This window comes from Pseudomonas sp. B21-028, assembly GCF_024749045.1.
In the GTDB taxonomy this organism is placed as follows: domain Bacteria; phylum Pseudomonadota; class Gammaproteobacteria; order Pseudomonadales; family Pseudomonadaceae; genus Aquipseudomonas.
In genome coordinates this window covers 3,037,853-3,153,195 of record NZ_CP087184.1, presented here as the reverse complement: position 1 = coordinate 3,153,195, position 115,343 = coordinate 3,037,853, and the positions used below count along the sequence as shown (strand labels likewise).

Genomic DNA, 115,343 nt, shown 5'->3' with positions numbered 1-115,343 from the left:
TGCCCGGCCAGGACAAGCAATACCTGGTGGCCTTCGCCCAATTACCGGATGCCGCGAGCCTGGACCGCACCGAAGACGTGATCAAGCGCATGTCCGACCTGGCGCTCAAGCAACCGGGCGTGCAAAGCGCGGTGGCGTTCCCTGGCCTGTCGATCAACGGTTTCACCAACAGCCCGAACGCCGGCATCGTGTTCGTGACCCTCAAGCCCTTCGACGAGCGCAAGGACCCGAGCCAGTCGGCCGGCGCCATCGCCGGTGCCTTGAACGGCCAGTTCGCGAGCATCCAGGAAGCCTACATGGCGATCTTCCCGCCGCCGCCGGTACAGGGCCTGGGCACCATCGGTGGTTTCCGCCTGCAGATCGAAGACCGGGGCAACCTGGGCTACGACGAGCTGTACAAGGAAACCATGAACATCATCACCAAGAGCCGCAGCGTGCCTGAACTGGCCGGGCTGTTCACCAGCTACACCGTGAACGTGCCCCAGGTCGATGCCGCCATCGACCGCGAAAAAGCCAAGACCCACGGCGTGGCCGTCAGCGACATCTTCGACACCCTGCAGATCTACCTGGGTTCGCTGTATGCCAACGACTTCAACCGCTTCGGCCGCACCTACCAGGTCAACGTCCAGGCCGAGCAGCAATTCCGCCTCGAATCCGACCAGATCGGCCAGCTCAAGGTGCGTAATAACCGTGGCGAGATGATCCCGCTGGCGACCTTCATCAAGGTCAGCGACTCCTCGGGACCGGATCGCGTGATGCACTACAACGGCTTCATCACTGCTGAAATCAACGGGGCCGCCGCCCCGGGCTACAGCTCCGGCCAGGCCGAGAAAGCCATCGAGAAACTGCTCAAGGAGGAATTGCCCAACGGCATGACCTACGAGTGGACTGACCTGACGTACCAGCAGATCCTCTCGGGCAACACCGCGCTGTTCGTGTTCCCGCTCTGCGTTCTGCTGGCGTTCCTGGTGCTCGCGGCGCAGTACGAGAGCTGGAGCCTGCCGCTGGCGGTGATCCTGATCGTACCGATGACCCTGCTGTCCGCCATTACCGGGGTGATCCTGTCCGGTGGCGACAACAACATCTTTACCCAGATCGGCCTGATCGTACTGGTGGGACTTGCCTGCAAGAACGCGATTCTGATCGTCGAGTTCGCCAAGGATAAACAGCTCGAAGGCATGAACCCGCTGGCAGCGGTCCTGGAAGCCTGCCGCCTGCGGCTGCGGCCGATTCTGATGACCTCCGTGGCCTTCATCATGGGCGTGGTGCCCCTGGTGTTCTCCAGCGGTGCCGGTGCCGAAATGCGCCACGCCATGGGTGTCGCGGTGTTCTCGGGGATGTTGGGCGTGACCTTCTTCGGCCTGCTGCTCACCCCTGTGTTCTATGTACTGATCCGTAACTTCGTCGAACGCAGCGAGGCCCGCAAGGCGGCCCGGGCTTTGAAACTGGAGACGCAACAATGAGCTTGGCCACAATGAGCTTGAAAGTGTTCGTGCCGAGCTTGCTGGTCCTGGCGCTGAGTGCCTGCGCCGTGGGGCCGGACTACAAGGCACCGCAAACCGAGGCAGCGAATATCACTACCGCCACGGACGGCGCCGCCGGCCAGAAGAACTTCGACCGGGCACGTTTCGAAGGTGTCTGGTGGCAGCAGTTCGATGACCCGACCCTCAACGCGCTGGTGAGCCGTTCCCTGGAAGGCAACCGCGAGTTGCGCGTAGCCTTCGCCCGTCTGCGCGCGGCGCGGGCCATTCGCGACGACGCCAGCAATGATGCGATGCCGACCATCACCAGTCGCGTCAGCAGCAACCTGGGCAAAGGCCAGATTCCGGGACAGACCACCGACCGGGTCAATACCGAGCGCTACGACCTGGGCCTGGACATGGCTTGGGAAGTGGATCTGTTCGGGCGCATCCAGCGCAACCTGGAAGCCACCGACGCCGATCAGCAGGCGGCCGAGGCCGATCTCTATCAACTGCAGGTGACCATGATCGCCGAGTTGGTGGATGCCTACGGTCAACTGCGCGGCGCCCAGCTGCGGGAAAAAATCGCCCTGGCGAACCTTAGGAACCAGCAGGCGTCGCGCAAGATCACCGAAAGCCTGCGCGATGCCGGTGTGGGCGATCAGCTGGACGTGGTCCGTGCCGATGCACGCCTGGCCTCGGTAGAAGCCAGCGTGCCGCAGTTGCAGGCTGAACAGGTGCGTCAGCGCAACCGCATCGCCACTCTGCTGGGTGAGCGCCCGGACAAATTGAGCGTGGACCTGAGCCCCAAAGACCTGCCGGCCATTGCCAAGGCCTTGCCGATCGGCGACCCGGGGCAGTTGCTGCAACGTCGCCCGGACATTCTCAGCGCCGAACGTCAGTTGGCCGCGGCCACCGCGCGCATTGGCGTGGCCAAGGCCGACCTGTTTCCACGGGTCAGCTTGAGCGGCTTCCTTGGCTTTACCGCAGGGCGTGGTTCGCAGATCGGCTCCTCGGCGGCCAATGCCTGGGCGCTGGGCCCGAGCATTACCTGGGCGGCCTTTGACCTGGGCAGCGTGCGGGCTCGCCTGCGCGGTGCCAATGCCGAGGCCGATGGCGCCCTGGCGACTTATGAGCAGCAGGTACTACTGGCCCTGGAAGAATCGGAAAACGCCTTCAGCGATTACGGCAAACGCCAGCAACGGCTGATCTCGTTGATCCGCCAGAGCGAATCCAGCCGCGCCGCTGCCGACCTGGCCGAAATCCGCTACCGCGAAGGCACCGTGGATTTCCTCGTGCTGCTCGACGCCCAGCGCGAACGCCTGGCCGCCGAAGACACCCAGGCCCAGGCCGAAGTCGACCTTTATCGCGGCATCGTCGCGATCTACAAGGCCCTGGGCGGTGGCTGGCAGCCAGAAACCGTCGCCAGCAACTGACCAACCGTTCACACCGAGCCCCTTTGGTTGACCGCAATCAACCAGACCCTTGCCCCGCCTCCGCCCTGGATGCGGGGCTTTTTATCTCTCACCCGCGAGCCCCTGTGGGAGATTCTATGGTGCAGGGCTAGCCCCCTAGATGCATTTTGGTAGGTATTCGCTCTGGTTCTTCAACAGAGCGAATACCACTCGCGCAAGTTTGCGGGCCAGTGCTACCAGTGCTTGGGTTGTGCTAAGTCCTCGAGCCCTTAGGGCCTCATAAAATCCCCTCCACGCCGCGGTGCGGCTCGCCGACATCGCGGCGTTGTGCATCAAGCGACGCGCCTCTGGATCACCTCGTTTAGACAAGCAACGGCGCCCTTTCTTTTTCCCCGAGTCCGCTATGCGCAAATCCAAGCCCAGAAAAGCGATGAAAGCATCGGCATTCCTGAAGTCCCCACGCTGAAACGACGCGATTAAACGAGCACCACTCAACAAGCCGATGCCTTCGACTTTCATGCAACGCTTGAGCTGATGAGCCAAACCGGCTTGTTCCAACTGCGTCTGAATGGTTTTTTCGAGCAGGGTTTCCAGTCTTTGCATAGCGTTTATCTGGCTTTTGAAAGCCGCTTCGAGCAATGGCTCGTTCGCCCAGCTCTGCTTGAGGCTGACACGCGCCTGAACCAGAGCTGCGCGGCGCCGGAAAAGGCTTATAAGTCGGCAATAAAGGGGTGATGGCGGGACCCAAGGGTGCAACAGGTGGCCTTCGTTGTTTAAGTAGCGGGCCAGCAAGCGAGCATCCAGCGCATCTGTTTTCGCGCGAACTTTCACGCCCTTGCGGTAATGACTGAGCTCGTAACCGTCGATTATGTAGATCACACAACCTTGCGCATAGGCCAGATCGGCGAATTCCTGGTGATAGGTATTGGTCGCTTCAATGGCAACATCCACTGATGCGGGCAACGCCTTGAGCCATTTCTTGATCGCAGCTTTGGTATTGGGGATTGTTTCGAGCCGGTCAGATTCGGCGTGATAAATCACCAACTCATCCTTGGCGACATCGACACCTACGATTGGCTGGGTGATGGCGATGGGCATTGCCATTGAAAATCCTCCGGGCTAAGGTTTGAACACTTGAAGGGTTCACCCAGAGGCGCAGGCTTGTTCCTATCGTCGGTCTAGGCCAGAAGCATTCTTTATCGGCGCTTGGGTGAAAGGAGGAGGGGCGAAATCTCCCACGGTCTGTACTGCGGCTAACAGTCAGAATCGAGCCTTGTCCCTCCTCCTCCCTTCAAGTCCTACCATACAAGCGAGCCTGCTCGCGATGGCAGCGTGTCAGTCAATAGGGATGCCGACTGGCAGGGAGCTATCGCGAGCAGGCTCGCTCCCACCAGGTTCTTGCCACATTCCAGCAAGAGCAACCTGTACTCACAGGCCCTGCATACCTATTACAAGGTTTGACTCAGCCCCCCACCTGACCGAAGCTTGCGACACTTCAAGTTCCCGGTCATGGATTACCTGCATGCTCTCGTCTCGCCGCTATCTTCTGCTCAGCCTTGGGGTCGTCCTGATGATCGGTCTGGTTGCGTTGTGGCGGCACAGCAGCACCCCTCAGATCCCCGAGGCCGTCAAGCGCGGCTACAGTGAAGCCTTGGCACAGGCACGCAATGGGCTTCCAGGCGCGGCAAGAATGCTCTATCAGCAATTGGGGCGTCCGGATCTCTCGCCCAAGCGGCGTGTGTGGCTGCACGCCGAACTGCCGAACTACCCGAGCCCCCAGGCTCTGAAACTGGCGGATGCGGACCTGCACAACGAATCGCCGGATGTACGTCGGGCCGCCATCGCCAGCATTGTCGGGCTGGTGCCGACGGGACAGCGCAGCCTGCTGCTGGGGCCGTTGCTCGACGATGACGATCCCAGCGTGCGATTTGCCGCCGTGAACGCACTGCTGGGCCTGTCGCCGGATGACCTTGGTTTGTACTTCGGCGCCATGCAGCTGGCCATCGATACCTGGGAACAGCAGCTTCAGGACGGCCCGCAAACCACCGAGTCTTTCTATCAACTCGCCCGCTTGCACCTGCACAACGCCGAGCTGAAAAAGGCCCAGCAAGCCCTGGAGCAAGCCCTGCGCCTGCAGCCGGACAACCTGCCGGCAGTGGTCACGCAGATCGAAGTGCTCGACAAACAGGGTCAGGGCGAAGCCGCGCGACAGTTACTCGCCAAACAGTTGCAAAGCCAGCCGCAGTCAGCTTATCTGCAACATGCGCTGGGCATGTGGTTGCTGCAGCATGGCCAGAGCGAATACGCGGTGCTCGGCCTGGCAAAAGCCGTGGAACTCGAGCCAGACAATCGTCATTACCGTTACGACCTGGCAACCACCCTGCATGCCGAGCAAGAGCTGGAAGCCGCGCAGAAACAGTTGCAGGAAATTGTCCAGCGCTACCCCGCCGACCGCAAGGCGCGGGTACTGCTGATCAACTATTGGAAGGAAACCGGGCAACTGCAGAATGTGCAGATCCTGCTGGCGAAACTGGAGCAGCTGAACCCGGACGACCCGGCGTTGCAGCAAGGGTTGTAGAAAGCCCCGATCGCTCCAAAAGCTGTACAACTTCACAGGTTTTGTGCAGGAAGTGGAACCGCTATCACCGCCAAAGGTCAAGTATTCAGACACTTCAACCTGCTTTACTTCCCTGGCCATGAGGGGGCTATTTTTGTCTACATTGAACGAGTTGATCGACGCCAAAGCCGCCACCGGTATCGAAGGACTGGACAATATCCTCTCCGGTGGCTTGTCCCGCGGCCATGTGTTCCTGTTGGAAGGGGAACCCGGCACCGGCAAGACCACGGTCGCGTTGCATTTCCTGTTGGCCGGCGCCAAGGCCGGCGAGCGCTCGTTGTACATCACGCTGTCGGAAACCGAGCGTGAACTGCGCCAAGGCGCGACCTCCCACGGATGGACGCTGGACGAAAACATTCACATTTTCGAACTGACGCCGCCTGAAAGCCTGCTCAATGCCGAGCATCAGCAAAGTCTGCTGTATTCATCGGACCTGGAGCTTGGGGAAGCGACGCGGCAAATCTTCGAGGTGGTCGAACAGGTCAAGCCGACCCGGGTCGTACTCGACAGCCTGTCGGAGATCCGCCTGCTGGCACAGAGCTCCCTGCGCTATCGTCGGCAGATCCTGGCGATCAAGCATTACTTCGTGCGCTACGACGCCACCGTCCTGCTGCTCGATGACCTGACCACCGAATCCCTGGACAAGACCGTGCACAGTGTCGCCCACGGGGTGATTCGCCTCGAAGAGCTGACGCCCAATTATGGCGCCGAGCGGCGACGGATCCGGGTGGTCAAGTATCGCGGGCAAAAATACCGTGGCGGCTTCCACGACTTCACGATCATGGGGGACGGTCTTCATGTCTTCCCGCGCCTGGTGGCGGCCGAGCATCGCGGGCAATACCTGCGCAAACAACTGTCCAGTGGCATCGCGGAAATGGATGCCCTGCTGGGTGGCGGTATCGAGACGGGGTCCAGCACCTTGATCCTGGGGCCGGCCGGTACCGGGAAGTCGCTGATCTCGATGATTTTCGCCGCAGCCGCCGTGCATCGCGGCGAAAAGGCTGCCTTGTTCATTTTCGACGAAGAGCTGGGCCTGCTGTTCGAACGCATGAAAAATATCGGCATCGACCTGCAGGCGCTGCAAGGGACCGGAAACCTGTTGATCGAACAGGTGGACGCCGCCGAGTTGTCCCCCGGCGAGTTCTCCCACCGGGTACGTCGTTGCGTCGATGAAGGTGACATCAAGACCGTGGTGATCGACAGCATCAACGGCTATCAGGCCGCCATGCCGGAAGAAAACGCTCTGGTGCTGCACATGCACGAGCTGTTGCTGTACCTCAATCGCAAGGGAGCAGCGACCTTCATGACCGTTGCGCAACATGGCCTGGTAGGCGACATGCAGGCGCCGGTGGACATTACTTATCTGGCCGACACCGTGATTCTGTTGCGGTATTTCGAGGCGCTGGGTAAGGTCCGCCGGGCGATTTCCATCATCAAGAAGCGCACCGGCAGTCACGAATCGACGATCCGCGAGTACCGCATCAGCGGGCAAGGCATGACGATCGGTGAGCCACTCGAAGCCTTCCAGGGTGTCTTGCGTGGGGTACCGACCTATATGGGAGCGGACCATCCGCTGCTCAGGGATGAGCTCAAGTGATGTCGGTCGAGCCCCTGTCGGAGCGGGCACTGATCCTCGCGCCGCTGGGACGGGACAGCCAGATCGCCCTGATGATCCTGAATGAAGCCGGGTTCACCGGCCTCATTTGTCGCCACCTGGGGCAGTTGTGTGAGGAACTTGAACATGGCGCCGGCCTGTTGGTCATCTCGTCGGAAGCCTTGGTAGGTCCCGACCTGGAGACATTGTTCCAGCATATTGAACAGCAGCCGGCCTGGTCCGACCTGCCCATCGTCCTGCTGACCCATCATGGGGGTCCGGAACAGAACCCGGCGGCACGTATCGGCATGCAGCTGGGCAACGTAACGTTCCTGGAGCGCCCGTTCCATCCGGTGACCCTGGTCAGCCTGGTCACCACCGCCTTGCGCGGTCGACGAAGGCAATACGAGGCCCGGGAACGCCTGATCGATCTCAGCAACAGTGAGCTGCGCCTGCAAAATACCCTCGAAACCCTTGAACAGCAGGTAGAAGAGCGCACCGCTCAATTGCGCCACAATGAGGAAGCCCTGCGTCAATCGCAGAAAATGGAAGCGGTCGGCCAACTGACCGGCGGTATCGCCCACGACTTCAACAACATGTTGACCGGCATCATCGGCAGCCTCGAACTGCTGCGCAGGCGCCTGGCCCGGGGGCGCACCGAAGACCTGGACAGCCTGATCGACCTCGGCGTGACCTCAGCCAACCGAGCAGCCGGCCTGACCCATCGCCTGCTGGCTTTCTCCCGGCGCCAGTCGCTGGATTCCAAGGCCGTGCAGATGAACACGCTGGTGTTGTCCATGGGGGAGCTGTTGCAGCGCAGTCTCAACGAGAGCATCCGGCTGGACATGCAGCTGGACGAGGAGCTCTGGATTGCCGAGGCCGATCCCAATCAACTGGAAAGCGCCCTGCTCAACCTTGTGCTCAACGCACGCGATGCCATGCCGGAAGGCGGAATGCTGGTGGTGCGCACGTTCAACAAACATCTGGATGCCGGTTTCACCGACGCGTACACCAACCTGGAGCCCGGCGACTATGTGGTGCTGAGCGTGCAGGACAGCGGCTGCGGCATGCCCGAATCGGTCATCAATCGCGCATTCGATCCATTTTTCACTACCAAGCCCATCGGCCAGGGCACGGGGCTGGGCCTGTCGATGATCTATGGGTTCAGCAAGCAATCACGTGGCCATGTGGCCATCGACAGTGACGTTGGCAAAGGCACGACTGTCAGTCTTTATCTGCCGCGTTTCCTGGGCGAAGAAACACCCGAGTCGTTAATCGACAGCCAACATGCCGCCCCCGCGCACGCCGGCGAGACCGTGCTGATCGTCGAAGACGATCCGGCAGTGCGGGTACTGGTCAGCTCGGTACTGGGCGAACTGGGCTATACCTTCCTTGAAGCCAGCGATGCCAACGGTGCGGTGCCGATTCTTCAGTCAGGCCAGCGCATCGATCTGTTGATCAGCGACGTGGGCTTGCCGGGCATGAACGGCCGGCAACTGGCGGAAGTCGGCCGGCAGATCCGTCCGGACCTGCGGGTGCTGTTCATCACCGGCTACGCTGAGCATGCCGCGGTACGCGGCGGATTCCTCGACCCGGGCATGCAAATGATCACCAAGCCGTTCACGTTTGATCTGTTGACGGCCAAGGTCCGGGAGATGATCGGAGCCTGAACACACCCGGATCCCCTGTGGGAGCGAGCCTGCTCGCGATAGCGGTATATCTGCCTCAGAGATGTTGAATGTGCCGCCGCCTTCGCGGGCAAGCCCGCTCCCACAGGGCTTTGTGCCTACATAAAGCTGCATACGCCGCAGGACCTAGTGTGGGAGCGAGCCTGCTCGCGATAGCCGTATGTCTGCCTCAGAGATGTTGAATGTGCCGCCTTCGCGGGCAAGCCCGCTCCCACAGGGTTTTGTGGCCTACATAAAGCTGCATACGCCGCAGGACCTAGTGTGGGAGCGAGCCTGCTCGCGATAGCCGTATGTCTGCCTCAGAGATGTTGAATGTGCCGCCTTCGCGGGCAAGCTCGCTCCCACAGGGTTTTGTGGCCTACATAAAGCTGCATACGCCGCAGGACCCAGTGTGGGAGCGAGCCTACTCGCGATAGCGGTATATCTGCCTCAGAGATGTTGAATGTGCCGCCGTCATCGCGGGCAGGCTCGCTCCCGCAGGGGGCTGGGGTGAACTTAAAAGCCTCAGGACAACATCGAGCGCATGATGCCCTGCAATTCGTCCAGGTCGAACGGTTTGTCCAGGATCGGCGCCTGGCGGGTGATGGGGCTGTCGGTGTCGCGCACTTCCTGGGCGTAACCGCTGATGAAGATCACTTTCAGCTCAGGACGCAGCTTGACCGCAGGTTCGGCGATCTGCACCCCGGAAATGCCGCCCGGCAGGCGAAAGTCGGTAATCATCATGTCGAGGTGGGGTTTGCTTGCCAGGATTTCGAAGGCCTTTTCCCCGTTTTCGGCCTGCAGCACCCGATAGCCCGCCCCTGACAGGTAGGCGGACAATACCATCATGATTGACGGATCATCCTCGACCACCAGTACGACATCTTGCGCATCTTCACTCATGAGAAGCCTTCGTTCGATCAATAGCTGCTGATACGACCGTAGGGCCATTCAGAGGTTGCGTCAATGCGACGTTTTTTGAAAGGACAGCGCCCTGCAACGGCAGGCAAACGCGGAACAACGCGCCCTCGTTGATACGGCTGTTGACCGTGATGGTCCCGCCATGGGCGGTGACGATCTGCTCGGAAATGAATAAGCCCAACCCCAGACCGGAGGCGACCGCTTTAGAGGTCACCCGCTCGAACTGCTGGAAGATGCGTTTCTGGTTCTCCTCGCTGATACCGATGCCGTGGTCCTGGACCTCGATACAGGCATGCTCGGGCGTCTTGTAGACGCGCACATCGATCGGGCTCTTGCCCCCATAGCGCAACGCATTGGTCAGCAGGTTCGACACCACCTGCTCGATCCGAAACTCATCCCAGAGCCCTTCCACCGACGGCTCGGCGGTGTAGTTCAACGCGCATTCGGCAGCCAGCAACTGCGGCTGGAAATTGCGCAACAGGTTTTCCACCAGCGCCGACAGGTTGAAACGGGTCGGGCGGATGGACAACTTGCCGGTACGAATGCGCGACACATCCAGCATGTCCTCAATGAGTCGGATCAGGCTCTTGATCTGCCGCTCGTCGCGCTCGACCATCGCCTTCACCTTATCCAGGCTGAACGCCGCGGCATTGTCCCGGGCCAGGTGCATCTTGCGCAGTTGTGTTTCGAGAATCAGGCCGTTGAGAGGCGTGCGGACCTCGTGGGCGACAATCGACATGAAATCGTCGCGCATTCGCACCGCCTGCTCGAGTTCGCTGCGGGTGGCCTGCAATTGCTGAAGCAGCACTTCCTGTTCCCGCCGACTCCGCTCCAGGGCGATGACCTGCTCCTTCACCGCCCTCTTCTGGCGATGGAGTTCCACGAACACGTTGACCTTGCTCTTGACGGCATGGGTGTCCAATGGCTTGTGCAAGAAGTCCACCGCGCCGTTTTCATAGCCGGTAAAGGCATAGTTGCGCTCGCGGCCGGCGGCGCTGACAAAAATGATCGGAATGCTACGGGTCTTCTCCGTGCCCCGCATCAGCTCGGCCAGTTCGAAACCGTTCATGTCTGGCATCTGTACGTCGATGATGGCCAGGGCAAAGTCATGTTGCAGCAACAGGGAAAATGCCTGGTCAGCCGACTGAGCCTTGTAGACCTTGCGGTCGTCGCCCTTGATCAGGGCCTCCAGCGCCAACAGATTCTCCGGCAGATCATCGACGATCAGCAGTTTGGCTTGAATATCTCTTGGCATGTGGTTCATTCCAGCCCGGCCAACAATTGGCCGATGCCTTGCAAAGTGAGGATATGGTCGGGCTCGTGCAGGGCCAGCGCGGCTTCCGGCATGGTCGAAACCTGGGCTTCGGCGGGATCTTGGACGACGGTGATCCCGCCCAGTTCCTTGACCCTGGCCAAGCCCCGGGCGCCGTCGTCGTTGGCCCCGGTCAGCACGATGGCCAGCAGGTTCGGGCCATAGACGTCGGCGGCCGATTCGAACAGCACGTCAATGGACGGCCGCGAATGATGCACCGGCTCCTCCAGGCTCAACGACAGGCTGCGATCGGCCTCGACCGACAAATGGTAGCCTGGCGCAGCGACGTAAAGGGTACCGGGGCGAATGTCCTGTTTATCCTGAGCCTCTTGCACCGGTATCGCCAGACGGTGATCAAGGACCTGGGCCAACTGACTGTAGCGCTCGTCGGGTAGATGCAGCACCACCAGAATAGGCAAGCGAAAGCCTTTGCGCAGGTGCCCGAACAATCTGAGCAGCGCCTCCACGCCGCCGGCGGATGCACCGACGGCGATGACTTCCATTGCGGATCCGGATCTGTCCGTTGTCTGGTTCATAACTTGCGATAGATCCGTTCCTGTTTGACCAACGGCTCGAATTGCTTGCCGAACATCGAAAAGTCCAGCGTCTCCTTGCTGCCCAGCACCAGAAAACCACGGTGACACAGGGACTCATGAAACAGCCCGAACGCGCGATCTTGCAGCTTTTTATTGAAATATATCAATACATTACGACAAGAAATCAATTGAGTTTCTGAAAAGACGCTATCCGTCGCCAGGCTGTGATCGGCAAAGGTCACGTTCTCACGCAGGGTCTTGTCGAACATCGCATAATCGTAGGCGGCAGTGTAGTAATCGGCAAACGAGCATCGCCCCCCGGCCAACTGATAGTTCTGGGTATAGGCCCGTACGTTCTCCAGGGCAAAAATGCCCTGCTTGGCCTTCTCCAGCGACCTGGGATTGATGTCGGTGGCGTAGATGAGCGTGCGGTCCAGCAGGCCCTCTTCATGCAGCAGGATCGCCATGGAATAGACTTCCTCCCCCGTGCTGCAACCGGCGATCCAGATCTTGAGCGACGGATAGGTCTTGAGCAGCGGCACCACTTCCCGGCGAATGGCCAGGAAGTGCGAGGGGTCGCGGAACATCTCACTGACAGGGATCGTCAGCAGTTGCAGCAACTGCATGAACATGCCCGGGTCGTGCAGTACACGTTCCTGGAGCGCTGAGATGGTCCGGCATTCGAACTGGCTCAGCGCGTGGTGAACCCGGCGCTTGATGGACGCGCCGGAGTAATCCCTGAAATCGTAGCTGTACTTGAGGTAGATCGCGTCGATCAGCAAACGCAGTTCAATATCGGTGTCTCTTTCCACTAAATTCTTTCCATATTCGGCAACCACACGCGAATCAGCGAAAACAGGCGATCGAGGTCGATCGGTTTGGCCAGGTAGTCGTTGGAGCCGGCCGCGATGCAACGCTCCTGATCATCCTTCATGGCCTTGGCCGTCACGGCGATGATAGGCAGCTTGCGCCAGCGCGGGTCCTTGCGGATGCGCGCAGTGGCTTCGAAACCGTCCATTTCCGGCATCATCACGTCCATCAGCACCAGATCGATGTCTTCCACTTCATTGAGGCGCTCGATCGCTTCATAACCGTTACGGCCAATGACCACGATCGCCCCTTTTGCCTCCAGGGCGCTGGTCAATGCAAAGATGTTGCGCACATCGTCATCCACCAGCAGCACCTTGCGGCCCTCGAACACTTTGTCCCGGCTGCGGGCTGTCTTGAGCATCCGCTGCCTTTCATGGGACAAGCGGGATTCGACTTTGTGCAAAAAGAGTGTCACCTCGTCCAGCAAACGCTCTGGCGAGCGGGCGCCCTTGATGATGATCGAGCGCGAATACTTGCGCAGCTCGGCCTCCTCATCGCGGGTCAGGTTGCGCCCGGTGTAAACAATCACCGGCGGGAATGAACAGATCTCTTCGGTGGACATGCGCTTGAGCAGGTCATTGCCCAACATATCCGGCAACTTCAGGTCGATGACCATGCAGTCGTAGACGTTGGTCCGCAGCAGATCCAAGGCCTGCTGGGCCAGGCCAACGGCGGTGATCTCGATGTCCTCGTCGCCGATCAGGCGGGTAATACTGTCGCGCTGCAGATCATCGTCTTCCACCAGCAACACTCGCTTGACCTTTTGGGTCAGCTTGGCTTCCAGGCGGGCGAACACGTTCTTGAGCTCTTCACGGGTGGTCGGCTTGACCGCATAGCCGATGGCGCCCATGTGCATCGCGGCCTCGACGCGGTCTTCGACGGAAATCACATGCACCGGGATATGCCGGGTCGCGGCCTGCTCCTTGAGCCGCTGCAACACCGTCAGCCCGGAATGGTCCGGCAGGCGCATGTCCAGCAGGATTGCATCGGGGCTCAGTTGCGAGGCCAGGTCAAAGCCTTCGTCGGCGCCATGGGCCACCAGGCATTGGTAATCCAATTCATGGGCGAGGTCGAACAGGATCCGGGCGAACTTGGGCTCGTCTTCGATCACCAGGATGCAGCGGCCGTTGAATGGCGCCTTGTCCCGGTCGTCGGCGAAGCTGGCAATGGGCGGTTCTACCTGGGCGACCAGCGGTGCCGGTGCGGGCACCGGCGCATTGGTCACGGCGGCCGGCACAGTGGCCGTGGGCGTGAAGGTCCGCGGCTCCACCGGTGTCTCCCCAGGTTCGACATAACGCTCAGGCAACACCAGCGTGAACACACTGCCCTGCCCCGGCGCGCTGGAAACGGAGATCGAACCGCCCAGCAAGGTTGCCAGGTCCCGGGAGATCGACAGCCCCAGGCCGGTACCGCCGTAACGGCGATTGGTGGTGCCGTCGGCCTGGCGGAATGCCTCGAAGATGCTTTGCTGCTGCTCGGGGGAAATGCCGATGCCCGAATCCCGCACCATGAAGGCAATGCCTGAACCCGGCTGGCCGGCCACGGACAGGCTCACGGTGCCTTGCTCGGTGAACTTCACCGCGTTGGACAACAAGTTCTTGAGCACCTGTTCCAGGCGCTGGCGGTCGGTGTACAGCATCGCGGGTGCGTCGGGCAGCACCTGGACTTCGAAGCCCAGGCCCTTGTCGGCCGCCAGCGGCTTGAACAGGTCGCGCAAGCCTTCCACCAGGCGCGCCACGCCGGTGTTTTCCGGACGAACCTCCAGCTTGCCGGCCTCGACCTTGGAGATGTCGAGAATGTCATTGATCAGGTTCAGCAGATCGTTGCCGGCGGAGTAGATCGATTCGGCAAACTTGACCTGTTCCTCGCTCAGGTTGTTCTGCGGATTCTCCGCCAACAGCTTGGACAGGATCAGCGAACTGTTGAGCGGCGTGCGCAGCTCATGGGACATGTTGGCGAGAAACTCGGACTTGTACTTGCTCGAACGCTGCAACTCGTCGGCGCGTTCCTGCAACTGGAGCTGGGCCAGATTCAGCTCGTTGTTTTTCTGGTCCATGGCGTCGCGTTGCTCGGCCAGTTGCTCGTTGGTCTGTTCCAGTTCCTGCTGTTGAGCCTCCAGGTGGACCTGGGACTCCTTGAGAATGCGCGACTGCTCCTCAAGCTCTTCGTTGGCGGTCTTGAGCTCTTCCTGCTGGACCTGCAGTTCTTCGTTCAACTGCTGGGTTTCCGCCAGTACTTCCTGCAAGCGCTGCCGGTAACGAGCGGCCTCGATGGAAGTGCCGACGTTACCGGCAATCAGTTCCAGCAGCTCGAGATCGCGCTCGGTCAAGGGGCGCAGAAAGCCCAGTTCGATGACACCGTTGATCCGGTCGTCGTCGCTGGTCGGCACTACCACCACGCTGTTGGGCAAGCCCTGCCCCAGCCCGGAGCTGACCTTCAGGTAATCGTCAGGAACATGGTCCAGACGAATAAGACGCCCCTGCTGCACGGCCTGGCCGACGATGCCTTCGCCGGCGACGATCACTTGGTGCTGTTCATCGTCCTCCCGGGAAAGACCGTAGGTGGCGACGCGCCTGAGCATGCCGTTTTCCTCCCGCGCATACAGCGCAGCGACGACGGTGCCGAGATATTTGGCGCAGAACTGCAGGATGTTGCGCCCCAACAGGTTCAGGGTCAGCTGCCCCAGCACTTGCTCGGCCAGTTGGGTCTGGCCATTGCGTAGCCAGGCCTGTTTTTCCAGGTGCAAGGCACTCTCTTGCTGTATCCGCAGGCTGGCGCCGTAACTGTTGGACAGGCTCAACAGATCTCGCCGTCCGACATAGGCCAGCAATCCGCTGACAGCGGCAACGAACAGCAGGTAGAGGGTAATGCTCCAGATCGTGGTGGAGCGCACCTCTTCGTTGCGCGCGGTACGCAATTGCTCCTCGGTTTCGACAATGTCTTCAAAGGTCCTGCGGATTTCGTCCGTCAGCCGCTTGCCGCGCCCGGCCTTCACCGCGCCCCGATAATCGCCGCTGCTGCGTTGCAGGTCGATCATGCCCTGGGCGTAATTGGCCCAATCCGTCTGGAGCGCTTGCACCTTATGCAGGCGCTCGGTCTGGATGGGGTTATCGGCTGTCAATTCCAGCAATGTCTCAAGCGCGACGGCAATACGCGGCCTGGCGATCTCATAGGGGTCGAGGAAGTGCTCGTCCCCACTCAAGAGATAGCCGCGCATGCCGGTCTCCAGGTCCACATTCAGCTTGATGGCTTCGTTGGCATTACTGATCACCCGATCGCTGTGCCCGACCCACTGGATCACCGACAGCAGATACGTGATCAGCACAATGAAAAACACCGCGCTGAGGGCACCCATGCCCAACGGCAGGCTGATATTGCGGCTCATGAGCTTGCGAAAACTTTGCTCGTCAACCGAAGACGAAAGAGTCATGGAAAAGGCCTTGGCGAACAGTTGGAAACCATGGAGTTTGCCCGAAAGAGAAGGGTTGGATCCACATTTCTGACAAAGTCAAAGGTACGATTCCCACAACGATCTGCCCCGTAGCAAGAAAACGACTATCCTTGTCAGCTCTTGTACTATAGATCCTTTCTTGTACAGGATTGGGAACTTGTGCCGCCTCGCTACTTACTCATACATGAGGCCTTTTTTCGCCCTTCCCGATTTTATTTTCTGAGAATAACCACTATGTCCACCCCCGCCCCTGTCACTGCCGTCAACGTCCTGGTAGTCGAAGACGACGACATCGTCCGTATGTTGATCGTCGATGTACTGGAAGAACTGGAATACCAGGTACTCGAGGCGGACGGTTGCGAGCAGGCGCTGGACTTCCTGCGCAATCTGGATCAACCGATCGACCTGATGATGACGGACATAGGCCTGCCGGTGATGGACGGCCGCGAGCTGGCCAGGCAAGCCCGCCTGGTGCGACCTGCGCTGCCGGTCCTGTTCGCCAGCGGCTATGCCGAAAGCATCGACGTACCGGAAAGCATGGCGGTGATCGGCAAGCCTTTTTCCATCGACCAGTTGCGCGACAAAGTCAAAAGCATTCTTTCTTGAGCCCAAGCGGATTCTTGGTCACTATCGGCGCCCCCGCGCGCCGACTGCGCCTGATCCCTCCCAAGGAAATGCCTGCCCATGCCTCATCCCTCCGCCCTCAAGGTCCTGGTCATCGGTTATGTCTGGCCCGAGCCGCGTTCATCGGCGGCGGGTGGGCACATCATGCAGATCCTGGAAGCCTTCCTCGGGCAAGGCTGGGACATCACCTTCAGCAGCCCGGCGAGGCCCGGAGAGCACCGCGCGGACCTGATCGGGCTGGGCATCCACGAAGTGCCCATCGAACTCAACAACAGCAGTTTCGATGTGTTCGTCAGCGAACTGGCGCCGGATATCGTCCTGTTCGACCAATTCATGATGGAAGAGCAGTTCGGCTGGCGGGTCGAGATGCAATGCCCCGGCGCCCTGCGTGTGCTGGAAACGTCCGATCTGCAAAGCCTGCGCCACGCCCGGCATCAGCGCCTCAAGGACCGCTTGAAAGCTGACGAGACCTCCCAGGACTTCAGCGATCTTTTCGCGCCAGACCTGCCCGAAACATTCCAGCTGATGGCCGACACCGATATGGCCAAGCGCGAGATCGCCGCCTTGTACCGCTGCGACCTGAACCTGATGGTGTCCGAGGTGGAGATCGAGCTGTTGGTGGAGCACTTCAATGTGCCCCGCAGCCTCCTGTTCTGGTGCCCATTGATGATCGACTTGCCGGCCACGTCACCGGTGCCCTTCGAAGATCGTGCGCACTTCTTGAGTATCGGCAACTTCCGCCATGCGCCGAACTGGGACGCGGTGCTCTGGATGAAGAATGCCATCTGGCCGCTGATCCGCCAGCAACTGCCGGGCGCGCAACTGCACCTGTACGGCGCCTACACCCCGCCAAAAGCTGCCGCGCTGCATAATCCGACCCAGGGATTCCATATCATGAACTGGGCGGAGGATGCCCTGCAGGTGATGTCGGCGGCCCGCATCTGCCTGGCACCGCTGCGGTTCGGCGCTGGCATCAAGGGCAAGCTGGTCGAAGCCATGCTCTGTGGCACGCCAAGCGTCACCACGCCCATCGGCGCCGAGGCCATGTATGGGGAGATGCCCTGGCCCGGGGTTATCGGCCAGAGTGCCGAAACCCTCGCCAACGCCGCCGTGCAGTTGTACAGCGACCCGACCCGCTGGAGCCAGGCCCGGGATGCCGGCCTGAAGCTGCTGGCGGAGCGGTACCGCAAAGAGATTCATGGGCCGGCGCTGATTGAAAGTATCCTGGCGTGCCGTGCCAACCTGGGGCAACGCCGTCGTGACAATTTCACCGGCAGCATGTTGCGCCACCACCAGCACAAGAGCACCCAATACATGTCCCAGTGGATTGAAGAAAAGCACCGCAACAACGCAGCGGTGTAGGTGCCAGCAACACTGACGGCATGGCGCCAAGCGATCATCGGAAGAATATTCGGGGTTGGCACCTGCCCGGCGAAGGGGGCATTATCCAGCGGCGATAACAATAAAAGTGCAGGCCCATGACCCGAACAGCGCGAGTCACCGACCCTTCCTACGAGTTGATGGATGACCATGACGGACGGTCCATTATCTATCGCCAGCACGGCTTTCCCTGCCCGTTGGTGCGCTGGCATTTCCATAAGGAATACGAGCTGCACCTGATCGTCGCCAGTTCCGGCAAGGTGTTCATTGGCGACTACATCGGCAACTTCTACCCCCAGACCCTGTTTCTCACCGGCCCCAACCTGCCCCACAACTGGATCAGCCAGGTGGCCGAGGACGAGGTGGTACCCAAGCGCGACATGTTGGTGAATTTCACCGACGAGTTGTTCGAAAGCGGGCATCAGGTATTTGCCGAGCTCAAGACCATCGCGCCGCTGCTCGAACGGGCCCGCTACGGCATCGAGTTCCGCTGCAAGCGCACCATCCGCCAGGCGATGATCCTGATGCAGCGTATTGCCGACTCCCAGGGCATGAGCCGCCTGGGATACTTTTTCATCCTGATGGAGCTGCTCGCGACCACGGATGACTATCAAGTGCTCTCCGGCGGTGCGTCTTCACAGATGACCGATGAGCACAGCATCGACCGTACCAACCGGGCCGTGGACTACATTTTTGCCCATTACGCCCGGGAGCTGTCCCTGGAGGAAGTCGCCGAACACCTGGGCATGAAACCCACCTACTTCAGCCGGGTATTCAAACAGGCCACCGGTCGCTGCTTCATCGAATTCGTCAACCGCCTGCGCATCAGCAAATCCTGCGAACTGCTGGCTGACGGTGACAAACCCGTCACGGACGTGTGTTTCGAGTCGGGCTTCAACAACATCTCGAACTTCAACCGGCGCTTCCAGCAACTCAAGGGCATGACCCCTTCCCATTACCGGCGGCTCGCGGTGCAGCGGTTGACCGAGCAGAATCAGGGCTGAGGCTTTACTCCCCTGTGGCGAGGGGATTTATCCCCCGCTAGGTCGCGAAGCGGCCCCTTGCGTTCTAATTGATACACCGCGGTGGCAGAGATATTGGGGCCGCTTCGCAGCCCAGCGGGCGGTGCGACGATTCGCTAAATCCCCTCGCCACAGGTTAATCCTTTAACCAATGCTCCGGCTCAGTGCAAAAAAGTATCAGCACCAGTGCGACGGATGATTTGTCACGCCGTCCATAGAAGGCTGTAATCAGCGCACATTCTTCCCTTCATCCGGAAGACAAAAAACAATAACTGTCCTTCCGCCGCCTTCCGGCACGGAAAAGGAGTGCGCGATGAAACCTTCGGTAAAAGCTCTGCTTGTCTCCACCTGCATGACCCTCAGCAGCGTCAGTTTCGGCGCACAGACCCTCACCATTGCCACTGTCAACAACAGCGACATGATCCGCATGCAGAAGCTCTCGAAAACCTTCGAGTCGGAGCATCCGGACATCAAGCTGAATTGGGTGGTGCTCGAAGAGAACGTCCTGCGCCAACGCCTGACCACCGACATCGCCACCCAGGGCGGACAGTTCGATGTGCTGACCATCGGCATGTACGAAGCTGCACTCTGGGGTGCCAAGGGTTGGCTGGAACCGATGAAGGACCTGCCGGCCTCCTACGACCTGGAGGACGTCTTCCCTTCCGTGCGTGACGGCTTGTCCGTCAAGGGCTCGCTGTATGCCCTGCCGTTCTATGCCGAGAGCTCGATCACTTACTACCGCACCGACTTGTTCAAGGATGCCGGGCTGACCATGCCCGAACACCCGACCTGGACCCAGATCGGTGAGTTTGCGGAAAAACTCACCGACAAGAGCAAGGAACAATATGGCCTGTGCCTGCGGGGCAAGGCCGGTTGGGGTGAGAACATGGCGCTGATTACCACCCTGGCCAACGGCTACGGGGCGCGCTGGTTCGATGAGAAGTGGCAGCCGCAATTCAATGGTCCCGAGTGGAAAGACGCGCTGACCTTCTACGTCGACAACATGAAGAAGTCCGGCCCGCCAGGTGCGTCGAGCAACGGTTTCAACGAGAACCTGGCCCTGTTCAACAGCGGCAAATGCGCGATTTGGGTCGATGCCAGCGTTGCCGGCTCGTTCGTGACTGACAAGACCCAGAGCAAGGTGTCCGATCACGTCGGCTTCACCTTCGCGCCCCACGAAAAAACCGATAAGGGCACCTCCTGGCTGTACTCCTGGTCACTGGCAATCCCGACCAGCTCCAAGGCCAAGGATGCCGCCAAGGTCTTTGCCAGTTGGGCGACTTCCAAGGAGTACAGCCAACTGGTCGCCAAGACCGATGGCATCGCCAACGTACCGCCGGGCACCCGCACCTCGACCTACAGCGACGAGTACATGAAAGCCGCGCCGTTCGCCAAGGTCACGCTGGAGTCGCTGAAAGTCGCCGACCCGAAAGCACCAACCCTCAAGCCGGTGCCTTATATCGGTATCCAGTTGGTGACCATTCCCGAGTTCCAGGCCATCGGCACCCAGGTGGGCAAGTTCTTCTCGGGCGCGCTGACCGGTCAGCAGAGCGTGGACCAGGCGTTGACCGCCGCGCAGTCCACCACCGAGCGCGAGATGAAGCGCGCCGGGTATCCCAAGTAACCGCGCCGCTTCCATTTCTGTAGGAGATCCAGTGTGGGAGCGAGCCTGCTCGCGATGACGGTGTGACAGCCATCTCGATGTCGACTGTCAGGACGCTATCGCGAGCAGGCTCGCTCCCACGAGGAGCTGCTCCCACATCTGGGTTCTTCATAGGCCTGCACAAAACGGTTCAATGCCATGAATACTTCAACGACAACTGCCAAAGCGCCTCTCGAGCTTGCAGTACCGACGCGCAAGACCCGCCTGGCGAACCCCGGCTGGTTCCTGGTCAGTCCATCGGTAGCCTTGTTGCTGCTGTGGATGATCGTGCCCCTGGGCATGACCGTCTACTTTTCGATGATCCGCTACAACCTGCTCTACCCCGGTGAAAACGAGTTCGTCGGGCTGGAGAATTTCACCTACTTCCTCACCGACTCGGGTTTCATGCCCGGTGCCACCAATACTTTATTGCTGGTAGGCAGCGTGCTGCTGATCAGTATCGTGTTCGGGGTATTGATCAGCGCACTGCTGGAGGCCAGCGAGTTCTTTGGCCGCGGCATCGTCCGGGTCCTGCTGATATCACCGTTTTTCATCATGCCCACCGTAGGCGCGCTGATCTGGAAGAACCTGATTTTCCACCCGGTCTCGGGGATCCTCGCCTCAGTCTGGAAACTGTTCGGCGCACAGCCGGTGGACTGGCTGGCCCATTACCCGCTGTTGTCGATCATCATCATTGTCAGCTGGCAGTGGCTGCCCTTCGCGATCCTGATCCTGATGACAGCCATGCAGTCCCTCGACCAGGAGCAGAAGGAAGCCGCCCGCCTGGACGGCGCCGGTCCGATCGCGATTTTCTGGCACCTGACCCTGCCACACCTGGCCCGCCCGATTGCCGTCGTTGTGATGATCGAAACCATTTTTCTGTTGTCGGTGTTCGCCGAAATCTTCACCACCACCAACGGCGGCCCCGGCTACGCCTCGACCAACCTCGCCTACCTGATCTACAACCAGGCGCTGGTGCAGTTCGACGTCGGCATGGCTTCGGCCGGTGGTCTGATAGCCGTAGTGATTGCCAACATCGCCGCCATCCTCCTGGTGCGGATGATCGGCAAAAACCTCACTGACAAGAACTGAGGCCGCCGCCATGACACTTCAACAATCCCGCCGGCTGCAAAGCCTGCTGCTGGGCACGCTGGCCTGGGCCATCGCGATCCTGATTTTCTTCCCGATCTTCTGGATGGTGCTGACCAGCTTCAAGACCGAAATCGATGCGTTCGCCACGCCGCCGCAGTTCATTTTCGCGCCGACGCTGGAGAACTACCTGCACATCAACGAGCGCAGCGACTACTTCACGTTCGCCTGGAACTCGGTGGTGATTTCCTTCAGCGCCACGGCCCTGTGCCTGCTGATCGCGGTACCGGCGGCCTACTCCATGGCGTTCTACGAAACCCAACGCACCAAGGGCACCTTGCTGTGGATGCTCTCCACCAAGATGCTGCCACCGGTGGGCGTGCTGATGCCGATCTACCTGCTGGCCAAGAGCGTTGGCCTGCTGGATACCCGCATTGCGCTGATCATCATCTACACGCTGATCAACCTGCCGATCGTGGTCTGGATGATTTACACCTACTTCAAGGACATTCCCCGGGACATCCTCGAAGCCGCGCGCCTGGACGGCGCCACCCTGTGGCAGGAAATGGTTCGCGTGCTGCTGCCGATCGCCAAGGGCGGGCTGGCCTCCACCGTGCTGCTGTCACTGATCCTGTGCTGGAACGAGGCCTTCTGGTCGCTGAACCTCACCTCGTCCAAAGCCGCGCCGCTGACGGCCCTGATCGCTTCCTACTCCAGCCCCGAAGGTTTGTTCTGGGCCAAATTGTCCGCCGTCTCGACCCTGGCCTGCGCGCCGATCCTGATCTTCGGCTGGATCAGCCAGAAGCAACTGGTCCGCGGCTTGTCCTTTGGCGCCGTGAAGTAACGCGCCCAACACCCTAATCAGACGTGGAGGCCCATCATCATGGCCAACCTGAAAATCAAGAATCTGCAAAAAGGCTTCGAAGGCTTTTCCATCATCAAGGGCATTGACCTTGAGGTGAACGACCGCGAGTTCGTGGTCTTCGTCGGCCCATCGGGCTGCGGCAAATCCACCCTGCTGCGGCTGATCGCCGGTCTGGAAGAAGTCAGCGACGGCACCATTGAGCTGGACGGGCGTGACATCACCGAAGTCAGCCCGGCCAAGCGCGACCTGGCGATGGTGTTCCAGACTTACGCCTTGTACCCCCACATGAGCGTGCGCAAGAACATGTCCTTCGCCCTGGACCTGGCGGGCGTGCCCAAGGCCGACGTCGAGAAGAAGGTCAACGAAGCCGCGCGCATCCTTGAGTTGGGACCGATGCTCGAACGCAAGCCCAAACAACTGTCCGGCGGCCAGCGCCAGCGGGTTGCAATCGGCCGGGCTATCGTGCGCAATCCGAAAATCTTCCTGTTCGACGAACCACTGTCCAACCTCGACGCCGCCCTGCGGGTGCAGATGCGCCTGGAACTGGCGCGGCTGCACAAGGAACTGCAGGCGACCATGATCTACGTGACCCACGATCAGGTCGAAGCCATGACCCTGGCCGACAAGGTGGTGGTGCTCAACGGCGGGCGCATCGAACAGGTCGGCTCGCCCCTGGAGCTGTATCACCAGCCGGCCAACCTATTTGTCGCCGGGTTCCTCGGCACGCCGAAAATGGGCTTCCTCAAGGGCAAGGTCAGCGCACTCAACAGCCAGGGCTGCGAAGTTCAGTTGGACGCGGGTACACGCATCCAGTTGCCGGTCAACGGCGCCAGCCTCAGTGTCGGCAGCCCGGTCACCCTGGGCATCCGTCCGGAGCACCTGAACCTGGCGCAACCCGGCGAGTGTACGTTGCAAGTGACCGCCGACGTGAGTGAGCGACTGGGCAGCGACACGTTCTGTCACGTCAACACCACGTCCGGGGAGGCCTTGACCATGCGGGTTCGCGGCGACCTGGCGAGCCGTTTCGGCGAGCAGTTGAACCTGCACCTGGACGCCCAACACTGCCATTTGTTCGATGCCGATGGCGTAGCGGTCACCCGTGCGCTGCGCGCCGCCGCCTGACTACCGAGACTTGTGATGAAACTCAACCGCCAAAACCTGCATAACCTCAAGCCGGAAGTAGCCCTGCCCGCCTATCCTGTGGGCGATATCCGCCAAGGCATCGCCCACATCGGCGTCGGCGGCTTCCACCGGGCTCATCAGGCGTACTACACCGATGCGCTGATGAACACCGGCGCGGACCTGGACTGGGCCATCTGCGGCGTTGGGTTGCGGGCCGAAGACCGCCGCGCCCGGGATGACCTGGCCGGCCAGGATTACCTGTTCACCCTTTATGAACTGGGTGACACCGACGACACCGAAGTCCGCGTGATTGGCGCCATCAACGACATGCTGCTGGCCGAAGACGGCGCCCAGGTGCTGATCGACAAATTGGCGGATCCGCAGATCCGCATCGTTTCACTGACGATTACCGAGGGCGGCTACTGCATCGACGACAGCAACGGCGAATTCATGGCCCACCTGCCGCAGATCCAGCACGACCTGGCCCACCCGGAGGCTCCGACCACCGTATTCGGCTTCCTCTGCGCCGCCCTGGCCAAGCGTCGCGCCGCCGGGACGCCGGCGTTTACCCTGATGTCCTGCGATAACCTGCCCCACAACGGCGCGGTGACCCGCAAGGCGTTGCTGGCCTTCGCCACGCGGCACGACGCCGAGCTGGCGCAGTGGATCGACCACAACGTGAGCTTCCCCAACGCCATGGTCGACCGCATCACCCCGATGACCAGCGTCGCCCATCGCCTGCAACTGCACGACGAACACGGCATCGACGACGCCTGGCCGGTGGTCTGTGAGCCGTTCGTGCAGTGGGTACTGGAAGACAAGTTCGTCAACGGGCGCCCGGCCTGGGAAAAGGTCGGCGTGCAGTTCACCGATGACGTTTCCCCCTACGAAGAGATGAAGATCAAACTGCTCAACGGCAGCCATCTGGCCCTGACCTACCTGGGGTTCCTCAAGGGCTATCGCTTCGTCCATGAAACCATGAACGACCCGTTGTTCGTGCGTTATATCCGTGCCTATATGGACCTGGATGTGACACCGCAACTGGCCCCCGTGCCGGGCATCGATCTGGGCAGCTACAAGGACACCCTGGTGGAGCGCTTCTCCAACCAGGCCATCGCCGACCAGCTGGAACGGGTATGCTCGGACGGTTCGTCGAAGTTTCCCAAATTCACCGTGCCGACCATCAACCGCCTGATTGCCGACGGTGGCGAAACCCGGCGCGCGGCGCTGGTGGTCGCGGCTTGGGCCGTATACCTCAAGGGGGTCGACGAAAACGGCGTGGGCTACACGATTCCGGACCCACGGGCGGGATTCTGCCAGGCACTGGTGGCCGACGATGCGCTGGTGACCCAGCGGATGCTGGAGGTCGAGGAGATTTTTGGCACGGCAATCCCGAACTCGGCGGAGTTCGTCGCGGCCTTCGAATGGTGCTGCAACAGCTTGCGCGAACATGGGGTGACCCGGACACTTGAGCGGGTGCTGGAGGGTTAGGTTCGCATCCTGTGGCGAGCATTCATTGATCTGAGGATTTTTATGGCAAATCAACAGTTGTTCCTGGGCATCGACTGCGGCACCCAAGGCACCAAGGCCTTGATCCTGGATGCGAACAGCGGCCAGGTCCTGGGCCAGGGCGCCGCTGCCCACACCATGATCAGCGGCGCCAATGGCCGGCGTGAACAAGACACCGGGCAATGGATCGATGCGTTCACCCAGGCCACTCACCAGGCCTTGGCAGACGCCGGTGTCGATGGCCAGGCGATTCTCGGCATTGGCGTCTCCGGCCAGCAACATGGCCTGGTGTTGCTCGATGAGCAGGATCAGGTGCTGCGCCCGGCCAAGCTCTGGTGCGACACCGAAAGTGCCCCGCAAAACGATCAACTGCTGATGCACCTGGGCGGCGAAAGCGGCGCCCTGGAGCGTCTCGGTGTGGTCATCGCCCCCGGCTACACAGTCTCCAAGCTGTTGTGGACCCGGGAACACCATCCGCAGGTTTTTGCTCGTATCGCGCACATCCTGTTGCCCCACGACTTCCTGAACCACTGGCTCACCGGCCGTCATTGCAGCGAATACGGCGATGCCTCGGGCACCGGCTATTTCAACGTGCGCACCCGTCAATGGGACCTGCAGCTGCTACAGCACATCGACCCCAGCGGCCGGTTGCAAGCGGCGCTGCCGGAACTGATCGAGGCCCACCAACCGGTCGGGCGCATCCTGCCGGCCATTGCCGCACGCCTGGGCATCAACCCTGATGCCGTCGTGGCAAGCGGCGGTGGCGACAACATGATGGGCGCGATCGGCACCGGCAACATCCAGCCCGGCGTGATCACCATGAGCCTCGGTTCCTCCGGCACAGTCTATGCCTATGCCAGCGAGCCCGCGGTCAGCCCCGAAGCCTCGGTAGCGGCCTTCTGCTCATCCAGCGGTGGCTGGCTGCCGCTGATCTGCACCATGAACCTGACCAACGCCACCAGCGCCATACGCGAGTTGTTCGAGCTGGACATCGAGGCGTTCAACACCCTGGTGGCCCAAGCCCCGATCGGCGCCGAAGGGGTCTGCATGCTGCCGTTCCTCAACGGTGAACGGGTCCCCGCCCTGCCCCATGCCACCGCCAGCCTGCTGGGCCTGACGACCACCAACCTGAACCGCGCCAACCTATGCCGGGCCGTGGTCGAAGGCACCACCTTCGGCTTGCGCTATGGCCTGGACCTGCTGCGTGCCACAGGGCTGGAGGCGCGGAGCATCCGCCTGATCGGCGGCGGCTCGAAGAGCCCGGTATGGCGGCAGATCGTTGCCGACATCATGGATACCACCGTCATCTGTACTGAACAGAGCGAAGCGGCTGCCCTGGGCGCGGCGATCCAGGCAGCGTGGTGTCATTCCGGATCGCAACAAGGCCTGGCCGAACTCTGCGAGCGTTGCGTCAAGCTCGACCCGGCCAGCGAAACCCGGCCGGTCGCCGAACATGTCGCGGCCGCCCAACAAGCCTATGAAACTTATCGACAACACGTCGCAACCCTTTGAGAGCAGACATCCATGTATCTGGTGTGTGGTGAAGCACTGTTTGATTTCTTCAGTGACAACGAAGACGGCGGCCCGGCCTCGCAGGTCAACTTCAAGGCCATCGCCGGCGGTTCGCCGTTCAACGTGGCGCTGGGGCTGCGTCGCCTGGGTGTGGAATCGGCGCTGTTTGCCGGCCTGTCCACCGACTACCTTGGCCGGCGCTTGCGGCAGGTCCTGATCAACGAAGGCGTCAGCACAAAATACCTGCGGGATTTCGACGCACCGACCACCCTGGCGATGGTCGCCGTGGGCGCAAACGGCTCGCCCCACTACAGTTTTCGTGGCGAAGGCTGCGCGGACCGGCAACTGGGCCTGCAACACCTGCCCGAGTTGGACCCTGAAGTGAGAGGCCTGCATTTCGGCTCGTTCTGCCTGGTGGTGCAACCGATTGGCGACACCCTGCTGGCGCTGGCGCAACGCGAGAGCGGCAAGCGCCTCATCAGCCTGGACCCGAACGTGCGACTCAACCCGCAGCCGGACATCGACCTGTGGCGCTCACGGATTGCAACACTGGTGGAATACGCCGACCTGATCAAAGTCAGCGACGAAGACTTGAGCCTGCTCTATCCCGGGCAGGATCCTCAGGTGGTGATCGAAGGCTGGCTGGAACATCGTTGCCAATTGGTGTTCCTGACCCGCGGTGGCCAGGGCGCAACCGTGTTCAGCCGTCGCCATGGTACATGGTCGATGCCGGCCTGCTCGGTGAAAATCGCCGACACCGTAGGCGCAGGGGATACCTTCCAGGCTGCCTTGATTACCTGGTTGATCGAACAGCAATTGGATTCAGTCGAGGGACTGCTGACGCTGACCCGGGATCAGATCAGCGCCATGCTCGACTTTGCCATGCGTGCAGCCGCGCTGACCTGCGGCAAGACCGGGCCGGACCTGCCCTATCGCCAGCAGTTGAACTGACCACTCACCCCAGCGACTGCCGCTTCGTCCGGACATTGCGGCAGCCTGGGTGTAGCCAAGTGTTTCGCTTAACCCACTTTTAATTCCGCGATCCGACACTGCCCCGGACCGCGCCCTCCCTGACAGAGTCGCCGCGCGGCAGATCTCGATGCCAAGGCATCAGGTCGACGTCTCTCTGTTGCGGAGTTTTGAACATGAATACTTATGCGCTAGTAGTCACTGCGTCCTTACTGGGCCTGTTTGGTATCACCGGTTTGGCTCAGGCCGACGATGCCCCACAGTCCACGCCATATCACTATGGCATGCCGCTGGAAATCAAGAAGGTGCTGTCATTGACGGAACCATCCACACCTTATTGCGAAGTCATCACCGCACAAATGGTGTACATCGACAAGGCGGGACAAACCCGGGATGTGTCCTATCAAAAGCTTTCGGATGCTTGTACGAACGACAACTGAATGCCATCGCCGCATTGAAACTGGACGCCCGGGTTCGGCTACCAGCCGGACCCGGGCGTCAGATTACCGAGACAGGCCGCGATCAGCGCCCGGTCATACGGTGATGTTGTTGATGAAAGTAGTTCCCACTGCCGTGGTTGTGGTCGAGTTCGGTACGCAACTCGGCAATCAGGTCGTTGATCGCCCGACAGCCAGTGAGTTTATTGGCATCGATATTGGACTTGATCAAGGCCACACGGTCGGTTTCATGATCATCGAAAATCTTGATCGTCATCGTCAGATCGGGTGACAAGGTGCATTGCGAGCGCTTGGGCAACAAACTGCTTTCAATGATATTGCGCATTTCGAGGGCAGATAGAAACATGGCAACTCTCTCCTGTTGAGGCGGCCAATTTATGTTTACAACGTCGGTACTTCGTCCGTTTCTTCCTTGTGGACTGAGACTACGAATACCGTGTCGTATGTTCATTTCTTGGCGTTCTGATCAATGAGCCCGGGAAGCGAACTCCTGAACCATCCCGCAAAGAACATGCCTGCATTTGCCACATTTTTGTTTGATATAAATCAACAACTTAGTGTGCCGGCGCGCCGAACGTCCCGTGCAAAATGCAAGAGAACGGCGCTTCCTTCTTGCAAACTGCATGCAGACCGCAATCACTTTCTTGCTGTCCGAAGGCTAGAGTAGCCCCAATTTGCAAAGGCGGGGCCGGGCATCCGTCGGGTAGTCGAAAAAAGCGATGACAGGTCGTGTCAGGCTGTTTCGACGGCGGCACGCTCCGCCACATGGCGCAAACTGTCGAAGTTGATGTTGGCCCCCGAGTCGATGGCGATCAGGGTCTGGCCACGGGCACCGGTGCGAGCGACGTACTGTTTGATGCCCGCCACGGCCAGGGCTCCGGAGGGCTCGGTGATGGAACGGGTGTCATCATAGATGTCCTTGATCGCAGCGCAGAGCTGGTCGTCGCTGACGGTCATCACCTCGTCGACACAAAAGCGGCAGACATCGAAACCATGGGCGCCGATCTGCGCCACGGCGACACCATCGGCGAAGGTTCCCACGGTCGGCAGGACAACGCGCTCGTCTGCAGCCAGCGCCGCCTGCAAGCAAGCGGAGTGTTGCGATTCCACACCGATGATGCGGACTTCCGGACGCAGGTATTTAACGTAGGCCGCAACCCCGGCGATCAGGCCCCCACCGCCGACCGGGACGAAGATGGCGTCCAGCGCACCGCTGTGCTGGCGCAGTATTTCCATGGCGACCGTGCCTTGGCCGGCGATGACATCCGGATCATCGAACGGTGAAACGAACTCTCTACCGGTCTGCCGGGCCAGTTCCAGCGCATGCGCCAGGGCGAACGGAAAACTCTCGCCGTGCAGCAGCGCCTCGGCACCGCGATGACGCACGCCCAGCACTTTCAGCTGCGGCGTGGTCACCGGCATGACGATGCAGGCCGAGATTCCCAGCTCCCGTGCCGCCAGTGCAACCCCCTGGGCATGGTTGCCGGCCGAAGCGGTGATGACGCCACGGGCTCGCTGCTCCGGCGTCAATTGCACGAGTTTGTTGTAGGCGCCTCGGATCTTGAAGGAAAACGTCGGTTGCAGGTCTTCACGCTTGAGCAGGATCCGGTTTCCCAGGGTTTCGGACAGCGCAGGAGCCGCTTGCAGCGGTGTGCGCACGGCGAGTTCGTACACCGGCGCGGCGAGGATCTTCTTAACGTAATGCTCCAGCAAGGTTTGCTCGGGGCGGGAAGCGGTCATGGCGGTCTCCTGGTTTGAATCGGGCCCGGGAGACAGAAAGAAAAAACCCGCCTCAAGGGCGGGTTGGGTGCAGCCGTCAGCTAGCCCGCCAGATAAGGAATGGCGGTAATAATGCTTGGCTGGCTGCGCAGTACGGTAGAAGTCATGGCTGGAAATTAGCCGGGCACTGCTGGCAAGTCAATGGTGAGTTGCGCTTGTCCAGCAATAATCCCTGTGGGAGCGAGCTTGCTCGCGATGGCGGTGTCTCTGTTACAGAAAGGTTGAATGTGCCGCCGTCATCGCGAGCAGGCTCGCTCCCACAGGGGCCCGTGTTGGACTCGACTCTCTGATCATACGAAAACCGGGTGGGAGCGAGCCTGCTCGCGATGGCAGTGTGTCAGTTGATGAAATATTGACTGGCTACCCCTCACCGCGAGCAGGCTCGCTCCCACAGTTTTTCCGGGTGCCTACAGGATCCGGGTCATTTGAGCCCGACTTTATACAGTGCCCCGTCGTTTTCATCCGTCAGGACATACAGGTAGCCATCCGGTCCCTGGCGCACATCGCGGATCCGCTCCTTGAGCTCGCCCAGCAGGCGCTCTTCGTGCACGACCTTGTCGCCTTCCATCTGCAAGCGGATCAGGTTGCGGGACACCAGCGCACCGATGAAGACGTTGTGCCGCCAAGGCTTGAAACGCTCGTCGTCATAGAACGCCATGCCGCTGAGGCCCGGCGAGACTTGCCAGACATGGTGCGGGCCAAGCGTGCCTTCGGCGTTCTTGCCCTGGGCTTCGGGAATCGGTGCGCCGGAGTAGTTGATGCCATGGGTCGCCAGCGGCCAGCCGTAGTTCTTGCCACGCTCGATGATATTCAGTTCGTCGCCGCCCCTGGGGCCATGCTCGTTTTCCCACAACGTGCCGTTCCAGGGGTTGAGCGCGGCCCCTTGGGGATTGCGAATGCCATAGGACCAGATCTCGGGACGGACATTCTTCTGGCCAACAAAAGGGTTGTCATCCGGCACCTTGCCGTCCGGGTAGATGCGCACGATCTTGCCTTGCAGCTTGTCCAGGTCCTGGGCCGTCGCCCGGTCGTTGTTTTCCCCCAGGGTGACGAACAGGTAACCCTCGCGGTCGAAGACCAGCCGCGAGCCGAAGTGATTACCCGTGGAGAGCTTGGGCTGCTGACGGAAAATCACATCGAAGTTCTCCAGGCTCTTGAGGTCTTCGGACAACTGCCCGCGACCTACCGCGGTACCGGCCTTGCCGTCTTTACCGGCTTCGGCGTAGGACAGGTACACGGTGCGATCCTGTTTGAAGTCCGGCGACAGCACCACATCCAGCAAACCACCCTGGCCGTTGGCCCATACCTCGGGCACACCGCTCAATGGCGCCGACAGCCGACCATCGGGGCTCACCAGACGCAGATTGCCCGGTCTCTCCGTGACCAGCATGCCCCGCTGCCCCGGCAGGAACGCCACGGACCAGGGATGTTCCAGGCCCCTGACCACGGTGGTCACCTCCACGGTGCCCTCTTCACTCTTCAATACCTGGGTTTGCGCGGCGCAGGCCGGCGCGGCCAGGGTCAGGGCCGCACTGGCGCAGAGCGCGGCCTGGAGTGTTTTACGCAACATGCACACTTCCTTCTGTGATGGATAACAGGACGACTAGCGATTGCTGCCGTTCGGGTTCCTGGGTGGCGTACCGGATTCGATGGTGGGCCTGGGCGAACCGGCCGGCGGGCCCGAACGCGGATAGCCATTGCCGATACCGCCGTTTTCCAGGGTCGGTCGACGAGGCACCGGAATCGTCGGGTTGTTATGGATCGTCGGTACGTTGGGCTGGGTTCCCTGCATGCTGTTGGGATTGGCCCGACGTATGGGATTGTTATAGGGGTTGTTGTTGCCCGGCAGGTTCTGGGCCACGATCACAGGGCCCTGGCCGGGTGTCGCGGCCTGAGCGACGGCGCTCAGCAATAGCGTGGTGATGGCGAGTACGAGCCTGTTCATCGGTACCTCCTGCTTCGCGGAAATCGCTCAGGGATATCGAAAACACGCTACCGCGCAGGTTCACGGTTGTTAAGCGAAATATCCGCTTGAAGATGTAACGAGGCTTCTCTGAGAGCAATCCTGTGGGAGCGAGCCTGCTCGCGATGGCAATGTTGACTGACACTCCGCCATCGCGAGCAGGCTCGCTCCCACAAGGGCACCTTCCGGGTCGGTATTCATCGAAGAGGCACCGCCCTGCCACACCGCCAACCGGCGCCCGATGGAAACTTTTTCAAAGGCAGGAAGGTCACCAGAGAGAACCCTTTATGGCAAGGAAACCGCAGCATGGCACGGGCAATCTGGAAAGGCGCAATCAGTTTCGGACTGGTCCACATTCCCGTGGCGCTGGTCTCGGCGACGTCGTCCCAAGGCGTGGATTTCGACTGGCTGGACAAGCGCAGCATGGATCCGGTGGGCTACAAGCGGGTCAACAAGGTCACGGGCAAGGAGGTGACCAAGGAAGACATCGTCAAGGGCGTCGAGTACCAGAAAGGCCAGTACGTGCTGCTCAGCGAGGAGGAAATCCGCTCCGCCCATCCCAAATCGACCCAGACCATCGATATCTTTTCTTTCGTCGACAGCGAGAAGATCCCGCTGCAGAACATCGACACGCCCTACTTCCTCGCTCCCGACAAACGTGGCGGCAAAGTCTACGCCTTGCTTCGCGAAACCCTGATCAAGACCAACAAGGTGGCCCTGGCCCACGTCGTCCTGCATACCCGCCAACACCTGGCGGCACTGATGCCCCTGGAGTCGGCCCTGGTGCTGGTGATGCTGCGCTGGCCGGCAGAAGTGCGCGGGCTGGACATCCTGGAACTGGGTGACGAGGTCACCAAACCGAACCTGGTCAAAGGCGAGCTGGAGATGGCCAAGCGCCTGGTGCAAGACATGAGCGCCGACTGGGAACCCCAGGACTATCGGGACAGTTTCCAGGACAAGATCATGGAGCTGGTGGAGAAGAAGGCCAACGAAGGCCGGCTCGAAGCAGTGGAAACCGACCCGGGCGAAGAACAGCGCAAGACCGCCGATGTCATCGACCTGACCGAACTGCTCAAGCGCAGCCTGGGCAGCAAGGGCAAGGCCTCTGACAAGCCCGCCGCAAAAACGCCTGCAAAAGCTGCGAAGACCAGTAAATCCGCTCCCGCCAAAAAAGCCCCCAAGGCCTCCCGGGGCTAAACCACGGACGTTAGCGATACAAGGGAATCTGTCATGGCCAAGGCCGATCGTGAATCTGCCCCCACATCCGAAAGAACCGTGAGCAGCCGCCCCCAACGGGGCCGCAAAAAACGCCTTCCCGAACGACTGCTGCCACAACTGGCGACGCCCGTGGAGCAACCGCCCACCGGTGAATGGCGCTATGAAGTCAAATTCGATGGCTATCGGTTGCTGACCCGCATCGAGGATGGCGAAGTCCGCCTGTTCAACCGCGACCATCAGGATTGGACCGAACGCCTCAAACTGCACGCCCAGGCCCTGGCGGAGCTGAACCTGAGAGACAGTTGGCTGGACGGCGACCTGGTTCTGCTCGACGAAACCGGCCAGTCCGACATGGGCGCCCTGCGCGACGCCTTCGAAATCGGCCGTACGGTGGACATGGTCTACGTGCTGTTCGACGCCCCCTTCCTCAATGGCGAGGACTTGCGTCAGACCCCCGTGGAAGAACGACGCGCGGCGTTGAGAAAAGTCCTCAAGCACCACGGTGGCAAGCGACTGCGCTTCTCCGAAGCCTTTTCCGCCAGCGAGGATGAGATCCTGGAAAGCGCCAGCGCCCTCTCGCTGGATCGCGTGGTCGGCAAGCGTCAGGGCAGCCCTTATGTGTCAAGGCGCAGCAGCGACTGGGTCAATCTGAAGTGCCGGCTGCGCCAGGCCTTCGTGATCGTCGGGTTCACGCGCCCACAAGGCAGGCGCAACGGCTTCGGTGCCTTGTTGCTCGCAGTCAAAGATTCTTCGGGATGGGTGTATGCCGGCCGGGTCAGCAGCGGGCTCGGCCAGGATGAAATCAAACGATTGCACGAGCGACTGTCCGCCCAGGAGCGCGCTGATTCGCCCCTGGCCAAACCTGTCAACCCGACACAGGGTCGCGGCGTGCAGTGGGTCGAGCCTGACCTGGTCTGTGAGGTCGAGTTCACCGAATGGACCGCCAGCGGCCTTGTAAACCAGGCCGCTTTCGTGGCGCTACTCGACGACATGCCAGCGAACAGGATTGTCCGCGAACACCCGCTGCCGAGAAAAACCGGGACGCCTGAATCCAAGCGCGGCGGCAAGAAACGCGAGGTAGACGTCGAGGGCGTGCAAATCACCCATCCCGAGCGCGTCATCGACAGTGTCAGTGGCGTGCATAAAGTCGAACTGGCGCAGTATTACGCGCAGATCGCACCGTGGATCCTGCCCCACCTGAAACAGCGCCCCGTTGCGCTGTTGCGGGCACCGGACGGAATCGGCGAGGAACAGTTCTTTCAGAAACACGCCGATCGCCTGGAAATCCCCCATATCCGACAACTGGATCCGGGACTGGACCCGGGCCACGCCGCCCTGATGGAAATCGACAGCCTCCAGGCGCTCATCAGCGCGGCGCAGATGGGCACGGTGGAGCTGCATACCTGGACCGCCACCCACGACCGGATCGAGACGCCGGACCTGTTCGTCCTGGACCTGGACCCCGATCCGTCACTGCCTTGGAGCGCCATGCTCGAGGCCACTCGCATGACCTTGTCGGTGCTCGATGAGCTGGGCCTGCAGGCGTTCCTCAAGACCAGCGGCGGCAAAGGCATGCACATCGTCGTGCCGCTGGCGCGCAGCGAAGGCTGGGACGCCACCAAGGCCTTCGCGAAAGCGATCTCACAGTTCATGTCCCGCCAGATGCCGGAACGGATCACCGCGACCATGGGGCCCAGGAACCGGATCGGGAAGGTATTCGTCGATTACCTGCGTAATGCCCGGGGCGCCAGCACGGTCGTCGCATACTCGGTACGCGCCCGGCCGGGCTTGCCGGTATCGGTTCCGGTCGCCAGGGCCGAACTCGACGGCCTGCGCAACGCCCAGCAATGGGATATCCAGACGGTCCTTGAACGGGTCAAGGCCCTGAGAGCCGATCCATGGGAAGGTTACAGCCACCGCCAACGGATCACCGCCAGGATGTGGGAGCAACTGGATGCAGAAAAGCCCAAGGAATGAACATATGCTCCGGTAGGAGCCGGGCAAGGGTTCAGATCCAGATGAACACTGCCAGCAGGCCACCAAAGAACGCCCACTTCTGGAGGTAATACAGCTTTCGGTTGCGCTTCTTCAGCGCCTTGCCCTGCAAGCGAATCTTATAGAGCCTGGAGAACGCCCGGTTCAATCCGCCCGTCTTGTCACCGGCATCGTTCGGCGCACCCGCAGCGGCCATCACAGTACGGCTGAACCAGCGATTGAACGCGGTCGCCCAGCGAAACCTCATCGGACGCTCCACGTCGCAAAACAAAATGATGCGGTTGTGAGAAGTGGTATTTTCGGCGTAATGGATGAAGGTTTCGTCAAAGATCACCGCCTCGCCATCGCGCCAATGGTAAGGCTCGCCATCGACATTGATATAGCAACCGGCATCGTTGGGGGTTTCCAGGCCCAGGTGATACCGATAGGACCCGGCGTACGGGTCGCGGTGCCGAACCAGTCTGGAACCTGGCGGCAGCTCGGCAAACATTGCCGCCTTGATCGAACCGATGCTCTGCACCAGTTCGGTGGTGCGTGGACACAGCTTCATGGCCGAGGGGTGGCTGTCGCCGTACCATTTCAGATAGAAGCGCTTCCAGCCCGTTTTGAAGAACGAATTGAAACCCACATCGTCGTATTGACTTGAACGCTTGATCGCCCCTGCTTGCAACAGGCTCTGGCCCTCGGCGCGAATTTCTTCCCAATGGGCCTGCAGGGGGCTCAGGCCAGGAAAGTCTACCGGGCTCAGGTATGGCTTGTTAGGCAGTTTAGAACACAGGTAAAGCAGGCAATTGACGGGCGCCAGGAAGGACGAATGGTCGCTTAGCTGGCGTCCGAGCTTATGCCGCACGCGTCCGCGCAGGTGCACATAGCCGATGGACAGGATATAGATTGCGGCAATGATGAGTTTCACGGAGTCCGTCACACTAGTGGAGTGAACAGGTCGCGTCCCTGGCCAACCAAGCGGCAAAAAGGGATGGCAGCTGAAAGGTGGCATTTTAGCCACAGGTTGTAACTGAAAGTTATCCTCATTTGTGAAAAACCGTCTTGCCCAGGCAATACCCTATCGTTAACGCGGCCAGATCAGTACAATCGCCGCCAAATATTGTGCGCCCCCCTTTTGGCCGACACCGTGAACCCGGTTTCGCGCACATCCACTCGGGCCCGGCGCTTCGTATGCTGCTGTCCTCTTATGCCGGATGGACCCTTGCGCTTGTGACCGCGCCGCCTTGCACGGTTGCGGATCGGCGCAGACAGGTACTGAACAGGTACTGCCGCACCCTTAGCTACTCTGAATGTTCCGCAGGATAAACCTTTGATCTCTACAGCTAACATCACGATGCAGTTCGGCGCCAAGCCGCTGTTCGAAAACGTCTCTGTCAAATTCGGCGCGGGCAACCGCTACGGCCTGATCGGCGCCAACGGTTGCGGCAAGTCGACCTTCATGAAAATCCTCGGCGACGACCTCGAGCCGTCCGGCGGCCAAGTCATGCTCGAGCCGAACGTACGCCTGGGCAAATTGCGCCAGGACCAGTTCGCCTACGAGCAATTCACTGTCATCGACACCGTGATCATGGGTCACGAAGAGCTGTGGAAGGTCAAGGCCGAGCGCGATCGCATCTATTCGCTGCCGGAAATGACCGAAGAAGACGGCATGGCCGTGGCCGAGCTGGAAACCGAGTTCGCCGAAATGGACGGCTACACCGCCGAATCCCGCGCCGGTGAGCTGTTGCTGGGCCTGGGTATTCCGCTGGAGCAGCATTTCGGCCCGATGACCGAAGTCGCGCCAGGCTGGAAACTGCGGGTGCTGCTCGCCCAGGCACTGTTCTCCGATCCGGAAGTGCTGTTGCTCGACGAACCGACCAACCACCTGGACATCAACACCATCCGCTGGCTGGAAAACATTCTCACGGCGCGTAACAGCACCATGATCATCATTTCCCACGACCGGCACTTCCTGAACAGCGTCTGCACCCACATGGCCGACCTGGACTACGGCGAGCTGCGCCTGTTCCCGGGCAACTACGACGAATACATGATCGCCGCGACCCAGTCCCGCGAGCAGTTGCTGTCGGACAACGCCAAGAAGAAAGCCCAGATCGCCGAGCTGCAGACCTTCGTCAGCCGCTTCTCGGCCAACGCCTCGAAAGCCAAGCAGGCCACCTCCCGCGCCAAGCAGATCGACAAGATCCAGCTCGCCGAGGTCAAGCCATCGAGCCGCGTAAGCCCGTTCATCCGCTTCGAGCAGACCAAGAAACTGCACCGCCAGGCGGTGACCATCGAGCGCATGTCCAAGGGTTTCGATGGCAAGACTCTGTTCAAGAACTTCAGCTTCACCGTCGAAGCCGGCGAACGCGTGGCGATCATTGGCCCCAACGGTATCGGCAAGACCACCTTGTTGCGTACCCTGATGGGCGAGCTGGCGCCGGACGCCGGCTCGGTGAAGTGGACCGAGAGCGCGGAGCTGGGCTACTACGCCCAGGACCATGCCCATGACTTCGCCGACGATGTCAGCCTGTTCGACTGGATGGGCCAGTGGACCCAGGGTGAACAGATGATCCGTGGCACCTTGGGCCGCATGCTGTTTTCCAACGACGAGATCCTCAAGTCGGTCAAGGTCATCTCCGGTGGCGAACAGGGCCGCATGCTGTTCGGCAAGCTGATCCTGCAGAAGCCGAACGTACTGGTGATGGACGAACCTACCAACCACCTGGACATGGAATCCATCGAAGCGCTGAACCTGGCGCTGGAGAACTACCCGGGCACGCTGATCTTCGTCAGCCACGACCGTGAGTTCGTCTCGTCCCTGGCCACCCGCATCATCGAGCTGAGCGCGGATGGCGTGGTCGACTTCAGCGGTACCTATGATGACTACCTGCGCAGCCAGGGTGTGATGTTCTAAGTCAGCCTCGAGCTGCAAGTGAAAAGCCCTGTCCAATGTGACGGGGCTTTTTCATTTCAAGAACACAGCCCCCTGTGGGAGCGAGCCTGCTCGCGATGGCAGTATGTCAGCCGACATATTGATCAACTGACACACCGCCATCGCGAGCAAGCCCGCTCCCACAAAGGATTTGCGGTGACCTTCGTCCGCGTATTTAGTTAGCCAGCTTTCTTTTATTCCCACCCCGGGCCATGATGAGGCTCTCCTGCCGCCGCCCGCGAACGAGCCTATGTCTACGCCGCAAGCCACCCCCAGCTCCCTGTCGATCACGTTGCAGATCGTCTCCATCGTTTTCTATACCTTCATCGCCTTCCTCTGCATCGGTCTGCCGATTGCGGTGTTGCCGGGTTATGTCCATGAACAGTTGGGCTTCAGTGCGGTGGTGGCCGGGCTGACCATCGGTTCGCAGTACCTGGCGACCCTGCTCAGCCGCCCCATGGCCGGGCGGGTGTCGGACAGCGTCGGGACCAAGCGGGCAATTGTCTACGGTTTGTCGGGCATTCTGCTCAGCGGTGTGCTGACGTTGATCTCGACCTTGCTGCAAAGCCTGCCGCTGCCGAGTCTGGTGATCCTGATCGTCGGCCGCTTGCTGCTTGGCGTGGCCCAGGGCTTGATTGGCGTTGGCACCATCAGTTGGTGCATGGGCCAGGTCGGCGTGGAGCACACGGCCCGTGCGATCTCCTGGAACGGCATTGCGTCCTACGGCGCCATTGCCATCGGAGCCCCGCTGGGGGTGGTGATGGTGGGTGACCTGGGCTTCAGCAGCCTGGGGATCGCGCTGTCGCTGTTGGCCGGCGCGGCGCTGTTGTTGATCCGTAACAAACCTTCGGTACCGGTAGTCCGTGGCGAACGCCTGCCCTTCCGGGCCGTGTTCGGACGTATTGCGCCGTACGGGGCCAGCCTGAGCCTTGCCTCGATCGGCTACGGCACTCTCACCACGTTCATTACCCTGTTTTATGTCAGTCGTGGCTGGATCGGCGCGGCGTGGTGCCTGACGGTATTCGGTATCTGCTTCATTCTTTCGCGCTTGCTGTTCATTTCCAGCATTGCCCGCTTCGGTGGTTTCAACTCGGCCATTGCGTGCATGAGTATCGAAACCTTGGGGCTGGTGTTGCTCTGGCTGGCGCCTTCCCCCGCATTCGCATTGGTAGGCGCCGGGCTGGCGGGTTTCGGGTTGTCGCTGGTGTATCCGGCGCTCGGGGTGGAAGCCATCAAGCAAGTGCCGAACACCAGCCGTGGCGCGGGGTTGAGCGCCTATGCGGTGTTCTTCGACCTGGCCCTGGCGATTGCCGGGCCATTGATGGGGGCGGTGGCGTTGAACATGGGCTATTCGTCGATCTTTTTCTGCGCCGCCCTACTGTCGGTCACCGGGCTGGGGTTGACCCTGCTGCTGCGTCGACGCGCCGAGCAAGCCCCTTACTGATCGGCCGTGCGCATACCGGCCGGGGTCGGCTTGCTCAGGGCCTGACTGAAGAAACGTCCCGCTTCGGAAATCATCGTGCGGTGGATGTCCTTGCGGTCGACACCGTCGGCATCGGTGCACAACGCAGGCATCGCGGCAATCTGCTCATCGGTGCAGGGCGCCAGGAAGACAAAGTGCCCTGCTCCGGCCAGGGTCTTGAAATCCGGCGCGGTGGGCAGCTTGCGGGCCAGGGCGGCGGCATTCTTGTCGAAGGCCACCAGTTTGTCGCCATCGCCGCTGTACAACAGCACCGGCACATGGACGTCAGCCAGGGTATGGCGACCGAACTTCAGGCTCAACGGCGCCATCAACAGCAATGCCCGGACCCTGGGGTCGGCCATCGGTTGCAGATCGTCGCGGTCGGCAATCAGTTCACCCTGGGTGTTGCAGGCGTCACGGTCGTCCGGCCGCTCCTGGCAATACCGGCGCAGGCGATTGAGATCCGGCGTGGCGCCGGACAGGATCAGTGCGGTTTCTCCACCTGCGGAATAGCCGATCACCCCCACCTGCGTAGCATTGACGAACGGCGACAGCATCGGATCGTTAAGGGTCGCGGTGATGGCCTCGGAAATCTGGATCGGCCGCCCGTAAAGGTTGCTCAGGGTTCCCAGCCGGCTGTGGTCCTGGGCATTGTCGCCAGGGTGGATCACCGCGACCACGACGAACCCCTTGCGCGCCAGTGAAGTCGCCAGATCGTGCAGGGCCAGCGGTGTACCGGTGTTGCCGTGGGAGAGCATCAACATGGGAAAGCGGCCGATGGCAATCCGGGCGTCCGGCGCGGCGTCGATCTGGTAGCCGCCCAGTTGGCTGGTCTGCTCCCTGGCGATAGACGGATAAAAAGCGATGGCGTGCATCGGCTGGTGATCCAGCGGATCGAGAAAGCTCAGCTCATGGAAGCCGGCACTCCAATTGGGGTGCAACGCCGGTGCGGCCTGCACCGTAACCAGACTGCCAAGCAGGCAAAGCAGTAACCCTGCACCAAGACGCATCATCGAATCATCCACCTTCACCAGCGGACAGGAAGGCCCCGTCGCTCGCTGCCTGGACTTGCATGGCCTACGCCAAAAGCCCGATAAGCAGAATACAGCGTTTCATGAAGGTTTCGATATTCATCAATGTCAAAGGGGGTGACGCTACTCTCACCGCCACCCAAAACGCGAAAGCTATGGACAGTCAGCATGGAGGTGACTGATACACCGTCATCGCGAGCAGGGCTCGCTCCCACCGTAGATTGGTAGTGAATGCAAATCTCACGGTCACCCAAAAACCCGTGTGGGAGCGAGCCTGCTCGCGAAAGCGGTGGGACAGTCAGCATAGGGATGACTGGTACACCGTCATCGCGAGCAGGGCTCGCTCCCACAGGGATTTCAGGGCTTGATGACTCTGTGCAAGCCTTACGCGGCAGCGAACTGTTCGCCGATCTGCGCCTTGGCTTCGCTCATGGCCTTGTTGCGCATGTCATCCCCGTAGGCCAGGCCCTCGGCGCGGACGATTTCGATGTCGGTGATGCCAAGGAAACCAAACAGCAGCTTCAGATAGTCTTCATGGCCCACACCGCTCGGCTGGCCAGCATGCAGGCCGCCGGCAGTGGAGACAATCACCAGTTTTTTGCCGCCACACAGGCCTTGCGGGCCGGCTTCGGTGTAGCTGAACGTCTGCCCCGCCACGGCGATGCGGTCGATCCAGGCTTTGAGCTGGGTCGGGACGGTGAAGTTGTACATCGGGGCCGCGATCACGACCGCATCCGCCGCGAGGAACTCAGTCATCGTAGCGGCGCTGAGGTCGGCTTCGTGCTGCAGCGCGGCGTCACGCAGTTCAGCGCTGGTACCGGCCGCAACCAGCGTCTGTGCGGAAAAGTGACTGATCGCATCGGCGGCCAGGTCGCGATAGGTCACGACCACGTCTGCTTCGGCGTCTTTCCAGGCCTCGACCACGTCACGGCTCAACTGGCGGGAGGCGGAGTTGTCGCCAAGGATGCTCGAATCGATGTGCAGAAGTTTCATATGAATGCTCTCCAATGAGGATCGCTACCGGGCGATCGAATGGAGACCATCCTACCGATGAAACCAATGGCCGATTAGCCCGCAATGATGCGATAGTTCGTTCCACTGATAGGACAATAGAGCGCGCCATGCAAGACCTCAACGATCTCTATTATTTCGCCAAAGTCGTCGAAGCCGGTGGCTTCGCCGCAGCCGGCCGCACCCTTGGCATCCCCAAGTCGCGACTGTCCAGGCGCATTGCCGAACTGGAAGACCGCCTCGGCGCCCGCCTGCTGCAACGTACCACCCGTCAATTGAAACTGACGGCGGTGGGCGAACGTTACCTGCGCCATTGCCAGGCCATGTTGCTGGAGGCGGAAATGGCCGACGAAGCGGTGGCGAGCATGTCCAGCGCGCCCCGTGGCCGGCTTCGGGTTTCAAGTCCGGTGGGGCTGGCCCACGAAATCCTGGCCGGGGTGGTGGCCGATTTCCTGGAAAAATATCCCCAGGTCCAACTGGAGGTGATCCTGGTCAATCGCCGTGTCGACCTGGTGAGCGAGGGCATCGACGTAGCGTTGCGCGTGCGCGACCTGGGTGACGAAGACCCGCTGCTGATGACCCGCCGATTGCGTCAGGCACGGTTGATCATGGTCGCCAGCCCGGCCTTCGTCGAAGGGCGGCGGATCGAAACCCCCGAAGACCTCAAACAGGTCCCGGTGCTCGGAGCCCTTGAGAGCGATCGTCTGGTGCATCTGCGCCTGCACAGCACCGACGGGCAGATCGCTGAATTGGCCCTCGAGGCCCGCCTGGGCATTGACGATTTCATTGTCCGTCACGCCTGCGTCCTCGCCGGCCTGGGCTTTACCTTGTTGCCGAGCATGTATTGCGAGCAGGAGCTGAAGGACGGCACACTGGTGGAATTGTTACCGGGATGGTCGCTGCCCGATGGCTGGCTGCAGGCGGTCTATCCCCATCGCCGGGGCATGTTGCCGGCGGTACGCGCATGGCTTGACCATCTGGTGGAAGCCTTCAATCGGTGTGGAGAAAGGACGTTATGAGTTTGAGCGAAGAGGACGTCGCACGGTTCTGCCTGGGCTTGCCTGGCGCCAGGGAAGATTACAAATGGGGTGGCGTGCGGGTGTTTTCCATCGCCGGGAACAAGATGTTCGCCCTGCAGGGGCTGCGCAGCGACTCATTGGCGTTCAAGGTCGACAAGGATCTGTTCCTGGGACATTGCGACCGACCGGGCATCCATCCCGCCCCGTACCTGGCGCGAGCGCAATGGATCATCATGCACACGCCCTACCCCTTGGGGGCTGAAGAACTGCATGGCCTGCTGCGGCGCTCCCACCAACTGGTGGTCAGCAAGCTGCCCAAGCGCACGCAGGTCGGTTTGCTATTGCCGTGATATTAAACCCAGGCCAGCAGATGACCGCCCAGGAACAGCTGGTCGACCCAGAACGCCTGATGCAGCAGCACGATGAACCAGAACACCACCTGGAACGACACCTTGCGGGTCTTGTGTCGAAAGACCTGCTGGGCCAGCAACGCCCCGGGCCAACCGCCGGCCAGCTCCACGGCGTGCAGTACGTTCTCGGGGGTGCGCCAGGCGTCGGAGCGCGCCTTGCGCTTGTCACTCCAGTACAGCAGGAACGCCACGACGCTGACGATCCCATAGGCCGTCAACGGCACCCATGACGCCTCCTGCAACCCGAGCAGCAGCGAGCCCGTCAGCGGCAGTGCGCACAGCAGCCCGAACACGATCAACTTGAGCCGCAGGTTCTGCACCGCTCCACCGGTATTGCCGGCAGTGTGTCTGCGTACGCCCGAATCATTCATGGATGGGCCGTCGTCCAGTCGACCCAACCGAATTGCCAGGTCGCCAGGATCAACAAGCCGAACACGATCCGATACCAGGCGAACACCGCGTAGCTGTGGCTGGCGATGAACCGCAGCAGTCCCCTGACCGCGATCATGGCGAAGATGAACGCGGTGACAAAACCGATGGCGAACACCGGGAAATCCGCCGGTACGAAGAGTGCGCGGTATTTGTAGCCCGAGTAGACAGCCGCGCCCACCATGGTCGGCATGGCCAGGAAGAAGGAGAACTCGGTCGCGGTCTTGCGCGAAAGTCCGAACAGCAACCCGCCAATGATGGTCGATCCGGAACGGGAGGTACCGGGAATCATCGCCAGGCATTGGGCCAGACCGACCTTGAGCGCGTCTTTCCAGGTGATCTCGTCCACCGTTTCGGCGTGCACCTCATGCTGGCGCCGCTCAGCCCACAGCATGACAAAACCACCCACCACCAGCGCGGCGGCCACGGTGATGGGGTTGAACAGGTATTCGTGGATCAGATCGGCAAACAGCACGCCCAGCACCACGGCGGGCAGGAAGGCCACCAGCAGGTTAGCGGTAAACCGCCGGGCACCGGGTTGGGTGGGCAAACCCAGTACCACGTCGAAGATCTTGCGCCGGAACTCCCAGACCACCGCCAGGATCGCCCCCAACTGGATGATGATGTTGAACGCCATGGCCCGTTCCCCACCGAACCCAAGCAAGTCGGCGGCAATGATCTGGTGTCCCGTGCTGGAAATCGGCAGGAACTCCGTCAGACCTTCTACAATGCCAAGAATCAATGCCTGAAAGGCCGTCCACAAATCCATTCATCCCCCAAGAAAGGCCCTGTCAGGCAGAGCCCAATCGATAATCAAGTGTCATGCCAGTGCGCGCAGCGGGTGCACGATACCTGCGCCCTTGCCCAAAAAACCAATGAAAAATCAAAGACAGCCTCAGGTTTTGCGTTGCGAGGCCGAAATCCTATCAGACAAGCCCTCATAACGCCGCCGCGTTATGACCCAGGGGGCGATCCACCGGCCGTGGATGACAAGAACAAGAAACTGGAGTGACAGCGTATGAATAGCTTGCGCAATGTGTCGATCAGCCGACGCTTGTGGCTCATCCTCGTCGTGGCCATCTTGATGGTATTCACGTTGGGTGCCTTGATGCTGAAACAGATCCACGGCGATCTCTATCAAGCCAAGGTGCAGAAAACCGAACATGTGGTCCAGACCGCCAGTGGCGTGCTGAGCTATTACCATGGCCTGGAAACCGCTGGCACCCTGACCCGCGAAGCGGCCCAGAAGCAGGCTCTCAGTGCCGTGCGTGGCCTGCGCTACAACGAGACAGACTATTTCTGGATCAATGACCTGACACCGGTCATGGTCATGCACCCCACCAACCCGAAGCTCGAAGGCCAGAACCTCTCGGCGGTCCGCGACCCGAACGGTTTCGCGCTGTTCAACGAGATGGTCACCATCGCCAAGGCCAAGGGCGCCGGGATGGTGAACTATCTGTGGCCGAAACCGGGGGCCGAGGCACCGGTCGCGAAAACCTCCTACGTCAAACTGTTCGAACCCTGGGGCTGGATCATCGGCTCGGGCGTGTACGTGGATGACGTGCAGGCCGAGTTCCAGGCTCAACTGATCAAGGCCTCGCTGGTCGGCTTGTCGATCGTATTGATCATGAGCCTGCTGCTGACTCTGATCGTGCGCAGCATCGTGCGTCCTCTGCAGGAAACGGTGAATGCCATGGCCAATATTGCCAGCGGTGAAAGCGACCTGACCCGCACCCTCGACACCCATGGCCAGGATGAAGTCACCCAACTGGCGCGACACTTCAACGCGTTTACCACCAAGTTGCGCCAAGTAATAAGCCAATTGCAGGACTCGGCCAGAGCGCTGGGGCAATCGTCCAATGAACTGGGGAGCGACGCCGCCCAGGCCCAGGAACGCAGCCAGCAGCAATCGCAACAGATGGAGCTGGTGGCCACGGCCATCAACGAAGTGACCTATGGCGTGCAGGACGTCGCCAAGAACGCTGAACACGCCGCCAGTGAAATGCGCGACGCCGAATCCCAGGCCCAGCAGGGCCAGGTCAACATCGACGGCAGCTTGCAGCAGATCGACCGTCTGTCCCAGACCATCGACCAGGCGGTGGAGGTGATTCGCACCCTGGCCAGCGAAAGCACCCAGATCGGCAGCGTACTGGAGGTGATCCGCTCCATTGCCGAGCAGACCAACCTGCTGGCCCTCAACGCCGCGATCGAGGCCGCTCGCGCCGGGGAACAGGGCCGGGGCTTTGCCGTGGTGGCCGATGAGGTGAGGTTGCTGGCCCAGCGCACACAGAAGTCCACCGCCGAGATCCAGGGGATGATCGAACGCCTGCAGACTCACTCCGAAGCCGCGGTGAAAGTCATCAGCGACAGCAGCCGCGCCTCGCAACTGACCATCGAACAGGCCGGCCTGGCGGGCGCCAGCCTCAATGCCATCGGCCAGGCCCTGCGCAATCTCAACAGCCTGAACGCCTCCATCGCCAGTGCAACCCTGCAACAGGCCCACGTGGTAGAGGACATCAACCAGAACGTCACCCAAGCCGCCGGCCTTTCCCACAGCACCGCCATCGCGGCGGAACAGTCGAGCCTGGCCAGCACACGCCTCAAGGCACTGAGCGAACAGCTTAACGGCCTGCTCAAACAGTTCCGGGTCTAAGGGCAACGCTTGCATCCAGCGCGGATGCAAGCTGACCCACTGCTATCGCGAGCAGGCTAGCTCCCACAGGTTTCGCTGGAGACCACAGATCCTGCGATCAACCTGGAACCCCTGTGGGAGCCGGGTTTGCCCGCGATAACGCCGGCACATCCAATACACCTGTAACAGACACACCGCCTTCGCGGGCAAGCCCGCTCCTACAGGTTTCTCTGGCAACCACAGATCCTGCAATCAACCTGGAACCCTGTGGGAGCGAGCCTGCTCGCGAAGCGGCGGCCCAGCCGTCTGGCCCCTGATCGTCACCCACCGTCGGTCGCCCCTCCCACACAACGCCCTTGACGACTTACCAGGTTCTGAGGTTTCCTGAAACCGGTTTCATAGCCACTAATAAATCCAACAGGCAGGTTCCACCGTGAATTCTTTCTCCGCCGCCCAGCGCAGCCGCGTGACCATGCTCGATGTCGCCGAACGCGCCGGGGTTTCCAAGGCCAGCGTCTCGCGGTTCATCGGCGAGGATCGCGCCCTGCTCTCCGAGGCCATCGCCCGGCGCATCGAGCAGGCGATCAGCGAGCTGGGCTATCGCCCCAACCAGATGGCCCGCGGCCTCAAGCGCGGCCGCACCCGCCTGATCGGCATGCTGGTGGCTGATATCCGCAACCCCTATTCAATTGCCGTGATGCACGGCGTGGAAACCGCCTGCCGCCGCCACGGCTACAGCCTCGTGGTGTGCAACACCGACCGGGATGACGAACAGGAGCGCCAGCACCTGGCCCTGTTGCGTGCCTACAACATCGAAGGGCTGATCGTGAACACCCTGGGTCATCACCGGGATGAACTGCTTGAGCTGCGCAGCGAAATGCCCCTGGTGCTGGTGGACCGCAAGGTCGATCGGCTCGAAAGTGACCTGGTGGGCCTGGACAACCCGGCGGCGGTGAAGATGGCCCTCGACCATCTCGAACAGCGCGGCTACCGCGACCTGCTGATGGTGACCGAACCCTTCGACGGCACCAGTTCCCGGATCGAGCGGGTCGAGAGCTTCAAGTCGGGCATCGAACGACGTCCGGCCCTGGCCGGCGCCGTGGTGGAAATCCGCGACCAACTGACGGCTCGGATCAAGACCTTCCTCGCCCAGCCGGGCCCCGGCCCCAAGGCGCTGTTCTGCGCCAACGGCATTGCCGCCCTGGTCGCCACCCAAGTGCTGCGCGAATTGGGCTGCCACCTGTTCGACGACGTGGGGTTGATCGCCCTCGACGACCTGGACTGGTACCCATTGGTGGGCAGCGGCATCACCGCCCTGGCCCAACCGACCGCCGAGATCGGTGCCAGTGCCTTCGAATGCTTGCTCAAGCGCTTGCGCGGTGACAACGGGCCGGTGCAAACCCTGGATTTTGCGGCGCAGTTGATTGAGCGTGGGTCGACCCAGGGGACGGAACGGTGATGGCCCAATCGCGAGCAGGCTCGCTCCCACAGTGGAACTGGGGAGCATGGACGATCCCTTGTGGGAGCGAGCCTGCTCGCGATGGGGCCCTCAAGCAGAACCTTTTTTTTGAACAGAACTGAAACCGGTTTCAGAGGTGTAGAACAATGAACAAGCCACCCGTTTCCATCAGCCTGTCCAGCTACGGCGCCGACTTGGTGCGCCAGCAAGGCCAAGGCCGTTTCACCACGCTATTGGCCGCCGCCGGCGCCTCACGGATCGAATGGCGTGAAGAACTGCTCACCCACGAACAGCCCGCCGAGCTGGCCGCCAGCGCCCAGGCCCAAGGCCTGCAAAGTATTTTCTCGTCGCCCCTCGAGCTGTGGCTTGCCGACCGTGCCCAGCCCAATCCCGCGCTGTCGCCGGCCTTGCAGCGTGCCGAAGCATTTGGCTCGAAATGGCTGAAAGTCTCACTCGGGCATTTCACCGACACCCATGACTTGGCCAGCCTGGCGGACATCCTCGCCGCGAGCCCGGTGCAGTTGCTGGTGGAGAACGACCAGACGACGCAGGGCGGCCGGATCGAACCCTTCCAACGGTTCTTCGCCGCCACCGAGCGCCAAGGATTGCCCATCGGCATGACGTTCGACATTGGCAACTGGCAATGGCAGGACCAATCGGCGGCCATGGCGGCCCGCGAACTCGGACGCCACGTGAGGTATGTGCATTGCAAGGCAGTGGCCCGGCGCGACGACGGCAAGCTGATTGCGGTGCCGCCGGCGCTGACCGATCTGCATCTGTGGGAACAGCTGTTCAAGCAGATGCCCGTCGACGTGATGCGCGCCGCCGAGTACCCGCTGCAAGGCGATGACTTGCTGCAATTGACCGCTGAACACGTCGCCACCCTTGCCAGCCTCGGGCAAGCACGCCGGGAGCCTGCCCATGTCTGAGTTCGATGTCTTGTCGTTCGGCGAAACCATGGCGATGCTGGTGGCCGACAGTTGCGGCGACCTGGCCCGCGTCAACCATTTCAGTAAACGTATCGCCGGGGCCGACAGCAACGTCGCCATCGGCCTGGCGCGGCTGGGCTTCAACGTGGCGTGGTTGAGCCGGATCGGAGCCGATTCCCTGGGACGTTTTGTCGTGCAGACGCTGGAGCAGGAAGGCCTGGATTGTCGCCACGTGGCGGTCGACCCAACGCACCCCACCGGGTTCCAGTTCAAATCCCGTAGCGACGATGGCTGCGACCCGCAGGTGGAGTATTTCCGGCGCGGCTCGGCGGCCAGCCATCTGTCGATCGACGCCATTGCCCCGGCGCTGCTGGGCGCCCGGCACTTGCATGCCACCGGTATCGTGCCGGCGTTGTCGGTGACGGCCCGGGAGATGTCCCTTGAGTTGATGACCCGCATGCGCGAGGCCGGCCGCAGCCTGTCCTTTGACCCCAACCTGCGACCCAGCCTGTGGTCCAGCGAGTCGTTGATGATCAGCGAAGTCAATCGCCTCGCCGCCCTCGCCCACTGGGTCTTGCCCGGGCTGGAAGAAGGCCGGTTGCTGACCGGTTTCGACGACCCGGCCGACATCGCTGCCTTCTACCTGGATCAGGGCGCCAAGGCTGTGGTGATCAAGCTCGGCGCCCAAGGCGCCTACTACCGCACGCCGCAGGACCAGGGCTTCGTGGCTGGCGTGCCGGTGGGCCGAGTGGTGGACACGGTAGGCGCTGGCGACGGGTTTGCCGTCGGCCTGATCAGTGCACTGCTGGAAGGCCGGGACATCACCGAGGCCGTGCAGCGCGCCAATTGGATTGGCAGCCGCGTCGTACAGAGCCGCGGAGACATGGAGGGGTTGCCGACCCGGACCGAGTTATCGGCTGAATTTGAGGGCGTCATTCGCGAGCAGGCTCGCTCCCACAGGGGCCTGACGTGCGAGCAATGACAGCCTGAAGAATAGCGCACATACACCTGCTGCAACAAAAACAACAAGCTCAGGAGTCAACGACATGCAAACGCTCAACCTCGCCACCCGCCGCTGGTGGTACATCATGCCCATCGTGTTCATCACCTACAGCCTGGCCTACCTGGACCGGGCCAATTATGGCTTCGCCGCAGCCTCGGGCATGGCCAAGGACCTGATGATCACCCCGGGACTGTCGTCATTGCTCGGCGCGCTGTTTTTCCTCGGCTACTTTTTCTTCCAGGTGCCGGGGGCGATCTACGCGCAGAAACACAGCGTGAAGAAACTGATCTTCGTCAGCCTGATCCTCTGGGGCTCGCTGGCGACGTTGACCGGCGTGGTGTCCAACGCCTACTGGCTGATCGTGATCCGCTTCATGCTCGGCGTGGTCGAAGCCGCCGTGATGCCGGCCATGCTGGTGTACCTGTGCCACTGGTTCACCCGAGCCGAGCGCTCGCGCGCCAATACCTTCCTGATCCTCGGCAACCCGGTGACCATGTTGTGGATGTCGGTGGTGTCGGGTTACCTGGTGCAGCAATTCGACTGGCGCTGGATGTTCATCATCGAAGGCCTGCCGGCAGTACTCTGGGCCTTCATCTGGTGGCGCCTGGCGGATGACCGTCCGTCCCAGGCCAAATGGCTCAGCGCCCAGGAAAAACAGGACCTGGAAAGCGTGCTGGCGGCCGAACAGGTGGGCATCAAGGCGGTGAAGAACTACGCCGAGGCCTTCCGCTCGCCCAAGGTCATCATCCTGGCGTTGCAGTTCTTCTGCTGGAGCATCGGCGTCTACGGGTTCGTGCTGTGGCTGCCGTCCATCCTCAAGGCCGGCCTGCAAATGAGCATGGTCGAGGCCGGATGGCTGTCGTCGTTGCCGTACCTGGCGGCCGTCGTCGCCATGCTTGGCGTGTCCTGGGCCTCGGACAAGGCACAGAAGCGCAAGCGTTTCGTCTGGCCGCCGCTGCTGGTGGCCTCCATCGCGTTCTACGCCTCGTACCTGCTGGGGCCTGAGCATTTCTGGTGGTCCTACAGTTTGCTGGTGATCGCCGGCGCCAGCATGTACGCACCCTACGGGCCGTTCTTTGCCATCGTTCCGGAAATCCTGCCGGCTAACGTCGCCGGCGGCGCCATGGCGTTGATCAACAGCATGGGCGCGCTGGGCTCCTTCGGTGGTTCGTACCTGGTGGGCTACCTCAACGGCTCCACCGGCTCCCCGGGCATGTCCTTCCTGCTGATGAGCGGCGCATTGCTGCTGTCAGTGGTGCTGACCCTCGCCCTCAAGCCCGGCGCCAGCGACCGGACCATCTCCAACCCCGCGACGCCAGACCCGGCGCCCACCCGTTCCTGAATCGAGGTCCCTCCCATGAAAAAGCACGTGGTGTTGTACAAAGCGCTATCACCTCAGTTGATGGCTCGCCTGCACGCCCAGGCCCAAGTCACGCTCATCGAACGCCTCGATGCCCAAGGCCTGGCGCAACTGCGCGACGCCCTCCCTACAGCCCACGGCCTGCTGGGCGCCAGCCTCAAGCTGGACGCATCCCTACTGGACCTGGCGCCGAACCTGCAAGCCATCGCCAGTGTCTCGGTGGGGGTCGACAACTATGACATCGACTACCTGACCGAACGCCGGATCCTGCTGAGCAATACCCCGGACGTGCTGACCGAGACCACGGCCGACACCGGGTTCGCGCTGATCCTGGCGACGGCCCGCCGCGTGGTGGAACTGGCCAACCTGGTTCGCACGGGCGGCTGGCAACAAAGCATCGGCCCGAGGCATTTCGGTACCGATGTCCACGGCAAGACCCTGGGCATCATCGGCATGGGCCGCATCGGCGAGGCCTTGGCACAGCGCGGCCACTTCGGCTTCGGCATGCCGGTGATCTACCACAGCCACTCGCCCAAACCTGCCGTCGAGCAGCGATTCAATGCGCGCTACTGCTCGCTAGAAGCGCTGTTGCACGAAGCCGACTTCGTTTGCCTGACCCTGCCATTGACGGCAGAAACCCAAGGCCTGATCGATGCACAAGCGTTTGCGCAGATGCGCCCCGAGACCCTGTTCATCAACATCTCCCGGGGCAAGGTGGTGGACGAAGCGGCGCTGATCGACGCCCTGCGCAACGGCCAGATCCGTGGCGCCGGGCTGGACGTGTTCGAACGCGAACCCTTGGACCCGGACTCGCCGCTCCTGCGCATGGACAATGTGGTGGCCACCCCGCATATGGGGTCGGCGACCCACGAGACCCGAGAGGCCATGGCCCGCTGCGCGGTGGACAACCTGCTGGCGGCATTGGCGGGAGAGCGGCCGATGAACCTGGTGAACCCGGGGGCGTGGAAAGGCTGAGTTTTTTTTCGCCAGATCGCTGCCATCGTAAGCGTTTGCGGTGGCAACGATGTCGAGCAGAGACCAAAACAGCCACATTTCCCTGAATAGCCATCTCTCAGCGCACTCATAGCCTGAAAATTATTTACGAATCACCCCGCCTCAAAAAAAGTAAACCCCTCAAGTTGATGAAACGGCAAGGCAAAACAGCAATTTTCAACATTTCCTCGAATTCCTACGCACGCCTCCTACTAAACGCCAAGAACAGACCTACGACATCGTCGGAAGTCGCACAATAGTCCATCAAAGACTCCACTGTTATTAATTAGTCACTTGCGCAAACACGCAAGTTAGGCGATCGCTTCGCGACGCTGACCAACTATGCAGGAGTAATTGATATGGGTAGCAAACGCTCTGAAATAAATACCTTCGATGGTCTGCCGCAAGCATTGGGCTTCTCCAAAGGTCTACTGCCAACTGAAGCCAACTTCTTCGCCTCGCTGACCGATTAAGTCAGTGACCGATTAAGTTAGAAAAAGATGCCGAAAGGGCTTCCTTTCGGCATCCAGACAATTGGAGAACACTATGTCTGAACGCGAACTACCCCCTAATGAAGCACTGTTCCAGATCATGTCAACCATCCATACTCTTGGATTCAGAGCAGCGACGCATTACGCAACACCATCCAAACTGGTAGCGACCGCCGAGCTTTTCGACAACAGCAATAACCTTGTGGGAACAGGTGCAGGCAAAGGGCTGGACTCACTAATTGGTGCGCTGGCAGAAAGCATTGAGCACTTCTGCACCTTTCAGCCCTATACCGACGCATCCACACTGCTTCGCTCAGACAACATCTCCACTCAAGCAACAGTCGCAAAGGATGGCTTTTTTATTAACCTTCCGTACAACGACGAGCTAATTGACTGCTACAGACTTACATCGTTTGGAAATAATGACGAATTATTTGCTCCATGTGCCCTTCTTTGTCCCGGAACCGCACAAAACAGAGCAGACGACAGCCTCGCATTGCAGTTCCTGTCTCGCTATTCTTCCAACTCAGGAATCGCTTTTGGCTGCACGAAAAACGAGGCGTTGTTGCATGGAGCTCAAGAAGTTATCGAAAGACATATCCTGTCCCTCTTCTTTATGGGTGTCTGCGGGCTAGGCCCGACAATTAACTTGTACAGTCCATCTGAAGATTTACTTGAAGCGGCGTTACTGAACCATCCTTTCGCTTTGGCATCCGCAGGCAGGCTACAGATCATCATTATCAAAGATGTACTATCTGTCTACTTCGCAGTGGCGTTTCCCAAAGCAGGACCTGGGCATTACCATCTATCCCCTATTGGCTCGGGTTGCTCGTTGGATATCCATATTGCTATCCAGAGAGCTGTGACCGAACAATTCCAATCTGAAGAATTGTATGGCGCATCTGAAGATCTTGCAGACAGAAAGACCTTTGACTTACTGTCAAGCTCAGAGAGCCTTAAAAAACTGATCGACTTCGCACCACTCAGAAGCACGCCCTTCCCTATAATTGACGCCCCCTCAGACGAACATAATGAAACCGTCGAATCCCAATTAAAAACCTTACAAAAAACGCTATCAAACACCGGAAAGAAACTCTTCCATCGAACGATCGCCAGTTTTTCAAGCAACAGCATAGTTACCCAAACCTACATCCCAGGACTTGAACGCTTCAATATAATTCGAAACGGGCGCCCGGTCACACCTCAGTACATATTACTCCGCTAAATATTCAGAATTTTCAGCGATTGGGAGTGGGTTCATGAGTACCATACAAACAATAATTAAAAGCGCCTACCAGAAACATACAGCACTTCTGATCGCCACCCTCATCACGATCCTGGCGCTCAAACTGATCGTGCTCGCTCCGCCACTTATCCTTGGAACAATCATCGATACACTGCACGGCGATAAATCCGTAGCGTCCGGCACACTGCAGATGCTGACGGTGGGGCTGATTGTCGCCGGTTGCATGCACGCCATCATCAGTCCGTTGCAAATACATGTGCTGTGCAAACTGGTCCAGCACATTGTCATGACGGCCTCCATTGATTGGATCAGGAGCCTGATACGCAAGGAATTTGTCCTGTTCAACGCGTGGCGAATGGGCCACTTAATCAAGTCGGTTGAACGAGGAATCACCGCTCACGAACAACTGCTGACGTTTCTGATCACCGTGGCGCTGCCGGTGTGCCTGGAATTTGTAGTGGTTGGCGGTGCTTTCCTTTATATGGGGGGTAGCGCAGTGTTCCTGAGCATGACCGGGCTTGGAGTCGTTTATCTGCTGGTTACCCACAAAATTATTCGCTGGCGCAGGAAACACATTGATGCGGTCAACGAGCAGGAAGATGAACTCAGTGCCCGCTTATACAGCACCCTCAGTGCCGGTAAAGCCATCAAACTGGAATGTGCCGAGTCTACGGCGATGCTGCCGTTGAACCAGGCTTTCGAGCGATACGCTACGGCTGCAGTAACCACGGCTTCTTCAGGCGGTCTCCTGAGTGCCGCCAAAATTCTGTTCGTCAGCCTGTCCACCGGCGGGTTGCTGTGTTGGGGAGTCGTGGATCAACTGTCGGGCCAACCCAGCATCAGTGTCGGACAACTGGTTGCCATCTTCTCGATTGCAGGGACTTATCTACTCAGTATTGCCACCTTGACCGAGGGCTATCGGGTGCTTGACCAGTTCCTTGCTGATCAGCGGCAGTTCCAGCATTTGCTATCGCTAGCGGATTTCGATCATTGCGAGCGGCGGACAGTCATGGACTTTCCAGGCAACTCAATATTGGCACTCGCGCCCTGTGCTGTGACAGAAAATGGCAAACCTCATCTGTCAATCAAACACCCCCTGAACTTTACCCAGGGCCAATCGGTGGCCATTACGGGACCAAGCGGCGCAGGTAAATCCACCTTTCTAGAAGTGCTCGCCGGGCTCAATGCGTTGACGCGAGGCCACCTGAATATTGATTCGGTATCGGTTTCGCTGTTGACGCGCCAATCACACCTGACTGCCTTGAGGTACTGCCCTCAACAACCACGGTTTCTCGAAGGCTTTTTTGAGAGTTCGGTCCTGTTCGGCAGCGACGCATCACCGCTGCTGTCTCAAGCCATACGGCGACTGCAACTTGAGGACGTCATGGACCGGCACATCAGCGAAAACGCAGCGAATATTTCCGGCGGCGAGGCCAAACGCTTGTCACTGCTGCGCCTGATCAACAAACCTGGGAAATTCAACCTGTTCGACGAACCTAGTGCATCCATCGAACCCAGGTTGACCGGGCCGCTGTGGGATTTGCTGTTCGAGGTGTTTGCCGATCGCGGACTCATCTGCGTGACCCATGATGTCGACCATTTGCATCGCTTTGATCGGGTCATTGTGATGGACGGCGGCACGATCGTGGATGAAGGCCCGTGGCGGGAGTTGGTCAGCAGGCCGGCGGTTAAATTGTTGCTGGATGAGATCCGGCACTAGTATCGCTTTTTCCGTCTCTATCGCGAGCAGGCTCGCTCCCACAGGACTTGCGGTGTGCCCAATAACTGAGGCTGTCACTGGCCCATGTGGCGAGGGAGCTTGCTCCCTCGCCACATGGGCTATAGCGACTAACGCGTCTCGACGTTGTCGAGTGCGCGGTTTGCCAACAGGGTACCCAGTTCGATCAGCTGTTGGATGCCCAGGAGGAAATGCCGGCGTGAACCCTCCAGGTCGAAGGCCAGGTCGTTGACCATGACGTTGGCTGAAGCCAGGATTTCGCTGAAATTGGCGAGCGGGCTTTCGGTGTCGATGTTCTGGTTGACGATGAGTGGCGGCCATACGCGGGTTGGTAGATCGGTGACTTGGAGAACCGGCGCGTCCGAAGACGCCCTGTGCATGACCGCCATAAAACAGATACCGAAAAGGCCTCTGTTACAGGGGGCTGTGCGACAAGTCAAAAGCCGGGCTACCAAACCCGATCGCTGATTCATCAGCGACCCGGAAACGATAGAACCTGCCTTCCAAGCGCACAAGCCGGCAGATTCTGGCGCAGTTGTAGGTAATGGCGCAAGACAACGTAGCCTGTTCCAGAGCGCTCCTACGTCCGGATAAACACCCCCCCGTTTTGTGCGTGCTTTGCAGCTCAAGCGGGATCAAACCCTCCCCCACAATGTTCCCCAACCGATCACAATTGTGAACACCCGATCAAAATCCCGTTAGTCGCCACCCCCCGCCATGCATTAAAGTAACGCCCCCAGCCCGGGCGTTATCCGAATGTCCTGGGCCACCCTTTCCAGGAACCGTCACCGATGGAACATCGTGAAGCGCTGCTTGCGCTGCGAACCTTTCTTTCAACGCAGATCCTCGGGCAGGAAAAACTCATCGAGCGCCTGCTCATCGCCCTGCTCGCCGACGGCCACATGTTGGTGGAGGGCGCGCCGGGCCTGGCCAAGACCAAGGCCATCAAGGAGTTGGCTGAAGGCGTCGAGGCGCAGTTCCATCGCATCCAGTTCACTCCCGACCTGCTGCCCGCCGACATCACCGGCACGGAGATCTACCGTCCGGAAACCGGCAGCTTCGTGTTCCAGCAGGGGCCGATCTTCCACAACCTGGTGCTGGCGGACGAGATCAACCGCGCCCCGGCCAAGGTCCAGTCGGCCCTGCTGGAGGCGATGGCCGAGCGGCAGGTCAGCGTCGGGCGTAGCACCTATGAGCTGTCGCCGCTGTTCCTGGTCATGGCCACGCAGAACCCGATCGAGCAGGAAGGCACCTATCCGCTGCCCGAAGCCCAGCTCGACCGGTTCCTGATGCACGTCAAGATCGGCTTCCCGGATGCTGCGGTGGAACGCCGCATCCTGCAACAAGCCCGGGGCGAAGCGCTGCACGGCGAGACCACGCCGGAGCGGCGGGTGAGCCAGCAGGCGATCTTCTCCGCCCGCAAGGAAATCCTCGGCCTGTACATGGCCGACGCCGTGGAGGAGTACCTGGTTCAACTGGTCATGGCGACCCGCACCCCGGCCAAGTTCGACCCGGAGCTGGCCGAGTGGATCGCCTACGGCGCCAGCCCGCGGGGTTCGATTGCCCTGGACCGCTGCGCCCGCGCCCACGCCTGGCTCGCCGGACGGGACTTCGTCAGCCCGGAAGATATCCAGGCCGTGCTGTTCGACGTGCTGCGCCATCGCATCATCCTGTCGTTCGAAGCGGAAGCCGCGGGCATCGATCAGGACCGGGTCGTGCAGCGGATTCTCGACGTCGTCGCTGTCGCTTGAGCATGAGTCATGAATAATCCACTGGCGCCCACACCGGGCATCCGCGTCAGCCTTTCGGAGCTGATCGAGATGCGCCATCGCGTGCGCGAAGTGCAATTGTTCTCCACGCCGGGCCAGCGCAGCCCGTTGATCGGCCTGCATCACTCCAAGTTGCGCGGGCGCGGGGTGGACTTCGACCAGGTGCGGGTCTACCAGGCCGGCGACGATGTGCGCACCATCGACTGGCGCGTCACCGCCCGGACCCAGGAACCCCACACCAAACTGTTCCATGAAGAACGGGAACGGCCGATTTTCATCATGATCGAGCAGAGCCATCGCCTGTTCTTCGGCTCGGGGCTGGTGTTCAAGTCGGTGCTTGCCGCCCAGGCCGCCAGCCTCATCGGCTGGGCCGCTCTGGGGCATAACGACCGGGTGGGCGGGCTGGTGTTCGGCAACAACACCCATTACGAGGTCAAGCCACGGCGCAGCAAGCAGAGCCTGCTGCAACTGCTCAATCGCCTGGTGCGGGTCAACCAGTCGCTGCACACCGAAAGCGAACCGGACCGCGATTCGTTCGGCGTTGCCCTGCGCCGGGCCCGCGAGGTGCTGCGCCCCGGCAGCCTGGTCATCGTCATTTGCGACGAGCGTGCGCTGTCCGACAGCGCCGAGCAGCAACTGAGCCTGCTGTCCCGGCATTGCGACCTGCTGCTGCTGCCGCTGTCGGACCCGCTGGACCACGCCCTCCCCGCTGCCGGGTTGCTGCGTTTTTCCCAGCGCGGCGCGCAACTGGAGCTCGACACATTGAACGTCGAATTGCGCCAGGCCTATCGGGCCCAGGCCGACGCCCGCCAGGCGCGCTGGGAATGGCTGGCGCAGAAGCTGCGAATCCTGATGTTGCCCCTCAGCACCCAGGGCGACATGGTCGAACAACTGCGCGACTACCTGAACCCCGGCCGAGCGGGGAAAAACCGATGAGCAGCCTCGATCAGTTGCTGCCGCTGATAGCGCCTCCTCCCATCGGTTTCTGGCCCCCCGCGCCCGGCTGGTGGCTGCTGCTGGTGCTGTTGCCGCTGCTGGGCCTGGGCTTGTGGCACCTGCGCCGGTTCCTTCCCGTCAAGCGCACCACGGCCCGCGCCGAGCAACCTCTGGACCCGGTGCGCCTGGCCGCCCTGGCCGAACTGGCGCTGCTGCCCAAACCTTATGATGGCGCGCCAGCCGGTGCCTGGCTGCAGCAGCTCAACGGGCTGCTCAAGCGCCTGTGCCGCAATCATTATCCCTACAGCCAGAGCCACACCCTCAACGGGCGAAAATGGCTGGCCTTCCTCGATAACCGCTGCCCGGCGGCCGGCCTGACCCGCTGGATGGTGCTGGTCGAAGGTGCCTACAAGCCCGAATGCAAGCTGGATGACAAGGCCATCGCCGGCCTGACCCAAGCGATTGAAATCTGGATTCGCAAGCATGTTTGAGTTCGCCTGGCCGTGGATCTTTGCCCTGTTGCCGCTGCCCTGGCTGATGCGCCTGGTGCTGCCGGCGGCCGACAGCGGCGAATCGATGCTCAAGGTCAGCTTCCTGGAGGACCTGGAAGGCCTCGTTGGACGTCGGGCCCGGACCCACTTGCCGAGCTGGCGGCAGCAGGCGCCCTTCATCCTGCTCTGGCTGCTGTTGCTGATTGCCGCCGCCCGCCCGCAATGGCTGGGTGAGCCGTTGCCGATTGCCGCCAGTGGCCGTGACCTGCTGGTGGCGGTGGATGTCTCGGGCTCCATGGACTTTCCCGACATGCAGTGGAAGGACGAAGAAGTCAGCCGCCTGGCGCTGGTCCAGCACATGCTCGGGGATTTTCTCGAAAGCCGCGAAGGCGACCGGGTCGGCCTGATCCTGTTCGGCAGCCAGGCCTATCTGCAGGCACCGCTGACGTTCGACCGGCGCACGGTGCGGCGCTGGCTGGACGAAGCACGCATCGGCATCGCCGGCAAGAACACCGCCATCGGCGACGCCATCGGCCTGGCCCTCAAGCGCCTGCGTCAGCGCCCGGCCCACAGCCGCGTGCTGATCCTGGTCACCGACGGCGCCAATAACGGTGGTGAGATCGACCCGCTGACCGCCGCCCGGCTGGCTGCCGACGAAGGCGTGAAGATTTATCCCATCGGCATCGGCGCCGATCCGGAGCAAAGTGGCACTGCGGGTTTTCTCGGGGTCAATCCGAGCCTGGACCTTGACGAGCCGACACTCAAGGACATCGCCCAGGCCACGGGCGGCCGCTACTTTCGCGCCCAGGACGGCGAACAACTGCTGGCGATCAAGACCACCCTCGACCAGCTCGAACCGGTTACCCAGCAACCGACCCAGGCCCGGCCCGCCCGTGCGCTCTACCAATGGCCGCTGAGCGTTGCGTTACTGTTGAGCGTGTTGCTGGTGGCCAGGGAACGTTGGCCGGACAATCCGTTGCAACGGCTGTTCAGCCAACCGCTGTTCCAACCGGCCCGCCCCACTGAATGGCGCCAGCGCCTCAAGCGCCTGCGTTTGCGGAGGCGTCGATGACCGCTCTCTGGCCGCACTGGCTGCGCCCCGCATTCGTGTTGCTGCTGCCCCTGCTGGGCTGGTTGCTCTGGCAGCTGTGGCATCGGCAGAGACGCGTGGGCCGCTGGCAGATGATCCTGCCCCCGGCGTTCCATGCCGTGCTGCTCAGTGGCGGCAGCGGTCGGGAAAGCCGGCTGCCCTGGATCGCCCTGGGCCTGGGCTGGTTGCTGATAGTGCTGGCATTGCTGGGGCCAAGCTGGGCGCGGGTCGAACAGGCCAGCCAGAAGCCCGCCGACCCACTGGTGGTGGTGCTCGAACTGACGCCGGAGATGCTCGCCACCGACGTTCCACCCACACGCCTGGAGCAGGCTCGGCGCAAACTGCTGGACCTGCTGCATAACCGCAGCGATGCGCAGACCGGGATCATTGTCTACGCCGGCAGTGCCCATACCCTGGTGCCGCTGTCCGACGACCTGTCCACCAGCACCAACCTGCTCGAAGCCCTGGCACCGTCGATCATGCCGCAAAGCGGCCATCGCGCCGACCTGGCGATCAACAAGGCCATGGCTCTGCTGGACCAGGGCGGGCTGGGTCATGGTCGGATCCTGTGGATCGGCTCGTCGTTGAACGAGCAGGAACGCCAAGGTATTCACCTGGTGCTTGAAGGCTCAGCCACGCGCTTGTTGATGCTGGGCATCGGTACCCGGGAAGGCGCGCCGGTGGCCCAGAACGACGGCAGCTACCTCAAGGATGACCAGGGAGCGATCCTGCTGCCGCGCCTGGACAGCCCGAGCCTCAAATCCTTCGCCAATGAGCTGGACGGCCGTTATCGCCCGGCACGTCTGGACGACAGTGACCTGAAAGGTCTGGGCCTGCTGGCCGGCCCGCGCCATCTGCGCAGCGATGGTCAGACCTTGCGCCTGGACACCTGGGCCGACCAGGGCTATTGGTTGCTGCTGCCGCTGTTGCTGCTGGCCGCCTGCGCTGGGCGTCGAGGCTGGTTGTTCTGCCTGCCGTTGCTGTTCGCCTTGCCACAGACTGGTTATGCCTTTGAATTCGAGGACCTGTGGTTGCGCCCCGACCAGCAAGGCTTGCATCTGCTCAAGCAGAAACGCCCGGCCGAGGCCGCCGAGCACTTCGAGGACAGCCAATGGCAAGGGGTCGCCTTGTACGAAGCCGGCGCCTATGGCGAGGCCGCCCGACGCTTTGCCGAAGGCAACGACGCCCGCGCGCATTACAATCGGGGCAACGCGTTGGCCAAGAGCGGCGAACTGGAAGCCGCGCTGGATGCCTATGAACAGGCCCTGGAGTTGCAACCGGACCTGCGCCCGGCGCAAACCAACAAGGCCTTGGTGGAAAGCCTGTTGAAGGAGCAGGTACCACCGCCGGATGAACCCAAGCCTGCCGAAAGCGAGGAACCGGGTCCCGCCGAGCAATCGCCGAACGCCGGTACGCCGCCGGCGTCTTCGCAGACCGAATCGGCCCCTGCCGAGGCCACCACGGCGCCAGATGAAACTCAGGCGCCCCACAAGCCCGCGACGGCCGCCCAGGACGTACCGGGCAGCGAGTTGCCCGACGAACAGACCACCACCCCACCGCTGCGCCCCGCCGCCGGCCAGCGCAACGAAGAAGAGCAGCACCAGGCGCTGGAGCAATGGCTGCGCCAGATCCCCGACAATCCAGGGGAGCTGCTCAGGCGAAAATTCTGGTATGAACAGCAAAGCCATCAGGCCCAGGGAAAAACCCAATGATCCGCTTCACCGCCCAGTTCCTTGCCTTGCTGCTCTGGATCGGCGCCGCCCAGGCCGCGCAGCTGACGGCCAGCGTGGATCGCAGCCGCCTGAATTCCGGGGAGACGGTGGAACTGACCCTGGAATCCAACGACGCCACGCTGTTCGGCAAGCCTGACCTGAGCCCGCTGCAGTCACTGTTCGATGTGCGCGGCACTCGCCAGGTCAACCAGTTGACCACCCTGGACGGCGAAAACCGCGCCACCACCCGCTGGATCGTGACCCTGCTGCCACGCCAGAGCGGCACCGTGGTCATCCCCGCCGTGCATCTGGGCGAAGTGGCCAGCCAGCCGATCACCCTGCAAGTGATCGAAAGCGAAACCCGCAACGCGGCCGGGGCCCTGGCCCCGATATTCATCGAGGCCAGCCTCGACCAGAGCCATGTGTATGTACAGGCCCAGGCGATCCTGACCCTGCGCATCTACCATTCGGTGTCGCTGTACGACGACAGCAGCCTGACGCCCCTGCACATTCCCGATGCGCGCACCGAACAGCTGGGCGAATCCCGCACCTATGAAAAAGTCATCAATGACGTGCGCCACGGCGTGATCGAACTGCGCTACGGCATCTATCCGCAACGCAGTGGCGAACTGGCGATCCCGGCCCAGACGTTCAGCGCCACTCTGGTCGAGCCAGTGGCCCAGGACGCCGCTCCGTCGGGGCCGAAGCCCGGTCAGTTGATGCGCGTCAGCTCGACGCCATTGTTGCTGACCGTCGACCCCAAGCCGGCCAGCTATCCGGCCGATGTGCCCTGGCTGCCGGCACGCAGCCTTTCCTTGAGCGAAAGCTGGAGCCCGGAACCGACCCACAGCCAGGTCGGCGATTCCCTGACCCGCAGCCTGACCCTTGAAGCCGAAGGCCTGGCCAGCGCCCAGCTGCCCCCCTTGCCTGCCACTGAAATCAACGGCCTGCGGCGCTATCCCGACCAGCCGGTGCTGAGCAGCCGCAGCAGCGAACGCGGGCTGGTGGGCAGCCGTGAAGACCGCGAGGCACTGGTGCCGAACCGCAGCGGCACCATCGAGCTGCCGCCCGTTGAAGTGGTCTGGTGGAACACCCTGGAAAATCACCTGGACCGCACCAGCCTCCCGGCGCGAACCCTGCAAGTGGCAAACAACCCGAGCCTGATGGTGGATACACCAGCGGGCACGCCGCAGATCGTGACCACCGTCGACAACGAAGCCTTGTGGTACTGGCAACTGAGCTCGTTCCTCCTGGCCTGCACGACGCTGCTCGGCTTCGGCCTGTGGTGGCGCGCCCGCTCGCAGCCGGCAATCCTGCGCGCGGCCCAGGCCGGACCGAGCCCACGCACCTTGCTGGACGACCTCAAGCGTACCTGCCTGGCCAACGACCCCCACGCCACCCGCCAGGCACTCGACGCCTGGGCCCGCCAGCAGCCGGAAACCCTGGCCGACATGGCGGCGCGCTTCGTGCCGCTGTCCGACGCCCTGGATGGGCTCAACGGCGCGCTCTACAGCGAAACCGGCCAGCACTGGCAGGGCGAAGACCTGTGGCGCGCCATTCGTGCCATTCCCGCCGCAGAGCGCTCCCAGGATCCGCTGGGTGACAGTGGTTTGCCACCGCTCTATCCGAAATAATCACCGGCCCTTGTGGCGAGGGGATTCATCCCCGCTGGGCTGCGAAGCGGCCCCAAAAACAGTCAACTCAATCTGTCTGGCACATCGAGGTGTCAGGTTTAGGGCTGCTTCGCAGCCCAACGGGGATAAATCCCCTCGCCACAGGGTCGGTTCTTCCCAGTAAACTCTGCTTCTTTCCAGCCGCCCTCTTCACCCGCGGCCATCACCTGTTTTCTGGAGTTCGCCTTGCGTCTGTTCCACACCTCCGACTGGCACCTGGGGCAAAACCTGCACGGCCAGGAGCGCGATTTCGAACACGCGTGTTTCCTCGAGTGGCTGCTGCGTCAGTTGGCCAATGAAAAACCCGATGTGCTGCTGATCGCCGGCGATATCTTCGACACGGTCAACCCACCGGTCAAAGCCCAGGAGCGGCTGTACGATTTCATCGTCAGCGCCCATGAACAGCACCCCAACCTGACCATCGTGATGATTGCCGGCAACCACGACTCCGGCTCGCGGATCGAGCTGCCCGCGCCACTGATGCGACGGCTGCGTACTCACGCCCTCGGCCGAGTGTTGTGGCTGGACGACGGACAACTGGACGTCGAACGCCTGCTGCTGCCCTTGCCCGATGCCAAGGGCAAGATCAGGGCGTGGTGCCTGGCCCTGCCATTCCTGCGCCCTGCCGAAGTGACCGGCGCGCAACTGGGCGATGACTATCTGCGAGGCATCGGCCAGGTCCACGAATGGCTGATTGCCGCCGCCAACGGCAAGCGCAAGAAGGGCCAGACATTGATCGCCATCAGCCATGCGCACATGGCCGGCGGTTCCGTGTCCGAGGACTCGGAGCGCAGCCTGATCATCGGCAACGCCGAAGCCCTGCCCGCCAGCCTCTTCGGCCCAAGCATCAGCTACGTCGCCCTTGGCCACTTGCACAAACCGCAGAAGGTCAACGGCGAAGAACGCATCCGCTACAGCGGCTCGCCGATTCCCCTGTCGTTCTCAGAAATCGGTTACCAGCATCAGATCCTCGACGTCACCCTGGACGGCGACACCCTGGTCAAGGTCGAGCCACGACTGATTCCCCGGGCCGTCAACCTGCAACGCCTGGGCCCGGCGCCGCTGGCCGAGATCCTCGGGCAACTCAAGGACCTGCCAGACATCGACCTGCTGGCCGACGTCCAGCGGCAACCCTGGCTGGAAGTACGGGTGCGCCTCGACGAACCCCAGCCGGACCTGCGCAACCAGGTGGAAACCGCCCTGCAAGGCAAGGCTGTGCGGCTGGTGCGGATCGCCGCCGAATACGCCGGTCACGGCGGCGCAGCAGGGGCCGATGACGACACTGCCTTGATCGAGCTGGATCAACTGAGCCCACAGGAGCTGTTCAGCCGGGCCTGGCAGGACACCTATGGCAACGACGTGGATGAGCAGACCCTCAAGGATTTTGCCGTGCTGCTGCAAGACGTCCAGATGGAGAGCGAGCAACCATGAAGATCCTCGCGATCCGCCTCAAGAACCTCGCCTCCCTGGCAGGCCCTTTCGACATCGACTTCACCGCCGAGCCCCTGGCCAGCGCCGGCCTGTTCGCCATCACCGGCCCCACCGGCGCCGGCAAAAGCACCTTGCTCGATGCCCTGTGCCTGGCGTTGTTCGGCGCCGTGCCACGCCTCAACAACACCGGACGCGATGCCAAGGTGCCGGACGTCGACGGCGAAATCACCACCGGTGACCCGCGCACGTTGTTGCGCCGTGGCACCGGCGATGGCTACGCGGAAGTGGATTTCCGTGGCATCGACGGGCGCCGTTATCGCGCCCGTTGGGAAGCCAATCGCGCCCGGGAAAAGGCCGGCGGCAAGTTGCAGGCCAGTCGCCAGAGCCTGCGGGACCTGGACAACGACCAGTTGTTGGCGAGTCAGAAAGGCGAGTACAAAGCCCAGCTCGAAGCGGCGCTGGGGCTGAACTTCGAGCAGTTCACCCGCGCCGTGTTGTTGGCCCAGAGCGAGTTCAGCGCATTCCTCAAGGCCGATGACAACGACCGCAGCGAACTGCTGGAAAAGCTCACCGACACCGCCCTGTATACCCGCCTCGGTCGCCGCGCATTCGACAAGGCCAAGCAGGCCAAGGACAACCACAAGCAGTTGCAGGACCAGGCTACCGGCGTCACGCCGCTGCCCCCCGAGGCCCGGGCCGAGCTGGACGCGCGCTTCAACGAAGCGCAGCAACAGCTCAAGACCCAACAGGCGCAACTCAAGCAGTTGGAGTTGCAACACACCTGGCTCAAGGATCTGCGCCAGTTGCAGGATGAACACGCCAGCGCCGCCGAACAATTGCAACAGGCCGAGGCCGACTGGCACGCCCTGGCGGATGAGCGCCTGAAGCTGACCCGTCTGGAGCAACTGGCTCCCCAGCGCCATCAGTTCATCCGCCAGGCGGAACTGACCCGGCTCCTGGCGCCGCTGGCGATACAGGTCCAACAGCTCGGCCAGCAGCAGATCGACCTGAATGAACAGCAGGCGGAGCTGGAAAAAGGCCTGGCCGCAGCACAACAGGCGCTGGCCGCCGCCCGTCAACAAAGTACCGACAATGCGCCGTTGCTGCGCCAGGCCTTTGAACAACAGAACACCCTCGCCCGCCTGATCACGGAGGCCAACCAGAGCGCCGAACGCCAGGCGCAGGCGCAACTGGCCTGCACGGATGGCCAGCGTACCATCGAGACCTTGCTCGAACAGCAGAACCAAGTGGCCGCGCGCCTGCAACGCATCGCCAGCAAGCTTGAACAAAGCACTCACCTCGCGCCGTTGAGCGATGCCTGGAAGGCTTACCGTGATCGCCTCCAACAGTTGATGCTGATCGGCAATCGCCTGAACAAGGGCCAGGCCGAACTCGTTGCGCTGGAAGCCAGCGCAACCCGCGCCGCCGAGGAACTGGTGGCCCGTCGACAAGAACTCGAAGTGCTTTACAAGGAAGCCGGCGCCGAGCCCGAAGCAGTCGCCGAGCAGATCCAGTTGCTCGGCAACCTGCTGCAAGATAACCGCAAGCAACAACGGGCCTTCGAGGACCTCACGCGGTTGTGGGCCAGCCAGCAAGAGCTGGACAAGCGCGGCGCCGAGCTTGAACAACGCCAGCAACAGGTGTTGCAGGAACGCGACCGGCTGGTGCGCGAAGGCGGCGAAGCGAAGGCCGAGCTGGCGGTTGCCGAACAGACCTTGAGCGTGACCCGCGAACTGCTGGCGCGCCAACGACTGGCCCGCAGCGAAAGCGTCGAGCAGTTGCGCGCGCAGTTACAGGACGAGCAGCCATGCCCGGTGTGCGGCAGCGTCGAGCATCCTTATCATCAGCCTGAAGCGCTGCTGCAAAGCCTCGGGCGCCACGACGAAAACGAAGAGGCCAACGCACGCAAAACCGTCGACCAGCTCAATGAAAAAGTCATCGACCTGCGTGCGCAGTACAGCGGGGTCATGGCCCAGCTCAAGGAGTTGAAGCAGCAGCAGGAACAACTGGCGGCCCGGCAACAGGATCTGGCCCCCACCCTTGAAGCCCATCCGCTGGCCGCGCAACTGCTGGCTCAGGACACCGTCAGGCGCGATACCTGGCTGGCCCAGCAGAACTCCCAACTGCACCAGCGCATCACCCAGGACGAACAACGGCAAGCCGCCCTGCTGACCCTGCAACAGGATGCCGCCCGCCTGTCCCAGCACTTGCGCAATGCGGAAACGGCGAGCCAACAGGCCTCACTGCACCTGACCAATCAGCAGCAGGAACTGGACCGGGATCGCCAGCGCCTGGACGATGAACTGAGCCACTTCAGCCCCCTGTTGCCGGCAGACACCTTGCAAGCCCTGCGCACCGAGCCCGCCGCGACCTTCATGCAGCTCGACCAGCAGATTGCCCAACGCCTGGAACAGCTGGAACAGCAGCGCGAAGAACTCAGCGAACAGCTCCAGCGCCAACAGACCCTGGAAAAGGAACAGGACCGCCAACAGACCCGCGTCCAGCAACTGGAATCGGCGCAACAGCAACTCAAGGGTCTGACCGAACAGCAGCAGGCCTGCCAGCAGGCACTCACGCAATTACTCGGAGAACACAGCAGCGCCGAACAATGGCAGCAACAACTCGACCAGGTCCTGGAACAGGCACGCTCGATCGAGACAGCAGCCAATCAACAGCTGCATGAATTACGCAACAACCTGGTACAACTGGCCGCCGAACTCAAAGCCCGACAGGAGCAGGCGCAGTCCCTGGACGCTGAACATCAGGCACTGGCCGCCGGCATCGCTCAATGGCGCGCGTCCCATCCTGAACTGGACGACGCGGCCCTCGAAGCCCTGCTCGCCCTCGATGAGCAACAGGTCGGTCAGTTGCGCCAGCGCTTGCTCAGCAGTGAGAAAGCCATCGAACAGGCCCGTGTACTGCTGATCGAGCGGGAACAGCGCCTGCAGAATCATCAGGCCCAGCACAACGGCAACCTGTCGCCCGAACAGCTGGCCGACGCGCTCACCCAACTGCAACTGCAATTTTCCGCCAGCGAACAACGTTGCGCCGAACTGCGCGCCGAACAGGCTGAAGACCAACGCCGGCAAAGCGCCAACCAGGCGCTGGTCCTGCAAATCGAGCAGGCCTATGCCGAGTATCAGCGTTGGGCCCGGTTGGATGCGCTGATCGGCTCGGCCACCGGTGACCGTTTCCGTAAACTGGCCCAGGCCTACAACCTTGATTTGCTGGTGCACCACGCCAACGTCCAGTTGCGGCAATTGGCGCGCCGCTACCGGCTCAAGCGCGGCGGCAGCATGCTCGGGCTCTTGGTGCTTGATACGGAAATGGGTGATGAACTGCGTTCGGTGCATTCATTGTCAGGTGGCGAAACCTTCCTGGTTTCCCTTGCCCTGGCGCTGGGCCTGGCCTCGATGGCGTCCAGTACGCTGAGGATCGAGTCGCTGTTCATCGACGAAGGTTTCGGCAGCCTCGACCCCGAATCCCTGCAACTGGCGATGGACACCCTCGACGGCTTACAGGCCCAGGGTCGCAAGGTCGCGGTGATTTCCCATGTGCAGGAAATGCACGAACGGATCCCGGTGCAGATCCAGGTGCATCGCCAGGGGAATGGGTTGAGTACGGTGGAGGTCAAGTAGGACTGCTGAACACCTGTGGACCTTGTGGGAGCGAGCCTGCTCGCGATGGCGGTGGGTCAGCTTGCATCAATGTTGACTGTACCGCCGCTATCGCGAGCAGGCTCGCTCCCACAGGGATTGTGGCTTGACTGGCCCGATCAGTCTTGCAGCAAGCTCAGTAATCGCTCGCGAGCCGCTTCCGGCTCGCCCGGCACGGGTTGGGCAGCCGAGACAATCGGGGCGGAATAAAGAAACAGCAGCATCATTGCCAGACGCATCGCCATGGTGTCGATCCTTATGGGAGAAAGGAGTCAATTTTTCAGCGTCAAATTTAAACACATGGCTATGTGATATTACAGCGGATTTTTCAGAACAGACTGAAGCGATTGGTGAAAATGACGAAGCCTGCGATCTTTTCTCTCGGTACGGAGACGAAAAGATCGCAGGCTTCAGTCGTTACGACGCGCTCAGTGCTGGGTCTTGTGATCCAGTGCGGCGTAGAAGTTGGCGCTCTGTTGCAGGTATTTCTCGGTGTAGCTCTGGGTACGATTCTTCTTGTCGCTGATCTCGATGCTGGCACTGGCCGGCAGCGCCACGGTGGCAGAGATGGCGGAAGCGGCGATGATGGAGAAGAGGTTCAGGTTCATGGCGGTATTCCTCGGATTCAGTTGGCTGTCTTGCCCGGTTGGGCCGTGGAGCAAACTTACGCGCCGAGGCGTCTCGTCTAGAAATGCTTTGCAATGCTAGCGAATATCAGTCCCGTTGATATAACCGCGCAGGCCTCGAAAAACGGGGCCTGCGACTTATTGAGGCTGGATGAACTTCACATCGCTCGGCGCATCCATCGGCAATTTCTGCACCGATTTACCCAGCAGACCGGTCTTTGGATCGCGTTCGAACACCACGATCTGGTTGCTCTTCTGGTTGGCAACCAACAGGAATTTCCCGCTCGGGTCGAGGCTGAACTCCCGCGGATGGTCACCCTCGACGGAGCGGCGTTGCAGTTCTTTCAGCGTGCCAGCCACCGGGTCGATGGCGAAGACCAGCACTTCGTTGCTGGTGCCGCGGTTGCTGACATACAGGAACCTGCCATCCTTCGAGGCATGCAAGGCCGCAGCCGCCCTCGCCGGCTGGGGCTTGCCGGCCGCCAGATCAACCAGTTGGCGCTGGACCAGGCGACCGTTCTGGTAATCGAACACCGCCACTTGCGCGGTCATTTCCAGGGTCAGCCAGGCGTGCTTGCCGTCGGCGCTGAACAGCAGGTGACGCGGTCCGCTGCCGGGCGGCAGTTGGACGAATGCCGGGTTGGCGGCAGTCAGCGGCAGCTCGGGATTGGCCTTGGGGTCGTAGCGATAGACGAACACCTTATCCGCCCCCAAGTCGTTGGCGAACACGTATTTGCCATCGGGCGACGATACGGCCGAATGCACATGGGCCGACATCTGCCGCTCGGGGTTGACCCGGCTTGGCTGGTGACTGCTCAACTGCACGACGGGCGCCAGCTTGCCATCGGCCCCCACGGGCAATACCGCCAGCGTACCGCCCGGGTCCTCCACCACCGAATAGTTGCTGACCAGCAGATGCCGGCCATCGCCGCTGAGGCTGGAATGGGTCGGCTCATTGCCCACGGTCTGCACCTGGTTGATCAAGCTCAGTGCGTGGGTCGTCGGGTCGATGGCATAACTGCTGACCTTGCCCACCGGATCCTTCTGTCCCGGCCCGTTTTCGTTGACCACGAACAGGCGGCTCATGTCCGGGGACAGGGTCAGCCACGAAGGGTTGTCCGTCTTGATCACCTGCAACGGCTTGGCATCGAGCTGGCCGGTGCGACTATCGAACTGCAGCCGGTAGACGCCCTGGCTCTGGCCCGCCGTGTAGGAGCCCACCAGCAATTGATAGCGCTCATCGGCGTTAGCGTGCATGCCCATGGCGCCCACGCTGCCGGCCATCAACAATGGCCAGAGACTACGCATCTTCATGTTCGTCCTCCTCATCGTCGTGGCCGCTGATTGCTTCCACACATTCCAGGTGGTGGTCGCCCGAGTCGCTGGAGACGATCCAGTGTTTCGAAGCCGGGTCGAACGTCGCGGCCTGCATTTGCGCAGGTGTGAAACGCCAGTGCGCGAGGGTGCGGCCGTTCATGCACTCGACGTGCAACTGATCCTGTTCGTCGAGGGAGAAATCGAAGGCGTGCAGCCCGTCGATGATCAGCATGTCGCAGGTTTCGAGAGCGTGCAGCAGGGTGTCGGTTACGGCAGTCATGGGAATCGGTCGGTCGCTGGGAAAGTGAGCATGATAGCTCAATGCCCGGGTTGGCCTTGGGCTATCAAGTCCTAAAGCGGTGCTGGCCGGCAGATCGTCATCGCGAGCAGGCTCGCTCCCACAAGGTTTCGGGGTGGCCGCGGGACTCATGCCCACCGCCAATCCCCTGTGGGAGCCGGACTTGCCCGCGATGGCGGCAGCACAGCCAACATCATTGCAAGCTGACCCACCGCCTTCGCGAGCAAGCCCGCTCCCACAGGTTCCGCGTACACCATAGATCCCTGTGGGAGCGAGCCTGCTCGCGATGACGGCAGCCCGGGCACCCTCGACGAACCTCCCCCACCCGGAACCTCAAAACAACCGCTGCACCTGCTCCAGCACTGCGCGGTTCATCTGGCCGGTGTGGGTGTGCAGGCTGACGTAGCTTTGCAGCATGTCGAGCTTGGTATTGAGCAGGTCCCGACGGGCCTGGAACACCCGCTGCTGGGCATCGAGGATGTCCACGGTGGAGCGCACGCCGCCCTGGAAGCCTTTCTCCGTTGAAGTCAGCGCACGCTGGTTGGATTCCACCGCGCGCTGCATGGCCTTGCTCTTGGCAAACCCGGCCACCACGCCCAGGTAATCGGTCTCGATATTCTCGGCCAACTGCTGGCGCTGCACGTCATAGTCGGACTGGGCACCGGCCAGTTGCGCTTCGGCCTTGGCCACCGAAGCACGCACCGAGCCGCCGCGATACAGCGGGATATCCAGTTGCACTCCCACGTAATAGGTGTCCTGGCGCGGATCGAGTTCCTGATACTGACGGGTTTCCCGGCGGGTCAACTGCGTGGTCAGTGACAGGCTCGGGTAGTGCCCGGCACGCTGACTGTCGGCCTGGGCCTCGGCCACCTTCACCGCCGCCAGGCGGGCCGCCAATTCGGGACTCGCGTCACGGGCGATAGCCGTCCAGTAGCGCAGGTCCTGCTCCGGCGGAATCGGGCTGCCGAGAGGCAACTCCTCGCGCATCGGCTGGATGTCGTCGATGGGCACGCTGGCCCGGCCGGACAAGGCCCGCAAGGCCGCCACCCGACGGGCCTGGGCCTCGGCCTCCTGGGCCTCGACCAGATCGAGCCGCGCCTGGGCCTCATCGATGTCGGTGATCGCACCCTGGCCGCCCTGGTAAAGCTTTTTGCTCTGGATAACCAATCCGCTGATCGCCGCCTTCTGCTGGGCGATCAACTTGATTTCATTCTCCGCCCGGGCCACATCGAAATACCCTTTGGCCACCCGGTCGTACAAGGTCTGGCCGGCGACATCGAACAGCTGGCTGCCCAGTTGGCCGCGAGCCTTGCCTTCTTGATAAGCCGCCCAGCGGCCCTTGTCATAAAGCGGTTGCTGCGCCGCCAGGGTGACGCTGTTCGCCTGGTAGTCGTTGCTGTTCACGTAGCTTCTGTCGTCGCCGCCGTCGGTACGGCCGCCGTAACCGTAGCGCGATGTCAGGGATACCTGCGGATACAGGCCACCGCGGCCGATGGCCTCTTCGTTGCGCGAAGCATCGAAGGCATGGGTGGCCGATTGCAGGGTCGGATCGTTGAGGCGAGAGGCATCGTACGCGGCGGTCAGGCTAAGGCCACCCTCGGCGGCCCACGCGGGGCTGATCGCCACCCAACTGGTATACAGGCTCAACAACACACGGGAGCGATAAAGGCGCCGGTCAGTCATGCTCATTCCTCCTTGAAGGCAGCAAGCAAGCGTTCGCGCAAAGGTTTCATCAGGTAATTCATCAGGGTCCGTTCGCCGGTCACCACCGTGACATCGGCCAACATGCCAGGACGTACCCACAGGCCGGCGGCCTGCAGCGAGGCGACGGTGTTGGCGGGAATCTCGACCTTGGCGGAGAAGTACGGCTGGTGCGTCTGCTCGTTGATCAACTGATCCGCCGACACCGTGCTGACCGTGCCCGTGACTGTCGGCGTGTCCACCCGCTGCAGCGCCGTGAAATGCACATGCACCGGCAGCCCCGGCCGCAGCTTGTTGGCCATCAACGGCTCGAACCGCGCCGTAATCGCCATCGGCGCATCCAGGGGGACCACTTGCATCAGGGTCTGGCTGGCCTGGACGACGCCACCGACCGTGTGAATGTTCAAGTCCATGACCTGCCCGGCCGCCGGCGCGCGGATTGCACCGTTGTCGACCTCGAACTGCAAGGCGCGGATCTGATCGGCGTAACCCGCCGCCTCGGCGGACACTTCACTGAGCTGGGTTTCGGCATCGCGGCGGAACTCCTGTTGCGCCTGCAAAGCCTTGAGCCGACTTTCGTTGATCGACTGGCGGGTCCTGCCGACATCACCGATCCCGGAAGCAATCTGACCGGCCAATTGGGCGGCGTTGCGCTCGGCCTCGAAGAGCTTGTTGCGCGGGACATAGCCTTCCCGCGCCAGGTCCCGCAGGCCCTCCAGTTCCTGGCGCTGGAAACGCATCTGCGCGTCGTAGTTGCGCTTGACCCCTTCGTAGCCGAGCAACTGCTGCTCCAGCGCCGCCACTTCGTGCTCGATGATCTGCAAGCGGCTGCCCAGCTCGGCGCGGCGGCTCAGGAACAATTGGCTCTGCAACGCCATGGCCGCCTTGACCCGTGGCTCGTCGGCACGGGCCAGCAGGTCCTCCGGCCATTGGATCTCGGCGCTGCCCAGACGCTCGGCAATCAGGCGTGCCTCGATGCTGCGATCATTGAGCAACTTGCCCAGCGTCACGTCCAACTGCGCTTGGGCCTGCACGGTATTGAGCTGCACCAGCAACTGCCCCTGGCTGACGCGATCGCCATCGCTGACCAGCAGCTTTTCCACCACGCCCCCCACCAGCGATTGCACCGCCTTGCGCTCGCCCGCCACCACCACGGTGCCGCTGCCGACGACGCCCTGGTCCAGCGGTGCCAGGCAGGCCCAGAGCAACGCGCCGCCCAACGCCAGCACCAGGAAACCCACGCCATAACGCGCCGCGCCACCGGCATCGGTACTGGCGCCGGGCAACGGGCTGACATTGCGCAGGTTCCTCCCCTGCTCGCTATACACGTGTGGACTTGGAGTCAGATCAGGCATCTTCGCCAGCCTCCCTCACCGCAGCCGGGCGCGGCCCCGGCATCAGCGCCTTGAGTACCCGGTCGCGGGGACCGAATGCCTGTTGGGTTCCGTCCTTGAGCACAAGGATGTGATCGACCATCGCCAGCACGCTTGGCCGGTGGGTGATCAGCACCACCGTGCTGCCCGCCGCCTTGAGCACGGCGATGGCTTGCACCAGAGCCAGCTCGCCGGCTTCATCGAGGTTGGAGTTCGGCTCGTCGAGCACGATCAGCGCCGGGAGCCCATAGAGCGCACGGGCCAGGCCGAGGCGTTGCTTCTGCCCGCCGGACAAGCCGAGCCCTCCGGGCCCCAGCGGCGTGTCATAACCCTTGGGAAACCTCAGGATCATTTCGTGGATGCCGGCGTGACGGCTGGCGGCGATGATCTTGTCGGCATCCTGCTCGCCGAAACGGGCGATGTTGTCGGCAACACTGCCGTCGAACAATTCGATGTCCTGGGGCAGATACCCCAGGTGAGGCCCCAGGGCGTCGTGGGACCACTGGCTGATTTCGGCATTGTCCAGACGCACCGAACCGCCGAGGGGCGGCCATACGCCGACCAGCGCCCTGGCGAGGGTTGACTTGCCACTGGCGCTGGGGCCCACCACGGCGAGTACCTCACCCTTTTCGAGATGGAAATTGATCCCTCGCAGAATCGGCTGCGCGGCGCCGGGTGGGCCGACGTACAGCTGCTCCAGGCGCACCGCACCGGTGGGCGGCGGCAAAGGCATGCGCAGGCGATCACGAGGATGCTGGGCAAGGAGCAGGCTCAGGCGTTGATAGCTCTGGCGCCCGGCATTGAATTGCTTCCACGAACCGATGGCGATTTCCACGGGTGCCAGGGCCCGCCCCAGCAGGAGCGACATGGCGATCATCATGCCTGCCGACAGCTGCCCCTCAAGCACCAGCAACGCCCCCAGCCCCAGCGACAGGGATTGGCCGGAGATGCGCACGAAACGGGTCATCGAGGTGATACGGGCGCCGCGGTCACTGGCATGGGCCTGGGCGGCGATGATGCGTTGTTGCAAAAGACTCCAGCGCTGACGCAACGGCCCGAGCATGCCCAGCGCCTGGATGACTTCGGCGTTGTGCAGCGTGCTGTTGACGTAGGCGGCCGACTGCACGCCCAGGCGGTTGGCTTCGCCCAGGCGCGTGCGGGTCGCCAGTTCGCCCCACAGCGCCAGTCCGATCAGCACCAGGGCGAGCACCAGGGTCAACACCCCGAACCAATGATGAAAAATGAAGGCTACCAACAGGAAGATCGGCAGCCACGGCGCATCGAGCAAGGCGATCAGCCCCTGGCCGGTAATCAATTGCCGTAGCGTCGCCAAGTCGCTGAGCACCTGCGCCGGGTTGGCGTTGTGTTCGCGCAGGCTGCGGGCAAAAGCCGCATCGAAAACCCGTTCGCCCAGGGCGTCGTCCAGCCCCGCGCTCATGCGAATCATCACCTCGCCGCGCACCCACTCGATCAAGGCACTGAACATGAACAGACCCAGGGCGATCAGGGTCAGCATGAACAAGGTGGTTTCATTGCGACTGGTCAGGACCCGGTCGTACACCTGCATCATGTAGAGCGACGGCACCAGCACCAGTAGATTGATGACGCCGCTGAACAGCGCCAGGGACCAGAACACCCGGCGATAGCTCAGTAACGCGGCATCGATGTCATGACGAGGATCGAGAAGCAGCCCCATAGAATGGCAACCCGCAAAAAAATTGTCGGTCCAGGACGCAATCCATCGCGAGTTTTTTGCCCGAAGGCGTTCGAGAAGCCCATCGATACAGCTGACGTGACGCCAACAGGAGGCGCCCATTACTGACAACGCTCGAACGGGTTAGTGCCAGATCGGCGGAGAGGGTTTACAGGCAGGGTGACAGGCGGAGGGCCTGGTTTCAGGAGGGTGTTTCAGGGGTGAAACAGATTGGGAATGGAACGCTTCTTGTGGCGAGGGGATTTATCCCCGCTGGGCTGCGAAGCAGCCCCAAAACCAGATAACTCGGAATCTCAGGCGAATTGAATGCACTGTATTAGGGCTGCTTCGCAGCCCGGCGGGGATAAATCCCCTCGCCACAGATAAATCCCCTTGCCACAAGAACTGTGTGCAGGTTCCCCTTACCCCAGGGACGCCGCCCTCTCCACCTGCGGCTGCTGCCGCGACGTGATCAGCCCGATAAAGGAAATGATCAGCGCCAGGCCGAGGGTCGAGCTGACTTCGCTACGGTGCTCCGGCGTCACCATCATCACCGCCAGCGCCGCGCAGATGAACACGATGACCAGCCAGGTCAGCCAGGGAAACAGCCACATGCGGAAGGTCAGCTCGACGTTCTGCTGACGCAGCAGCCGACGCATGCGCAGTTGGGAAATGGCAATCGCCAGGTACACCAGCAGCGCGATGGCGCCGGAACTGGCGAGCAGGAACTGGAACAGGCCGGCGGGCATGAAGTAGCTGAACAGCGTGATACCCGCCCCCAACACGGTACTGGCAATCACCGCTGTCCGCGGAACGCCTTCCCCCGACGTCACCTTCAGGGCCTTTGGCGCATCGCCGCGCCGCCCCAGCGAGTACAGCATGCGCGAGGCGATGTAGATCGAGGAGTTCATGCAGCTGGCCACCGCGATCAGTACCACGGCATCCACCAGGAACTTGGCATGGGGAATGTTCATCAGTTCCAGCGCCCGCTGGTAGGAGCCCACCGAAGCCAACTGCGGATCGTTCCACGGCACCACGGAGATGACCACGAAGATCGACAGCAGATAGAACACACCAATGCGCCAGATCACCGAACGCGTCGCCTTGGCAATGTTCTGCGCGGGGTTATCGGATTCGGCCGCCGCAATCGTCACCGCCTCTGTCCCGATGAAGCTGAACATGATGGTGATGAAGGCCCCGACCACTGCCGACAGACCGTTGGGCGCGAAGCCGCCATGTTCTTCCATCAGACGGCTCAGGCCGCTGGCTTCCCGCTCGGGAATCCAGCCCATCAGGACGGCGAACCCCAGGGAAATGAAACCGATGATCGCCACGACCTTGGCCATCGCGAACCAGAACTCGAACTCGCCGTACTTGGAGACGCTGAACAGGTTCGTCACTGCCAGGGCGACGATCGATATCGACGCAAACAGCCAGGCATCAACAGACGGAAACCACTGGTTCAACACATGCCCGGCGGCCAGCGCCTCGATGGGAATCACCAGGACCCAGAACCACCAGTACAGCCAACCGATGGTGAAGCCGGCCCAGCGTCCGATGGCCTGGTCGGCATAGGTTGAGAACGAACCGGTGTCCGGGCGGGCCACCGCCATCTCACCGAGCATGCGCATGACCAGTACCACCAACAGGCCGGAGAACAGATAGGCCAGCAACACCGCCGGGCCCGCTGCCGCAATGGCATGCCCTGAGCCCACGAACAAGCCTGCGCCGATGATCCCGGCAATGGACAGCATGGTGACGTGACGAGGCTTGAAGCCCTGTGCCAGATGGCCGTTCGAATCCTTGAAACTGGGGCTGGTCATTTTCTTGTTCTCTTTTTAATCGACATTGAACGTACCGAGGAACAGACGCTACGAAGAAACGGTGCGCCACGTTACCTGTCTCACTTGCTCGCTGAATTATCTGTAAGCGCTCCTTTTGTGCCTGATCTCGTCATAAATCACGTAGCATTTGGCCATATACCCCTCATCCAAGGGGCATTGCAGAGCGTTCGCACTAAAAGGCCAGCATCTAAATAAATGCTTTAAATATTTTATCGAGTTAAGTATTTTGCATGGATCCCGGGCGCTGCATGCCCTCTTTTCCAGTGACAAAGGACCTCCCGTGAGCGGACTGCGTGAACGTCAAAAAGCCGAACGACGCCAAGCCATCAGCAAGGCGGCGATCGAACTGTTCGAGCGCCAGGGCTTCCAGAACACGACCATCGAACAGATCGCCGGCCAAGCCGGCGTGTCGGCCCCTACCGTGTTCAAGTATTTCGGCAACAAGCAGGAGATCATCCTGGAGATTCTTCACGAGGCCGACCAGCGTGCGCTCAAGGACACTCGGTTGCAGGTCCCTGAAATAGAGGATCCGGTCGAGGCGCTGTGTTACCTGGAACGGCTGCTGACGGGCTATGCGCTGGAGGTCATGCACCCCAGCCTCTGGCGCGAATTGCTGCCCTTGATTCTGTTTGGCGGCGACGGCGGATTGCCGGATGGTTATCGCGCCATGAACGACGCACTCAGGGCTGAAATCAGTGGTTTGATCAAGGAACTGCAACAGGCCGGCAAGCTGCGCGCCGACCTCGACGTCGAACTGGCCGCCTTCCTGTTGAACGATTACTCACACCTGCAGTTGTTCAGGCTGGTCAACCAGGAACAACCGGACATCGAGGCGCACTCCGCCCAGGTCAAGCGGATCACTGCGTTGCTGTTCCAGGGCATGCGTGCCTAAAAGGAAGACCTGACAGATCGCCATCGCGAGCAGGCTCGCTCCCACAGGGGATTGACGCCGGACGCGGAATGCCCGTGCACTGAAGAACCAATGTGGGAGCGAGCCTGCTCGCGATAGCGGTGGGTCAGCCACCCATGTACCGGATGACAGGCCGCCTTCGCGAGCAGGCTCGCTCCCACAGTTCGTATAGCCTGGATCAGCGATTGGTCTTGATCGCCGTCCAGGTCCGCGTGCGGATCCGCTCGATTGCCGCCGGCATGGGCTCCAGGGCGAACAGCGTCTTGCGTGCGTCGTCCGGGATGTACATCGCCGGATTGTCACGGACCTCGGGATTCACCAGCGCGGTGGCTTCCTTGTTGGGGTTGGGGTAGCCGATCTTGTTGCTGATACGGGCGATGACATCGGCCCGCATGATGTAGTTGATGAACGCATGGGCCTCCTGGACATGGGGGGCGTTGGTGGGGATCATCATCACGTCCGACCACATCGGCGCACCTTCCTTGGGCAGCGCCATTGCCACGTTGACACCCTTGCCTGCGGCATCGGCCAGCCGCTTGGCGAGCGCCACGCCGCCTGACCAGCCTACGGCGATGCAGACGTCGCCATTGGCCAGGTCCATTCCGTAGCGTGACGAATTGAAGTAGGAGATGAACGGCCGGATCTTGGCCATCACCGCCTGTGCCTGCGGGTAGTCCTCACGTTTCTGGCTGTTGGGGTTCAATCCCTTGTAATGCAAGGCGATGGGCACGATCTCGTTGGCGGCATCGAGAAAGCCGACCCCGCAACTGGTCAGTTTGGCCAGGTTTTCTTCCTTGAAGATGATGTCCCAACTGTCTATCGGCACATCGGCTCCCAGCGCCTGTCGAACCTTGTCGACGTTATAGCCGATCAGCGTGGTACCCCACAGGTACGGCGCCGCATAGCGGTTACCCGGGTCACCCACCGCTTCCAGACCTTTCATGAACTCCGGGTCCAGTTGCTGCCAGCTTGGCAGTTGGCTGCGATCCAGGGGCTGGACGGCGCCGGCGGCGATCAGGTGGCTGACGTTGGAACTGCTCGGGTACACCACGTCGTACCCGGAATTGCCGGTCAGCAGCTTGGACTCCAGGGTCTCGACACTGTCGAACACGTCATAGATCGGGCGGATCCCTGTCTCTTCCTGAAAGCTCTTGAGGATTTCCGGCGGCAGGTACTCGATCCAGTTATAGATTCGCACCGTCCGCTCCTCAGCCAGGCTTGCACCACTGGCCAGCAACGAAACGAGAGCACCCAACACCGTGTTACGCAAAGACTTGTTCATGACAAAACACTCCAGCGCGGCCGCGAAGGCTCGCGGCATCAATAGCGATAAGTGAGCGATAATTCCAGCGCGCTGAATTTCCGGTCGTTGCCAAACACCTGCTTGGCCGCGGCCATGGGCTTGACCCAGTTATAGGACAGCGAAGAAAGCAATGCCTTCGACGGCGCCCAATCCAGGAAAACGACGCTCTCGTCGGCAAAACGCCGGTCACTGACCGCCGTGCCCATGTAGTTCTTTTCATCCAGCCAGAACTGGTAGTGAATGGCCCCGAGGGTGAGGGTTTCGTTGAGGTGGGTCTTGATCGAGAACTGTTGAACGTTTTCGTTGCTGTTGAACAGCAGATAGTTGCCGACGATATCCCCTACCAGCCAGGTGCCCCAATCGACATAGCCCTTGCTGAGCGGGTCCCAGGACTTCTGGCGGTTGTCCGCCAGGTTGTCATCGCCGGAAAAGCTCGCGTAGCGATAACTCACGACCGGCGTCAGCGGCAAGGCATCGAAGGCATAGTCCGCCTGGCCATACCAGGCCTTGGCATCATACTCGACGCCTTCGCCGTTGCCGCGTTGCAACGCGTACTCGGCGTTGAGGGTCAGGGCCGGCAAGCCCGGGACCCTGGCGTTGAGCGCCCGCAGGTTGTACACCTGCATGCCGTCCCGACGCAGCGGCGTGGCGCCCCTGGGGCCGAGGGCATTGACCTTCATGGCCATGGCGCCGAGCGTCACCTGATCGTCGAGGTTGTAGTCGAGATTGGCCCCGGTCATCCGGAAGTCACCCAGGTCATCGTCGGTGCGCAGGGTGAACGCCTGGGTTCTCAACGCGCCATGATCCCAGGCCAGCACCGCCGAGTCCTTGAAGGCGCTCCGTGGTGCGAGCCAGTAGGCGCCGTCCTTGAGTTGGTCCAGGTTGCCGTCCATGACGATGAAGCCGGTGCCGATCATGTAGTTCTGGCGGCCGGCGGTGAACGTCCACTCCCCGGCCCGGAAACCACCGTAGAGCTCTTCGGTGGCCACCTCACCATCGGAACTGCGGGTGAAGCCGCCGGCATCGCCATCGCCGAAGGTTGTCGCTCCGACCAGCGAGCCGCCGGCCAGCAGGCTGAAGTCCGGCTGCAAGGCGTACTCCAGTTTGACGCCAGGTTTGACGTAGAACTCCTGCCAGTCGATTTTGTTGCCGCCATTCTTGCGGCTGCGCATGTCGACACGGCCAGCGCCGAAGTTGACGTTGCGGGTGGAAATGGCCGCAGCGCCGGCGGTGACGTTGACTTCCCCCTTGAGGTTACCGTCCTCGAAGGTGTAGCCCGCCAGCGCGGCCTGGGCGGTCAGGGGTAGCCCGACCGCCAGGAACGTTCGAGATAAACGCGTCATGGAAACCATGTGAAGCTCCTGTGTGATTTATTGTTGTTACAGGGCATTGAATGGCGGCGCAGAACGTCGCCAACACCTGGCGGTGCCAGGTGAACGGAACGCGATCTTGTAATCGGGAAGCCTGGTCAGCCGCCGAGGTGCGCCGCGATGGCGCGCAGCATTCGCACGCTGTCACCGTCGAACGGGCTGACGGCTTCGTTCAGGGACGACTGCTTGACGATCACCACGCCGGATGGCTTGTCGACGAACAGATACTGGCCATGGATGCCACCGGCCATGAGCGCCTGGCTGTGATCGTTGAAGACGTACCACTGGCTGCGGTAGGAGGCGCCCGGCGTCCAGGATTCAAAGTCGGGGGATGTGGCGTAGATCGCCGGGTCGGCGCCAGCGGCGATGCGCGCCACCGTCTCGGGCGACAGCAACTGGCGCCCTTCGTGACGGCCGTCATTGGCCAGCAGGCGACCGAAACGCGCCATGTCACGCAAGGTGGCGTTGAAACCGGCACCGGCTACGCTGCGCCCCCAGGGGTCGGCCATGAAGTAGCCGTCGCGCTCACACCCCAACTGGCTCCAGATATCTTCCAGCAGGTGATGGCAGGCCTTGCCGCTGGCGCGCTCCATGACCCAGGCCAGGGCTTCGGTGGTGGCCGTCACGTAGTGAAAGAAACCGCCGTGGTCGCCCTGCTTTCGCAGCGACGGCAGAAACTGGTACAGCGACTCGAACTGAGCATACTGCGCCGGTGCCGGTTGGAACCCGCAGGCATAACCGTACTGGGAACTCTCTGAGTCCGGGTCCTCGTACACCTCGCTGTAGTGGATACCCACGGCCATGTCGAACAACTGACGCACGGTTGCATCGGCGTAGGCACTGCCTTCGAATTCCGGCACGTAGTGGGCCGCGGGCAACGCTGGATCCAGCACACCGTCACTGACCAGCTGTTCGCCGAGGGTGCCGATCAGCGATTTGGTGACCGAGAACATGACGTGCCGGTCCTGGGGCGTCTGGCCGTTGAAGTAGCGCTCGAACAACACGGTGTCACCCTGCATGACCAGGAAGGCGTCGGTCTGGCTGGCCACCAGGTGCTCAAGCACGCTGATGCTCAAGCCGCACTCGCTGTTGAAGTGCAGCTCATCCAGCGCTTGTGGCGTCTGCTTCAGGACGCTGACCGGCCCTGCCCCGGCCTGCACATCGATAGAAGGCCGCAGGCGCGCCAGATTGCGAAAGCCCCATTGATTGAAGGGCGGACGCATCCAGTTGTGCCAGGTGACACGACGATGAGGTTCGGCAGGAAAGCCTTGCATGAACGAAGAGGTAAAGCGTGCGTCGGATGACGACTCGTGCGTCTCGACATAAAGGGTGGCCAGTGAAGGCGCGGTGTTTTGATTCATCGGGTTGCCCCTGGAAATGACTCTGCGTGACAGCAGATGCAGGGAAATAATTACCCGATGATATTTTTTAGTCAATAAAACTTTTTACAGAATAATTTTTACCTGAGAAACGCGGGCCTATCATTACCTCCGGGAATACATCGAACCTGTGGGAGCCGAGCTTGCTCGCGATGGCGGCGGCACATTCAGCATGGATGCAAGCTGACCTACCGCTATCGCGAGCAAGCTCGGCTCCCACAGGGTTATTCGGGTGTTCAGGATATTTGGGAAGGCGCGAAAATCGGGGTTCAGCGACCCGGCCCGGTACCCAGCGACTCGGCCATTCGAACCAGGTCGGCGAATGATTTGGCGTGCATTTTCTTCATTGCATGGGCGCGGTGGATTTTCACGGTGATTTCGCTCAGGTTCATCTGCCCGGCAATCTGCTTGTTCATCAGGCCCTTGACCGCAAAAGCCATCACCTCTTTCTCGCGGACGGTCAGTGTCTGGTAGTGGGCACGCAGATCGGCAGATTGTTGCCGGATTTCGCGACGCCTGATGTCTGCCTGGAGTGCGGCGGTCACGGCGTCCAGCAGATCCTGTTCGCGGAAGGGTTTGGCCAGGAAATCCACGGCGCCGGCTTTCATCGCCTTGACCGACATTTCGATGTCGCCATGGCCGGTGATGAAGATGATGGGAATAGTCGAATCCGACTCCGCCAACCAGCGCTGGAAGTCCAGGCCACTGCTTCCCTGAAGTCGCACATCGAGAACCAGGCAACTGGCGCAATCCGTCTTCGGTTGCTGGAGAAACTCCGCGGTGGACGCAAACGTCTCGACGCGGATCCCGACCGAACGCAGCAGATTGCTCAAGGCATCGCGAATGGAGGCATCGTCATCCACCACGAACACCATGGAGTCCTTGCTGCCCGGCTCATGGGACGAGAGACTACCGTTCATGCACGATCCTCTTTGGGTGGACGAAAAAAATTCTAGCACAGACCACTAGGCCACCAAGCGGGGCTCCAGTGCCGAAATCAAAGCGAACAGATCCTGGGGACGACGGAAGCAGGCGTCGACCTGGGCACTGTAACTGTTCCCGCTGACACACCAGCTGCAGAAATGCTCGCAATTATTGAAGAGTAAACGGTACTGAGCTTCACCCAATCGCGAGCGCGCCCGATCAGCGATTTCCTCGCTGGAATATTTGCAGGGTTCCTGAAGCATCCAGACCGGCTTGCCGTTGGCAAAATGCTCAAGATCGGTCACTTCGATGGGCCCCGCCCGGAGCGAACCGCTGAACCCCGAGTAGTGGGCAACGTCTGCCCCGCCCAGATAAATACCGTGATGCAGGTAGAATCGGCGCAGGCTAATCAGGTGTGCGCCTATGGGCAGGTGGGTCGCAGGCTGTTCGATATCGACCGGACGCAATGAAACATCCATCAGGCGCGCCGGACCTGGATGGCAGTGGCGTGGTTCGGCGGGCCCGTGACGCTCGGCTATCGGCATGCTCAAGCGGTAGAAAGCGCTTGTCGTGATGAGCGCCATGCAAATCAGCGCTATTGAACGAAGGGATGACAGTTTCTCTGCTGTTCTGGCGGTCAAGTTGTTCACGACACATTCTCCGCAGTCCTTGATGAGGAATGTATCGCCAGGGTTATCGCGTTTCATTTGTACGTGGGTTGGTTCGGGTGACCGATTGATATACGACCCCTAAACCTAAGTATTAAACCGGCGCCCTCAAGGGGGCGCGATGGGCAGCGTGAATTGGACGGTGGCACCGCGCGGCGGGTTGGCGACAGCGCTCAGGCAACCGCCATGGGCCTCGATGATGGAGCGACAGATCGACAGCCCCAACCCCAGCCCGGTGGGCTTGGTGGTGTAGAACGAGGTGAACACCAGGTCGGTGCTCTGCGAGGCGAACCCCGGGCCCGTATCGCTCACACTGACGAGCACGCAATCCGCCTCGTCCCGCGTCGCGCAGATCACCAACCGCCGCTCGTCTGCACTGACGCTGCCCATGGCCTCCAAGGCATTCATGATCAGGTTGAGCAGCACTTGCTGCAGCTCCACGCGGTCGCCTTCAATCAAGGGCAAGCCGTCCATGAGTTGCGTCTGTATCGAGGAACCGCTCTTGATGATCTGGCCACGGGTAAACTCGATCATCTCCTCGATGGCCGCGTTGATGTCCACCAGGCCCTTTTGTGGCGGCGCCTTGCGGATATGCCCACGGATCCGGCCCAGCACGTCCGCCGCCCGATTGGCATCGAGGATGAGGCGTTCCAGTACTGGCCGGACCTCGTCGATATCCGGTGGTTGGGCGTTCAACCAGCGTAACGCCGCATTGGCGTTGAGGATGGAGGCGGCGATCGGTTGATTGACTTCGTGGGCGATCGAAGCCACCAGTTGCCCCATGGTCGCCACGCGGTTGGCATGGGCCAGTTCGGTTTGCACCTCGCGATAGCGGCGTTCGCTTTCACGGATTTTTTCTTCCGCCTGCCTGCGCTCGGTCAGGTCCAGTACAAAGGCAACCCCCTCATTGCTACCCGCTTCGAACAGGGCCAGGCCGACAATGACCGGCAAGCGACTGCCATCCTTCCTGAAATATTCCTTCTCGTAGGGTCGGGCGTGTCCGGTCAACAACGCCTGTGCCAGCGAGCGGTCGCTGAGTTCACGAAACTCCGGCACGGTCAGGTCTCTCCAGCGCAGGCCAGAGGCAAGGTCTTCCCGCTGGTAACCCAACATGCGCAGGAACGCATCGTTGGCCTCGATGATATGCCCGTCGGCATGCCAGACGAGAATTCCGATGATGTTGGCATCCACCAGGCGGCGGATCTTGGCTTCGCGCTCGGCGACCTCGCGATACAGGCGAGCATTTTCCAGGGAAACCGCGGCCTGTGAGGCCACCAGCTTCAACACGGCGATCCGGCCAGGACTGAACACCTGGGGTGCCAGGTTGTTTTCCAGATAGAGCGCGCCGACGAGCTTGGCCTGGTTGGTCAGCGGCAAGCACAGGATCGAACGGGCCTGCTGCTGGCGGATATAGGGATCCGTGGCGAACGGCGCTTCGACCAGGGCATCGCCCAGCACCACACTCTCGCGGGTGCGCAGCACATGATAAAGAACCGACTCCGGCAACAGCGCCGCGCTCACTGGCGCATTTCGCAGTTGAGTCGTGGTGTCGCCGGCCGTCACTTGCGCAGCGATCCGGTGCTCACCGTCCTGCAACAGAACCAGCAACCCGCGTTCGGCACCAGCTTGCTCAATTGCGGTGCCCATAATCATGTCGATCAGTTTTTCCAGGACGATTTCGCCCGCCACGGCCTGGGAGACCTTGAGCACCGTGGCCAGGTCAAGGTGCTCGACCGGCGTCGCCATCGTGGTGGTCGGACCGGGCGCAGGCTCGTCGGCCCTGAGTGAGGGGTACTTGTCCTCAAGCTGCCGCACCTTGCCCTCGGCGCCCCAACGCAGATAACCGTAGCGGGCATCCTGCAAATAGACACGGGCGATCTTGCCGAACCCGCGCGCCCGATAGAAGCGCGAGGCAAGTTCATTGGCAAGCGCTTCAACATGGACAAAACCGCTGGCCTGGGCAGTTTGCAGGGCTTGCTCGAAGAGCATCTCGGCGTCGATCACCCGCCCCTCGACCCGGGCGATCTCGGCACCGACCAGGGCGGCGCGGCTGGCAAAGTTTTCCGGGCATTGCCGGGCCCAGACTTCGAGCCATTGGTGGTCGGCCTTCATGGCAATCAAGTGCCGCGCCTGCTCGTCCACCGGGACGCTGTCGTAGCGGGCAGCCCGGGCCAACGCACCGTAGAAGTGATATTCGGCCTCCTCGCAGAACGCCTGGCAAACCCAGAGCAACTGGTGGGCCTTGGCGGCCGCCTCAACGGCTGCCTCGGCATCGTCGGCCAGGTAGCGCGCCTGTAGTTTGCGGACCCAATACAGACACTCGGCCAACACCAGATCCGGGTTACCGGACAAGTGGGCTTCGGTGACAGACTCGATTAACTCACCGTCGTCCAGGCGACCGAAGTTCGGGGTCTCGCCACGGAGCATTCGGATCAGCGTCAGTTGCGTGACGATGAAGTCGGTCACCAATCCGAACCCCACCTTCCTTGCATACGCCAGGCCCCGTTCGGACTCGCCTTGTACGTCATGCAGCGGCTCGCCGGCGAACAACAGATCGGCGACGAGGTTGTTGCCGGCATAGGCACCGTAGGGCAGATCGCCGATCCGGTTCGCCGCTGTGAAGGAGCGGCGCAGCAGGTCGCGACACTCCCCTACCGGTCTCATCCAGCGCACGGCAAAACACGAGAAGCACAGATAGGTGCTGGCCTCGAAGCGCGTCAGGCCCCGTCGTTCGACAAGTGCGCAACCGAGCTGGCCGAATCGGAACCCCATTTGGTGGTCACCGAAACGCCGGCCGGCGACCCGGAAGAAATTCGCGTAGAGCACACAGGATGCGTCGCAGTTGCCCCGCTCCAGGCTCAGGTTGACCGCTTTGCAGATCAACAGATCCGCCAGGTTGCCATCGCTCTGCAAGGCTGGCGCGAAGAGTTTGCCCAACGCGTCGAGGGTCATGAGGGACGTCGGATCGTCCATGAGCGGCAAATCGATCAGTTCCTCGATGGCCCGCTCGCCGAGCAACGAGCCGATGCGCTCGTACTCCTCGCGGACCTGGGCGTCGCTTGGATGAGCCGACCATTCGATGCCCACATGCCGCAAGTAGGCCAGGCAGACCGCAACCGCGCCGTCACTGCGGTCCAGCAGCAGGTAGACATCCATCAGCAGGCAGGCAACGCTGGCCCGCTCGATCACCGTCGTGGCGCGATCCGCCAGAGTGGTCAGGCATGCGTCCGCCACTTCCAGTTGTCCGGTCAGCAGCTCGCACTCGGCCCGACTCAACGCCAGAGCGAACACCAGCCCATGCCGACGGGTCCAGCATTCCTCGTCCAGCAACTGCATCCCGGTACCGAAGTAATTAAGCGCCGAAGCATAGGCTGTCGAGGCCTTGGCCCGCTGACCGGCGATCAGGTTGAATTGCGCTAGTTGCTCGCGCTCGTCCTGATCAGTGATCAGCGCGGCACCGCGGTTGAGCTGGCCGACAATTTCAAAAATCGCCTCGTCCCGCTCTTGTTCGGGCGTCTGTGCGGCAAGCAGGCGTCCGATGCGCAGGTGGGCCTCGGCACGTGAGTCCTCGGCAATCAGCGAATAGGCCGCTTCATGGATACGGTCATGAACAAACCGATAGGCGCCGTCCAATCGTTCGACCAGTTCCTGGCGAATCGCCTCCCACAGCACGACTCTGAGTTGCGTCTCGGGAACGCCCAAGGCAGTCGAAAGCATCTTGAGGCCGGCAACGTTACCCAGGCACGCCAGTTGCTGCAGAGCCAGCTGCGTGTCTTCCGGCAGACGAACCAGTTTGCCGACCATCAGGTCCACGATGTTGTCGGTATAGCCCTTGGCATGAATGCGATCCGGGTCCCACCACCATTGCCGCGCCTCGTGGTCGTAGGTCAGCAGATGTTCCTCGGCGAGCGCGTGCAGGAACTGGATGACGAAGAACGGATTGCCGGCGGTTTTATCCAGCACCAACTGCGCCAGGGGCTCGATACGCGAGGGTTCGTCCTGCAGCGCCTCGGTGATCAATTGTTCGATATGCGTCTTGGCCAGTGGCGTCAGGGTGATTTCACTGACTTTGCCTCCGGCGTTGCGGATGGCCTGGAGCTTGGCGGTCAGCGGGTGCAGGACATCCACTTCGTTGCTGCGGTAGGCACCGATGAGCATCAGGTGTCGCACATCGGAGCTGGTCAGCAAGTCCTCCAACAGGTCGAGGGTCGCCGCGTCGAGCCATTGCAAATCATCGAGAAACAGCGCAAGCGGATGGTCTTCGCGGGCGAATACGCCGATAAAGCGCCGGAACACCAGCAGGAAGCGACGTTGCTCCTGTTGCGGATCAAGGGACGTGACCGCTGGCGGCTCGCCGATGATCAGCTTGAGCTCGGGGATCAGGTCGGTCATCAGCCGCGCGTTGGCGTCCAGTGCCTCCTGCAAGGCTTCCCGCCACGTCGCCAGCTCTGCCTCACTCTTGCCCAGCAGTGTGCGCACCAGGCTCTGGAATGCCTGCACCAGGGTCGAGTAGGGAATATCGCGCCGGTACTGATCGAACTTGCCGCTGGCGAAGAGTCCTCGCGGCGGTACCAGCGCCTTGTGCAACTCATTGACCACCGAAGATTTGCCAATGCCGGAGTAACCGGTGACCAGCACCAACTCCGGCGAGCTGCTTTGGACGATCCGGGAGAATGCGGCGACCAGGGTGTCGACCTCTTGCTCACGGCCATAGAGTTTTTCCGGTATCAGCAGCCGATCCGACGCGCCGTGTTCGCCCAGCGCAAAGGCATCGATGCGGCCCTGTTGCTGCCAGTCCGCCAGGCACCGCCGCAGGTCATGCTCGACACTGGCAGCGGTCTGGTAACGCTCCTCGGCGGTCTTGGCGAGCAGCTTCATGACAATGAGGGACAGCATCTCGGGAACGGTGGCGACCCGCTCGCTGGGTGGCAGGGTCTTCCTGGCGATATGGCAGTGCACCCACTCGATGGGGTCGGACGCGGTGAACGGCAACGAGCCGGTCAGCATCTGGTAAAGGGTGACGCCGAAGGAATAGAGGTCGCTGCGCGAATCGATCGAGCGATTCATCCGACCGGTCTGCTCAGGCGCCATGTACGCGAGCGTGCCGGCCAGGGTCTCGGGCGCCTGTCGCTCCCGTGGCAAGCGCGAGGCAAGGCCGAAACCCGTGAGCCGGGCCTGGCCGTCGGTGCAGTTCACCAGGATGTGGCTGGGCTTGATGTCTTTATGGATGAGACCCTGCTGATGCAGCTTGCCCAGTGCCACGGCAATGCCCACGGCAAGCCGCAGGAACGTGGCGGTATCCATGGGTGCGATCAGCAGCTGCATGAGCGGCACGCCGCCCGGGTCCTCGAGCACCAGAGACATCTGGGCACCTTCGCGCAGCATCTCCAGCGGGCGCACCGACCAGGCGCTCTCCAGCTCGTCCTTCAGGCCAAACTCATGAGCGAGACGGCCCAGGCAGCCCGGGCGAGGTTGCTCGCCCGCAGGCCGGGCAACCAGTACGGAACAGGTGCCGTCCACGCCCGAACGCAGCTGCCGACAGAAGATTCGCTCACCATCGTCCCATAATATTTGCATGCTGTTTTCCATCGGCACGGGAACAATAAATCGTCGGTCATCCAGGGCTGTTGCAAGACGCCGTCGGGAACGGAACGAGTCGTGTCACCGGCCTGTAGATTAGCGTCCCGCGAAAGCCCTTCACAGCTATTTCCGTTGAGCTAGCTGGGCCCTTGCATCGGGCAGAACGAAACGACCCTTTGGTCTTAACCGGTTATACGTAGGTATACTTCTGCGCCTTGCGAGACCGCGTATCGTGTCACTCAAGACAGGCGCTGTCACGAGCGACCCTTATGGAAGACACCCAGATACGCAACACGCAAACCATTGCAGTCGTCGATGATGACGAATCCGTTCGGGCCGCCCTCAAAAGCTTGTTGCGCTCCAGCGGCTATGCCGTCCGCACCTACTGCAGCGCCGTGGACTTTCTCGACAACGCCGGCCCCGCCGGGACGAACTGCCTGGTGTCCGATATCCAGATGCCGGGCATGAGTGGCGTGGAACTGCACGAGCGACTCGGCGCGCTGGGTTTCAGGATACCCACCATTTTAATCACCGCCTACCCCGGGAAAGTGTCCCACCTGGGCGCCAACACCCCCGGGCTGGTTGCCTGCCTGCCAAAACCTTGCGAAGCCGACCGGCTGCTGGAGTGTATCGAAACCGCCCTCAGCCAACAGCACTGAGCAACCCCTCTCATACCTTTGTATAGTCCGCCGCCACCGACGTATGGTTTTTTTGAACCGATGTAGAAGTGTGCCCGCACCCTGTCATCAATAGCATGGACTCACGGCGGGCGACGCGCCCGTGAGTCTTGCGGGAACTGGCTATGTCGACATTTTTCGAGTCACCCCAACGCATCCTGGGACGGTTCAGCCCTGGTCTTATCGCCATAGGGGCATTGTTTCTGACGGGCTGCATGGTCGGTCCCGACTTCATGAAACCCGGGAACGATCTCGACGCCCTGCAACTGACGCCCCGCCCCGAGCATGCCAGCGCCATGCCCCTGTCCGGTGCCGCGGTTCCGTCCCAATGGTGGCTGCTGTTCAACGACGCCACCCTCGCCCGGCTGCAATCACGTGCCCAGGCAGGCAACCTCGATCTGCAGATGGCCTCCGAGCGCATCGAACAGAGCCGGGCACAATTGGGCATCACCTCATCGCAGTTACAACCCAATGTGGGCGCCTATGCCAGTTACACCCGCGAGGCGCTTAGCGAGAACGGCAAGTTCGCCGCACTCGGCGCTCCCACCGACGCCACCAATTTCTGGCAGCTTGGCTTCGACGCCAGCTGGGAAATCGATCTATGGGGCCGGGCCCGACGGGCTCGTGAAGGCGCTGCCGCGTCCCTCGAAGCCACCGTGTATGACCGCGAAGCCGCCCGGGTGGCCTTGTCCGCCGAAGTGGCCCGAACCTATCTGCAATTACGTGGAACCCAGGCGCAACTGGACATCGCCCGGCAAAACCTCGCCGTCGCCGAGCGGACCCTGGGCCTGGCTGAAAGCCGCGAACGCAATGGCGTCGCCACCCACTTCGAAACCGCGACCGCTCGCGCGCAACTGGCGACGATCAAGGCCCTGCTGCCCGAACTGAGCCAGCGGCGCAATGCGCAGATGAACGCATTGGCATTGCTGCTGGGCGAGCAACCCCGCGCGCTCGATGCCCAGTTGGGCCCGGCGATGCCCTTGCCTTCGCTGCCCACGCGGATACCGGTCGGCGTCTCTTCCGAGCTGGCCCGCCGGCGTCCCGACATCCTGCGTGCCGAAGCACGGCTGCATGCCGCGACTGCTGCCATCGGCGTTGCCAAGGCCGATTTCTACCCACGGATCGGCCTCAAGGGACGTCTCGGCGTGGAAGCCTTCGACAGCGGCGACCTCAGCAGTTGGGATTCACGCACCTTCTCCATCGGCCCGACGGTTTACCTGCCGATCTTCCAGGGTGGCCGACTGACCCAGCGCCTGGAGCTGAATGAGTCACGGCAGAAGAGCGCCGCCCTTGCCTACCGCAAAACGGTGCTGCGGGCCTGGCATGAAGTCGACAACGCCCTGGATGCCTGGGCCGCCCAACAGCGCCAGCACGACGAACTGCAAATGGCCTTCGAGCAGAACCAGCAGGCACTGCATGCGGCTGAGCGCGGTTACCAGCAAGGTGCCGCCGACTACCTGAGCGTGCTGACCGCACAACTCAACGTACTCGCCAGCCAGACCCGCCTCAACGCCAGCACGACCGGTGCCACGCTCACCGTGGTCAATCTCTACAAAGCCCTGGGCGGCGGCTGGGATCCGGAAGGTCGGCAATGAACGTCGCTGCCGTGGCGCCGATCGCCGCAGCGACTGGCGCAGCGCCCCTGACCCAATCCTCCGTCCGCCCGTTGGTCGGCCTAGTCGGCATCTTCCTCGCGGCCATGATGGCCGGGTTGAACACCCGGGTCGGCGCCTTGGCGCTGGCGGATATCAGGGGTGCGCTGGGCCTGGGCTTCGACGACGGCTCCTGGCTGACCACGGCCTACAGCGCCGGAGAACTCATCGCCATGCCTTTTTCGGCCTGGTTCGCCTTGACCTTGTCGCTGCGGCGCTTCGAATTGTGGATGCTCGCTGCTTGCACCCTGCTAGCCTTGCTGCTGCCGTTCATTCACAACCTGGAGCTGTTGCTGGCCCTGCGTTTTGCCCAGGGCATCGCCAGCGGCACGACGATTCCCTTGCTGATGATGGCGGCCCTGAAATTCTTGCCGCCGGCCATACGCCTGTACGGCTTGGCGCTGTATGCGATGACCGCGACCTTCGCGCCCAACCTGTCCATCTGGCTGGCCGGAAGCTGGACGGATGGGCTGCACGACTGGCGCTGGGTATATTGGCAAATCATTCCCCTGGCCCTCATCGCCGCCGGCTTGATCGCCTGGGGGCTGCCTCGGGAGCCGGTCCAGACCCCGCGTTTTCGTCAGGCCAACTGGTTCGGCATGGCGTGCGGCGTACCGGCGTTGGGCCTGATCACCGTCGCGCTGGACCAGGGCGTGCGGCTGGACTGGTTTCAGTCGCCGCTGATTACTACATCCCTGGTGATGGGCCTGACCTTGATGGCGGTGTACTTGTTGACGGAGTGGTATCACCCCTCGCCGTTCATCAAGTTGCAGATCCTCGGGCGCCGCAACCTGGGCCTGGGCTGCATTCTGTTTCTTTCATTGCTGGTGGTGCTGCTGTCCAGTTCACTGTTACCGGCCAGCTATCTCGGCCCGCTGCAACATTATCGTCCACTGCAAATGGCATCGATCGGGTTGATCGTCGCGCTGCCGCAATTGGTGCTGGGGCCTGTCGTGGCGCTGTTGCTGTACCGCAAGTGGGTCGATGCACGCATCGTGTTCGCCTCGGGTTTGTTGCTGATCGCCCTGGCGTGCCTGTGCGGCGCGCAACTGACAGCCGACTGGAACCGCGATCAGTTCGTCCTGGCGCAAACGCTGCAGTCTTTCGGACAACCAATGGCCGTGGTGTCGATGCTGTTCCTGATCACCAGCGTGGTGCAGCCCCCGAAGGCCCTTACGTGTCCGGCACCATCAACACGTTGCGGGCCTTTGGTTCGCTGTTCGGCGCGGCGCTCATCGGCCAGCTCATGACCGTGCGCGGCCGCTTCCATGGGGACATGCTGCTGGATCAAGCAGCCTTGGCCGGCAACGCCCTTGTCGTGCCTGAGCCGTCAGCACTGATGGGCATCGTCAGCCAGCAGTCACTGGTGCTGTCCATCGCCGATGCCTATCGCGTGCTGGGCGTGCTGGCACTGCTGATGATTCCGCTGGTGCTGCGGCTGGCCTACATCCCGGCGCCTGTCTTGACGCCTTCTCCTTCCTCACACGGGTAACTCATCATGGCCTTACCGAAGAAAGCCCGGATCAGCGCAGCGCTGCTGCTCACCGTGGCCATCGGCAGCGTGTTCTATCTCAATCGCTCCGAATCCAGCGCCTCGACCCAATCGACGGACGATGCCTATGTCCACGCCGACTTCACCACGGTGGCACCGCAGGTATCGGGCACGATTGAAACGGCGTTGGTCGAAGACAACCAGCCGGTCAAGAAAGGGGATCTGCTGGCGGTCATCGACGACCGGGATTTCGTCGCCACCGTGAACGTGGCGAAGGCCCAGGTCGCCAGCGCCCAGGCCGGCATCGCCAACCTGGAAGCACGGCTGATCCAGCAGCAGACCGTCATACGCCAGGCCAAGGCCACGGTCGCCGCGGACGGTGCCGCGCTCAAGCTGGCCAAGGTCAACCATGCCCGCTATCGCAACCTGGCCGCCGACGGTTCCGGCACCGTGCAAGCCCAGCAACAGGCAGAGGCGCAGTTGAGCGTGCAACAGGCCGGCCTGGAAAAAAGCCAGGCGGGTCTGCAGGCGGCCCGGCAGCAGGTGGACATCCTCAAGGCCGACCTGGAACAGGCCAGGGCCACCCTCGCCCACGCCCAAGCCGCGCAGGCCATCGCCGAACTGAAGTTGTCCTATACCCGCATCACCGCGCCGATCAATGGCACGATCGGGGAAAAATCCGTGCGCGTCGGCGCGTTCGTCAATGCCGGCAAACCCTTGCTCGCAATTGTCCCGCTCGATGCCGTCTACATCACCGCCAACTTCCGGGAAACGCAACTGGCCCGCGTGCAAACCGGCCAGATCGTGGACATCGAAGTGGATGCCCTGCCCGGCGAAACCCTGACAGGCACCGTACAAAGCCTGGGGCCCGCCAGCGGCGTCAGCTACTCCGCCATAGCCCCCCACAACGCCACCGGCAACTTCACCAAGATCGTCCAACGCCTGCCCGTGCGCATCCGCATTGACCCCGACCAACCGGCGGCAGCGAAACTGCGGGTGGGGATGTCGGTTACCCCGCACATTCGTATCCGTGGATGATCAGTGACGGCGATGTCGAACACACTGCCCTCATCGCGAGCAGGCTCGCTCCCACAGGGTCCGGCGCCTGGCATCAATACCGCATACACCGCCGATCCACTGTGGGCGCGAGCCTGCTCGCGATGGCGGTAGTTCAGCTTGCGGCGATGTTGGCTGTGCCGCCGCGTTCGCGAGCAAGCCCGCTCCCACACTATCAACGCCAGCTCAAGCCAGCAGCTCGGCAATCCACCGGATCTGCCGGACAAGATCCTGTACCACTTCCTCCGGCACGGCCTGCCGCGCCTGGGCGAAGCTCGCCAGGGTCTTCTGCTTCTGGCGCAACCGGCGCTGCCACTTACCCAGGAATGCCGGGCTGCGCGCCCGCATCAGCAGCGGACCGAAGTACAGCTCTTCGGCGCTGTAAGTCACCGGCCCGGTGCGCTCGGCAACGATGATTTCATAGTCGAAGCGGTTTTCCCGCAGCACTTCCTCGCCGAGAATGCGGTAGCCATTTTCCATCAGCCACAGGCGCAATGGTTGTTCGCCGCCATTGGGTTGCAGGATCAGGCGCTCCCGGCCGCTCAGGCGCGACGGGTCGCGCTCGAGGATGTCGCGGATCGTCTCGCCGCCCATGCCACAGAAGCTGACCGCCGTGATCCCGTCGCCCGGCTCGATTGCCGCCAGGCCGTCAGCCAGGCGCACGGTGATCCACGGCTCCAGGCCATGTTCGCGCACGGTCCGCTCGGCCGAACGAAACGGCGTCATCGCCACCTCCCCGGCCACCGCCGCGACAATGACGCCACGGCGCATCAATGCCACCGGCAAATAACCGTGATCCGAGCCGATATCGGCCAGGCGCGCCCCCACCGGCACCTGCGCCGCCACCCGTTCCAGACGCATGGACAATGTCTGTTCGTTCAACCGCAACCCCTCTTACCCCAAACGTCCGACAGCGTTGGCCGGATCGGGCTGCGATTCTGGCGAGCAACGCCGTACATTTCAAATGTACGCGACCAGGACCGTGTCTTTTGACAAGAACGACCTCCGCACCTATAACCGGTCCTGGCCTACCGGCAAGCCAGTAAACGAAATGAGCAGTCACCATGAATGACCGTCAAGCAATCATCAAATACTTGATCACAGCAGTGGTGAAGGCCCGTAAATCCGACGAAATCGTCTATCAGTCGGAGTGGCTCGGCTACATTCCATTCGGGGTATTCCACTGGGTCGAATGCCAGGGCGAAGACGTGTCCAGCGACTTTCCGTTTGGATGGTCGCTCGAAGACCTGGCGGGTCTGGAGCAGATGGGGTTTCTGGAAATGCTTGAAGCTTATGAGAACCCCGAGGACTCGTTTGATCGGGAGATCAGGTATCGCGTTTGTGGCTGAGCAATGGTCATAAGCAGCAGGCCGTGCCCGTCGAAAATCTCACCTTTACAGTACGCTTGCCAGGATGGCATTCACTGTCTTGTAATGCCGGTCGGTTGGACAGCAGCCAGCACCGGTTCTTGTGGCGAGGGGATTTATCCCCGTTGGGCTGCATAGCGGCCCTAGGTGGCCTGTGTGGCCAATTCGTATACTCGAATTAACCGTGCAGGCCACTAGATCCTGATACCTCGGCGTATCAGGCAGATTACGTGTTGAATAGCTGGGGCCGCTACGCAGCCCAACGGGGATAAATCCCCTCGCCACAAGCGCTTTATGCAGCTGTTATTTATCTTATTGACTGGTATTGGGCCAAGACCATGCTCATCGAACCCTTCTCCATCGACATCCCCGAGCACGCCCTGGAAGACCTGCGCCATCGCTTGCGCAATACGCGGCTGCCCGAGCCCTTGCTCGATCAAGGCTGGAGCGAAGGCATGGACATGGGCGTGCTGCGCGATCTGCTTGCGTACTGGTCGACTGGGTTCGATTGGCGTGCGCAGGAGGCTGGGCTCAATCGCTTGCCGCAGTTTGTCGCCACCATCGGCGGGCAGCGGGTTCACTTTGTTCATCAGCGTGGCGTCGGGCCGGATCCGATGCCTCTCGTCCTGACCCATGGCTGGCCCGGCTCGTTCATCGAGATGCAGCGCATCATCCCGCTGCTGACGGATCCGGCCAGTCATGGGGGCGACCCGGCGGATGCGTTCCATGTGGTGGTGCCGTCGTTGCCCGGCTACACCTTCTCCGCGCCGTTCATGCAAGCGGGCATGGGCCCCCATGAGATTGCCGGATTGTGGCAGACGTTGATGGGTGGGCTGGGTTATGAGCGCTTTGGTGCCCAAGGCGGGGACATTGGCGCGGGGGTCTCGACCTGGCTGGGCGTGCGGTTTCCCGAGCAGGTGGCAGGGATTCACCTCAACTACATTCCGGGTTCCTACCGCCCTCCCCTGGGCGAAACCGAGCCACCGCAGACCACGGAAGAAACGCTTTTCCTACAGAGCGCCGCTGCATTTGCCGATGCCGAAGGTGCCTACGCCCATTTGCAGCGCACCAAACCCCAGAGCCTGGCCGTGGGCTTGAACGACTCACCTGCCGGATTGCTGGCCTGGATGGGGGAAAAGCTGTTGGCCTGGTGTGATACCGACCCGGCCATCGACCGTGACTGGCTGCTGACCAATGTGACGCTCTACTGGCTGACGAACTGTATCGGTTCGTCGTTTCGTCAGTACGTGGAAGGCAGCAAGCGTCCCTTGCAGTTCGACAGCGGGGAACGGGTGAAGCCTGCGGTTGGGGTCGCGCTGTTTCCCAAGGAACTGCCCATGCCGCCAAGAAGCTGGGTGGAGCGGTGTTGTACGGTAGAACGCTGGACCACGATGCCACGCGGTGGTCATTTTGCGGCACTGGAGCAGCCGGAGTTGCTCGCCGCGGATATCCGGGCGTTCTTTCGGGCCTTGCGCTAGTGGTGATGCCTCTGTGGGGGAGGAGGATTTCTGGCCACGCCTCAGTCCTTGGTCGGCCCAGGTGGGCGCAGACTACATGCTCACCGAGCGCCTGATGCTCAACGCGCAGATGCGCTATATAGACATCGAGACCGATGCCTACGTGAGCAATACAACGCTTGGGGTCAGGTCCAAGGTGAATGTCGAGGTGGACCCTTTCGTGTACATGGTCGGGCTGGGTTACAAGTTCTGAACACAGCAGCCCCCTGTGCCAGGGATTCGATGCACAGCCCCGACCGGGACTGTGCATCGAACCTGTCCGCTAAGACTCCGTCAACGCCGCCTGCACCAGAGGGTGCAGCCCATCGTCAGGGTTCTCCACCCGCCACTTCATCAGTTGCTTGCGCATGACCGGCGTCCAGAAACTCTGGATATGCTGGCGCACGCCATTCACTGCCAGCGTCTTGTCCGGCTCGCTGGAGAAGTACTGGCCAATCTGGTTGGCCATCTTGATCAGGCTTTCGGTACTCATCGACGTACCTCGGCTTTCTCGGCTTGGCGGCGTTCGCGCAGCAGGCGCCCCTGTTCATCGCTGAAGGCCTGGTAGCGCTTCTGCCATTCCGAAGGTTGGCTGACCCGCACGATTTCCACCGCCGTCACCTTGTATTCCGGGCAGTTGGTGGCCCAGTCGGAGTTGTCGGTGGTGATCACGTTGGCACCCGATTCCGGGAAGTGGAAGGTGGTGTAGACCACCCCTGGCGCCACTCGCTCGGAGACCTTGGCGCGCAGCACAGTCTGCCCGGCGCGACTGCCGATGCCGACCCAGTCGCCCTCGACGATACCGCGGTTCTCGGCGTCGGTCGGATGGATCTCCAACCGGTCTTCCTCGTGCCAGGCAACGTTTTCGGTGCGTCGGGTCTGAGCGCCCACGTTGTATTGGCTGAGAATACGCCCGGTGGTCAGTAGCAACGGATAGCGACCGTTGACCTTTTCATCGGTCGGCACGTAGCCGGTGAGCATGAACCGGCCCTTGCCGCGCACGAATTCCTCGATGTGCATGATCGGCGTACCGTCCGGCGCGTCATCGTTGCACGGCCATTGCAGGCTGCCATGGCGATCCAGTTCGGCGTAGCTGACCCGGGTGAAAGTCGGCGTCAGACGGGCGATCTCATCCATGATTTCGGAAGGATTCTTGTAGTCCATCTTGTAGCCCAGGGCTTCGGACAGGGCTATGGTTGCTTCCCAGTCGGCCTTGCCGGCCAGGGGCTCCATCACCTTGCGGACCCGGGAAATGCGGCGCTCGGCGTTGGTGAACGTACCGTCCTTCTCGAGGAATGAACTGCCCGGCAGGAATACGTGGGCGAACTTGGCCGTCTCATTGAGGAAGATGTCCTGGACCACCACGCATTCCAGGGCGCTCAGGGCCGCGGTCACGTGTTGGGTGTTCGGGTCGCTCTGGGCGATGTCCTCGCCTTGGCAATAAAGTGCCTTGAAGGAGCCATCCAGCGCCGCCTCGAACATGTTCGGAATGCGCAGCCCCGGATCGGGTTGCAAGGTCACGTTCCAGGCCTGTTCGAACTCGGCGCGTACCGCATCGTTGGAGACGTGGCGATAACCAGGCAGCTCGTGAGGGAATGAACCCATGTCGCAGGAACCCTGCACGTTGTTCTGTCCGCGCAACGGGTTCACGCCGACGCCTTCGCGACCGATGTTACCGGTGACCATGGCAAGGTTGGCGATGCCCATCACCGACGTACTGCCCTGGCTGTGCTCGGTAACGCCGAGGCCGTAGTAGATGGCCGCGTTGCCGCCGGTGGCGTAGAGTCGCGCGGCGGCGCGGATCTGCTCGGCAGGCACGCCGCACACCGGGCCCAGGAGCTCGGGCGCGTTCTCCGGCAGGCTGACGAAGTCACGCCAGCGGGCAAAGTCCGCGACCTCGCAGCGCTCGTCGACGAAAGGCTGGTTGACCAGCCCTTCGGTGACGATCACATGGGCCAGCGCATTGAGCATCGCCACGTTGGTGCCCGGGCGAAGTTGCAGGTGCAGGTCGGCGCGGGCATGGGGCGAATCCACCAGGTCGATGCGCCGCGGGTCGATGACGATCAGCCGCGCACCCTGGCGCAGACGACGCTTGAGCTGCGAACCGAATACCGGGTGGGCATCGGTCGGGTTGGCGCCCATCACCAGGATCACGTCGGCCAGCATCACCGAGTCGAAAGTCTGGGTGCCGGCGGATTCGCCGAGTGTCTGCTTGAGGCCATAGCCGGTCGGCGAATGGCAGACCCGGGCGCAGGTGTCGACGTTGTTGTTGCCGAAGGCGGCACGCACCAGCTTCTGCACCAGGTAGGTTTCTTCGTTGGTGCAGCGGCTGGACGTGATGCCGCCGATGGAGTCGCGTCCATATTTCAACTGGATGCGACGGAACTCACTGGCCGCGTAATTGACGGCTTCGTCCCAGCTGACTTCCTGCCACGGATCGTTGATGTGCTTGCGGATCATCGGCTTGGTGATGCGATCCGGGTGGGTGGCGTAGCCCCAGGCGAAACGACCCTTGACGCAGGAATGGCCATGGTTGGCCTGGCCGTTCTTGTCCGGGACCATGCGCACCAGTTGGTCGCCTTTCATTTCAGCGCGGAAGGAGCATCCGACACCACAGTAGGCGCAGGTGGTGATGACGCTGCGCTCCGGCTGGCCGATTTCCACCACGCTTTTCTCCATCAGCGTGGCCGTCGGGCAGGCCTGCACACAGGCGCCGCAGGAGACGCATTCGGAGTCGAGGAAGTTGTCACCGCCAGCGGCCGCCACGCGCGAATCGAAGCCGCGTCCGGTGATGGTCAGTGCGAAGGTGCCCTGGGTTTCCTCGCAGGCACGCACGCAACGGTTGCAGACGATGCACTTGCTCGGGTCGTAATCGAAGTAAGGGTTGGAAACGTCCTTCGTTTCGGCCAGGTGGTTGTCACCCTCGTAGCCATAGCGCACTTCACGCAGGCCGACCTGCCCCGCCACCGTCTGCAATTCGCAGTTGCCGTTGGCCGAGCACGTCAGGCAGTCCAGCGGGTGGTCGGAGATGTACAGTTCCATCACGTTACGCCGCAGGCCGGCGAGTCGGGAGGTCTGGGTGCGTACCACCATGCCTTCGGTGACCGGCGTGGTGCACGAGGCCGGATAGCCGCGCATGCCGTCGATCTCCACCAGGCACATGCGGCAGGAGCCGAACGGCTCCAGGCTGTCGGTGGCGCAGAGTTTGGGGATGGTGGTGCCGAGCAATGCCGCGGCGCGCATCACCGAGGTCCCGGAGGGAACGGTGATTTCGCGGCCGTCGATGCTCAGGCTGACCTGCACCTCGCTTTCGCGTTCCGGGGTGCCCAGGTCGATATCGCTGGCGGGATCGAAAATGTTGATCATTGGTCGGCCTCCGTGGTCGCCAGACCGAAGTCGGCAGGGAAATGCTTGAGGGCGCTGGCGACAGGATAGGAAGTCATCCCACCCAAGGCACAGAGCGAACCGTATTGCAGGGTGTCGCAGAGATCCTGGAGCAACAGGACCTGCTCCTGACGGGCACCGGCATCGGTGCTGGCGAGCAGTCGGTCCACCACTTCCACCCCACGGGTGGAGCCGATCCGGCACGGCGTGCATTTGCCGCAGGATTCTTCGGCGCAGAACTGCAGCGCGAAACGGGCCATGTGGGCCATGTCCAGGCTGTCATCGGCCACTACCACACCGCCGTGGCCGAGCATCGCGCCCATGGCGGCAAACGCCTCGTAGTCCAGCGGCGTGTCGAATTGCGAAGGTGGCACCCAGGCGCCCAGCGGGCCACCCACCTGGGCGGCCTTCAACGGCCGGCCGCTGGCGGTACCACCACCATATTCTTCCACCAGCTCCCGCAGGGTCAGGCCGAAGGCGCGTTCCACCAGGCCGCCATGACGGATGTTGCCGGCCAGTTGGAACGGCATCGTCCCCAGGGAACGGCCCATGCCGAAGTCACGGTAGAACTGTGCACCTTTCTCCAGGATCACCGGTACCGAGGTCAGGGTCAGCACGTTGTGGACCAGGGTCGGCAACCCGAACAGACCTTGCAGCGCAGGCAACGGTGGCTTGGCGCGAACCGTGCCACGCTTGCCTTCGAGGGATTCCAGCAGGGCGGTTTCTTCACCACAGATGTAGGCACCGGCGCCCACCCGGACTTCCAGCTCGAAAGCGCGGCCACTGCCCGCCACGTCGGCGCCCAGATAGCCGGCCTCGCGGGCGATGCCCAGGGCGTCGTTCAACGTCGCGACAGCGTCCGGGTATTCCGAGCGCACATAGATGTAGCCCATGGTGGCGCCCACGGCGATACCGGCGATGATCATGCCTTCGATCAGCAGGAAAGGATCGCCTTCCATCAGCATGCGGTCGGCGAATGTGCCCGAGTCGCCTTCGTCGGCGTTGCACACCACGTATTTTTGCGTACCCGGTGCATCGCGCACGGTGCGCCACTTAATGCCCGCCGGGAACGCCGCGCCGCCCCGGCCACGCAGGCCCGAGTCGAGCACGCTGGCAACCACTTGCGCGCCATCCTGTTGGATTGCGCGAGCCAGGCCCTGGAAGCCGCCATGAGCGCGGTAGTCATCCAGGGACAGCGGCCGGGTGATACCGGCGCGAGCGAACAGCAGGCGCTGTTGGCTCTTGAGATAGGGGATGTCCTCCACCGGCCCCAGGGCCAGCGGATGGTTGGCGGGATCGCTTGCCAGGGCGTCGAGCAAGCCAGGCACGTCCGCCGGAGTGACGGGGCCGAAGCCCAGCCGGCCGCTGGCGGTTTCCAGCTCCAGCAGCGGTTCCAGCCAATAGAGGCCACGGGAACTGGTGCGTTGCACCTCCAGCGGCAACTGCCGCCGCTCGGCCTCGCGCATCAGCGCAACGGCCACCGTATCCGCGCCGACGGCACGGGCTACCGAATCGCGGGGAATGCAGAGCTTCAGCATGTGCCTTCCTCCAGGCAGCCATTGACCAACTCGCGCAGGCGCTCAGGCGTCAGCCGCGCGTGCAACTGGCCGTCCAGCTCCAGGGCTGGCGAGCAGACGCAGGCGCCCAGGCAGTAGACCGGCCGCAGGCTGATGCTGCCATCGGCGCTGGTGCCGTGATCGTCAAGCGACAACTGTTCGCGCAATTGGGCAGCCAGATGTTCGGCCCCCATGCTCTGGCACGACTCCGCCCGGCAAAGACGCAAGGTATGACGCGCGGGCGGCGTGGTACGGAAATCGTGGTAAAAACTGATCACCCCGCGCACTTCAGCCTGGCTGAGGTTGAGGGCATGGGCGATCTCCGGGACGGCCGCGTCGGGAACGTACCCGCAGCCTTCCTGGATGGCATGAAGAATCGGCAGCAAGGCACCGGGGGTGTCCTTTTCGCGCTCCAATACACGTTGAATCAGAGGCAGGTGAAGCGTCTCATCGGGCATAAACTTACCTCGGCGTCTCGAACGACACTGCTGAGGGCAGTCGTCCGGAGTCTTGGCTGCGGCGTCCGGCCACGTCACGGAAGCGTGGTTATCCGGTCGCCCTCCTCGCTCTCCGGTCAGGCATCTTGGTGCACCTGATCCGGGGCATCGTTACAGCTTGCCACTCCCGGGAACTGGCAATTGCACATGGACGACAAAACGCGTTCTGAAAGCGACTCAAGGTGAAAGTCACCCGCGTTCCACGGGAACTTGTCTTATAACCCATTGCCGGCGACTTGCACATTGGCGGAAAGGGCTCTAAACCCGCTCATTCAAATGTTCATGAGAATCCACCACAGAACCTGTGGGAGCGAAGCTTGCTCGCGATGTCGGTGGTTCAGCTTGCATCGAGACTGAATGGACAATTGTCATCGCGAGCAAGCTCAGCTCCCACAGGTTCTGTAGCGCTTTCCAGCAGTGATCACCGTTGCTACTTCAGCTCCACCAGCCGCAGCGACTGCGACCCGTTCAACGACAGGTGAATGGTGGCCGCCCGGCTAGGAAAATTCGGCGCATCGTCGTCGGTATTTTCCATGACCGGAATATCGATCAACGTCTGCTCCCCCGCCGGATCGCTGACCAGTTTGGCGTCCAGCTTATCGATCGAGCGCCAGCTATCGCCACCGATGCGAATCACGTCCAGCAAGCTGTAGTGCTGCTGGCCTTCGTCGTTTTCTTCAGGGGTAAAAGCCGCCAGGTATTGACTGTAATTGTTACCCATGCCGAAACCTTCGATGGTGAACACCGCAAGCGTTACCTCGCTGTCCTCCCCGGTATCCAGCGTCTGCACCAGCGTCGCTTCCGGGTAGCCGGTGGCGTAGCTGTCCTTGAGGAGCGCCACCAGATGCCCGACCTGCTCCTCCAAAGGTTTTGGAAGAGACTTTGGCTCGGCGGCGTGAGTCAGGCTACAGGCGAGGAACAGACTGGCGGTAAACACGTGCAATTTCATGGAGGGGGAAGTCCGAGGTACGGGAGGTGAGCGCGGATATTAGCGCATCGGCAGCATGGTTGATTAGCCTGCCGTTACCCGGACGCGGGCGAGTTGAATGTGCCGCCGCTATCGCGAGCAGGCTCGCTTCCACAGTTATCGGGCTCCCAGGAAAATCGGATTCATCACGAAACCTGTGGGAGCTGAGCTTGCTCGCGATGGCGGTGGGTCAGTTTGCATCGATATTGGAGGTACCGCCGCTATCGCGAGCAAGCTTTGCTCCCACATGTCAGCCTGCAGAGAGGTACTACGCCGACGTCGGCGCTCGATGCCTCAACGCCAGGGTCATACGCTGCAGCAATTCGCTTTCCGAAAACGGCTTGTGCAGAACCGGGTACCCGGCGAACTCGCCCGGTACCCCACTGACGCCGTAGCCGGTGCTGAACAAGAACGGAATGCCGCGATTGCGCAGGATCTCGGCCACCGGAAAAACCAGCTCACCGGCCAGGTTGACGTCCAGGAGAGCCAGGTCGATGAGCGCTGTACTTGCCTGATCCCGCGCCGTCGCAAGCCGGGCCACCGAAGCCACGACTTCGCAGCCGAAGTCCTCCAGCATTTCCTCGATCAACATGGCAATCGCGCCTTCGTCCTCGACGACGAGCACCCTGACGCCAGCGAATGGAGGCATGCCTAGGCTCCAATCAGAAACGAGAAGCGGCAGCAAACGCCCTCCTGGGCGAAGGTCAGGTCGAATTTGCCACCCAGGTCGCGCTCGATGCAGCGCTTCATCAACCGCGAACCCAGCCCTTCGCGCTCCGGTCGAGCCACGGGCGGCCCACCCTGCTCCCGCCAGTCCAGGATCAACAAGGTGCCGTTTGGTTGGGGCTGCAGGTCCCAGGTCACCGAAAGCGTGCCTGTCTCGACGGACATCGCGCCATATTTGAGCGCGTTGATCGCGAGTTCGTTGAGGGTCATCGTGAAGTTGAGCGCCACCCGGGTGCCGACGTCGATGGTCGCGCCTTCGATCGTGATGCGATCGGGCTCGAGCCCGAAGACTGGCATCAACACTTCATTGGCCAGGGCGTCCAGAGGGGTACTTTCCCAGTGCCGCTTAGTCAGCAGGTCATGGGCTCGTGACAGCGCCAGCAACCGGGCTTCGAAGCGCCGGTAGCCGTCTGTTGCATCCTCTGCGTTGCGCGCGGTCTGAGCCGCCAGAGACTGCACCGTGGCCAAGGTGTTCTTGACCCGGTGATTGAGCTCGTCGATCAACGTCTTCTGGCGGTTTTCCGCCTGCTTGCGCTCGGTAATGTCCACCAGCATGTTGATCGCGCCCACGAGATTGCCATCGGCGTCATGGAGAGGCGTCGGATAGGGATTGAACGGCACACGGACCCCATCCGGGCGTTCGGCAATAGCCTCGGCACCCCGAATCGCCCGGTTTTCCTTCAACGCCACCGCCATGGGGCATTGGTCGTGGGGAAGCGGACTTCCATCGGTGTTGAACAGCTTCCAGGTCACGCACCACATGTCGCCCAACTCGGGCGTGCGCCCCGACAACTCGACAGCCGCACGGTTATAGAAAGTGATGCGACCTTCAGCATCGGTGGTGTAGACCGCAGCGGGCAGTGCTTCGAGCACATTGCGCATATGCCGTTCGCTCTCGCGAACCTGGTTTTCCATCCTTTGCGCGAGGGTCACGTCCTGCAGCACCCGCACGCCATAGCGGAACTCGCCGCTGGCATCGCGTACCGACGAACTGTGGATGTCGAGGTAGACGATTTCGCCATCCGGCTTGAGCGCGCGCTTGCGCAGCACATAGTTGTCCAGTTCACCGGCAACCTGACGCGCGTACAAGGCTGCGTCCTGCCCGACGCTGTCCGGGTGGGTATAGTCCAGGAATGTCATCGCCAGCAGCTGTTCGCGAGTGCGGCCCAGCATGCGGCAGAGGGCATCGTTCACCCGCAGCAGGCGACCGTCGATGTCGGCCTCGGCGATCCCGATGGTCGCCGCCTCGTAGGTGGCCGAAAGCCTGTCGTCGCTCTCCTGGCGCGCCGCCTCGGCCGCATGAACGCAAGTCACGTCGATGGTGAAACACCGGGTGTTGAAGAGTTTTCCGTCCTCGAACCGCCCATTGGAAGTGATCGAGACATGTTTGATGGAACCGTCCTTGGCCTTCAAGCGTGCCGGGTAGCTCTCCAGGCAATCGCCGCTGCCCAGTTTATCGAGAATGTCGCCAATGACCGGCTCATCGACATGAAACTCGGTGATATGGCGGCCGATGTATTCCTCTTCCGAATAACCCAGCAGGGCCAGCTCAGCCTTGTTGGCGCGCAGGATGACGCCCTCGCCACTGACGATATGCAGGCCCACGGCGCTGTTTTCGAAGAAGTCTTCAAGGTCGGCGCTCTTGCGGCGAAGCTCCTCGGCCATGGCGTGGTGTGCGGAAATGTCCTGGAAGCAGTTGATCGCCCCCTGGATGACCCCTCGCCGATCTCTCAGGGCGCGGATGTTCATGAGTGCCACGAACCTCGATCCGTCCGGGCGCTGGATGACGATTTCCTGGTTGCGGGTCACAACGCCCGTGCTGAGCGCCGAGGCCGTCGGACAATCCTCAAACGCCAGCGGCGTGCCGTCGGTCAGGAACAATCGATGGGAACCACAGTAGCGATCACCGCTCACGCCGAGCTCCGGCTTACGCCCCCACAGTTCAGCCGCCTCACTGTTGTACCTGACGAGCCAACCCTCGCGGTCGCACAAATACACCGCTCCGGGAATGGCCTCGAGTGCATTCGTGCCAATCGAAACCAGGCTTTCGTATTCGCTTGGCGCCAGCGTTTCCCTGGGAAGTTCTTCAACGTTTGACATCAGTGATCCTCGATCCACCTGGCTAACCCGCTCTTGCTGTCCATCGCCCCATGTGTATATCCGGGCCGGTTCATCCGGCTCCAATAACGCAGTCTGAATTCAGGTGGGGTGTCTCGCGTACAACTACAATGGAGTCTAGATCCCTATTCGTCGTACGAGTTCAGGTTAACTTGGTACAACCGTCCTGCGCCTCAGAAATCAGCCGATAGCCACCGCCATCGGCTCAAGCTCTTTCGAGCAGTTGCTTCAAAATGGCTTTGTAGAGTGGTAGCTTCTCCCGTCTCACATCAGCCGGTTGCCGGGTAAAAATCCCGGCCTCCATCCATTGGCCGTTGACGTTAAGGCGCATATCAGCGTGACGCCAGACAATGCTCGCAGCCTTCACGATTCCCCTCCTCGAACAATGAAAACAAGAACATTCGCGCGCATCGCGATAGCGCTAAGCGCACTCCTGGTTGCCTGTGGGTCACATGCCCAGGTGCGTGAGCGAACGCCTTCCTCGCCTGCTGCCCGCAACGCGGTGATGGTGCCGCCGATCGTGTACGGGAGTTACCGGGGCATCCAGCTGTCTGAATCCGATGACGCGTGTGGCGTGCCGGGCCCGTTGCGCCAGGCGGTGAAAGAGGAACTGGAAGCCCGGCATAGATCCGTGCTCTCCGTGCCGGGTTCCGGTATGGGGGCCACCCCTTCGCTGAAGATCGAGATCATCGACATCGTGACCGTCAGCGCCGGCGGCCCAACCATCGTGGTCACTCGTGCCGTGCTTGAGCGGCCTGGGCTGCCGGCAGCGCAATTCACGGCGCAGCGCCAGATGCATATCCCATACTCCCGCATCACGGCGCAAACCACTGAATGCAGCGCGATGGAAGGGCTGACTCGCAAACTGGGCGTGGACATTGCGAAATGGATGCTTAAACCGACGGACGGGGTATACCTGGTAAACGGCCGGAGATAGAAAGCATCGAAGGTAGACATCGAGAAAGAAGAGGCGCGCCAACAGCAGAATGATCCGGTTCGTGGCTTCAAAAACCGGAGTGAGGTCCGGCCCCTCGAACGTCGGCTGCGGCCCTTGGGCAATATCGCAAACACACTACAGCGACCCGGAACACTGATCGGAGATGTTTCATGAGCATCGACTGGCTGAACTTCACACCCTGGTCATCCCTTGCAGGCGGCGCATTGATCGGTTTGGCGGCCAGCCTGTTCGTGGTCGCCAATGGGCGCGTTGCCGGCGTCAGCGGCCTGATCGGCAGCCTTTTGCAACGCAGCCGCGAGGGTGCAAGCGAGAAGGTGCTGTTTCTCCTGGGGTTATTCGTCGCTCCGCTTGTATGGGGTTTGTTCGCCTTCGTGCCACGGATTGAATTCCAGACCGGTTGGGTCGGGCTGGTTGTTGCAGGTTTGTTGGTCGGTATCGGCACCCGCTACGGCTCGGGCTGCACCAGTGGCCATGGCGTGTGTGGCATTTCACGACTCTCGCCGCGTTCGATGGTCGCCACGGCGTGTTTCATGCTCTGCGGCTTCGTGACGGTGTTTGTCCTGCGCCATGGTTTGGGAGCCTGAGCATGCGAAAGCTGACTGCGTTCATGGCCGGCCTGCTGTTTGGTATCGGTTTGCTGCTGGCGGGCATGACCAACCCGACCAAGGTGTTGGCTTTCCTTGATTTGAGCGGAGCCTGGGACCCCTCCCTGGCTTTGGTGATGGTCGGAGCGATTGGCGTTGCCATCGGGCCGCTGACCTGGGCGAGCCGGCAATCGCGCTCGCTGCTGGGAGCCACGATGCAGTTACCGGTCAAGCGTGAACTGGATCGGCGCCTGATCGGTGGCAGCCTGGTGTTTGGCGTCGGCTGGGGCATCGCGGGTATTTGCCCCGGCCCCGCCGTGACTATCCTGTTGACCGGACGCTGGCAGGTCATCGTCTTCACCTTGGCCATGCTGGCGGGCATGGCGGTGTTTTCTGTGTTGGAAAAGCGACCGCGCCCGTGATCAACGATCCGCGTGACGGGGCAATGCCATGGAGATCAGCGCGGCGAGCAAGACAAAGCCGCTGGAAATCCATAGGCATGCCTGCAACCCCTGAACCTGATAGACCCAACCGGAAAGCAACGTGCCGATCAATCGGCCCATGGCGTTGGACATGTAATAAAAGCCCACGTCCAGCGACACGCCATCCTCCTTGGCATAGGACACGATCAGGTAGCTGTGCAGGGACGAATTCACCGCGAACAACGCACCAAACACCGCCAACCCGCCGAGCAGCACCGTCTGTTGTGGTAGCCCGCTGTCCAGGCCCAGCGCAATGGTCATTGGCAGGCCCGCCAGTGCCAGCGCCCAGAGGAAAGCGCCACGGCCATCCGGTATATGCCCGCGTTTTTTGCCAGTAATATAGGGCGCAAACGACTGCACGAGGCCGTAGCCAATCACCCAGGCGGCGAGGAAACCGCCGACCTTCCAGAAGTCCCAGCCGAAGACGCTGCTCAGGTAGACGGGCAAGGCCACTACAAACCAGACGTCGCGGGCACCGAACAGGAACAGCCGCGCCGCCGAGAGGATATTGATCGCGCGACTCTTGGACAGCAGGTCACGGAACCTGGGCTTGGCTTTCGCCTTGCCCAGGTGCCTCTTCAGCAGGATCAGGCTACCGATCCAGATCAGCCCTAACGCACTGGCCATCGCCAGCAGCGCGCCCCTGAACCCCAACGACGCCAGCAAGGCGCCGCCGAGGAAAAAGCCCACGCCCTTGAGGGCATTTTTCGAGCCGGTGAGCATCGCCACCCACCGGTACAGCGTGCCCTGCTGCCCGTCGGGGACCAGAAGCTTGAGGGTGCTCTTGGCACTCATCTTGTTCAGGTCCTTAGCGATCCCGGACAGGGCCTGGGCCGCCATGACCCAGGGAACGCTCAGCCACACGGCCGGCACCGTCAACATGAGCAAGGCCACGACCTGCATGCCCAGGCCGATGTTCATGGTGCGGTTCAAACCCAGCCGGGCTCCCAGATAGCCGCCCACCAGGTTGGTGATGACGCCGAACAGTTCGTAGAACAGGAACAGCGCAGCGATTTGCAGCGGGCTGTAGCCCAGCGCATGAAAGTGCAACACCACCAACATGCGCAAGGCACCGTCGGTGAGGGTGAAGGCCCAGTAGTTACCCGTGACGAGCAGGTATTGCCGCACTTCTGGCGCGAGGGCCGCCAGTGCCTTCATGGGTGCCCGGCCAGACCGACCATCCGCGCCAGCTCGACGGTGCGGTTGGCGTAGCCCCACTCATTGTCGTACCAGGCATAGAGCTTGACCTGGGTCCCGTTGACGACCAGGGTCGACAGCGCATCGATGATGGATGAGCGCGGGTCGCTCCGGTAGTCGATGGACACCAGAGGCCGCTCTTCGAAACCGAGGATGCCTTTCAATTCGTTCTCAGCGGCGTCCTTGAGCCATTGATTCACTTCCTCGACAGTGGTGGCCCGCTCGACCTCGAAGACGCAGTCGGTCAGCGACGCATTGGCCAGTGGCACGCGCACGGCGTGACCGTTCAGGCGCCCGCGCAACTCGGGGAAGATTTCCGCGATGGCGGTGGCCGAGCCGGTGCTGGTGGGGATCAGGCTCATACCGCAAGCGCGGGCGCGACGCAGGTCCTTGTGGGGTTGATCGAGAAGGCTCTGGGTATTGGTCAGGTCATGGATGGTGGTGATCGAGCCGTGGCGGATGCCGAGCTTTTCGTGGATGACCTTGACCACCGGGGCCAGGCAGTTGGTGGTGCAGGATGCGGCGGTGACAATGGCATGTTCGGCGGGTTTGAACAGGTGCTGATTGACACCCATGACGATGTTCAGCGCGCCCTTTTCCTTCACTGGGGCGCTGACCACCACGCGCTTCACGCCTTGGTCGAGGTACGCCTGGAGCACGGCGACGGTCTTCATCTTGCCGCTGGCCTCGATCACCAGATCGCAGGCTGACCAGTCGGTGTCGGCAATGGTCTTGTTGGCCGTCACCTTGATCCGCCTGCCCTCGATGACGATGTCGTCGCCGTCTGCATCGGCCTGGTGATTCCAGCGGCCGTGCACGGAGTCGAAGTTCAACAGGTGCGCATGGGTGGCCGCGTCACCGGCAGGGTCGTTGACCTGCACAAACTCGAACTCGGGCCAATGCCAGGCGGCCCGCATCGCGAGACGACCGATCCGGCCAAAACCATTGATGCCTACTTTGATCGTCATGTTGCTTGGACCTATATACGAAAATCTGAATATATGTTTTCCCGTATGCAATGGGAAGACCTGGTGTCTGTACTGCGGTGCAAATTGGGAGAGTGGGGAGTCAGATAGTTCAATGTTGGATGTGCCGCCGTCATCGCGAGCAGGCTCGCTCCCACAGGTCCGGTGTCGCACATAAGTAGTGCATGCACCGCCTCTCCAATGTGGAAGCGAGCCTGCTCGCGATGGCGCTGGTTCAGCTTGCATCCATGTCGAATGTACCACCGCCTTCGCGGGCAAGCCTGGCTCCCACAGGGACCGGTGTCGTCCATAAGTAAGGCATGCACCGCCAATCCAGTGTGGGAGCGAGCCTGCTCGCGATGGCGCTGGTTCAGCTTGCATCCATGTCGAATGTGCGGCCGTCTTCGCGGGCAAGCCTGGCTCCCACAGGTCCGGTGTCGTCCATAAGTAAGGCATTCACCGCCGATCCACTGTGGGAGCGAGCCTGCTCGCGATGGCGCTGGTTCAGCTTGCATCCATGTCGAATGTACCGCCGTCTTCGCGGGCAAGCCTGGCTCCCACAGGGGCCGGTGTCGTCCATAAGTAAGGCACGCACCGCCGATCCACTGTGGGAGCGAGCCTGCTCGCGATGACGGTGGTAAAGTGCTCGGCAATCGAATGAGAACCCACTTTGAGAGACCCGGGGTGTCCAACCTCCATCTCTCATCAGCCGCAGCGATAACAGCATGATCGAAATCACTGAAGTTTCCATTGCCCAACTGCGCGCCGCGCTCGAATCGGGACAGACGACAGCGGTAGAGCTGGTCCAGGCCTACCTCGCCAGGATCGAGGCCTATGATGGGCCGGACACGCCCACCGCCCTGAACGCGGTGGTGGTGCGAAACCCGGAGGCGTTGAACGAGGCGCGGGCATCCGATGCCCGCCGGGCCCAGGGCAAGACGCTGGGGCCGCTCGATGGCATTCCCTATACCGCCAAGGACAGCTACCTGGTGAAAGGCCTCACCGCCGCCTCCGGAAGCCCGGCCTTCAAGGACCTGATTGCCTACCGCGATGCCTTCACCATCGAGCGGCTGCGCGGTGCCGGGGCGATCTGCCTGGGCAAGACCAATATGCCGCCCATGGCCAACGGCGGTATGCAGCGCGGCGTGTACGGCCGTGCCGAGAGCCCGTACAACGGCGATTACCTCACCGCACCCTTTGCCTCGGGCTCTTCCAACGGCGCCGGCACGGCAACGGCCGCCAGTTTCGCCGCATTCGGCCTGGCCGAGGAAACCTGGTCGAGCGGCCGCGGCCCGGCCTCGAACAATGGCTTGTGTGCCTACACGCCTTCACGCGGCGTGATCTCGGTGCGCGGCAACTGGCCGCTGACGCCAACGATGGACGTGGTGGTGCCTTTCGCCCGGACCATGGCCGATCTGCTGGAAGTGCTGGATGTGGTGGTCGCGCAAGACCCGGACACCCGGGGCGACCTGTGGCGCCTGCAACCCTGGGTGCCCATTCCGAGCGTCGACACCGTGCGGCCCGCCTCCTACCCCGCGCTCGCCGCTTCTTCCGAGGCGCTGGCAGGTATCCGCTTCGGCGTTCCGCGCATGTACATCAACGCCGATCCCGACGCCGGCACGGCCGAATCCCCTGGCATCGGTGGTCCGACCGGGCAACGCATCATCACCCGGCCTTCGGTGATCGCCCTCTGGGAAGAAGCACGCAAGGCCCTCGAAGCCTGCGGCGCCGAAGTGATCGAAGTGGATTTCCCGCTGGTATCCAATTGCGAGGGCGACCGCCCCGGCGCACCGACGGTATTTACCCGCGGCCTGGTTTCCAAGGAATTCCTCCACCACGAACTGTGGGACCTGTCGGCCTGGGCGTTCGATGATTTCCTGCGGGCCAACGGTGACCCGAAACTCAATCGCCTGGCCGACGTGAATGGTCCGCTGATCTTCCCCCACGACCCGGGCACCCTGCCCAACCGCGAGGACGATCTGGCCGCCGGCATGGACGAATACGTGAAGATGGCCGAACGCGGCATCATGCCCTGGGACCAGATCCCGACGCTGCCGGACGGCCTGCGAGGGCTGGAAAAGACCCGTCAGATCGACCTTGAAGACTGGATGAAACGGCTTGGACTCGATGCGGTGATTTTCCCCACCGTCGCCGACGTCGGGCCGGCGGACGCCGACGTCAACCCGGTCTCCGCGGATATCGCCTGGAGCAATGGCGTCTGGGTCGCCAACGGCAATCTCGCCATCCGCCATCTGGGCGTGCCTACCGTCACCGTGCCGATGGGCGTCATGGCCGACATCGGCATGCCTGTCGGCTTGACGTTTGCCGGTCGTGCCTATGACGACTCGAAGCTGCTGCGCCTGGCCTCGGCATTCGAATCGACCGGGTCGAAGCGGCGGGTACCGCCGCGTACACCACCGTTGTCGACTCGCTGAAGCTAAAGGGTGGTGGAGCTTGGCCCACCACCCCACTGGTCCGACGCCGGATAAGACAGCTTGAGGCCGTGCGCCTTGGCGGCGGGGTTCAATATCGCCTTGCTCGATTTATCCTTGTCCATGATGTGGATGACCTCGACGTCGCGCAGCAACAGATAATCGGCGATGATCCTGCGATGGCAGCGCCACCAGACCGCTTCCGCGCACATGATGACGCACCGCTGGGTTTCACCGAGCGCCAGCAGCCGGTTCAGACCGGCCTCGAACTCATCTGAGAGCGCATAGTCGGCGTAATTGTGAAAACTGCGATTGGTCCAGAATCCGTTGGTTTCTTCCGGGACGGTGCTCGACTTCTTTCGCAGCCCTCCCAACTCCACGATCTGCTCATGGTTGATCCCAAGCCGGGCCAATTCTCCAGGCAAGCTATCCAGGTTGTACTGGGGATTCGTCCGGGATCGCGGAACCGTTCGCACGTCGACCACAGTGTCGATACCGAAGCTTGCGATGGTTTCCACGAACTGTTCGAGGGTCCTGGTCGAATGACCTATCGTATAAACATTGTTCATGACCAAGCCCCTCGAAACTGCACGGTCAATGGCTGCCGGATTCGGCGCTTACGCCATATTTCTCTAACAACTTCAGCGTGACACCATTGGTCCAGCCAAAGCCATCCTGCAACTCATATTCGCCCCCACCGCCCCCCTGCCCCGCGCCGGACACGTCGTATTTCTCCACCAGTTTGTCTTCGTCGCGATAGAGATTCCGCACCTGCTGCAAAAAGCGCGTGCCAATCTGCTCAGCCAGCGCGGTTTGCCCATAACGGTTCAAACCTTCCACCGCCACCCATTGCAGCGGTGCCCAGCCATTGGGCTCATCCCACTGCTGGCCGTTGCTGACCTGGGTGGTCGCGATACCGCCCGGACGCAGCAAACCTGAACGTACCGCATCGGCAGTACGGCCTGCGCGCTCGGCCGAGGCCAAACCGGTGTATAGCGGAAACAGCGTCGCAGCGGTCAGGTTGGGGCGTTGCTGCTTCAGTTGCCAATCGTAGTCCACGTAATAACCACCATCGGCCTTCCATAAATGTTGCTCGATGGCACGCTGACGCTGGTCGGCGCGCTGGCCGTAGGTCTGGACGCAAGGCACGTTCTGAACAGTCTCGCAGCCTTTGGCGATGGTGCGTTCCAGGTGATACATCAGGCTGTTCAGGTCCACCGGCACGATGGAGGTGGTCCGTATCGTCGTCAGGTCCTTGCTGTCGCCCAGCCAGCGGGAGCTGAAATCCCAGCCGCTTTCTGCCCCGGCACGCAGGTCACGCCAGACCTCCTGCTTCGGCCTGTCCGTCTGTTCTGCGGTCTTGAGGTCTTGCAACCAGGACTCCTGCCGCGGCGTTGGACTGGCATCCCAGTAGCGATTGAGCACGCTGCCATCCCCCAGCTTGACCACGTGTTCGGCGGCCGCGCCGGGCTTGAGCGTTTGTGCCCCAGCCATCCAGTAGGCATATTCCTTTTGCAGTTGTGGCAGGTATCGACTGTAGGCCTGGTCACCCTCGATGTGCGCCTGCAACTCCACCATGTAGGCAAAGAACGGCGGCTGCGACCGGCTCAAGTAGTACGTGCGGTTGCCATTGGGGATATGACCATAGGTGTCGATCATGTAGGCGAAGTTGTCGACCATCTGCCGCACCTGGGCCTTGTCGCCGCTTTGCTCCAGGCCGAGCATGGTGAAATAGGAGTCCCAGTAATACATCTCGCGAAAACGCCCGCCCGGCACCACATAAGGCTGGGGCAAGGGCAGCAGGCTGCTGTACTGAGGCACTTCCCTGTAGGTTCGGCTCAGCACCGGCCAGAGATTGTCGATGTGCTCCCGGATCGGCGCGCCGGGTTTCGGCGCCGGGCTTTCGGCTTGGCCGGATTCGGTGAAATTGTCCTTGACGAATGCCTTGAGGTCGAAGCCGGCGCTGTCGCGGCGGGCCAGGTAATCGGCACGGATCTGCGCCGGGTCGCGGTTCGGCAGCGCGTCGACGAAGTGTTTCTGGTCGGTAAACACCTGGCCGCGCTGCACCGCTTCGAACAGCTCCGGATAAGCCTGGTCAGGCGGCGAGTTGGCCCGCCCCTGGGCATCGGCGTAGCTCCATGTTGCCGGTGGTTGACTGGAACAGGCCGTGCAAAGCACGACGGCGAAGGACAAGCTGGTGAAATGCAAAGGTCGCATCAGTGGACTCCCTGTTGTCGTTCCTGGACAAACGAGTGACAGGCCGGAGTGACACTGGGTTCCTTTAAATCGCTGGTTCGCTGGCACCCACCCACAGTTTTTCGGGCGTTCACAAATCCGGCGTACACCTCAAAATCCCTGTGGGAGCGAGCCTGCTCGCGATGGCGGCGGGTCAGTCAGCAGGAATATGGCTGTACCGACGCCATCGCGAGCAGGCTCGCTCCCACAATCTCGAAGAACAAATCGCGAAACTGCACGACTCCTTATCGGAGAGCACCATGTCAATCATCCTGAGGGGGCCTCGCGGCTGGCTCATGACACCCTCAGACAACGAAATGCTTGACCATGGCGTCCAGCTCGTCGGCCAGGTCCGCCAGCTCGCGGCTCGAAGCGTGAGTCTGGTTCGCCGCACCGGCCGCCTGGACGGAAACATCGCGGATGCAGAGCAGGTTGCTGTCAACCTCGCGGGCCACATGAGACTGTTCCTGGGTGGAACCGGCAATGCTCTGGCTGCGCTCGTTGATCTGCATGATGGCCATGCCAATAACCCCCAGGGCGGCGCCCGCCTCGCGCGCGACTTCGAGGGTTTCCCGGGTCTTGCCGTTGCTGTTCTGCATGGCGCCGAGGGCTTGCTCGCTGCCGGTCTTGACCGA

General features: G+C 61.7%; 88 protein-coding genes and 5 pseudogenes (2 of these 93 running past the window's edge). 50 read left to right on the top strand and 43 right to left on the bottom strand.

The genetic code is table 11. The features are described 5' to 3' along the window. Together LOY35_RS13715 and LOY35_RS13710 are read left to right on the top strand one after the other, a co-directional pair. Positions 1-1,463 carry the end of an efflux RND transporter permease subunit gene (locus LOY35_RS13715; protein WP_258633301.1) on the top strand. 1,717 nt of this gene lie to the left of the window's left edge, so 1,463 of the gene's 3,180 nt are visible here — the last part of the coding sequence; its start codon lies off the left edge, out of view; the stop codon is at positions 1,461-1,463. 11 nt (positions 1,464-1,474) lie between these two features. Then, positions 1,475-2,896 carry an efflux transporter outer membrane subunit gene (locus LOY35_RS13710; RefSeq protein WP_258633602.1) on the top strand — a complete coding sequence of 474 codons (1,422 nt, stop codon included), beginning with the start codon at positions 1,475-1,477 and terminating at the stop codon, positions 2,894-2,896. A 135-nt stretch (positions 2,897-3,031) separates the two neighbouring features. Here LOY35_RS13710 and LOY35_RS13705 read toward each other — a convergent pair whose 3' ends face one another. After that, positions 3,032-3,979 carry an IS110 family transposase gene (locus LOY35_RS13705; RefSeq protein WP_258633298.1) on the bottom strand — a complete coding sequence of 316 codons (948 nt, stop codon included), beginning with the start codon at positions 3,977-3,979 and terminating at the stop codon, positions 3,032-3,034. Between the two features lie 418 nt (positions 3,980-4,397). On the opposite strand from LOY35_RS13705, the gene LOY35_RS13700 reads away from it, so the two are divergent. From LOY35_RS13700 to LOY35_RS13690, 3 genes are all read left to right on the top strand, one after another. Then, positions 4,398-5,453 carry a lipopolysaccharide assembly protein LapB gene (locus LOY35_RS13700; RefSeq protein WP_258633296.1) on the top strand — a complete coding sequence of 352 codons (1,056 nt, stop codon included), beginning with the start codon at positions 4,398-4,400 and terminating at the stop codon, positions 5,451-5,453. Positions 5,454-5,586: 133 nt separating this feature from the next. After that, positions 5,587-7,089 (top strand): ATPase domain-containing protein, encoded by a 1,503-nt coding sequence (locus LOY35_RS13695; RefSeq protein WP_258633294.1) that lies wholly within the window; start codon positions 5,587-5,589, stop codon positions 7,087-7,089. Further along, entirely contained in the window at positions 7,089-8,756 is a 1,668-nt protein-coding gene (locus tag LOY35_RS13690; protein ID WP_408981233.1) for a response regulator, read from the top strand. Before LOY35_RS13695 ends, LOY35_RS13690 begins: the two co-directional genes overlap by 1 nt. A gap of 522 nt (positions 8,757-9,278) precedes the next feature. On the opposite strand, the gene LOY35_RS13685 is transcribed toward LOY35_RS13690, so the two are convergent. From LOY35_RS13685 to LOY35_RS13665, 5 genes are read right to left on the bottom strand one after another with little or no spacing between them, the layout of a single operon-like run. Continuing rightward, positions 9,279-9,656 (bottom strand): response regulator, encoded by a 378-nt coding sequence (locus LOY35_RS13685; RefSeq protein ID WP_258633291.1) that lies wholly within the window; start codon positions 9,654-9,656, stop codon positions 9,279-9,281. After that, positions 9,649-10,929 carry a hybrid sensor histidine kinase/response regulator gene (locus tag LOY35_RS13680; RefSeq protein ID WP_258633290.1) on the bottom strand — a complete coding sequence of 427 codons (1,281 nt, stop codon included), beginning with the start codon at positions 10,927-10,929 and terminating at the stop codon, positions 9,649-9,651. The genes LOY35_RS13685 and LOY35_RS13680 overlap by 8 nt, the downstream gene beginning before the upstream one ends. A 5-nt stretch (positions 10,930-10,934) precedes the next feature. Then, positions 10,935-11,522, bottom strand: coding sequence for a chemotaxis protein CheB (locus tag LOY35_RS13675; protein WP_258633288.1), 588 nt, complete (start codon positions 11,520-11,522; stop codon positions 10,935-10,937). Further along, positions 11,519-12,334 (bottom strand): protein-glutamate O-methyltransferase CheR, encoded by an 816-nt coding sequence (locus tag LOY35_RS13670; RefSeq protein WP_258633286.1) that lies wholly within the window; start codon positions 12,332-12,334, stop codon positions 11,519-11,521. Before LOY35_RS13670 ends, LOY35_RS13675 begins: the two co-directional genes overlap by 4 nt. Continuing rightward, complete coding sequence (locus LOY35_RS13665) at positions 12,334-15,822, bottom strand: response regulator (RefSeq protein WP_258633284.1); 3,489 nt, start codon at positions 15,820-15,822, stop codon at positions 12,334-12,336. Before LOY35_RS13665 ends, LOY35_RS13670 begins: the two co-directional genes overlap by 1 nt. A 255-nt stretch (positions 15,823-16,077) precedes the next feature. Here LOY35_RS13665 and LOY35_RS13660 point away from each other — a divergent pair, with 255 nt between their 5' ends. The 11 genes from LOY35_RS13660 to LOY35_RS13610 all read left to right on the top strand — a co-directional run bounded on the left by LOY35_RS13660 (position 16,078) and on the right by LOY35_RS13610 (position 28,017). Continuing rightward, on the top strand, positions 16,078-16,449 hold the full coding sequence (locus tag LOY35_RS13660) for a response regulator (RefSeq protein WP_258633282.1): 372 nt from the start codon (positions 16,078-16,080) through the stop codon (positions 16,447-16,449). 78 nt (positions 16,450-16,527) lie between these two features. Continuing rightward, positions 16,528-17,829, top strand: a complete 1,302-nt coding sequence (locus LOY35_RS13655; protein WP_258633279.1) for a glycosyltransferase family 4 protein — start codon at positions 16,528-16,530, stop codon at positions 17,827-17,829. A gap of 116 nt (positions 17,830-17,945) precedes the next feature. Continuing rightward, on the top strand, positions 17,946-18,851 hold the full coding sequence (locus LOY35_RS13650; RefSeq protein ID WP_258633278.1) for an AraC family transcriptional regulator: 906 nt from the start codon (positions 17,946-17,948) through the stop codon (positions 18,849-18,851). A gap of 331 nt (positions 18,852-19,182) precedes the next feature. Next, positions 19,183-20,493 carry a sugar ABC transporter substrate-binding protein gene (locus LOY35_RS13645; RefSeq protein ID WP_258633275.1) on the top strand — a complete coding sequence of 437 codons (1,311 nt, stop codon included), beginning with the start codon at positions 19,183-19,185 and terminating at the stop codon, positions 20,491-20,493. Positions 20,494-20,670: 177 nt separating this feature from the next. Next, a complete protein-coding gene (locus tag LOY35_RS13640; protein WP_258633272.1) occupies positions 20,671-21,603 on the top strand; it encodes a carbohydrate ABC transporter permease in 933 nt (310 codons plus the stop codon). 10 nt (positions 21,604-21,613) lie between these two features. Then, on the top strand, positions 21,614-22,444 hold the full coding sequence (locus tag LOY35_RS13635) for a carbohydrate ABC transporter permease (protein ID WP_258633270.1): 831 nt from the start codon (positions 21,614-21,616) through the stop codon (positions 22,442-22,444). Positions 22,445-22,483: 39 nt separating this feature from the next. Further along, positions 22,484-23,587 carry an ABC transporter ATP-binding protein gene (locus LOY35_RS13630; protein ID WP_258633267.1) on the top strand — a complete coding sequence of 368 codons (1,104 nt, stop codon included), beginning with the start codon at positions 22,484-22,486 and terminating at the stop codon, positions 23,585-23,587. A gap of 15 nt (positions 23,588-23,602) precedes the next feature. Next, positions 23,603-25,078, top strand: coding sequence for a mannitol dehydrogenase family protein (locus LOY35_RS13625; RefSeq protein WP_258633266.1), 1,476 nt, complete (start codon positions 23,603-23,605; stop codon positions 25,076-25,078). A 42-nt stretch (positions 25,079-25,120) separates the two neighbouring features. Beyond that, positions 25,121-26,608 carry a xylulokinase gene (xylB, locus tag LOY35_RS13620; RefSeq protein WP_258633263.1) on the top strand — a complete coding sequence of 496 codons (1,488 nt, stop codon included), beginning with the start codon at positions 25,121-25,123 and terminating at the stop codon, positions 26,606-26,608. A gap of 12 nt (positions 26,609-26,620) precedes the next feature. Next, complete coding sequence (locus tag LOY35_RS13615; RefSeq protein ID WP_258633261.1) at positions 26,621-27,559, top strand: carbohydrate kinase; 939 nt, start codon at positions 26,621-26,623, stop codon at positions 27,557-27,559. 194 nt (positions 27,560-27,753) lie between these two features. Then, positions 27,754-28,017 carry a DUF2790 domain-containing protein gene (locus LOY35_RS13610; protein WP_258633258.1) on the top strand — a complete coding sequence of 88 codons (264 nt, stop codon included), beginning with the start codon at positions 27,754-27,756 and terminating at the stop codon, positions 28,015-28,017. An 82-nt stretch (positions 28,018-28,099) separates the two neighbouring features. Here the strand turns inward: LOY35_RS13610 and LOY35_RS13605 are convergent, their stop codons facing one another. From LOY35_RS13605 to LOY35_RS13590, 4 genes and pseudogenes are all read right to left on the bottom strand, one after another. Further along, a complete protein-coding gene (locus LOY35_RS13605; protein WP_175362633.1) occupies positions 28,100-28,381 on the bottom strand; it encodes a DUF1652 domain-containing protein in 282 nt (93 codons plus the stop codon). Positions 28,382-28,785: 404 nt separating this feature from the next. Next, positions 28,786-29,775: pseudogene (gene ilvA / locus LOY35_RS13600) on the bottom strand (threonine ammonia-lyase, biosynthetic); the annotation flags it as partial. 460 nt (positions 29,776-30,235) lie between these two features. Beyond that, positions 30,236-31,384: a PQQ-dependent sugar dehydrogenase gene (locus LOY35_RS13595; RefSeq protein ID WP_258633251.1), complete on the bottom strand. Its 1,149-nt coding sequence runs from the start codon at positions 31,382-31,384 to the stop codon at positions 30,236-30,238. A gap of 33 nt (positions 31,385-31,417) precedes the next feature. Continuing rightward, positions 31,418-31,759: a hypothetical protein gene (locus tag LOY35_RS13590; RefSeq protein ID WP_258633249.1), complete on the bottom strand. Its 342-nt coding sequence runs from the start codon at positions 31,757-31,759 to the stop codon at positions 31,418-31,420. 324 nt (positions 31,760-32,083) lie between these two features. Here LOY35_RS13590 and LOY35_RS13585 point away from each other — a divergent pair, with 324 nt between their 5' ends. Together LOY35_RS13585 and ligD are read left to right on the top strand one after the other, a co-directional pair. After that, positions 32,084-32,974 carry a Ku protein gene (locus LOY35_RS13585; protein WP_258633248.1) on the top strand — a complete coding sequence of 297 codons (891 nt, stop codon included), beginning with the start codon at positions 32,084-32,086 and terminating at the stop codon, positions 32,972-32,974. 33 nt (positions 32,975-33,007) lie between these two features. Further along, positions 33,008-34,972 carry a DNA ligase D gene (gene ligD / locus LOY35_RS13580; protein ID WP_258633246.1) on the top strand — a complete coding sequence of 655 codons (1,965 nt, stop codon included), beginning with the start codon at positions 33,008-33,010 and terminating at the stop codon, positions 34,970-34,972. Positions 34,973-35,003: 31 nt separating this feature from the next. Here the strand turns inward: ligD and lpxO are convergent, their stop codons facing one another. Continuing rightward, positions 35,004-35,903 carry a lipid A hydroxylase LpxO gene (gene lpxO / locus LOY35_RS13575; protein ID WP_258633244.1) on the bottom strand — a complete coding sequence of 300 codons (900 nt, stop codon included), beginning with the start codon at positions 35,901-35,903 and terminating at the stop codon, positions 35,004-35,006. A 402-nt stretch (positions 35,904-36,305) separates the two neighbouring features. Between lpxO and LOY35_RS13570 the strand changes: the two genes are divergently transcribed. After that, a complete protein-coding gene (locus LOY35_RS13570) occupies positions 36,306-37,892 on the top strand; it encodes an ABC-F family ATPase (protein ID WP_258633242.1) in 1,587 nt (528 codons plus the stop codon). Between the two features lie 268 nt (positions 37,893-38,160). Continuing rightward, positions 38,161-39,354, top strand: coding sequence for an MFS transporter (locus LOY35_RS13565; protein ID WP_258633240.1), 1,194 nt, complete (start codon positions 38,161-38,163; stop codon positions 39,352-39,354). On the opposite strand, the gene LOY35_RS13560 is transcribed toward LOY35_RS13565, so the two are convergent. Both LOY35_RS13560 and LOY35_RS13555 read right to left on the bottom strand, forming a co-directional pair. Further along, a complete protein-coding gene (locus LOY35_RS13560) occupies positions 39,348-40,385 on the bottom strand; it encodes a dienelactone hydrolase (RefSeq protein WP_258633238.1) in 1,038 nt (345 codons plus the stop codon). The two genes, LOY35_RS13565 and LOY35_RS13560, sit on opposite strands and share 7 nt — an antisense overlap. Positions 40,386-40,787: 402 nt before the next feature. Next, on the bottom strand, positions 40,788-41,396 hold the full coding sequence (locus LOY35_RS13555) for an FMN-dependent NADH-azoreductase (RefSeq protein WP_258633237.1): 609 nt from the start codon (positions 41,394-41,396) through the stop codon (positions 40,788-40,790). A gap of 128 nt (positions 41,397-41,524) precedes the next feature. Here LOY35_RS13555 and LOY35_RS13550 point away from each other — a divergent pair, with 128 nt between their 5' ends. Together LOY35_RS13550 and LOY35_RS13545 are read left to right on the top strand one after the other, a co-directional pair. Continuing rightward, positions 41,525-42,433 carry a LysR substrate-binding domain-containing protein gene (locus LOY35_RS13550; protein ID WP_258633236.1) on the top strand — a complete coding sequence of 303 codons (909 nt, stop codon included), beginning with the start codon at positions 41,525-41,527 and terminating at the stop codon, positions 42,431-42,433. Next, positions 42,430-42,783, top strand: a complete 354-nt coding sequence (locus LOY35_RS13545; protein ID WP_055126865.1) for an MmcQ/YjbR family DNA-binding protein — start codon at positions 42,430-42,432, stop codon at positions 42,781-42,783. Before LOY35_RS13550 ends, LOY35_RS13545 begins: the two co-directional genes overlap by 4 nt. Positions 42,784-42,785: 2 nt before the next feature. Here LOY35_RS13545 and LOY35_RS13540 read toward each other — a convergent pair whose 3' ends face one another. Beyond that, complete coding sequence (locus tag LOY35_RS13540) at positions 42,786-43,214, bottom strand: DUF1294 domain-containing protein (protein ID WP_258633233.1); 429 nt, start codon at positions 43,212-43,214, stop codon at positions 42,786-42,788. Further along, positions 43,211-44,041, bottom strand: coding sequence for an undecaprenyl-diphosphate phosphatase (locus tag LOY35_RS13535; protein ID WP_258633231.1), 831 nt, complete (start codon positions 44,039-44,041; stop codon positions 43,211-43,213). Before LOY35_RS13535 ends, LOY35_RS13540 begins: the two co-directional genes overlap by 4 nt. Before the next feature lie 249 nt (positions 44,042-44,290). On the opposite strand from LOY35_RS13535, the gene LOY35_RS13530 reads away from it, so the two are divergent. The 8 genes from LOY35_RS13530 (at position 44,291) to LOY35_RS13495 (ending at position 55,105) form a co-directional block, all read left to right on the top strand. Next, complete coding sequence (locus tag LOY35_RS13530; RefSeq protein ID WP_258633229.1) at positions 44,291-45,925, top strand: methyl-accepting chemotaxis protein; 1,635 nt, start codon at positions 44,291-44,293, stop codon at positions 45,923-45,925. Between the two features lie 412 nt (positions 45,926-46,337). Further along, positions 46,338-47,363: a LacI family DNA-binding transcriptional regulator gene (locus tag LOY35_RS13525; RefSeq protein WP_309475910.1), complete on the top strand. Its 1,026-nt coding sequence runs from the start codon at positions 46,338-46,340 to the stop codon at positions 47,361-47,363. Between the two features lie 146 nt (positions 47,364-47,509). Next, positions 47,510-48,292: a sugar phosphate isomerase/epimerase gene (locus LOY35_RS13520; protein ID WP_258633228.1), complete on the top strand. Its 783-nt coding sequence runs from the start codon at positions 47,510-47,512 to the stop codon at positions 48,290-48,292. Next, positions 48,285-49,274, top strand: a complete 990-nt coding sequence (locus LOY35_RS13515) for a sugar kinase (protein WP_258633225.1) — start codon at positions 48,285-48,287, stop codon at positions 49,272-49,274. The genes LOY35_RS13520 and LOY35_RS13515 overlap by 8 nt, the downstream gene beginning before the upstream one ends. Positions 49,275-49,338: 64 nt before the next feature. Continuing rightward, positions 49,339-50,637 carry an MFS transporter gene (locus LOY35_RS13510; RefSeq protein ID WP_258633223.1) on the top strand — a complete coding sequence of 433 codons (1,299 nt, stop codon included), beginning with the start codon at positions 49,339-49,341 and terminating at the stop codon, positions 50,635-50,637. A 15-nt stretch (positions 50,638-50,652) separates the two neighbouring features. Continuing rightward, a complete protein-coding gene (locus LOY35_RS13505) occupies positions 50,653-51,630 on the top strand; it encodes a D-glycerate dehydrogenase (RefSeq protein WP_258633219.1) in 978 nt (325 codons plus the stop codon). A gap of 564 nt (positions 51,631-52,194) precedes the next feature. Continuing rightward, positions 52,195-53,364, top strand: a complete 1,170-nt coding sequence (locus LOY35_RS13500) for a YcaO-like family protein (protein ID WP_258633217.1) — start codon at positions 52,195-52,197, stop codon at positions 53,362-53,364. Positions 53,365-53,398: 34 nt separating this feature from the next. Beyond that, positions 53,399-55,105 (top strand): ATP-binding cassette domain-containing protein, encoded by a 1,707-nt coding sequence (locus LOY35_RS13495; protein ID WP_258633215.1) that lies wholly within the window; start codon positions 53,399-53,401, stop codon positions 55,103-55,105. A gap of 128 nt (positions 55,106-55,233) precedes the next feature. Here the strand turns inward: LOY35_RS13495 and LOY35_RS13490 are convergent, their stop codons facing one another. Then, positions 55,234-55,512 (bottom strand): DUF6124 family protein, encoded by a 279-nt coding sequence (locus tag LOY35_RS13490; RefSeq protein WP_258633214.1) that lies wholly within the window; start codon positions 55,510-55,512, stop codon positions 55,234-55,236. Between the two features lie 402 nt (positions 55,513-55,914). Here LOY35_RS13490 and LOY35_RS13485 point away from each other — a divergent pair, with 402 nt between their 5' ends. From LOY35_RS13485 to LOY35_RS13450, 8 genes are all read left to right on the top strand, one after another. Beyond that, the gene (locus tag LOY35_RS13485; protein ID WP_024779683.1) at positions 55,915-56,874 is read left to right on the top strand and encodes a MoxR family ATPase; all 960 of its coding nucleotides are present in this window, start codon (positions 55,915-55,917) and stop codon (positions 56,872-56,874) included. Positions 56,875-56,883: 9 nt separating this feature from the next. Beyond that, positions 56,884-57,828, top strand: coding sequence for a DUF58 domain-containing protein (locus tag LOY35_RS13480; protein ID WP_258633212.1), 945 nt, complete (start codon positions 56,884-56,886; stop codon positions 57,826-57,828). Then, complete coding sequence (locus tag LOY35_RS13475) at positions 57,825-58,319, top strand: DUF4381 domain-containing protein (RefSeq protein ID WP_258633211.1); 495 nt, start codon at positions 57,825-57,827, stop codon at positions 58,317-58,319. Before LOY35_RS13480 ends, LOY35_RS13475 begins: the two co-directional genes overlap by 4 nt. Next, positions 58,312-59,391, top strand: a complete 1,080-nt coding sequence (locus LOY35_RS13470; RefSeq protein WP_258633209.1) for a VWA domain-containing protein — start codon at positions 58,312-58,314, stop codon at positions 59,389-59,391. Before LOY35_RS13475 ends, LOY35_RS13470 begins: the two co-directional genes overlap by 8 nt. After that, the gene (locus tag LOY35_RS13465; protein ID WP_258633206.1) at positions 59,388-61,121 is read left to right on the top strand and encodes a tetratricopeptide repeat protein; all 1,734 of its coding nucleotides are present in this window, start codon (positions 59,388-59,390) and stop codon (positions 61,119-61,121) included. Before LOY35_RS13470 ends, LOY35_RS13465 begins: the two co-directional genes overlap by 4 nt. Then, positions 61,118-62,755 carry a BatD family protein gene (locus LOY35_RS13460; RefSeq protein ID WP_258633204.1) on the top strand — a complete coding sequence of 546 codons (1,638 nt, stop codon included), beginning with the start codon at positions 61,118-61,120 and terminating at the stop codon, positions 62,753-62,755. The genes LOY35_RS13465 and LOY35_RS13460 overlap by 4 nt, the downstream gene beginning before the upstream one ends. Before the next feature lie 225 nt (positions 62,756-62,980). Continuing rightward, a complete protein-coding gene (locus tag LOY35_RS13455) occupies positions 62,981-64,225 on the top strand; it encodes an exonuclease SbcCD subunit D C-terminal domain-containing protein (protein ID WP_258633202.1) in 1,245 nt (414 codons plus the stop codon). Beyond that, a complete protein-coding gene (locus LOY35_RS13450; protein WP_258633199.1) occupies positions 64,222-67,863 on the top strand; it encodes an AAA family ATPase in 3,642 nt (1,213 codons plus the stop codon). Before LOY35_RS13455 ends, LOY35_RS13450 begins: the two co-directional genes overlap by 4 nt. 137 nt (positions 67,864-68,000) lie before the next feature. On the opposite strand, the gene LOY35_RS13445 is transcribed toward LOY35_RS13450, so the two are convergent. The 8 genes from LOY35_RS13445 to gabP all read right to left on the bottom strand — a co-directional run bounded on the left by LOY35_RS13445 (position 68,001) and on the right by gabP (position 76,712). Next, on the bottom strand, positions 68,001-68,126 hold the full coding sequence (locus tag LOY35_RS13445) for a hypothetical protein (protein ID WP_256662564.1): 126 nt from the start codon (positions 68,124-68,126) through the stop codon (positions 68,001-68,003). Positions 68,127-68,309: 183 nt separating this feature from the next. Continuing rightward, positions 68,310-68,489 carry a hypothetical protein gene (locus LOY35_RS13440; protein ID WP_047703279.1) on the bottom strand — a complete coding sequence of 60 codons (180 nt, stop codon included), beginning with the start codon at positions 68,487-68,489 and terminating at the stop codon, positions 68,310-68,312. 156 nt (positions 68,490-68,645) lie between these two features. Then, the gene (locus tag LOY35_RS13435; RefSeq protein WP_258633195.1) at positions 68,646-69,821 is read right to left on the bottom strand and encodes a lactonase family protein; all 1,176 of its coding nucleotides are present in this window, start codon (positions 69,819-69,821) and stop codon (positions 68,646-68,648) included. Next, positions 69,808-70,104, bottom strand: a complete 297-nt coding sequence (locus LOY35_RS13430; RefSeq protein ID WP_258633193.1) for a DUF5629 family protein — start codon at positions 70,102-70,104, stop codon at positions 69,808-69,810. Before LOY35_RS13430 ends, LOY35_RS13435 begins: the two co-directional genes overlap by 14 nt. Positions 70,105-70,455: 351 nt before the next feature. After that, positions 70,456-71,805, bottom strand: coding sequence for a TolC family outer membrane protein (locus tag LOY35_RS13425; RefSeq protein ID WP_258633191.1), 1,350 nt, complete (start codon positions 71,803-71,805; stop codon positions 70,456-70,458). A gap of 2 nt (positions 71,806-71,807) precedes the next feature. Further along, positions 71,808-73,178, bottom strand: a complete 1,371-nt coding sequence (locus tag LOY35_RS13420; RefSeq protein WP_258633189.1) for an HlyD family type I secretion periplasmic adaptor subunit — start codon at positions 73,176-73,178, stop codon at positions 71,808-71,810. Continuing rightward, positions 73,171-74,892 (bottom strand): type I secretion system permease/ATPase, encoded by a 1,722-nt coding sequence (locus LOY35_RS13415; protein WP_258633187.1) that lies wholly within the window; start codon positions 74,890-74,892, stop codon positions 73,171-73,173. Before LOY35_RS13415 ends, LOY35_RS13420 begins: the two co-directional genes overlap by 8 nt. Positions 74,893-75,311: 419 nt before the next feature. Next, positions 75,312-76,712 (bottom strand): GABA permease, encoded by a 1,401-nt coding sequence (gabP, locus tag LOY35_RS13410; RefSeq protein WP_258633185.1) that lies wholly within the window; start codon positions 76,710-76,712, stop codon positions 75,312-75,314. Between the two features lie 301 nt (positions 76,713-77,013). Here gabP and LOY35_RS13405 point away from each other — a divergent pair, with 301 nt between their 5' ends. Next, the gene (locus tag LOY35_RS13405) at positions 77,014-77,625 is read left to right on the top strand and encodes a TetR/AcrR family transcriptional regulator (RefSeq protein ID WP_047703285.1); all 612 of its coding nucleotides are present in this window, start codon (positions 77,014-77,016) and stop codon (positions 77,623-77,625) included. Positions 77,626-77,821: 196 nt separating this feature from the next. Here the strand turns inward: LOY35_RS13405 and LOY35_RS13400 are convergent, their stop codons facing one another. From LOY35_RS13400 to LOY35_RS13375, 6 genes are all read right to left on the bottom strand, one after another. Then, positions 77,822-78,925: a polyamine ABC transporter substrate-binding protein gene (locus tag LOY35_RS13400; protein WP_258633182.1), complete on the bottom strand. Its 1,104-nt coding sequence runs from the start codon at positions 78,923-78,925 to the stop codon at positions 77,822-77,824. 38 nt (positions 78,926-78,963) lie between these two features. Continuing rightward, on the bottom strand, positions 78,964-80,298 hold the full coding sequence (locus LOY35_RS13395) for an alginate export family protein (RefSeq protein ID WP_258633179.1): 1,335 nt from the start codon (positions 80,296-80,298) through the stop codon (positions 78,964-78,966). 116 nt (positions 80,299-80,414) lie between these two features. Beyond that, the gene (locus LOY35_RS13390) at positions 80,415-81,677 is read right to left on the bottom strand and encodes a serine hydrolase (RefSeq protein WP_258633176.1); all 1,263 of its coding nucleotides are present in this window, start codon (positions 81,675-81,677) and stop codon (positions 80,415-80,417) included. A gap of 287 nt (positions 81,678-81,964) precedes the next feature. After that, on the bottom strand, positions 81,965-82,615 hold the full coding sequence (locus tag LOY35_RS13385; RefSeq protein ID WP_258633173.1) for a response regulator transcription factor: 651 nt from the start codon (positions 82,613-82,615) through the stop codon (positions 81,965-81,967). 45 nt (positions 82,616-82,660) lie between these two features. Continuing rightward, a complete protein-coding gene (locus LOY35_RS13380; RefSeq protein ID WP_258633170.1) occupies positions 82,661-83,269 on the bottom strand; it encodes a lecithin retinol acyltransferase family protein in 609 nt (202 codons plus the stop codon). Positions 83,270-83,395: 126 nt separating this feature from the next. Then, a complete protein-coding gene (locus LOY35_RS13375; protein WP_258633167.1) occupies positions 83,396-88,864 on the bottom strand; it encodes a trifunctional serine/threonine-protein kinase/ATP-binding protein/sensor histidine kinase in 5,469 nt (1,822 codons plus the stop codon). Positions 88,865-89,136: 272 nt separating this feature from the next. Here LOY35_RS13375 and LOY35_RS13370 point away from each other — a divergent pair, with 272 nt between their 5' ends. From LOY35_RS13370 to LOY35_RS13350, 4 genes and pseudogenes are all read left to right on the top strand, one after another. Then, complete coding sequence (locus LOY35_RS13370) at positions 89,137-89,526, top strand: response regulator transcription factor (protein ID WP_258633165.1); 390 nt, start codon at positions 89,137-89,139, stop codon at positions 89,524-89,526. Between the two features lie 143 nt (positions 89,527-89,669). Next, entirely contained in the window at positions 89,670-91,139 is a 1,470-nt protein-coding gene (locus tag LOY35_RS13365) for an efflux transporter outer membrane subunit (RefSeq protein ID WP_258633163.1), read from the top strand. A gap of 71 nt (positions 91,140-91,210) precedes the next feature. Next, positions 91,211-92,688: pseudogene (locus LOY35_RS13360) on the top strand (MFS transporter). Between the two features lie 6 nt (positions 92,689-92,694). Continuing rightward, entirely contained in the window at positions 92,695-93,726 is a 1,032-nt protein-coding gene (locus tag LOY35_RS13350) for an HlyD family secretion protein (protein WP_258633157.1), read from the top strand. Between the two features lie 204 nt (positions 93,727-93,930). Here the strand turns inward: LOY35_RS13350 and LOY35_RS13345 are convergent, their stop codons facing one another. After that, a complete protein-coding gene (locus LOY35_RS13345) occupies positions 93,931-94,626 on the bottom strand; it encodes a tRNA (adenine(22)-N(1))-methyltransferase TrmK (RefSeq protein ID WP_258633155.1) in 696 nt (231 codons plus the stop codon). A 182-nt stretch (positions 94,627-94,808) separates the two neighbouring features. On the opposite strand from LOY35_RS13345, the gene LOY35_RS13340 reads away from it, so the two are divergent. The 3 genes and pseudogenes from LOY35_RS13340 to LOY35_RS13330 all read left to right on the top strand — a co-directional run. Then, positions 94,809-95,093, top strand: a complete 285-nt coding sequence (locus tag LOY35_RS13340; protein ID WP_258633153.1) for a hypothetical protein — start codon at positions 94,809-94,811, stop codon at positions 95,091-95,093. Positions 95,094-95,449: 356 nt separating this feature from the next. Next, positions 95,450-96,589, top strand: coding sequence for an epoxide hydrolase family protein (locus LOY35_RS13335; protein WP_258633151.1), 1,140 nt, complete (start codon positions 95,450-95,452; stop codon positions 96,587-96,589). A gap of 58 nt (positions 96,590-96,647) precedes the next feature. Beyond that, a pseudogene (locus tag LOY35_RS13330) lies at positions 96,648-96,821 on the top strand (OmpW family outer membrane protein); the annotation flags it as partial. A gap of 69 nt (positions 96,822-96,890) precedes the next feature. Here LOY35_RS13330 and LOY35_RS13325 read toward each other — a convergent pair. The 7 genes from LOY35_RS13325 to LOY35_RS13295 form a co-directional block, all read right to left on the bottom strand. Continuing rightward, on the bottom strand, positions 96,891-97,100 hold the full coding sequence (locus tag LOY35_RS13325) for a formate dehydrogenase subunit delta (protein WP_258633150.1): 210 nt from the start codon (positions 97,098-97,100) through the stop codon (positions 96,891-96,893). Next, positions 97,097-99,973, bottom strand: coding sequence for a formate dehydrogenase subunit alpha (gene fdhF / locus LOY35_RS13320; protein ID WP_258633148.1), 2,877 nt, complete (start codon positions 99,971-99,973; stop codon positions 97,097-97,099). Before fdhF ends, LOY35_RS13325 begins: the two co-directional genes overlap by 4 nt. Next, complete coding sequence (locus tag LOY35_RS13315; protein ID WP_258633145.1) at positions 99,970-101,529, bottom strand: NADH-quinone oxidoreductase subunit NuoF; 1,560 nt, start codon at positions 101,527-101,529, stop codon at positions 99,970-99,972. Before LOY35_RS13315 ends, fdhF begins: the two co-directional genes overlap by 4 nt. Continuing rightward, positions 101,523-102,005: a formate dehydrogenase subunit gamma gene (locus LOY35_RS13310; RefSeq protein WP_047703302.1), complete on the bottom strand. Its 483-nt coding sequence runs from the start codon at positions 102,003-102,005 to the stop codon at positions 101,523-101,525. Before LOY35_RS13310 ends, LOY35_RS13315 begins: the two co-directional genes overlap by 7 nt. 469 nt (positions 102,006-102,474) lie before the next feature. Next, positions 102,475-102,993, bottom strand: a complete 519-nt coding sequence (locus tag LOY35_RS13305; RefSeq protein WP_258633143.1) for a hypothetical protein — start codon at positions 102,991-102,993, stop codon at positions 102,475-102,477. Positions 102,994-103,279: 286 nt separating this feature from the next. Continuing rightward, positions 103,280-103,660, bottom strand: a complete 381-nt coding sequence (locus LOY35_RS13300) for a response regulator (protein WP_258633140.1) — start codon at positions 103,658-103,660, stop codon at positions 103,280-103,282. Between the two features lie 2 nt (positions 103,661-103,662). Beyond that, complete coding sequence (locus LOY35_RS13295) at positions 103,663-105,837, bottom strand: PAS domain S-box protein (protein ID WP_258633138.1); 2,175 nt, start codon at positions 105,835-105,837, stop codon at positions 103,663-103,665. Positions 105,838-106,192: 355 nt separating this feature from the next. On the opposite strand from LOY35_RS13295, the gene LOY35_RS13290 reads away from it, so the two are divergent. The 3 genes and pseudogenes from LOY35_RS13290 to LOY35_RS13280 all read left to right on the top strand — a co-directional run bounded on the left by LOY35_RS13290 (position 106,193) and on the right by LOY35_RS13280 (position 107,819). Further along, positions 106,193-106,792 (top strand): hypothetical protein, encoded by a 600-nt coding sequence (locus LOY35_RS13290; protein ID WP_258633135.1) that lies wholly within the window; start codon positions 106,193-106,195, stop codon positions 106,790-106,792. Positions 106,793-106,941: 149 nt separating this feature from the next. Continuing rightward, positions 106,942-107,397: pseudogene (locus LOY35_RS13285) on the top strand (YeeE/YedE family protein); the annotation flags it as partial. Positions 107,398-107,399: 2 nt separating this feature from the next. Beyond that, on the top strand, positions 107,400-107,819 hold the full coding sequence (locus LOY35_RS13280; protein ID WP_258633133.1) for a DUF6691 family protein: 420 nt from the start codon (positions 107,400-107,402) through the stop codon (positions 107,817-107,819). On the opposite strand, the gene arsJ is transcribed toward LOY35_RS13280, so the two are convergent. Both arsJ and LOY35_RS13270 read right to left on the bottom strand, forming a co-directional pair. Continuing rightward, a complete protein-coding gene (gene arsJ, locus LOY35_RS13275) occupies positions 107,820-109,037 on the bottom strand; it encodes an organoarsenical effux MFS transporter ArsJ (protein ID WP_258633131.1) in 1,218 nt (405 codons plus the stop codon). Next, positions 109,034-110,044, bottom strand: coding sequence for an ArsJ-associated glyceraldehyde-3-phosphate dehydrogenase (locus LOY35_RS13270; RefSeq protein ID WP_258633128.1), 1,011 nt, complete (start codon positions 110,042-110,044; stop codon positions 109,034-109,036). Before LOY35_RS13270 ends, arsJ begins: the two co-directional genes overlap by 4 nt. Before the next feature lie 722 nt (positions 110,045-110,766). Between LOY35_RS13270 and LOY35_RS13265 the strand changes: the two genes are divergently transcribed. Continuing rightward, positions 110,767-112,476 carry an amidase gene (locus LOY35_RS13265; RefSeq protein WP_258633126.1) on the top strand — a complete coding sequence of 570 codons (1,710 nt, stop codon included), beginning with the start codon at positions 110,767-110,769 and terminating at the stop codon, positions 112,474-112,476. Positions 112,477-112,478: 2 nt separating this feature from the next. Here the strand turns inward: LOY35_RS13265 and LOY35_RS13260 are convergent, their stop codons facing one another. From LOY35_RS13260 to LOY35_RS28580, 3 genes and pseudogenes are all read right to left on the bottom strand, one after another. Next, positions 112,479-113,042 carry a DUF488 family protein gene (locus tag LOY35_RS13260; RefSeq protein ID WP_258633125.1) on the bottom strand — a complete coding sequence of 188 codons (564 nt, stop codon included), beginning with the start codon at positions 113,040-113,042 and terminating at the stop codon, positions 112,479-112,481. A 25-nt stretch (positions 113,043-113,067) separates the two neighbouring features. After that, positions 113,068-114,690: an alpha,alpha-trehalase TreA gene (treA, locus tag LOY35_RS13255; RefSeq protein ID WP_258633123.1), complete on the bottom strand. Its 1,623-nt coding sequence runs from the start codon at positions 114,688-114,690 to the stop codon at positions 113,068-113,070. 323 nt (positions 114,691-115,013) lie between these two features. Further along, positions 115,014-115,343 (bottom strand): annotated as a pseudogene (locus tag LOY35_RS28580) (methyl-accepting chemotaxis protein); its annotated part runs 180 nt beyond the window's last position; the annotation flags it as partial.

What these genes read in the sequence shown, in the direction of transcription:
- LOY35_RS13710 (WP_258633602.1), top strand. Translation starts at nt 1,475, where the DNA reads ATGAGCTTGAAAGTGTTCGTGCCGAGCTTGCTGGTCCTGGCGCTGAGT.
- LOY35_RS13705 (WP_258633298.1), bottom strand. Translation starts at nt 3,979, where the DNA reads ATGGCAATGCCCATCGCCATCACCCAGCCAATCGTAGGTGTCGATGTC.
- LOY35_RS13700 (WP_258633296.1), top strand. Translation starts at nt 4,398, where the DNA reads ATGCTCTCGTCTCGCCGCTATCTTCTGCTCAGCCTTGGGGTCGTCCTG.
- LOY35_RS13690 (WP_408981233.1), top strand. Translation starts at nt 7,089, where the DNA reads ATGTCGGTCGAGCCCCTGTCGGAGCGGGCACTGATCCTCGCGCCGCTG.
- LOY35_RS13685 (WP_258633291.1), bottom strand. Translation starts at nt 9,656, where the DNA reads ATGAGTGAAGATGCGCAAGATGTCGTACTGGTGGTCGAGGATGATCCG.
- LOY35_RS13680 (WP_258633290.1), bottom strand. Translation starts at nt 10,929, where the DNA reads ATGCCAAGAGATATTCAAGCCAAACTGCTGATCGTCGATGATCTGCCG.
- LOY35_RS13675 (WP_258633288.1), bottom strand. Translation starts at nt 11,522, where the DNA reads ATGAACCAGACAACGGACAGATCCGGATCCGCAATGGAAGTCATCGCC.
- LOY35_RS13665 (WP_258633284.1), bottom strand. Translation starts at nt 15,822, where the DNA reads ATGACTCTTTCGTCTTCGGTTGACGAGCAAAGTTTTCGCAAGCTCATG.
- LOY35_RS13660 (WP_258633282.1), top strand. Translation starts at nt 16,078, where the DNA reads ATGTCCACCCCCGCCCCTGTCACTGCCGTCAACGTCCTGGTAGTCGAA.
- LOY35_RS13655 (WP_258633279.1), top strand. Translation starts at nt 16,528, where the DNA reads ATGCCTCATCCCTCCGCCCTCAAGGTCCTGGTCATCGGTTATGTCTGG.
- LOY35_RS13650 (WP_258633278.1), top strand. Translation starts at nt 17,946, where the DNA reads ATGACCCGAACAGCGCGAGTCACCGACCCTTCCTACGAGTTGATGGAT.
- LOY35_RS13645 (WP_258633275.1), top strand. Translation starts at nt 19,183, where the DNA reads ATGAAACCTTCGGTAAAAGCTCTGCTTGTCTCCACCTGCATGACCCTC.
- LOY35_RS13640 (WP_258633272.1), top strand. Translation starts at nt 20,671, where the DNA reads ATGAATACTTCAACGACAACTGCCAAAGCGCCTCTCGAGCTTGCAGTA.
- LOY35_RS13635 (WP_258633270.1), top strand. Translation starts at nt 21,614, where the DNA reads ATGACACTTCAACAATCCCGCCGGCTGCAAAGCCTGCTGCTGGGCACG.
- LOY35_RS13630 (WP_258633267.1), top strand. Translation starts at nt 22,484, where the DNA reads ATGGCCAACCTGAAAATCAAGAATCTGCAAAAAGGCTTCGAAGGCTTT.
- LOY35_RS13625 (WP_258633266.1), top strand. Translation starts at nt 23,603, where the DNA reads ATGAAACTCAACCGCCAAAACCTGCATAACCTCAAGCCGGAAGTAGCC.
- xylB (WP_258633263.1), top strand. Translation starts at nt 25,121, where the DNA reads ATGGCAAATCAACAGTTGTTCCTGGGCATCGACTGCGGCACCCAAGGC.
- LOY35_RS13615 (WP_258633261.1), top strand. Translation starts at nt 26,621, where the DNA reads ATGTATCTGGTGTGTGGTGAAGCACTGTTTGATTTCTTCAGTGACAAC.
- LOY35_RS13610 (WP_258633258.1), top strand. Translation starts at nt 27,754, where the DNA reads ATGAATACTTATGCGCTAGTAGTCACTGCGTCCTTACTGGGCCTGTTT.
- LOY35_RS13605 (WP_175362633.1), bottom strand. Translation starts at nt 28,381, where the DNA reads ATGTTTCTATCTGCCCTCGAAATGCGCAATATCATTGAAAGCAGTTTG.
- LOY35_RS13595 (WP_258633251.1), bottom strand. Translation starts at nt 31,384, where the DNA reads ATGTTGCGTAAAACACTCCAGGCCGCGCTCTGCGCCAGTGCGGCCCTG.
- LOY35_RS13590 (WP_258633249.1), bottom strand. Translation starts at nt 31,759, where the DNA reads ATGAACAGGCTCGTACTCGCCATCACCACGCTATTGCTGAGCGCCGTC.
- LOY35_RS13585 (WP_258633248.1), top strand. Translation starts at nt 32,084, where the DNA reads ATGGCACGGGCAATCTGGAAAGGCGCAATCAGTTTCGGACTGGTCCAC.
- ligD (WP_258633246.1), top strand. Translation starts at nt 33,008, where the DNA reads ATGGCCAAGGCCGATCGTGAATCTGCCCCCACATCCGAAAGAACCGTG.
- LOY35_RS13565 (WP_258633240.1), top strand. Translation starts at nt 38,161, where the DNA reads ATGTCTACGCCGCAAGCCACCCCCAGCTCCCTGTCGATCACGTTGCAG.
- LOY35_RS13560 (WP_258633238.1), bottom strand. Translation starts at nt 40,385, where the DNA reads ATGATGCGTCTTGGTGCAGGGTTACTGCTTTGCCTGCTTGGCAGTCTG.
- LOY35_RS13555 (WP_258633237.1), bottom strand. Translation starts at nt 41,396, where the DNA reads ATGAAACTTCTGCACATCGATTCGAGCATCCTTGGCGACAACTCCGCC.
- LOY35_RS13550 (WP_258633236.1), top strand. Translation starts at nt 41,525, where the DNA reads ATGCAAGACCTCAACGATCTCTATTATTTCGCCAAAGTCGTCGAAGCC.
- LOY35_RS13545 (WP_055126865.1), top strand. Translation starts at nt 42,430, where the DNA reads ATGAGTTTGAGCGAAGAGGACGTCGCACGGTTCTGCCTGGGCTTGCCT.
- LOY35_RS13540 (WP_258633233.1), bottom strand. Translation starts at nt 43,214, where the DNA reads ATGAATGATTCGGGCGTACGCAGACACACTGCCGGCAATACCGGTGGA.
- LOY35_RS13535 (WP_258633231.1), bottom strand. Translation starts at nt 44,041, where the DNA reads ATGGATTTGTGGACGGCCTTTCAGGCATTGATTCTTGGCATTGTAGAA.
- LOY35_RS13530 (WP_258633229.1), top strand. Translation starts at nt 44,291, where the DNA reads ATGAATAGCTTGCGCAATGTGTCGATCAGCCGACGCTTGTGGCTCATC.
- LOY35_RS13520 (WP_258633228.1), top strand. Translation starts at nt 47,510, where the DNA reads ATGAACAAGCCACCCGTTTCCATCAGCCTGTCCAGCTACGGCGCCGAC.
- LOY35_RS13515 (WP_258633225.1), top strand. Translation starts at nt 48,285, where the DNA reads ATGTCTGAGTTCGATGTCTTGTCGTTCGGCGAAACCATGGCGATGCTG.
- LOY35_RS13510 (WP_258633223.1), top strand. Translation starts at nt 49,339, where the DNA reads ATGCAAACGCTCAACCTCGCCACCCGCCGCTGGTGGTACATCATGCCC.
- LOY35_RS13505 (WP_258633219.1), top strand. Translation starts at nt 50,653, where the DNA reads ATGAAAAAGCACGTGGTGTTGTACAAAGCGCTATCACCTCAGTTGATG.
- LOY35_RS13500 (WP_258633217.1), top strand. Translation starts at nt 52,195, where the DNA reads ATGTCTGAACGCGAACTACCCCCTAATGAAGCACTGTTCCAGATCATG.
- LOY35_RS13495 (WP_258633215.1), top strand. Translation starts at nt 53,399, where the DNA reads ATGAGTACCATACAAACAATAATTAAAAGCGCCTACCAGAAACATACA.
- LOY35_RS13490 (WP_258633214.1), bottom strand. Translation starts at nt 55,512, where the DNA reads ATGGCGGTCATGCACAGGGCGTCTTCGGACGCGCCGGTTCTCCAAGTC.
- LOY35_RS13485 (WP_024779683.1), top strand. Translation starts at nt 55,915, where the DNA reads ATGGAACATCGTGAAGCGCTGCTTGCGCTGCGAACCTTTCTTTCAACG.
- LOY35_RS13480 (WP_258633212.1), top strand. Translation starts at nt 56,884, where the DNA reads ATGAATAATCCACTGGCGCCCACACCGGGCATCCGCGTCAGCCTTTCG.
- LOY35_RS13475 (WP_258633211.1), top strand. Translation starts at nt 57,825, where the DNA reads ATGAGCAGCCTCGATCAGTTGCTGCCGCTGATAGCGCCTCCTCCCATC.
- LOY35_RS13470 (WP_258633209.1), top strand. Translation starts at nt 58,312, where the DNA reads ATGTTTGAGTTCGCCTGGCCGTGGATCTTTGCCCTGTTGCCGCTGCCC.
- LOY35_RS13465 (WP_258633206.1), top strand. Translation starts at nt 59,388, where the DNA reads ATGACCGCTCTCTGGCCGCACTGGCTGCGCCCCGCATTCGTGTTGCTG.
- LOY35_RS13460 (WP_258633204.1), top strand. Translation starts at nt 61,118, where the DNA reads ATGATCCGCTTCACCGCCCAGTTCCTTGCCTTGCTGCTCTGGATCGGC.
- LOY35_RS13450 (WP_258633199.1), top strand. Translation starts at nt 64,222, where the DNA reads ATGAAGATCCTCGCGATCCGCCTCAAGAACCTCGCCTCCCTGGCAGGC.
- LOY35_RS13445 (WP_256662564.1), bottom strand. Translation starts at nt 68,126, where the DNA reads ATGGCGATGCGTCTGGCAATGATGCTGCTGTTTCTTTATTCCGCCCCG.
- LOY35_RS13440 (WP_047703279.1), bottom strand. Translation starts at nt 68,489, where the DNA reads ATGAACCTGAACCTCTTCTCCATCATCGCCGCTTCCGCCATCTCTGCC.
- LOY35_RS13435 (WP_258633195.1), bottom strand. Translation starts at nt 69,821, where the DNA reads ATGAAGATGCGTAGTCTCTGGCCATTGTTGATGGCCGGCAGCGTGGGC.
- LOY35_RS13430 (WP_258633193.1), bottom strand. Translation starts at nt 70,104, where the DNA reads ATGACTGCCGTAACCGACACCCTGCTGCACGCTCTCGAAACCTGCGAC.
- LOY35_RS13425 (WP_258633191.1), bottom strand. Translation starts at nt 71,805, where the DNA reads ATGACTGACCGGCGCCTTTATCGCTCCCGTGTGTTGTTGAGCCTGTAT.
- LOY35_RS13420 (WP_258633189.1), bottom strand. Translation starts at nt 73,178, where the DNA reads ATGCCTGATCTGACTCCAAGTCCACACGTGTATAGCGAGCAGGGGAGG.
- LOY35_RS13415 (WP_258633187.1), bottom strand. Translation starts at nt 74,892, where the DNA reads ATGGGGCTGCTTCTCGATCCTCGTCATGACATCGATGCCGCGTTACTG.
- gabP (WP_258633185.1), bottom strand. Translation starts at nt 76,712, where the DNA reads ATGACCAGCCCCAGTTTCAAGGATTCGAACGGCCATCTGGCACAGGGC.
- LOY35_RS13400 (WP_258633182.1), bottom strand. Translation starts at nt 78,925, where the DNA reads ATGAACAAGTCTTTGCGTAACACGGTGTTGGGTGCTCTCGTTTCGTTG.
- LOY35_RS13395 (WP_258633179.1), bottom strand. Translation starts at nt 80,298, where the DNA reads ATGGTTTCCATGACGCGTTTATCTCGAACGTTCCTGGCGGTCGGGCTA.
- LOY35_RS13390 (WP_258633176.1), bottom strand. Translation starts at nt 81,677, where the DNA reads ATGAATCAAAACACCGCGCCTTCACTGGCCACCCTTTATGTCGAGACG.
- LOY35_RS13385 (WP_258633173.1), bottom strand. Translation starts at nt 82,615, where the DNA reads ATGAACGGTAGTCTCTCGTCCCATGAGCCGGGCAGCAAGGACTCCATG.
- LOY35_RS13375 (WP_258633167.1), bottom strand. Translation starts at nt 88,864, where the DNA reads ATGCAAATATTATGGGACGATGGTGAGCGAATCTTCTGTCGGCAGCTG.
- LOY35_RS13370 (WP_258633165.1), top strand. Translation starts at nt 89,137, where the DNA reads ATGGAAGACACCCAGATACGCAACACGCAAACCATTGCAGTCGTCGAT.
- LOY35_RS13365 (WP_258633163.1), top strand. Translation starts at nt 89,670, where the DNA reads ATGTCGACATTTTTCGAGTCACCCCAACGCATCCTGGGACGGTTCAGC.
- LOY35_RS13350 (WP_258633157.1), top strand. Translation starts at nt 92,695, where the DNA reads ATGGCCTTACCGAAGAAAGCCCGGATCAGCGCAGCGCTGCTGCTCACC.
- LOY35_RS13340 (WP_258633153.1), top strand. Translation starts at nt 94,809, where the DNA reads ATGAATGACCGTCAAGCAATCATCAAATACTTGATCACAGCAGTGGTG.
- LOY35_RS13335 (WP_258633151.1), top strand. Translation starts at nt 95,450, where the DNA reads ATGCTCATCGAACCCTTCTCCATCGACATCCCCGAGCACGCCCTGGAA.
- LOY35_RS13325 (WP_258633150.1), bottom strand. Translation starts at nt 97,100, where the DNA reads ATGAGTACCGAAAGCCTGATCAAGATGGCCAACCAGATTGGCCAGTAC.
- fdhF (WP_258633148.1), bottom strand. Translation starts at nt 99,973, where the DNA reads ATGATCAACATTTTCGATCCCGCCAGCGATATCGACCTGGGCACCCCG.
- LOY35_RS13315 (WP_258633145.1), bottom strand. Translation starts at nt 101,529, where the DNA reads ATGCTGAAGCTCTGCATTCCCCGCGATTCGGTAGCCCGTGCCGTCGGC.
- LOY35_RS13310 (WP_047703302.1), bottom strand. Translation starts at nt 102,005, where the DNA reads ATGCCCGATGAGACGCTTCACCTGCCTCTGATTCAACGTGTATTGGAG.
- LOY35_RS13305 (WP_258633143.1), bottom strand. Translation starts at nt 102,993, where the DNA reads ATGAAATTGCACGTGTTTACCGCCAGTCTGTTCCTCGCCTGTAGCCTG.
- LOY35_RS13300 (WP_258633140.1), bottom strand. Translation starts at nt 103,660, where the DNA reads ATGCCTCCATTCGCTGGCGTCAGGGTGCTCGTCGTCGAGGACGAAGGC.
- LOY35_RS13295 (WP_258633138.1), bottom strand. Translation starts at nt 105,837, where the DNA reads ATGTCAAACGTTGAAGAACTTCCCAGGGAAACGCTGGCGCCAAGCGAA.
- LOY35_RS13280 (WP_258633133.1), top strand. Translation starts at nt 107,400, where the DNA reads ATGCGAAAGCTGACTGCGTTCATGGCCGGCCTGCTGTTTGGTATCGGT.
- arsJ (WP_258633131.1), bottom strand. Translation starts at nt 109,037, where the DNA reads ATGAAGGCACTGGCGGCCCTCGCGCCAGAAGTGCGGCAATACCTGCTC.
- LOY35_RS13270 (WP_258633128.1), bottom strand. Translation starts at nt 110,044, where the DNA reads ATGACGATCAAAGTAGGCATCAATGGTTTTGGCCGGATCGGTCGTCTC.
- LOY35_RS13265 (WP_258633126.1), top strand. Translation starts at nt 110,767, where the DNA reads ATGATCGAAATCACTGAAGTTTCCATTGCCCAACTGCGCGCCGCGCTC.
- LOY35_RS13260 (WP_258633125.1), bottom strand. Translation starts at nt 113,042, where the DNA reads ATGAACAATGTTTATACGATAGGTCATTCGACCAGGACCCTCGAACAG.
- treA (WP_258633123.1), bottom strand. Translation starts at nt 114,690, where the DNA reads ATGCGACCTTTGCATTTCACCAGCTTGTCCTTCGCCGTCGTGCTTTGC.